The sequence below is a fragment of the Psychrobacter sp. CMS30 genome (genome assembly GCF_904846565.1).
In the GTDB taxonomy this organism is placed as follows: domain Bacteria; phylum Pseudomonadota; class Gammaproteobacteria; order Pseudomonadales; family Moraxellaceae; genus Psychrobacter; species Psychrobacter maritimus.
In genome coordinates this window covers 115,343-230,685 of the sequence record NZ_CAJHBF010000001.1, presented here as the reverse complement: position 1 = coordinate 230,685, position 115,343 = coordinate 115,343, and the positions used below count along the sequence as shown (strand labels likewise).

Annotated in this window: 87 protein-coding genes and 1 pseudogene (2 of these 88 running past the window's edge); 57 read left to right on the top strand and 31 right to left on the bottom strand. The window is 43.4% G+C overall.

Annotated features, from left to right (window positions below; all coding sequences use genetic code 11):
- The 15 genes from JMX94_RS00910 to JMX94_RS13520 all read left to right on the top strand — a co-directional run.
- On the top strand, positions 1 to 743 hold the 3' portion of the coding sequence (locus JMX94_RS00910) for a hypothetical protein (RefSeq protein WP_201562412.1). Its footprint begins 439 nt before the window's first position; 743 of the gene's 1,182 nt are visible here — the last part of the coding sequence; its start codon lies beyond the left edge, outside the window; it ends in the stop codon at positions 741 to 743.
- A gap of 79 nt (positions 744 to 822) precedes the next feature.
- Positions 823 to 2,025: a type II secretion system inner membrane protein GspF gene (gene gspF / locus JMX94_RS00905; RefSeq protein WP_201562410.1), complete on the top strand. Its 1,203-nt coding sequence runs from the start codon at positions 823 to 825 to the stop codon at positions 2,023 to 2,025.
- Positions 2,026 to 2,584: 559 nt separating this feature from the next.
- Positions 2,585 to 3,004, top strand: coding sequence for a type II secretion system major pseudopilin GspG (gene gspG / locus JMX94_RS00900; protein ID WP_201562459.1), 420 nt, complete (start codon positions 2,585 to 2,587; stop codon positions 3,002 to 3,004).
- A gap of 288 nt (positions 3,005 to 3,292) precedes the next feature.
- A complete protein-coding gene (locus JMX94_RS00895; RefSeq protein ID WP_201562408.1) occupies positions 3,293 to 3,862 on the top strand; it encodes a protein-disulfide reductase DsbD N-terminal domain-containing protein in 570 nt (189 codons plus the stop codon).
- A 98-nt stretch (positions 3,863 to 3,960) separates the two neighbouring features.
- Positions 3,961 to 6,168, top strand: a complete 2,208-nt coding sequence (gene dsbD, locus JMX94_RS00890) for a protein-disulfide reductase DsbD (RefSeq protein ID WP_201562406.1) — start codon at positions 3,961 to 3,963, stop codon at positions 6,166 to 6,168.
- 378 nt (positions 6,169 to 6,546) lie between these two features.
- Positions 6,547 to 7,998 carry a phospholipase A gene (locus JMX94_RS00885; protein ID WP_201562404.1) on the top strand — a complete coding sequence of 484 codons (1,452 nt, stop codon included), beginning with the start codon at positions 6,547 to 6,549 and terminating at the stop codon, positions 7,996 to 7,998.
- Positions 7,999 to 8,025: 27 nt separating this feature from the next.
- On the top strand, positions 8,026 to 8,829 hold the full coding sequence (locus JMX94_RS00880) for a ComF family protein (protein ID WP_201562402.1): 804 nt from the start codon (positions 8,026 to 8,028) through the stop codon (positions 8,827 to 8,829).
- A 363-nt stretch (positions 8,830 to 9,192) separates the two neighbouring features.
- A complete protein-coding gene (locus JMX94_RS00875; RefSeq protein ID WP_227673453.1) occupies positions 9,193 to 9,681 on the top strand; it encodes a Tfp pilus assembly protein FimT/FimU in 489 nt (162 codons plus the stop codon).
- Positions 9,681 to 10,244, top strand: coding sequence for a type IV pilus modification protein PilV (gene pilV, locus JMX94_RS00870; RefSeq protein WP_201562400.1), 564 nt, complete (start codon positions 9,681 to 9,683; stop codon positions 10,242 to 10,244). The genes JMX94_RS00875 and pilV overlap by 1 nt, the downstream gene beginning before the upstream one ends.
- Positions 10,244 to 11,290 carry a PilW family protein gene (locus tag JMX94_RS00865; protein WP_201562398.1) on the top strand — a complete coding sequence of 349 codons (1,047 nt, stop codon included), beginning with the start codon at positions 10,244 to 10,246 and terminating at the stop codon, positions 11,288 to 11,290. The genes pilV and JMX94_RS00865 overlap by 1 nt, the downstream gene beginning before the upstream one ends.
- Before the next feature lie 16 nt (positions 11,291 to 11,306).
- Complete coding sequence (locus JMX94_RS00860; protein WP_201562396.1) at positions 11,307 to 12,245, top strand: hypothetical protein; 939 nt, start codon at positions 11,307 to 11,309, stop codon at positions 12,243 to 12,245.
- A 203-nt stretch (positions 12,246 to 12,448) separates the two neighbouring features.
- The gene (locus JMX94_RS00855; protein WP_201562395.1) at positions 12,449 to 16,465 is read left to right on the top strand and encodes a PilC/PilY family type IV pilus protein; all 4,017 of its coding nucleotides are present in this window, start codon (positions 12,449 to 12,451) and stop codon (positions 16,463 to 16,465) included.
- Positions 16,466 to 16,479: 14 nt separating this feature from the next.
- Positions 16,480 to 17,055: a prepilin-type N-terminal cleavage/methylation domain-containing protein gene (locus JMX94_RS13485; protein WP_201562393.1), complete on the top strand. Its 576-nt coding sequence runs from the start codon at positions 16,480 to 16,482 to the stop codon at positions 17,053 to 17,055.
- 2 nt (positions 17,056 to 17,057) lie between these two features.
- A complete protein-coding gene (locus JMX94_RS00845; protein WP_201562391.1) occupies positions 17,058 to 17,480 on the top strand; it encodes a type IV pilin protein in 423 nt (140 codons plus the stop codon).
- Between the two features lie 305 nt (positions 17,481 to 17,785).
- The gene (locus tag JMX94_RS13520) at positions 17,786 to 18,199 is read left to right on the top strand and encodes a prepilin-type N-terminal cleavage/methylation domain-containing protein (RefSeq protein WP_374220383.1); all 414 of its coding nucleotides are present in this window, start codon (positions 17,786 to 17,788) and stop codon (positions 18,197 to 18,199) included.
- Between the two features lie 190 nt (positions 18,200 to 18,389).
- On the opposite strand, the gene fdxA is transcribed toward JMX94_RS13520, so the two are convergent.
- Both fdxA and mutS read right to left on the bottom strand, forming a co-directional pair.
- Positions 18,390 to 18,713, bottom strand: coding sequence for a ferredoxin FdxA (gene fdxA, locus JMX94_RS00835; protein WP_201562389.1), 324 nt, complete (start codon positions 18,711 to 18,713; stop codon positions 18,390 to 18,392).
- A gap of 93 nt (positions 18,714 to 18,806) precedes the next feature.
- Positions 18,807 to 21,863, bottom strand: a complete 3,057-nt coding sequence (gene mutS, locus JMX94_RS00830; RefSeq protein ID WP_201562388.1) for a DNA mismatch repair protein MutS — start codon at positions 21,861 to 21,863, stop codon at positions 18,807 to 18,809.
- A gap of 401 nt (positions 21,864 to 22,264) precedes the next feature.
- On the opposite strand from mutS, the gene secA reads away from it, so the two are divergent.
- Complete coding sequence (secA, locus tag JMX94_RS00825) at positions 22,265 to 25,039, top strand: preprotein translocase subunit SecA (RefSeq protein ID WP_201562386.1); 2,775 nt, start codon at positions 22,265 to 22,267, stop codon at positions 25,037 to 25,039.
- Between the two features lie 242 nt (positions 25,040 to 25,281).
- The gene (locus JMX94_RS00820; RefSeq protein ID WP_201562384.1) at positions 25,282 to 25,824 is read left to right on the top strand and encodes a hypothetical protein; all 543 of its coding nucleotides are present in this window, start codon (positions 25,282 to 25,284) and stop codon (positions 25,822 to 25,824) included.
- Positions 25,825 to 25,964: 140 nt separating this feature from the next.
- On the opposite strand, the gene JMX94_RS00815 is transcribed toward JMX94_RS00820, so the two are convergent.
- The 5 genes from JMX94_RS00815 to JMX94_RS00795 all read right to left on the bottom strand — a co-directional run bounded on the left by JMX94_RS00815 (position 25,965) and on the right by JMX94_RS00795 (position 31,999).
- Positions 25,965 to 26,714 (bottom strand): YsnF/AvaK domain-containing protein, encoded by a 750-nt coding sequence (locus JMX94_RS00815; RefSeq protein WP_227673452.1) that lies wholly within the window; start codon positions 26,712 to 26,714, stop codon positions 25,965 to 25,967.
- Between the two features lie 175 nt (positions 26,715 to 26,889).
- Complete coding sequence (locus tag JMX94_RS00810) at positions 26,890 to 27,738, bottom strand: DUF2382 domain-containing protein (RefSeq protein WP_201562382.1); 849 nt, start codon at positions 27,736 to 27,738, stop codon at positions 26,890 to 26,892.
- A 505-nt stretch (positions 27,739 to 28,243) separates the two neighbouring features.
- Complete coding sequence (locus JMX94_RS00805; protein WP_201562380.1) at positions 28,244 to 29,425, bottom strand: acetyl-CoA C-acyltransferase; 1,182 nt, start codon at positions 29,423 to 29,425, stop codon at positions 28,244 to 28,246.
- Between the two features lie 138 nt (positions 29,426 to 29,563).
- Entirely contained in the window at positions 29,564 to 30,913 is a 1,350-nt protein-coding gene (locus tag JMX94_RS00800) for a homoserine dehydrogenase (RefSeq protein ID WP_201562378.1), read from the bottom strand.
- 225 nt (positions 30,914 to 31,138) lie between these two features.
- Positions 31,139 to 31,999 carry a DsbC family protein gene (locus JMX94_RS00795; protein WP_201562376.1) on the bottom strand — a complete coding sequence of 287 codons (861 nt, stop codon included), beginning with the start codon at positions 31,997 to 31,999 and terminating at the stop codon, positions 31,139 to 31,141.
- Between the two features lie 425 nt (positions 32,000 to 32,424).
- Here JMX94_RS00795 and JMX94_RS00790 point away from each other — a divergent pair, with 425 nt between their 5' ends.
- Positions 32,425 to 33,348, top strand: a complete 924-nt coding sequence (locus JMX94_RS00790; protein ID WP_201562374.1) for a DUF808 domain-containing protein — start codon at positions 32,425 to 32,427, stop codon at positions 33,346 to 33,348.
- A 168-nt stretch (positions 33,349 to 33,516) separates the two neighbouring features.
- Here the strand turns inward: JMX94_RS00790 and JMX94_RS00785 are convergent, their stop codons facing one another.
- On the bottom strand, positions 33,517 to 37,947 hold the full coding sequence (locus JMX94_RS00785) for an Rne/Rng family ribonuclease (protein WP_201562372.1): 4,431 nt from the start codon (positions 37,945 to 37,947) through the stop codon (positions 33,517 to 33,519).
- Positions 37,948 to 39,210: 1,263 nt separating this feature from the next.
- Between JMX94_RS00785 and JMX94_RS00780 the strand changes: the two genes are divergently transcribed.
- Together JMX94_RS00780 and JMX94_RS00775 are read left to right on the top strand one after the other, a co-directional pair.
- Positions 39,211 to 40,221: an RluA family pseudouridine synthase gene (locus JMX94_RS00780; protein ID WP_201562370.1), complete on the top strand. Its 1,011-nt coding sequence runs from the start codon at positions 39,211 to 39,213 to the stop codon at positions 40,219 to 40,221.
- A gap of 154 nt (positions 40,222 to 40,375) precedes the next feature.
- Positions 40,376 to 41,089, top strand: a complete 714-nt coding sequence (locus JMX94_RS00775; protein ID WP_201562368.1) for an HAD family hydrolase — start codon at positions 40,376 to 40,378, stop codon at positions 41,087 to 41,089.
- A 144-nt stretch (positions 41,090 to 41,233) separates the two neighbouring features.
- Here JMX94_RS00775 and yihA read toward each other — a convergent pair whose 3' ends face one another.
- Positions 41,234 to 42,034 carry a ribosome biogenesis GTP-binding protein YihA/YsxC gene (gene yihA / locus JMX94_RS00770; RefSeq protein ID WP_201562366.1) on the bottom strand — a complete coding sequence of 267 codons (801 nt, stop codon included), beginning with the start codon at positions 42,032 to 42,034 and terminating at the stop codon, positions 41,234 to 41,236.
- Positions 42,035 to 42,441: 407 nt separating this feature from the next.
- On the opposite strand from yihA, the gene JMX94_RS00765 reads away from it, so the two are divergent.
- The 4 genes from JMX94_RS00765 to JMX94_RS00750 all read left to right on the top strand — a co-directional run bounded on the left by JMX94_RS00765 (position 42,442) and on the right by JMX94_RS00750 (position 45,615).
- Entirely contained in the window at positions 42,442 to 42,777 is a 336-nt protein-coding gene (locus JMX94_RS00765; protein WP_201562364.1) for a cytochrome c5 family protein, read from the top strand.
- A 357-nt stretch (positions 42,778 to 43,134) separates the two neighbouring features.
- The gene (locus JMX94_RS00760; RefSeq protein ID WP_201562362.1) at positions 43,135 to 43,803 is read left to right on the top strand and encodes a cytochrome c; all 669 of its coding nucleotides are present in this window, start codon (positions 43,135 to 43,137) and stop codon (positions 43,801 to 43,803) included.
- 253 nt (positions 43,804 to 44,056) lie between these two features.
- Positions 44,057 to 45,199 (top strand): hypothetical protein, encoded by a 1,143-nt coding sequence (locus JMX94_RS00755; protein ID WP_201562360.1) that lies wholly within the window; start codon positions 44,057 to 44,059, stop codon positions 45,197 to 45,199.
- The gene (locus JMX94_RS00750) at positions 45,199 to 45,615 is read left to right on the top strand and encodes an RnfH family protein (RefSeq protein ID WP_227673451.1); all 417 of its coding nucleotides are present in this window, start codon (positions 45,199 to 45,201) and stop codon (positions 45,613 to 45,615) included. Before JMX94_RS00755 ends, JMX94_RS00750 begins: the two co-directional genes overlap by 1 nt.
- A gap of 50 nt (positions 45,616 to 45,665) precedes the next feature.
- On the opposite strand, the gene JMX94_RS00745 is transcribed toward JMX94_RS00750, so the two are convergent.
- A complete protein-coding gene (locus JMX94_RS00745; RefSeq protein WP_183619781.1) occupies positions 45,666 to 46,085 on the bottom strand; it encodes an outer membrane protein assembly factor BamE in 420 nt (139 codons plus the stop codon).
- A gap of 324 nt (positions 46,086 to 46,409) precedes the next feature.
- Here JMX94_RS00745 and fur point away from each other — a divergent pair, with 324 nt between their 5' ends.
- Positions 46,410 to 46,844, top strand: coding sequence for a ferric iron uptake transcriptional regulator (gene fur, locus JMX94_RS00740; protein WP_201562358.1), 435 nt, complete (start codon positions 46,410 to 46,412; stop codon positions 46,842 to 46,844).
- A 127-nt stretch (positions 46,845 to 46,971) separates the two neighbouring features.
- Here fur and JMX94_RS00735 read toward each other — a convergent pair whose 3' ends face one another.
- The gene (locus JMX94_RS00735; protein WP_201562356.1) at positions 46,972 to 48,093 is read right to left on the bottom strand and encodes a PilT/PilU family type 4a pilus ATPase; all 1,122 of its coding nucleotides are present in this window, start codon (positions 48,091 to 48,093) and stop codon (positions 46,972 to 46,974) included.
- A 170-nt stretch (positions 48,094 to 48,263) separates the two neighbouring features.
- A complete protein-coding gene (locus JMX94_RS00730; protein WP_201562354.1) occupies positions 48,264 to 49,319 on the bottom strand; it encodes a type IV pilus twitching motility protein PilT in 1,056 nt (351 codons plus the stop codon).
- Positions 49,320 to 49,728: 409 nt separating this feature from the next.
- Between JMX94_RS00730 and JMX94_RS00725 the strand changes: the two genes are divergently transcribed.
- The gene (locus JMX94_RS00725) at positions 49,729 to 50,460 is read left to right on the top strand and encodes a YggS family pyridoxal phosphate-dependent enzyme (protein ID WP_374220386.1); all 732 of its coding nucleotides are present in this window, start codon (positions 49,729 to 49,731) and stop codon (positions 50,458 to 50,460) included.
- Positions 50,461 to 50,544: 84 nt separating this feature from the next.
- On the opposite strand, the gene JMX94_RS13515 is transcribed toward JMX94_RS00725, so the two are convergent.
- The 3 genes and pseudogenes from JMX94_RS13515 to JMX94_RS00715 all read right to left on the bottom strand — a co-directional run bounded on the left by JMX94_RS13515 (position 50,545) and on the right by JMX94_RS00715 (position 53,815).
- Positions 50,545 to 51,192: a transporter associated domain-containing protein gene (locus JMX94_RS13515; protein ID WP_374220385.1), complete on the bottom strand. Its 648-nt coding sequence runs from the start codon at positions 51,190 to 51,192 to the stop codon at positions 50,545 to 50,547.
- Positions 51,193 to 51,306: 114 nt separating this feature from the next.
- Positions 51,307 to 51,821 (bottom strand): annotated as a pseudogene (locus JMX94_RS13510) (CNNM domain-containing protein); the annotation flags it as partial.
- Between the two features lie 290 nt (positions 51,822 to 52,111).
- Complete coding sequence (locus JMX94_RS00715; RefSeq protein ID WP_201562350.1) at positions 52,112 to 53,815, bottom strand: NAD+ synthase; 1,704 nt, start codon at positions 53,813 to 53,815, stop codon at positions 52,112 to 52,114.
- Positions 53,816 to 54,796: 981 nt separating this feature from the next.
- Here JMX94_RS00715 and JMX94_RS00710 point away from each other — a divergent pair.
- The 3 genes from JMX94_RS00710 (at position 54,797) to epmA (ending at position 58,350) form a co-directional block, all read left to right on the top strand.
- Complete coding sequence (locus JMX94_RS00710; RefSeq protein WP_227673450.1) at positions 54,797 to 55,978, top strand: AI-2E family transporter; 1,182 nt, start codon at positions 54,797 to 54,799, stop codon at positions 55,976 to 55,978.
- A 126-nt stretch (positions 55,979 to 56,104) separates the two neighbouring features.
- Positions 56,105 to 57,217 (top strand): 4-phosphoerythronate dehydrogenase, encoded by a 1,113-nt coding sequence (locus JMX94_RS00705; protein ID WP_201562452.1) that lies wholly within the window; start codon positions 56,105 to 56,107, stop codon positions 57,215 to 57,217.
- A 107-nt stretch (positions 57,218 to 57,324) separates the two neighbouring features.
- Positions 57,325 to 58,350 (top strand): EF-P lysine aminoacylase EpmA, encoded by a 1,026-nt coding sequence (epmA, locus tag JMX94_RS00700; RefSeq protein WP_201562348.1) that lies wholly within the window; start codon positions 57,325 to 57,327, stop codon positions 58,348 to 58,350.
- Positions 58,351 to 58,503: 153 nt separating this feature from the next.
- On the opposite strand, the gene JMX94_RS00695 is transcribed toward epmA, so the two are convergent.
- The 6 genes from JMX94_RS00695 to JMX94_RS00670 form a co-directional block, all read right to left on the bottom strand.
- Positions 58,504 to 59,142 carry an NAD(P)H-binding protein gene (locus JMX94_RS00695; RefSeq protein ID WP_201562346.1) on the bottom strand — a complete coding sequence of 213 codons (639 nt, stop codon included), beginning with the start codon at positions 59,140 to 59,142 and terminating at the stop codon, positions 58,504 to 58,506.
- 291 nt (positions 59,143 to 59,433) lie between these two features.
- Entirely contained in the window at positions 59,434 to 59,883 is a 450-nt protein-coding gene (locus tag JMX94_RS00690) for a YaiI/YqxD family protein (RefSeq protein ID WP_021814375.1), read from the bottom strand.
- Positions 59,883 to 61,262, bottom strand: coding sequence for a 5-(carboxyamino)imidazole ribonucleotide synthase (locus JMX94_RS00685; RefSeq protein WP_201562345.1), 1,380 nt, complete (start codon positions 61,260 to 61,262; stop codon positions 59,883 to 59,885). The genes JMX94_RS00690 and JMX94_RS00685 overlap by 1 nt, the downstream gene beginning before the upstream one ends.
- Positions 61,263 to 61,560: 298 nt before the next feature.
- Complete coding sequence (gene purE / locus JMX94_RS00680) at positions 61,561 to 62,121, bottom strand: 5-(carboxyamino)imidazole ribonucleotide mutase (protein WP_201562343.1); 561 nt, start codon at positions 62,119 to 62,121, stop codon at positions 61,561 to 61,563.
- Positions 62,122 to 62,237: 116 nt separating this feature from the next.
- The gene (locus JMX94_RS00675; protein ID WP_201562341.1) at positions 62,238 to 63,203 is read right to left on the bottom strand and encodes a metallophosphoesterase; all 966 of its coding nucleotides are present in this window, start codon (positions 63,201 to 63,203) and stop codon (positions 62,238 to 62,240) included.
- Positions 63,204 to 63,398: 195 nt separating this feature from the next.
- Positions 63,399 to 64,007: a rhomboid family intramembrane serine protease gene (locus JMX94_RS00670; RefSeq protein ID WP_201562339.1), complete on the bottom strand. Its 609-nt coding sequence runs from the start codon at positions 64,005 to 64,007 to the stop codon at positions 63,399 to 63,401.
- A gap of 544 nt (positions 64,008 to 64,551) precedes the next feature.
- Between JMX94_RS00670 and JMX94_RS00665 the strand changes: the two genes are divergently transcribed.
- Together JMX94_RS00665 and JMX94_RS00660 are read left to right on the top strand one after the other, a co-directional pair.
- Positions 64,552 to 66,162 carry a hypothetical protein gene (locus tag JMX94_RS00665; RefSeq protein WP_201562337.1) on the top strand — a complete coding sequence of 537 codons (1,611 nt, stop codon included), beginning with the start codon at positions 64,552 to 64,554 and terminating at the stop codon, positions 66,160 to 66,162.
- Between the two features lie 640 nt (positions 66,163 to 66,802).
- Entirely contained in the window at positions 66,803 to 68,407 is a 1,605-nt protein-coding gene (locus JMX94_RS00660; RefSeq protein WP_201562335.1) for an OmpA family protein, read from the top strand.
- A gap of 122 nt (positions 68,408 to 68,529) precedes the next feature.
- Here the strand turns inward: JMX94_RS00660 and nagZ are convergent, their stop codons facing one another.
- Complete coding sequence (gene nagZ / locus JMX94_RS00655) at positions 68,530 to 69,600, bottom strand: beta-N-acetylhexosaminidase (protein WP_201562334.1); 1,071 nt, start codon at positions 69,598 to 69,600, stop codon at positions 68,530 to 68,532.
- Positions 69,601 to 70,172: 572 nt separating this feature from the next.
- Here nagZ and JMX94_RS00650 point away from each other — a divergent pair.
- Complete coding sequence (locus JMX94_RS00650; protein WP_201562450.1) at positions 70,173 to 72,383, top strand: carboxy terminal-processing peptidase; 2,211 nt, start codon at positions 70,173 to 70,175, stop codon at positions 72,381 to 72,383.
- Positions 72,384 to 72,912: 529 nt separating this feature from the next.
- Here JMX94_RS00650 and JMX94_RS00645 read toward each other — a convergent pair.
- Positions 72,913 to 73,398: a peptidylprolyl isomerase gene (locus JMX94_RS00645; RefSeq protein ID WP_149490575.1), complete on the bottom strand. Its 486-nt coding sequence runs from the start codon at positions 73,396 to 73,398 to the stop codon at positions 72,913 to 72,915.
- A 397-nt stretch (positions 73,399 to 73,795) separates the two neighbouring features.
- Here JMX94_RS00645 and JMX94_RS00640 point away from each other — a divergent pair, with 397 nt between their 5' ends.
- Positions 73,796 to 75,805, top strand: coding sequence for a M61 family metallopeptidase (locus tag JMX94_RS00640; protein WP_374220384.1), 2,010 nt, complete (start codon positions 73,796 to 73,798; stop codon positions 75,803 to 75,805).
- A 157-nt stretch (positions 75,806 to 75,962) separates the two neighbouring features.
- Here the strand turns inward: JMX94_RS00640 and JMX94_RS00635 are convergent, their stop codons facing one another.
- A complete protein-coding gene (locus tag JMX94_RS00635; RefSeq protein ID WP_201562330.1) occupies positions 75,963 to 76,790 on the bottom strand; it encodes a DUF305 domain-containing protein in 828 nt (275 codons plus the stop codon).
- 259 nt (positions 76,791 to 77,049) lie between these two features.
- A complete protein-coding gene (locus JMX94_RS00630) occupies positions 77,050 to 77,676 on the bottom strand; it encodes a pseudouridine synthase (RefSeq protein ID WP_201562328.1) in 627 nt (208 codons plus the stop codon).
- A gap of 650 nt (positions 77,677 to 78,326) precedes the next feature.
- Between JMX94_RS00630 and icd the strand changes: the two genes are divergently transcribed.
- On the top strand, positions 78,327 to 79,586 hold the full coding sequence (icd, locus tag JMX94_RS00625; protein WP_201562326.1) for an NADP-dependent isocitrate dehydrogenase: 1,260 nt from the start codon (positions 78,327 to 78,329) through the stop codon (positions 79,584 to 79,586).
- A 217-nt stretch (positions 79,587 to 79,803) separates the two neighbouring features.
- On the opposite strand, the gene JMX94_RS00620 is transcribed toward icd, so the two are convergent.
- Positions 79,804 to 82,023, bottom strand: coding sequence for an NADP-dependent isocitrate dehydrogenase (locus JMX94_RS00620; RefSeq protein WP_201562324.1), 2,220 nt, complete (start codon positions 82,021 to 82,023; stop codon positions 79,804 to 79,806).
- Positions 82,024 to 82,988: 965 nt separating this feature from the next.
- On the opposite strand from JMX94_RS00620, the gene JMX94_RS00615 reads away from it, so the two are divergent.
- The 3 genes from JMX94_RS00615 to glyA all read left to right on the top strand — a co-directional run bounded on the left by JMX94_RS00615 (position 82,989) and on the right by glyA (position 86,621).
- Positions 82,989 to 84,365: a GNAT family N-acetyltransferase gene (locus JMX94_RS00615; protein ID WP_201562448.1), complete on the top strand. Its 1,377-nt coding sequence runs from the start codon at positions 82,989 to 82,991 to the stop codon at positions 84,363 to 84,365.
- A gap of 86 nt (positions 84,366 to 84,451) precedes the next feature.
- Positions 84,452 to 84,952 (top strand): chorismate lyase, encoded by a 501-nt coding sequence (locus JMX94_RS00610; RefSeq protein WP_201562322.1) that lies wholly within the window; start codon positions 84,452 to 84,454, stop codon positions 84,950 to 84,952.
- Positions 84,953 to 85,364: 412 nt separating this feature from the next.
- Positions 85,365 to 86,621, top strand: coding sequence for a serine hydroxymethyltransferase (glyA, locus tag JMX94_RS00605; protein WP_201562320.1), 1,257 nt, complete (start codon positions 85,365 to 85,367; stop codon positions 86,619 to 86,621).
- A 107-nt stretch (positions 86,622 to 86,728) separates the two neighbouring features.
- On the opposite strand, the gene gltS is transcribed toward glyA, so the two are convergent.
- The 4 genes from gltS to JMX94_RS00585 form a co-directional block, all read right to left on the bottom strand.
- A complete protein-coding gene (gltS, locus tag JMX94_RS00600) occupies positions 86,729 to 88,003 on the bottom strand; it encodes a sodium/glutamate symporter (RefSeq protein ID WP_201562318.1) in 1,275 nt (424 codons plus the stop codon).
- 84 nt (positions 88,004 to 88,087) lie between these two features.
- Entirely contained in the window at positions 88,088 to 88,531 is a 444-nt protein-coding gene (locus JMX94_RS00595) for a barstar family protein (RefSeq protein ID WP_201562316.1), read from the bottom strand.
- Between the two features lies 1 nt (position 88,532).
- Entirely contained in the window at positions 88,533 to 89,288 is a 756-nt protein-coding gene (locus JMX94_RS13370) for a ribonuclease domain-containing protein (protein ID WP_201562314.1), read from the bottom strand.
- A gap of 160 nt (positions 89,289 to 89,448) precedes the next feature.
- Complete coding sequence (locus JMX94_RS00585; RefSeq protein ID WP_201562312.1) at positions 89,449 to 90,750, bottom strand: glutamate-5-semialdehyde dehydrogenase; 1,302 nt, start codon at positions 90,748 to 90,750, stop codon at positions 89,449 to 89,451.
- A gap of 552 nt (positions 90,751 to 91,302) precedes the next feature.
- On the opposite strand from JMX94_RS00585, the gene JMX94_RS00580 reads away from it, so the two are divergent.
- The 9 genes from JMX94_RS00580 to JMX94_RS00540 all read left to right on the top strand — a co-directional run bounded on the left by JMX94_RS00580 (position 91,303) and on the right by JMX94_RS00540 (position 100,613).
- Positions 91,303 to 91,647 (top strand): hypothetical protein, encoded by a 345-nt coding sequence (locus tag JMX94_RS00580; protein WP_227673449.1) that lies wholly within the window; start codon positions 91,303 to 91,305, stop codon positions 91,645 to 91,647.
- Positions 91,648 to 91,935: 288 nt separating this feature from the next.
- Positions 91,936 to 92,733: an ABC transporter ATP-binding protein gene (locus JMX94_RS00575; RefSeq protein WP_201562310.1), complete on the top strand. Its 798-nt coding sequence runs from the start codon at positions 91,936 to 91,938 to the stop codon at positions 92,731 to 92,733.
- Positions 92,734 to 93,094: 361 nt separating this feature from the next.
- Positions 93,095 to 93,895 (top strand): transporter substrate-binding domain-containing protein, encoded by an 801-nt coding sequence (locus tag JMX94_RS00570; protein WP_201562307.1) that lies wholly within the window; start codon positions 93,095 to 93,097, stop codon positions 93,893 to 93,895.
- 124 nt (positions 93,896 to 94,019) lie between these two features.
- The gene (locus JMX94_RS00565) at positions 94,020 to 94,958 is read left to right on the top strand and encodes a transporter substrate-binding domain-containing protein (protein WP_201562305.1); all 939 of its coding nucleotides are present in this window, start codon (positions 94,020 to 94,022) and stop codon (positions 94,956 to 94,958) included.
- 162 nt (positions 94,959 to 95,120) lie between these two features.
- Positions 95,121 to 96,068, top strand: coding sequence for an ABC transporter substrate-binding protein (locus JMX94_RS00560; RefSeq protein ID WP_201562303.1), 948 nt, complete (start codon positions 95,121 to 95,123; stop codon positions 96,066 to 96,068).
- Positions 96,069 to 96,520: 452 nt separating this feature from the next.
- On the top strand, positions 96,521 to 97,270 hold the full coding sequence (locus JMX94_RS00555) for an ABC transporter permease (protein WP_201562301.1): 750 nt from the start codon (positions 96,521 to 96,523) through the stop codon (positions 97,268 to 97,270).
- 12 nt (positions 97,271 to 97,282) lie between these two features.
- A complete protein-coding gene (locus JMX94_RS00550) occupies positions 97,283 to 98,008 on the top strand; it encodes an ABC transporter permease (protein ID WP_201562299.1) in 726 nt (241 codons plus the stop codon).
- Positions 98,009 to 98,071: 63 nt separating this feature from the next.
- Positions 98,072 to 98,788 carry a fumarylacetoacetate hydrolase family protein gene (locus JMX94_RS00545; RefSeq protein ID WP_201562297.1) on the top strand — a complete coding sequence of 239 codons (717 nt, stop codon included), beginning with the start codon at positions 98,072 to 98,074 and terminating at the stop codon, positions 98,786 to 98,788.
- Between the two features lie 358 nt (positions 98,789 to 99,146).
- A complete protein-coding gene (locus JMX94_RS00540) occupies positions 99,147 to 100,613 on the top strand; it encodes an alpha/beta fold hydrolase (RefSeq protein ID WP_201562295.1) in 1,467 nt (488 codons plus the stop codon).
- A gap of 146 nt (positions 100,614 to 100,759) precedes the next feature.
- On the opposite strand, the gene JMX94_RS00535 is transcribed toward JMX94_RS00540, so the two are convergent.
- Positions 100,760 to 101,740, bottom strand: a complete 981-nt coding sequence (locus tag JMX94_RS00535; protein WP_201562293.1) for an Hsp33 family molecular chaperone HslO — start codon at positions 101,738 to 101,740, stop codon at positions 100,760 to 100,762.
- 408 nt (positions 101,741 to 102,148) lie between these two features.
- Here JMX94_RS00535 and JMX94_RS00530 point away from each other — a divergent pair, with 408 nt between their 5' ends.
- The 11 genes from JMX94_RS00530 to JMX94_RS00480 all read left to right on the top strand — a co-directional run.
- Complete coding sequence (locus tag JMX94_RS00530) at positions 102,149 to 103,132, top strand: glutamate/aspartate ABC transporter substrate-binding protein (RefSeq protein ID WP_201562291.1); 984 nt, start codon at positions 102,149 to 102,151, stop codon at positions 103,130 to 103,132.
- 95 nt (positions 103,133 to 103,227) lie between these two features.
- The gene (locus tag JMX94_RS00525; protein ID WP_183619867.1) at positions 103,228 to 103,974 is read left to right on the top strand and encodes an amino acid ABC transporter permease; all 747 of its coding nucleotides are present in this window, start codon (positions 103,228 to 103,230) and stop codon (positions 103,972 to 103,974) included.
- Positions 103,971 to 104,642: an ABC transporter permease subunit gene (locus tag JMX94_RS00520; RefSeq protein ID WP_183619868.1), complete on the top strand. Its 672-nt coding sequence runs from the start codon at positions 103,971 to 103,973 to the stop codon at positions 104,640 to 104,642. Before JMX94_RS00525 ends, JMX94_RS00520 begins: the two co-directional genes overlap by 4 nt.
- 140 nt (positions 104,643 to 104,782) lie before the next feature.
- Positions 104,783 to 105,565, top strand: a complete 783-nt coding sequence (locus tag JMX94_RS00515; RefSeq protein ID WP_201562444.1) for an amino acid ABC transporter ATP-binding protein — start codon at positions 104,783 to 104,785, stop codon at positions 105,563 to 105,565.
- 250 nt (positions 105,566 to 105,815) lie between these two features.
- Positions 105,816 to 107,048 (top strand): FAD-dependent oxidoreductase, encoded by a 1,233-nt coding sequence (locus JMX94_RS00510; protein ID WP_201562289.1) that lies wholly within the window; start codon positions 105,816 to 105,818, stop codon positions 107,046 to 107,048.
- A 330-nt stretch (positions 107,049 to 107,378) separates the two neighbouring features.
- Entirely contained in the window at positions 107,379 to 109,133 is a 1,755-nt protein-coding gene (locus JMX94_RS00505; protein WP_201562287.1) for an AMP-binding protein, read from the top strand.
- Between the two features lie 144 nt (positions 109,134 to 109,277).
- The gene (locus JMX94_RS00500) at positions 109,278 to 110,888 is read left to right on the top strand and encodes a carboxyl transferase domain-containing protein (protein WP_201562285.1); all 1,611 of its coding nucleotides are present in this window, start codon (positions 109,278 to 109,280) and stop codon (positions 110,886 to 110,888) included.
- 251 nt (positions 110,889 to 111,139) lie between these two features.
- A complete protein-coding gene (locus JMX94_RS00495; protein ID WP_201562283.1) occupies positions 111,140 to 111,934 on the top strand; it encodes an enoyl-CoA hydratase/isomerase family protein in 795 nt (264 codons plus the stop codon).
- A gap of 169 nt (positions 111,935 to 112,103) precedes the next feature.
- Positions 112,104 to 114,221: an acetyl/propionyl/methylcrotonyl-CoA carboxylase subunit alpha gene (locus tag JMX94_RS00490; RefSeq protein ID WP_201562281.1), complete on the top strand. Its 2,118-nt coding sequence runs from the start codon at positions 112,104 to 112,106 to the stop codon at positions 114,219 to 114,221.
- A 36-nt stretch (positions 114,222 to 114,257) separates the two neighbouring features.
- Positions 114,258 to 115,178 carry a hydroxymethylglutaryl-CoA lyase gene (locus JMX94_RS00485; protein WP_201562279.1) on the top strand — a complete coding sequence of 307 codons (921 nt, stop codon included), beginning with the start codon at positions 114,258 to 114,260 and terminating at the stop codon, positions 115,176 to 115,178.
- Between the two features lie 79 nt (positions 115,179 to 115,257).
- Positions 115,258 to 115,343 carry the 5' portion of an isovaleryl-CoA dehydrogenase gene (locus tag JMX94_RS00480; protein ID WP_201562277.1) on the top strand. Its footprint extends 1,102 nt past the window's final position, so 86 of the gene's 1,188 nt are visible here — the first part of the coding sequence; it begins with the start codon at positions 115,258 to 115,260; its stop codon lies beyond the right edge, outside the window.

Below are 115,343 nucleotides of genomic sequence, written 5' to 3'. Positions count from 1 at the left end.
ATGAGCGTACGCGCCAACTTTATATGGCGTCTGCCGCGACCCGTCCTACTTATTTGGTACAAACGCTAAAAACACAGTTTGCAGAATATCAGCAATATTTACTGGCGCAGCAGCTGGATAAACGTGGTCTTATGGATACCGATGGGCTAGAGCGCCTATGGCAGCAGCTGCATGTGGTTGATGATATTATCGAAGATATTGTGCGTCATATGCCCGCGCAGCAGCCCGCCGGTTGGCAGTTAACGACGCAAGATGGGCACAATCCACTACGCTTTGCTACCATCGGTAAGCTCAAACATGGCAAGCCTATTCTAGATCAAGGCAGTTTAAACAGCTATGTCCTCGGGCACTTTGGGGTCAGCAGCTTTACTTATGACCGCGGCTATTATATTGGTCATGTGGTTGGTTACTTATTTAGCTGCTATTTTTGCGCCCATTTGTCTATCAGTTATGGGGTTACAGCGCTGGGCCCGCAGGTTGTGAGTGACTATGAATACGCCAGTTTAGAGACGCCGCATATGGTGCGGCTGCTGCAAGGCTTGGATGGTTATTGTAAAAAGCGTATTTATCAATTGGCGGTTATTTGTGCACGATTAAGCGTATTTGCCAGTGACAAGCGTATCGAGAGAATGTTAATAGCTGAGGTCAATGATTTCGATAAAAAACTGCAACAACAGCATTTAGATGTTTTATTATTACAAGGTTTAATGCCAGATAGTAGTGATTCTACGCCGCTTTTCTAAGATATTAATTCTCTATCATTTACGTTAAAACGTCGATTTATCACCCTTTTTAATTGACCACCTTAGGATATTCGCTGCTATGCCCGCTTATCATTATAAAGCGTTAGACGATCATGGCAGTGTCCAAAAAGGCTTACTTGAAGGCGATTCTGCGCGGCAAGTGCGCCAGCAGCTGCGTGATAAACAATGGACGCCCGTTGAAGTCACAGCCGTCAATGACCGACAAAGCCAAAGTAAAAACCGCTATAAAAAACCATCGGCTTATGAATTGGCATTGCTGACCCGTCAATTATCAGTATTACTGGCCGCCGGTATTCCTTTAGAGGAAACGCTTGCTGCGGTCGCCAAACAATCGCCAAAAACTCACATAAAATCATTGATGCTTGCCGTACGCTCGCATGTGCTAGAAGGTTTAAGCTTAGCACGGGCGTTGCAACAAGCGGCCAGTTTTCCGCCGCTTTATATTGCCACCATTGCGGCAGGGGAAAAGTCAGGTCACTTAGATTTAATTCTCAACCAATTAGCAGATTACACCGAAAACCGTTTTGCCCTACAAAAGAAAATCCAAGGGGCGATGGTCTATCCGATTGTGCTGATGGTGATGGCAGTCGGGGTGATTATGGGGCTGATGAGCTTTGTGGTGCCCAAGATTGTCAAAGTTTTTGAGCAATCGGAGCAAGCGCTACCGCTCATTACCCAAATTGTCCTGAGCTTATCAAATATCATTACCCAGTGGTGGTGGTTGATGCTTTTGGTATTGGCAGGAGCGGCGTTTTTGTTTTATCGCTTTGCCCAAACCCAAGCGGGTAAATTAGCGATAGACAGCATTGTGCTCAGGCTACCGATATTGGCGCGCTTATCAAAAGGGCTTAATGCCGCGCGCTTTGCCAGTACGCTTGCGATACTGGTGCGCTCAGGTGTGCCGCTGATTGAAGCGTTACATATAGGCGCGGCGGTCACCACCAATTTACATATTCAAAAAACCATTATCACAGCAGCCGATAGGGTGACAGAAGGCTCAAGCTTATCGAGTCAATTAGACAAGTCCAGCTACTTTCCACCAATGATGGTACAAATGATTAAAAGTGGTGAAAATTCAGGTGAGCTTGAAAATATGCTCAGCCGCGCGGCTAATATGCAAGAAGCGGAAGCGACCAATTTTATCAGCACCTTACTGTCGTTACTTGAGCCGTTGATGCTAGTGCTTATGGGCGTGGTAGTGATGATTATTGTGATGGCGGTGATGCTGCCGATTGTGAATATGAATGATTTAGCAGGCTAGTAAACACCATTTTTTATATGGTTTAAGTCGCTTCAATTCAATTATTCTACTTCCAACCTATTCAAATTTTCTTTTTATCTACCTTACCAAATCCTGCGCTAGCTTTCTTAAGCTTTGCTCACTGTTGTACATTGTTGAAGACGCGGGCTATATACTTCAGTCCGCTTAGGCATTGGGTTATAGTAGCTAACGTCAATCCGCTTTGACTTTCACTTTGTATTCTAAAGGTTTTATATTATTTATTATCTGTTTATATGAGATTTGCCGCTTTTGTCAGGTTGACATTGGCAAAACCATTAACCGTAATGATAATCTAATCGCAGCGCTGGATAAAAATAAAATCATGGTCTATAGTGATAATCGATTCAATATTCATTAAGACCCCGCTAATATTACCTGAGCGCTCCTGACCACTTATATAACTGTGACGATAAAAGCGATGATTATGACTAAAAAAAACCAAGTAAATATAATGCCGCAGACTGCTATTAATAACGCCCAAACACCTGTCGCTATTGTGAATGATGATAGCAAAACGACGGTGCGCGGCCATCAGCCAATGCGCAGTAGTCAATCTGGATTTACCCTCATTGAGATTATGGTGGTGATTGTGATTTTGGCTATCCTTGCAGGTTTGGTGGTGCCAAAAGTGGTCGGGCAAAGTGATAAAGCCCGCGTCAAAACCACTGAAACGGCGCTTGCTACGGTCTCCAATGCCCTTGATATGTACAAGGTTGATAATTCACGTTATCCAACCACTGCCCAAGGTCTAGAAGCATTGACCACGCCGCCCGCCGATGCCAAAAACTATCCTGATGGTGGTTATATCAAAGGTGGTTATCCGACCGATGGTTGGGAAAATGAGATGCAGTATGTAGCACCGGGTAGTGAAGGCCGACCTTATGATTTATTTTCGTTGGGTGCAGATGGGCAGCAGGGCGGTGAAGGGCAAGATGCGGATATTTATGCTCAGCTATAAAGTTAGCTTGAAGCATTATTAGAAATAAGCCGTCAGTTATTCGCTAATAATTGAGTTTTTATAGGTTAAGACCGTATTAATACTCTCTAAATATCAACCAATAAGGCTTTATTGGTTGATATTTTTTATTAAAACTAAAATAAGTATCAGTACAGATTATAAGCAGCAATATCATTACTGTATGCTCTGATGTTCATACTATCGCCAAAACAGTCAGGGTTTAATCAGCGCTTATTGCAAGCGGTTATAACAAGCGATCATTAAAGTCCGTCATCAGAGGTATTATTTATGTCTATAAAAACAGCAACTTTAACAGCAACCGATATTAACAAACGCGTTTCTCGAAAGTCTCACTTACTGGCACTTGCTCTTATGATCAGCTCATTGCTGACAGGATTATCAATGACGTCGATGAGCGCGCAAGCAGCAGGACTGGGTGAGCTGTTTGGCAATAATAATGCGGCGCAATCGAAGTTTTTGCCGGTTGATAAAGCCTTTCAAGTAGGCAGTATTACCAAAGCGACCTCTAAAGGTACGCAGTTATCGATTACGTTTGATATCACGCCCGGGCATTACGTTTATAAAGACAAGCTTACTGTCAGTTTTCCTAAGGGTATCAGTGCCGCGCCGTTTAGCTTTAGTCAGTCGCCAGTGTCTATTGATGATCCAACCTTTGGTAAAGTGCCTGTCTTTACGCAAAAAAATATGGTCGCAACCACCACGCTGACCACCAATAATGGCAAAGGCGCCAAAAATGTACCAGTTATCATTGGCTGGCAAGGCTGCTCCAAGGCGGGGCTATGCTATCCGCCAGAGAAAATCAAAACCACGGTAAATATTGCTACGGTACGTAAATAAATAATCCCGTCAGCAAATAATCACGTAAATAGATAGCGCTTCAATTCAAGCAAGCATAGGTAATACATAGCATATTAGTCATCAATAGGTAGCGTTTCATGTCCATTAAGACAGCAGAAAAAACTTCATCGCGAGCAACGATTCGTGCTTCCAAAAAGTCGTATCTCTTAGCATTTACTATCGCCAGTGGCTCGTTATTTACCGGGCTTTTACCGACGGGACTGACTGCGCTAGTTGCTACTGGAGTGAGCGCGACCTCCATGTCAACGCAAGCGGCAGGACTGGGTGATTTATTCGGTAATAAAAGCGCTGCCCAACCGAAGTTTTTGTCAGTTGATCAAGCTTTTCAGGTCAGCACTAGTAGCAAACCTGCCAATAATGGCACCCGCTTAGCGATTAATTTTGACATCACGCCTGAGCATTATGTTTATAAAGACAAAATTAAACTGACCCTGCCAGCGGGCGTTACTGCTGCGCCTTTTACCTTTAGCCAAAAGCCAATTTCAATCGATGATCCAACTTTCGGGCGCGTACCGGTATTTGATCAAACCAATATGGTTGCCAGCACCATTTTGACCAATAGTAATGGCAAAAGCTTAGATAATGCTGCTGTAACGATTGGTTGGCAAGGCTGCGCCAAAGCAGGGCTGTGCTATCCACCTGAAAAAATCAACACCACGGTTAATATTGCTGCCGCGCCGCCAAATTCTGCAGCAAATAGCGCCAGTACTTCCGCTACAAATTCTGCAACGAATGATAGCGTTGCAGACAGTGCTCAGTTATCTACAAGTGCAACTGATGCTAATAATGCTGCTGCTGTAGAGCAAAACTCGTCAGATGATGAAGTGATTGATTATGCCTTGCTAGATGATGAGGCTTTGGATGCAGAGCTTGGTGCTAGCAATACCATTTCTGGTGCAGATGAACAGGTGGTAGGTGGCAATGTCACAAGTGAGCCTACAAACAATGGCGCTGCAATAAATAATGCTGCTGCAACAGACAAAAATACAGTAACTGGCAATAATGCGGTCGATAGCGATCCTTTTGGTTTGGCTTCTCATCCGTGGTTGGCATTAGTATTATTGTTTTTAGCAGGGTTAGGCTTGGCATTGACACCATGCGTGTTGCCGATGCTACCGATTGTCGCCAATATCGTTGCTCGCGAAGATAACCCAACGGTGAAACGCGGTGTTATTTTGACCAGCAGTTATGCTATTGGTGTCGCAACGGCTTATGGTATTTTGGGTGCGGTCATCGCTGTGTTTGGCGAATCCTTAGGCATTATTGGTTGGTTACAAAATCCTATTATCTTGATTAGCTTTGCCATTGTCTTTGTCCTACTGGCGTTATATATGCTTGGTGTATTTAGCATTCGTCTGCCAAGTTTTATTAGCCGTAAAATGCAAGGCTTAAGCCAAGCAGGGGATAGCAAGCTTGGTAGTACGGGCGGTAGCTTAATCGCCGGTTTCTTATCTGCTTTAGTGGTATCGCCGTGTGTTTCTGCGCCATTATTTGGTGCGCTGCTTGCAGTATCGACGATTGGTAGCCCGCTACTTGGGTTTGCCGCCTTATTTATGCTAGGTTTTGGTTTATCAGCGCCGCTTATCTTAATCGGTGCCACCCAAGGTAAAATCATGCCCAAAGCTGGCGAGTGGATGAATTGGGTCAAGCAAGGTTTTGCTTTATTACTCTTTGCCGTTGCACTGTTATTGATTGAGCGTGTCTTTATCTCACCTGTGATGCTGATGGTGTGGGCACTATGGTTTATGGTCGTGGCGATGTGGGCGTGGAGCTGGTTGGGTAAAGGTCGTATGCTGACCCAAGCGCTAGAGCTGATTGCCGGTATTTGGGCGGCTTGTTTAATCATTGGCGCCGCATTGGGCAATGATGATAGCTTACATCCGCTGGCGTCATTAAGTGCCGCGCCGATGATGCAAACGACGTCAGGTCAGCCACTGGCCAATAATAATGCGACAGACGAACATATCACCACCCTTGCCGAGCTCGATACAATTATCGCCGCCAACCCCAAAGTTATTGTCGATTTGACCGCTGACTGGTGTGTTGAATGCCGGATTATGGATAAGAATTTATTTCATAATCGTCCAGCACAGATGCAAGATTGGCAGTTGGTGCGACTTGATATCACAGAAACCACAGCCGATTCTAAAGCTATCTTAGCGCGTTATAAACTGTTTGGTCCGCCAGCATTGCTATATTATCAAGACGGTCAATTGACCAATCAGCAAGTTGGTGAGATTGGTCGCTCAGAGTTTGAACAAACCTTAACGGCACTAAACCAATAACGCCATTTAGATAAGTCTTTCTTTATTCTTAATAGAAAAAAGCCAACGTCCTTTAATAATAGGGCGTTGGCTTTTTTACTTTTATTAAATGGCGTGTTTAGTTTGTGCGCTAAAGTCTTGGTTTCGCGGCACTTATTCTTATTTGGCTTATTATTTATACTGGTATAATGCAGCGATAACGCTAGTATAGTACACATATTTTCATTACAATAAAGCAACATTGCCGAAGGAGCATTACCTTACGTGATGGCTGCCTTTTATGTCCCAATTTATTGATTTTCTTTTAGTTCTTATTCTATTTTAGCGTTAACGCTAATGGTTATATTAATTATCTCATATACTCTGCTGACGATGATGTCAGTTAGATAAAGGACACTTATGCTTTCCCATATTACTCCGCAGCGCACCTCTTTGCCCTTTATTAAAGCGCGAAAAAACACCAACACTCAGATGCCTAAACGCTATTTAACGATAGCGGTCGGTATGGCGCTCACTTGTTTTACGCTGCAAGGCCATGCGGCAAATGGCGGTGAAATTTATGAGGATTTGCCTGTAGAGGATATCGCATTTGAAGCTGAAGTGGATAAGTCCTCAAAAAGTGTCAATAAGCGCGTTGTAAATTTGAATGCAGCCGCGCAAAGCGATAAAGTGATAAGCAAAGATTTCGTCGCTCAGCAAGCACGATTGTTTTATGAATGTACCCAAGTTCAGACCAGTGCTGCTCGTTTGGCCTGCTTTGATAAAGTGGCGGAAGAAGGCAAAAAGCCAAGCTATACCACCACTAAACAGCCAGTAGATTTGGCAAAAACCTTTCAAAGCACGCTTGCCGGTAATCCACAAGTTGTCCTTGTAGAAGAAAATAGCACCGTCATGACGAATGGCAATGCGGCAGCCAATGGAGCGGCAGACAGTCAGCCTGCGGATACAGAAAGCTTAGATACCGTTGGACTGACGCAAAGGGAAGCTGAAGTATTAGAAAGCGTGGGTGTCACCCAAACGGATATCGAAAAATTTACCCCACTAAGCTTGTCTTATGATTTGGATAAAAACAGTGAGCGCGGGAAATGGACGGCTAGACCGTACCGACCGACTTATATATTACCGATATTTTATACCTTTGATCCCAATTTAGGCCCAAATACACCGTCGCAACCTGCAGAGCCTTTAACGTCTAACGACACGCGTAATACTGAGCTAAAGTTCCAGCTGTCTTTAAAGACCAAAGTCATGGAAGATTTGTTCGATACCAGCGCAGATTTGTGGTTTGGTTATACCCAAGAGTCGCATTGGCAAGTGTATAATGAAGACAACTCGCGACCATTTCGCGCGACCGACTATCAGCCTGAGATATTTTTGACTCAGCCAGTGTCAGCCGACTTGCCTTTTGGTGGTCGTTTACGCATGTTGGGCGCAGGGGCAATTCACCACTCTAATGGGCAAGATGATCCCTTATCACGCTCGTGGAATCGTGCGTATCTCATGGCAGGGGCAGAGTGGGGCAAGCTGTCGGTTATACCGCGTCTATGGGCTCGCGTTAATAACGAGAGCTCTAGCAGTGAAGACAATCCAGATATTGAAGATTACATGGGTTATGGTGATATCAAATTCTTATATGACTTGCCTGCGCAACAGAGTATCAGCGGTACCTTGCGCTATAACCCAAGCACCAATAAAGGCGCGGCGCAAGTCGACTATGTCTATCCATTAAGCAAAAACGTCAATGCCTATGTCCAGCTATTCCAAGGTTATGGCGAATCCATTATTGATTATAATCATGAAAACACCTCTATTGGTTTTGGTATCATGCTTAACGATTGGAAAGGATTCTAATGTAAGCGCGTCTATAGGCATCGTCCGATGCGCCATTTAGCGCCTTATCAAAGCGGACTATGGCTGGCAGAGTATGGAGACATACGCTGCCAGTTATGCCGTATTTATCGCAGTACGCCGCAATCACAACACCTACAAAATCATTCCTCATCAAGTCCGCTAAATAAGCATTCATTTTTTGCCAAACTGCGCCAGCAAGTTGATAACCGTTTTAATAGCGGCTTGCTCTGCTCACATTGTCATCACAGTCTCGCATGGCTACCCAAACCTTTCGAAGTTGATATCGCTGCGGGCACTGTTCTCTCTATTCAAGCAGCGACCTATTACGATTATCCAATACGACAGGCGATTCGTGCTTTTAAGCATCATGAAGATATGACCAAGTTGCCGTTATTGCTACATGTATTGCGTCAATTGCCTAGGCCGCATGGCTGTCATCAAAACAATAGTGTCATTGTTGCGATGCCAACGACGGAGCAACGCCTTGTCAAACGAGGTTTTGACCCGGTCAGTATTTTAGCCGCGCAATTGTCTAAGCATTGGCACATTCCACTTTGGCAAGGCGTAGAACGTATCGATGATACTATCAGTCAACAAGGGCTGACACGTGCCGAGCGCTTAACCAACTTAGAAAATGCCTTTGCACTAGTCGAAAACCCTCCGGTTAAACGCATATTATTATTTGATGATGTCGCGACCACAGGTGCGAGCCTACAAGCATTAGGTCATGCTTTAAGTGGTCAATCTACAGGCTTATCGGTCATTCATTCTCAGAACTCTCATCGATATCACCTATCAGCCTATGCGTTAGCGCACGGCAGTCAATTGTAAAATCTATTCCTATCAAAAAATTGCTTCTATTCATTTATAATAACTATTATGTTGCTAATATGTTGCCTTAACGTTATATTATTGACACATTTTACCTACATATTTCGATTTTTATCGTTTAAATAAAATGCCATGACTATGGTTCACGTTTTAAACGCTTAAATCAAAAAATACATTGAACAAAAGTATCGTTACTGTATGACGATTGTTTCTATTGGAACAAAAATTGCATGTATTTTAATGGATGTAGTTAAAAAAATAATAAGCTGAGAATAGATTTTAGAAGGGCTAGGTACGGTAATTATTACTATGACAGACCTAGGATTTATCAAAGATAGTGACAGCTATAGATAGGGACTTGATGTGAACGCATCTACAAATAAAGTAGCACAAAAATTACGAATGAGCAGCTCAGGATTTACCCTGATTGAGCTGATGGTAACGATTGCCGTGCTTGCTATTATTGTCGGTATCGCAGCCCCTAGTATCAGTACCCAGCTTGCCAATCAGCGTGTAAAGTCGACGACGGCTACACTGGCTAATGCGTTAAAAGAAGCTAAGACTGAGAGTCGTATTCTTCGTCAGCCTTTAACTTTAAAATATGATGATAATAGTAAAGTCATTAAGATTCAAAATATAGTATCTGGAAAGGTAATTTCTACGATAGCAAGCTATAAGTATGATAAAAAAACTACTATAACGTCAGCAAGCACAAGTAATCAATTTAATCCTAATAAAACTGCTGACACTACTACATACATTATCTGTGATATTAGCTCTAAAGGTAGTTCTAGGCAGATTGAAGTTAGCAAAATAGGTGGTATAGCGATCAAGATAAGAGGAACATGCTGATGAATGTTTTTTCCATTCAAAGAGGTGTGGGTTTAGTAGAAGTGATGGTAGCTTTGCTACTATTAGCTGTAGCTGTTCTAGGATTCAGCGCAATGCAATTAAGTGCTGTTAAAGCTACTGATGAAAGCCTCATGCGTACTCAATCGCTATCTGCAATAAAGACCCTGTCAGAGAGTATGCGTGTATTGCCTGATAGTAGTTCAGTTTATAGAAAGCAGATTAACGACATTTATAAGAGTAGTAGCAGTGAGAATCTTATAGCATCCTATTGTACCAAGGCTAACGAATACGCTGTTTCAGCAAAGAAATGTAATACTACAAACTGTACCTCAGATGAAGTAGTTAATTACAATGTTGGCGCTATCGTAAAATCTGCTTGCTCCAAAGATATTATTTTAAATATAGAAATTTGTCCAAATACAAGCAGAGTAAACGAACGTCAATGTATTATAGCGGCATGGAACCAGACCAAACCAACTATGGTTGATGAAAAAGCTTCATGCACTGATGCGAGTGGAAGCTATAAGCCTGCCGCCTCGTGTTTCATTATGGAGGCATACTAATGTCAGTTTCGTCTTCGTATATATCTATAAAGCCCGCTAATGCTCCATCAAAAATACAGCAAGGTTTTACCTTGGTAGAACTGATGATTTCCCTAGTTTTGGGGCTATTGATATCAGCAGCTGTGATGCAAGTTTATATGGCCAATGTTAGATCAGTTACATTGCAAGATGCAGGATCAAGTCTAATTGATTCAAATGTGTTTGGTATACCTATAATAGAAGATCATATCCGCTTGGCAAATTTAGGGTTGGCGGGAGAGGTCAATGATACCAGTGAAGGCTCAGGTATAGTTTTAACAGAAACGGGTAATCTAAAAGGAATAAAGTTAGTTGGTGGTAAAACTATACCCTTAGTATTATTGACTAATACAGGTGATGTAACAGAGGTTGGTACCGGTGATCAATGGGCAGCGAAAACAGCTACCAATACTCCTAGCGGACAGCTGACCATCCAGTTTAGAGCACCGCAAGATATGTATGATTGTGAAGGAAATCTGGCGTTGGGACCAAGAGAGATTAGTCTTAATAAAGTCAAAAAGATCATTGATGGTCAAATAATTATAGAGCGTTATTACCTTAATGCTCAAGACTCTTCTAAACCTAATCAACTATCTTTATATTGTGATGCAGGTAAGTACATTGCTGAAGATATGGATACATATGAAGATCAAGGTAGAGCAGATAAGCCTGCTACTGTGTTAGAAGACAAAAATCTTATAAGAGATTTTGGAGATAAAGGTCAAATTATTATTCAAAATATGGATTATTTTGATATTTTGTTAGGAACAAAAGATAAAGATGTCATTCGTTACTATACAGTTCAACAATACAAAGATTTAGTAAAGAAACCTGAAATTATATCCGCAAAAATTGGTGGCATCATACGCTCTAATAATGTGGTCCAGACTTCTGAGCTGAATAACAAGTTTTCAGTTTTTGATAAAAGTATAACGTTGAAAGCTGATGCAACGGATGTAGAAAAAAAGTATTTACGTTTTGTTTTTCAGAATGAAATCGCTTTGCGAAATGCCAGACAGAGTCTATAAAACAAGGTGTGAATCTATGAAAAAGCTCTCATCCGTACCAAGCAGTCAGCAAGGTGTTGCCTTGATTGTGGTTCTATTGTTTTTAATATTGATTACTTTGGCAGGTGCTATAGCAGTCAGAAATAGCACTACTGACTTGAGACTAACTACAAGTGAGCAAGCAGATGTCTTGTTGCTTAATACTGCAGACAATAGTAATAAAAGTATAGAGCAAGTGATTAATATAGATAAAAATGACAAACAGGCTGCGTTACAAAAGAGTATAGCGCTTAGTTCTGCCGGTATGTTTGGCTACTTTATGAATGTAGGAGCAGAAGAGAATAGAGGCGATCAAATTGTATTTTGCTACCGTCCACGCGATGCCTATTTTTTTCGAATGAATGAGGCAACAGTGATAGATCCTAGTGGTAGTAGTAAGCTGGTCACAGGATCTACAAGTTCAAAAGGGTTCTGCAGAGTGAGTAACGCAGCGGATTTTAGCAGCGCTCGTAATAACGTAATGACGCAAGTAGCAGTTACTAGACCTAGTAGTGATATGGTTGCTTCAGAACCTTTCGAATATGTGCCGACACAGCGTTCTATTACTACGTCTAATGTCAATAGTAGCTCACCAAACTTTCGCCTATTTAGTACCTCGTTTCTTCCTGGGATGACAACGGCGAGTGAAGAAGATATTTTGGACTGCCTAAAAAAACCCAATCAAAATGCTGCTGATTATGGCTATGCAGGAAAAGATAAAGATGGTAAAGATGTCACAAAATACTATGATCAAACATTGACACAGTGTTTGGCCAGTAAGGGCGTACCAGCGAAAACCTTAGTGGAAGACGTGAAATTAGAAAACCTGCTAAAACCAGAGAAGTGTCTAGACTATGGTAAAGGCACTGCAAGCAATACAATCAGTGCCGAATGTCAGAAATTACTAAATATTTCTGCCTCCGGCACGCCTAAGTAAAGAATTCACTTAAATAAGTATGATGCTGTCTTGCTTTGACCCATACTCCAAGGAGTACCCTATGAAAATCTCTAGCCCATTATCAGTATCGTCGTGTACGCCTCGGACAACATTTAGAGTATCGGCATTAGTATTAGCAGTGTCTGCTATTAGTTTAGCTACTAATACTGCCGAAGCGGCGGTTAGCTACAATGATAAGGGAGTTGCAAGCTACAACTACCTTAGGCGATCTATCGATTTATCAACCGCCGGTCGGTGAGACACAGCCGACAGTCATGCTTATGCTTGATAAATCAGGCAGTATGGGTAATTTTTATAGATCTGGTTATGGAAGAATCGATAGTCTATGGGATGACTACGGATATTTTAACTATAAGCAAGAAAGTTATGTTGTCCAAGAATATAGAGATATTGACGAAGGAAGGTTTCAGAGAGTTTGTTATTGGTGGGGGTGTCAAAATGAGTGGGTTCCCAACATTGTACGTAAACTAGTACCAATAACCTACAAATATCATACCCCTGGGCTTAAAGGTAATAATGGTTTAGCCTGTTATTATAGTGATCATGATAGGGCTACTGTAAATAAAGCTATCAGTCCTTCTAGTGGAATTGGTAATGGATATCCTTCAGGCTTTAAAGACAATTTCTATAGAGAGACAAGAAATGAGAATAGTGGTGAAAGTTATGAAATTACTTATTGTATTGATACTACAGTTGGAGATACTCGTACCACCGCAGAGAGAGAAGCTGGAGATATTCCAACCAATTGGCGTTTAGATAGACTAAGTGCCCTCAAAGCCGCGGTATTTAAGCTACTACGTAATCCAAAGATGGATGATAAAATTAGTGTTGGTGCGGGTTCTTACGGTTATGATAATGAGAATGCATTTCAAGCAAAGTATGGCAAAATTGGTGTAGCAGCAAAACCTTTGAAGGAGCCACAAAAAGCTAGTTTACGACGATATATTGCTAATTTAGAAGCACTAGGAGGAACACCTACTGCCATAGCTTATACAGAAGCAGGTGCCTACGTCTTAGGTAGCTCTACCTCAACTGTTGGTTCTAAATATAGTGGTTTCTTGAACATAGCTAACGATGATTCTATTCGTGATGGCACTAACTATATCAAACCTGAAAGCTCTCAATGTGCAGGTCAAGGTATATATCTTCTAACAGATGGCTTGCCTAACAGTAGTTCTAACAATAATACACAAAGTTCTATGAATCAATCGTTAGGTTCTAGCACTAACTTCAGTTGTCAGTCTAGCATGACAAATAGCAGTAGTAATAGCGCTGCTGGTTGGAATTGTATAGGCGACTACGCCAAAGCTTTAAATAAAAAAGGTATTAAAACCGCTATGGTAGGTTTTGGTAGTGAGTTTAACGTTTTTAACAGCACTGAAAATTATAGAACTATACAATCTGTATTGTCTGACGGGACCCCTTATGAAAAAAAATACTATCGTTGTGATCTATTAACAAATAAAGATGCACAAAACTCCTGTAATTTAGGGATGGAATCTAGCGACGATAAGACAGGTTTTCCTGGCTTTACTGGTGTTGGCGGCTTTGGTGAAGGCGGATTTTACTATGCAAAAGACTCCAAAGATATCGTAAACAGTGTCTTGTCATTTATATCTAAGCTTGATAATGACTTAGCCAGTATTCCTTCTGGAACGATTACCATTCCTCAAGACCCACTTAGCGCCCAAAACATCCAGCCTTATGCTTATCTGCCAATGCTAGAACCAAAAGTAAATAGTAGTCTCCTAGTATGGCCCGGTAATCTTAAAAAATATGAAGTCAATCAAGGAACGCTTTATGGGAAGTCGGCAACAGGAAGTAAAGCGGATACTCGGCTATACGTCAATATAGACAAAGATGGCAAAATAGATACTACTGGCAAGAAATTCCCTGCAGACTTGAATCCTAATGCACGCGATCTATGGAGTAGCAAGAATTATCAAGCAGTTGACAAAGATGGCAAGCCTATTAATGCTAACGATCGAATAACAGCGGGTGGCTTTTATGCTCAGCTTAAAGCTCCCACTGCAGATAATAATTCGACTCGTTCAGTTTATGTGGAAAGTGGCAGTGGTCTGCAAAAAATATCTGTTTTAAAGGGCAAGTTGGTGGGGTTTGAAAACTTAGATGATACTTATGGTGCTGAAGAGAAGTTATATCTACTAAGCTTTTTAGGTTATGACATAAATATTGATACTACATTAATTGATAAGATAAAAGCAGCCGATTCTCAAGAGACTGAGCTTGAAAAGCTTATTACTACCCCTAGTGGTGAAGTTAAAGTACTAGGCGGTGTATTACACTCAGAGCCTACGCTTGTTAGCTATGGTGGCAAGATTAACTCACCTGAAAAAAACACTGATTCTGATCCAAAGACGATAGATGCTGATGCTGGTCAAATTTCAACTAATGAGAGCGATCGAAAAGATTACATCATGTTTGGCTCTATGGAGGGCGCATTGCATATAGCTAAATCTGACACTGGACAGGAGAGTTTGGCTTTTATTCCCAAACAGTTTATTACTAATCAGGCAAAGCTAAGAGCTTTAAAACAAGGTGCAGTAAGTACTGATATAGTAGTGGACAATCCGCCAATATTCGGTGTCGATGCTCCATGGACGACTGCCGGTAGATATAACTATAAATATAATGCTGATGATGGTAGTGGAGAGGTTAACGCAAATAGTATGAGAGTGTATGGCGGTCTAAGCAAAGGCGGTATTGGTCTATATGGTTTAGACGTTAGCAACTTAGATAAGCCTGAAAAATTATTTACCATCGAAGCTGGAACTTCGGGTTATGACAGAATAGGTATGATTATGTCTAAGCCTGTAGTGGGCAAGATAAAACTTGGTTCTGGTCGCAACGATATTAAAGAGGTGCTTATCTTTGGTGGTGGTTATGATAAATGCTATGAAGACCCTACTTTCAAGCTGAACTCATCCACTAATAACTTAACCAACTGCAATATTTCTCAGACAAAGGGTAATGCAGTTTATATTGCAGATGCCGAAACAGGAGAGCTTATCGTCTCTATCTCAGGAGACAGTGCTGGTGGGAAAAATGTAAAAGTATCTACCATGAATCATAGTATCGTGAGTGAGATTACCACGCTAGATCGCGATAATGATGGATTGATCGATCATCTATATTTTGGTGGTTTGGGTGGTCAGCTTTATCGCGTGGATTTACAAAATGGTAGTGGTGTGAGCTCAACGGCTGGTGTCAATACCTTTGTGCGTCGGGTGAGTAGAGTGCTTAATACTAGTGGTGATAATACTAGTGATAGCTTATCTAAAACCTTAGTCGGTAAAGGCTTACAATATCGATTTTATGCTCAGCCTTCTGTAAGCTTCTTTAATACTGAAGATTCTAGTGGCAAACGTGTTGCTGTAGTGAATATTGCCTCAGGCGATCGCAGTAGTCCATTATCACGTAATCGTGATCTAACAGAAGCTAATCGACTGTTTGGTATCATAGATAAAGACATTGTCAGTGGAAATTTATATGGTGATGGTTTTGAGCTTAAAGTCAACGAGTTGACGCTAGATAAGCTAGCCTCTTTACCTTTCGATAAAGTTACTACGCCCTCAGGCGTTCAGCCGGTAGCAAAAACTAAACCAGGTGTCTTAGCCGCGATGAAGAGCGGGGTGTTCTCAGGTTGGAGTTATCCTTTAACTTATTTCGATGGTTACTCTAATATCAAGCATGTTAAGAGCATGGGGACAGGGCTTGCAATGGGTGGTATCTATTATATGACTGCCTATAGCCCGGAGATGCAATATGATACGACGATTAATACTTGCTCGGCGCAAGTGGTAGGTGGCTCAGAGCGTCAGCTATACTGTTTGCCTTGGGGTATTTGTGAGGCAGAAAGCTCTAAGAATGGTACGGGCGGCTTTGTACGAGCAGGTAAAGGCATACAAGAGTTAGCACTAGGTGCATTTAGTAAGGACTTTGCCAATGTTCAGGTATTAATAGGTAATCAGACTTTTGCAGAGCAAGTGGTTTCTGATAATCGTACCGGATATGATGCTAGAGACTCAAGTGCTAGCGGTCCTAACGTGCTACCCCATACGACTAATGGTAGTGGTGTACCATCGAAAGCCGGAGGCATGGGATCTGGAGGTATCTTCGGTAATGATAGTGGCTACAAACTCTATCCTCAGCGCTGGTATGAGAAATCTCCCGACTAGGAGAGGAGAGTGATATGCATAATCTATCTAAATTAGCTACTGATCGCTTAAGTTATGCCAACCATGATCGCGGCTTTACGCTTATTGAACTCATGATAGTCGTTTTTATCATTGGTATTTTAGCGGCCATCGCTGTTCCGAGCTATCGACGCTACATCGTCGTCAATGCTGAGCGCAAGACGCAGGCTAAGATGCAGCAATTGCAGCTTGAGCTTGAACGCTGGCGTGCGTCGGCACTGACGTACAAAGGCTTTCAACCGAAGAAAGTGAGTAAAACCAGTGTAGTAACGTATGGATATGATACTGGTACTACTGTTATTTACGTACCAAGTGGTAGCACGGATGCAAACTACCGCTACAAGATTACGTTGGTTGATGGTAATAAAACTGGTCAGTCTTTAGTGCCTGTTGGTACTGGCGTTGATAATGTCACTGGCCGAACATGGAAGATGCTTGCGGAGCCAAAAAATTCAGGCATTACGGAAAATGCCAACTATTTTATGCTATCTAGTGCGGGTATACGCTGTCAAAATATTAATAAGATTGATATAAAAGAGACAGATTGTGGTGATGGTCAGGGAGAGTGGTAAACATGTTGATCAATTCTGTAGATAACAACGAAGGTGGTTTCACGCTCATAGAGCTACTCATAGTAGTTGCCATCATTGGTATTATTTCCGCTATCGCTTATCCGAGTTATCAGGGTTATGTAGAAAGAGGCATTCGCGCAGATACAATGACTGAAATGCAGAATATCGCCAGTACCATTGAGAGCCGAAAGCTGGCGCAAGGCCGTTATAGCAACGATTTATTAACCGGCCTTGGCGGCGACTATCCAGCAGACAAGGCGCTATATGAGGTTACTTTTTCTCCCAACCCTCTCACCTCCCAATGGGAAATTAGCGCTAAACCCAAATCAGGTTCACGAATGGTGGGTGACGGCACGCTCACGCTCAATCATCAGGGTCTTAAATGCCGAGATTCCACATGCGGCACTGGCAGTGAATGGCGATAAATGATAAAGATATATAGAAACTGACAAAAAACGTCAAATAAAATTACAATTTCCCGTCGATTAAAACGAATATGACAATTTCTAGTAGGTTGGTAGTAACAATTTTAATGAGTTTATAGCTTGTGGCTTAAAATTAAGGCTCGCATACTATAGAAAATATTTTTAATGTAAGTTTTATGGCGATAAAGCATTGATACCTATAGAGTTGGCACGCTATATGCAATATATATAATAAGAAGTAAATAAATTTATCACTGTCAGGCAGATAAATAATCTACTGATAAATTATCCAAAAGGACATGTCTATGAATACTCAAAAAGGTTTTACCTTAATCGAACTAATGATCGTCGTTGCTATTATTGGTATCTTGGCTGCGATCGCTATTCCTGCCTATCAGAACTATGCAAAGCGTTCTTCTGAGACCGCATGTCTAGCGGAAGTAAAAGGTTTAGCAAACCAGCAATATGTTCTTCTTAATGATCCAGAAGGTGCAGAAAATGCTATGGATAATACTAAGCTAGCTACTTTTGCTAGTGCATGTGGAGCTATCAAATATTCGGCAACTGTATATGAGCAAAATGCAGCTGGTAAGACTGTAGTGAAGACAGCGGGTACGTTGACAGGAAAAGTTAAAAATCCTCAGGTTGCTGCCGTCAATGCTGCAACTTGCTCACTTGGTGATGTGATTACATGCAAGGTCACTGGTAAATATGAGTAAATAAGATTACTGAAAATAAGCCAGACTCTAAATCTTAGTGGGTTAGTTTCTGACTAAAGAAGCCAAACGTTAAGTTTGGCTTTTTTGTATTTAGAACTAAGAAAAGTGAAGATTTGAGTAAAAGAATCTGCAGTCTAATATATTAATAGATAACTAACTCATTTCATTTGATGACTTTTTTCTAAACTAACTACTTCTCCAAATACTGAATCTTACCTTCCACACCATCCCACTTTTCAGCTTCTGGCAATTGACCTTTCATCTCTGTGATGTTTGGCCATTTTTGCGCCAGCTCATCGTTTAGCTGGGTGAACATCTCTTGCCCTTTTGGTACTTCATCTTCTGAGAAGATGGCATTGGCAGGGCATTCAGGCTCGCATAGCGCGCAGTCGATGCACTCATCAGGGTCGATGACGAGGAAGTTCGGGCCTTCATAAAAGCAGTCCACAGGACAGACTTCCACACAGTCGGTGTATTTGCAAAGAATGCAGTTCTCTGTAACGACAAAGGTCATAGTACTGTCTACCTGTTATTGGATTGGGCGAAATAGAATAGATTAAAAAATAAGGCACATTTTAGCGCTTTTACCACTAATTGACAATTCCCTTTAATGACTAATGATTTCCTTTAGGTGATAAAGTAAGTCATGCGCCTGCTTTGGCGTTAGGTTATCAGGGTTGATCGCGCTTAGCTCGTCTTGTAAGCTAAACAAATGATTTTGTTGTGGAATATTGCTTATAGATGTAGCTTGAGCATTCTCACTGATACTTAGTCTTTCTACCTTACTCCCATGATTTTGCTGCTGTTTATCGTTTAACGACTTAGCTAATTCATTTTTATCATCAATGGTTTTTTCGTTTTCCGCTTTTAGATTGTCTATCAAATAACGCTTAGCATCATTAAGCACTTGAGTTGGGATACCCGCCATTTTTGCCACATGGAGTCCAAAGCTGGAGCTTGCCGCGCCATCTTTGATTTGGTGCAGTAGTAATAACTGACCATCGACTTCGCTAGCAGCGACATGGACGTTGCGGATATTGGCATGATTGCTTGCATTATTTTCTATGTTGTTTTCCGCCAATTTTGTCAACTCAAAATAGTGAGTGGCAAATAATGTCAGGCAGCCAATCTCTACCAATCGATTGACGCAAGCATGGGCGATTGCTAAGCCATCAGTAGTAGCCGTACCGCGTCCGACTTCATCCATAAGCACCAGCGATTTATTGGTCGCTTGATTGAGAATATTAGCCGTTTCAATCATTTCCACCATAAAGGTTGATTTGCCACCCGCTAAGTCATCAGTTGAGCCGATACGAGTAAAGATACGGTCGATATCACCAATATGAGCGCGCGCTGCTGGCACAAAGCTGCCACAATGGGCGAGTAAAACAATCAATGCTGTTTGGCGCATATAGGTAGATTTGCCACCCATATTAGGACCGGTAATCATTAACAGGCGCTCAGGATTTGCCTCGCTGCCCAATGCGCAATCATTGGCAACGAAATGGCTGCTATGTTCGGTAGGGGTATTCTGATGAGTATGAACAGGATTTAATACGGCTTCAACAACCACATGACGACCTTGTCTAATTTCGATACTGGTTTGGCTATCAATTTTTTCTAAGCTACTATTCTCTTTTGAGTCGTTACTCATGACTGGTCGCTGCCAGTTATAAATTATCGCAAGCTGTGCCCAATTACTGAGCACATCTATTTGGGCGATGGCAGCGCTAAGCTGTTGTAACTCAGCTAAATGGCTCCCTAAGATGGTTAACAACTCTTGATATAGCTGTTTTTCACGAGTTAATGCTAATGACTGCGCGCTTAGGTATTCGGTTTCGACTTCTTTTAGCTCGTCAGTGATAAAGCGCTCGCTACTCTTTAGCGTTTGCCGCCGGATAAAATGCGCCGGTGCATTCTTTGCCTGCATTTTTGGCAATTCAAAATAAAAGCCGCTAACTTTATTAAAGCCTACTTTTAGGCTGGGTAGTTGGCTCTCCTGACGCGCACGCTCTACCATTTCATCCAAGGTTACTTGGATATTGTCATGCAAGTGGGTGAGGCGATCAAATTCTGCATCGTAGCCTGCCGCAAGCATACCGCCGTCACGGATATGCGCAGGTGGCTCTATGACAATAGCGCGCTCAATCAGCTCGGCGATAGATTGTACCGCGGGTAGCTGCTCGGGCAATTGCTGCATCAGCATGGGCAACAAGCCTGCCTGCTCATGGCTAATACCTGCATTTATCAGTAGAGTATTAAGCTGGTCGCTACTAGCAATACCATCAGCCAATTTACGTAAATCGCGAGGTTTGGCGCTCATCAGCCCGATACGGCTACTGATACGTTCAATATCACCGATGGTATTTAAGGTTTCACGCAAACTGCTGACCAATGAATTATTTTTTAATTTTTCATTAACCTGCTTATTTTCGTCAGATTGATTATCTGGCTGCAAAAGGCTAGTAATTGCATCTAAACGCAGATTAATACGTGCATGCTGACGCAAGGGGCGCTTCATTTGCTGTACAAGTAAGCGGCGTCCCATTGGCGTTTGACAGTGATTAAGTACCGATATCAATGATGTACCATTACTACTGACGGGGGTAAACAGCTCAAGATTTTGCTGACTATTGGCATCAATGATTAAATAATCGTCATTATATTCGACGATAAGCTGATTAACTTGAGGCACATGGCGCTGCTGGGTTTGCCGTGCATAGTGGATTAGTGCGGCGCAGCTAGATTGGGCAAGTGGTGCGTCACTAATACCAAGTCCATCAAGGCGTTGGACGTCAAACTGCTGGCAAAGGGTTGCGCTGGCATGCTCACGGTGAAAGTCATTGGCCGCAACTTCGATAATAGGGCAGTCAAGATTTTGCCGCAGCCATAGTAGCCAATCTTCGCCATTACTACCACTACTGTCAAAACTGTTTCCATGCACCTCGCTAATAATACATTCACTGGGCGCAAAGCGTGCCAGCACTGTCAGCATTTGAGTTTGCAAACCTTCAATATCACCATTATGCGCGCTGAGTGTTTGCGTCGTTAGCGTTCCAGCAGCTAAATCCATTTGGCTAATAGCTGCTTGCACAGGTTGTTTGCTATTTGATTTAGGAATTTCGATATCAATGGCGACCACAGTCGGCGTATGATTGGGCGCAATTAAGGCATCATCGGTAATTGTTCCGGCAGTCAGGGTTTTAACCACTTCACGGCGCATGATAGTGCCAGCAGCAGATTTACTTTTATCTTTTTTTTGCTTATCGCCCATTGTCGGTGTATTGGACGGGCTGCTAGTGTCACTGGCCGACTCGTCAATTTGCTCACAAACAACCACTGTCTGCCCAGCCGCAATCAGCCGTGCCATATAGCTATCAGCAGCATGGAACGGCACGCCTGCCATCGCAATTGTGTTGCCGGCTTTATCCGTGCCACGGCGAGTGAGCGTGATATCGAGTATCTGCGCCGCGCGTTTGGCATCATCAAAAAATAACTCATAAAAATCACCCATCCGGTACAGCAGCAGCGCTTGTGGATAGTTGGCTTTCATGGTTAGATATTGCACCATCATCGGCGTATGGTCTGCCAAGTGATAAATAGCATCGCCTATGATTAACGGTTCAGCTGAATGAGGATTTTGAGCGAACGGCTTAACGGTCATGCAGGGTCTCTTATGATGCTTAAATGGGTTTACGGGGGGGCGAAATGCTGGTTTTTATAAGAATAAATAACGGCTGAGGGTTAGTAAATTATCCTGTTAAAGGGAGTAGGTAAAAGCTTGAAAGATTAAGACTATAAGCGCTATTTTAACACGTCCTGCTCGGTTTTTACGTCGGCAAATATCTACTCATTGCCCTTGTATCCATCGGCGTCATAACCATATATAATGACGTCACACTTAATTGGGCGATACTTCATTAGGCGACACTTCATTAGTCAGTACTTCATTAAGTGGTACGTTAGTCGGGTGATGACTATGATAGCTATGATGACAAGGCGGCAGCATATGAAGCCTTGGCTAATGCGCACTAATTATCGAATATTTCCATAGGTCAAAAAATTATGTTATCAAAGATTATAGGCAGTGTCGTTGGCACTAAAAATGACCGCGAATTAAAGCGCATGCGCAAAGTGGTCAGCAAAATCAACGCACACGAGGCTACGATACAAGCCCTGTCTGATGAGCAATTACAACAAAAAACCGAAGAGTTTAAAGCAAGACACCAAAAAGGTGAAAGCTTAGATGCATTATTACCAGAAGCGTTTGCGGTCTGCCGTGAGGCATCGCTACGCGTCAACGGCATGCGTCACTATGATGTGCAGCTAATCGGTGGTATCACCCTGCACGAAGGCAAAATTGCTGAGATGAAAACCGGTGAAGGTAAAACCCTGATGGGAACCTTGGCCATGTATCTCAACGCTATCAGTGGCAAAGGCGTCCATCTAGTCACGGTCAACGATTATTTGGCTGCCCGTGATGCCGAGCTAAACCGTCCATTATTCAGCTTTTTGGGTATGACGGTTGGCGTGATTTATTCGCAGCAGCCACCGCAAGAAAAGATTGACGCTTATCAAGCAGATATCACCTACGGTACCAATAACGAATACGGTTTTGATTATCTACGCGATAACATGGTTTTTAGCTTAGCTGAGAAAAAACAGCGCCCGCTAAACTTCTGTATCATTGATGAAATTGACTCTATTCTAATTGATGAGGCTCGGACGCCGCTGATTATCTCGGGTCAAGCCGAAGATTCATCACGTATGTATGCGCTGATTAACACCATTATTCCGGTGCTTATTCGTTCAAAAGACGAAGAAGCCAATAAGAATAACGAAGAAGAAGATTTTTGGATTGATGAGAAAAACCGTCAAATCGAGATTAGCGAAAAAGGCTATGAGAAAATTGAGCGTTTCTTAATCGAAGTTGGCGAGCTTGGTGAAAATGAAAGCTTATATAGCCCAAGCCGTTTGCCACTATTGGCGCACGTCCAAGCAGCGATTCGTGCCCATCATGTTTTCGTTAAAAACGTCCACTATATCGTCGATGATGGCGAAGTAGTTATCGTTGATGAAAACACCGGTCGTACTATGCCCGGTCGCCGTTGGTCAGAAGGTTTGCATCAAGCGGTAGAAGCCAAAGAAAATGTTGAAATTCAAGCAGAGAACCAAACGCTTGCAACCACGACATTCCAGAATTACTTCCGTTTGTATGACAAATTATCAGGTATGACGGGTACGGCTGATACCGAAGCGGCAGAATTTAAATCCACTTATGATTTAGATGTCATCGTGATTCCAACCCACGAGCCAATTGCGCGTATCGATATGGATGATCAGATTTTCTTAACCAAGTTAGGGAAATATAAAGGTATCATCCGCGAGATTAAAGAGATTCAAGCAAAAGGCGCACCAGTATTGGTTGGTACGGCGACGATTGAAGCCAGTGAAGAATTGTCTTATTTGCTCGACCAAGAAGGCGTCAAGCATAACGTCCTAAACGCCAAGCAACATGAGCGTGAAGCAGAGATCATCGCGCAGGCTGGTAGTCCAAAGGCTGTAACGATTGCTACCAACATGGCAGGTCGTGGTACCGACATTATCCTTGGTGGTAACTGGCAATCATTTATTGAAGATATTGATTCGGTTAGTCCAGAAGAGATGGCGCGCCTAAAAGCCCAATGGCAAGTTAAGCATGACCAAGTCGTTGCCGCTGGCGGTCTACATATTATCGGCTCTGAGCGTCATGAATCACGCCGTATTGATAACCAGCTGCGTGGTCGTGCCGGTCGTCAAGGTGACCCAGGGATGTCGCGCTTCTTCTTATCGCTTGAAGATGACTTGATGCGTATCTTTGCTGGTGACCGCGTTGTTAATATGATGCGCGCCATGGGTCTTAAAGAAGATGAAGCCATTGAGCATAAAATGGTTTCTAAATCGATTGAAAACGCCCAAGGTAAAGTAGAAAGCCGCGATTTCGATGCCCGTAAAAACCTGTTGAAATACGATGACGTCGCCAATGAGCAGCGTAAGGTCATCTATAGCCAGCGTGATGATTTACTGGCAGAGCTGGATTTGTTAGAAGCCATCGAAGTCATGCATCACGAAGTCTATAATGCCATGATTAACCAGTTTATCCCGCCGGGCTCTATCGATGACCAGTGGAATATCGATGGTTTAGAAGATGAGCTTGAAGACGAATTCAAGATTGCGATGCCAATTAACGATTGGCTCGATGAAGATCGCCGCCTAGATGAAGAAGGCTTACGTGCCAAAATCATCCAAACGGCATTGGATCGTTATCATAGCCGCCGTGAGCAAATGGGCGAAAAAGATGCCGCCCAGCTTGAGCGTCACTTTATGCTCCAAAGCCTAGATAAGCATTGGAAAGAGCATTTAACCCAAATGGATCAGCTGCGTAAAGGTATTCATCTGCGCGGTTATGCACAAAAAAACCCTGAGCAAGAATATAAGCGTGAGTCGTTTGAATTATTCCAAATGATGCTTGGGGCAATTAAATCTGAGACGGTACAAGATTTATCACGCGTACATATCCCGACCAAAGAAGAGCTGGCAGCATTAGAAGCGCAGCAGCGTGAAAATGCGGCACAAATGCAAATGCAGTTTGAGCACAGCGATATTGACAATATGGATAGCGGCGCCGATAGAGCCGCTGCACAAAACCGCAATCTTGCTGGTGCGACCGCAGCAGGCGCTGTGGCGGGTAGTGGTGGTGCAAATGAGCCAGACCCATACGCTGGTATGAATATCAGTCGTAACGCCCCGTGTCCTTGTGGCTCAGGACTGAAGTATAAACAATGCCATGGTAAAATCTAAACATTGATAATCAACCATTGTTAAGTTATGATAAAAAGTCCCTATCTAAAATAGATAGGGGCTTTTTTTTATAGATATAGCCTTAGTACTTATATCGAATAATTAGTATGAGTATGAGTATGAGTATGAGAATTACAATTATAAAAGTATCAGTGTCTTTTTGGCGATTAATTACAAATCCAACATAGGCGTGAATTTACGGGCGCGCTATAGTGTTTAACATCTTTATTTGGGAGAGTGTGATGAATGTAGAATTATTAAAAAAATTGCGTACCTCTATCGTCCTAACCAGTTTACTGGCTGGTGCCATGACGCTTAGCGCTTGTCAACAACAGCAAGAGACAGAGCCGAGTCTAGAAGACAGTATCAGTGAAGAGCAGTCTGTACCCATGTCTGCTGATCCTGCCGAGCCTAGTGATGTGGTGGTAGATGCGCCTGCCAGCGACGTAGAAGATGATACGATCGCTTCTGTTAATACTGGCGTCAATCAAATAAGTTATTCATGTTCACCTGCACTCGCCGTTGAAGCGACGTATAAAGATACTGATAATCAGGTCATTCTTGCGACTGCCCAAGGAACAGCGACTTTAATGAAAACCAACGATGCGACTAACCCTGAAGTGTTTGAAGCAAAAACTGCCATCAATGGTGGTGAAGGCTTTATACAGTGGCGCGTGGCTCATAAAGAGCGCGAAACAGGTGTGATGCGTACGGCGGGTGCAGATGCAACCAATGTCAGCACGTATGAGTGTAAGAAAGCCGAAGATGCTGCAACTGTAGAATAAGCAGTATAAAAGTAGATTGATAACATTAGGTTTTTTCTGATTAAATTTAGATAAAACCTTATAAAAAAAGCAACGCTGACGTTGCTTTTTTTGGTCTCGCTTTTGAAGTTCTTAGGATAAATGCTCGATTTTATATAAGTCTACTCTTTATACGATGTACTATGTTCACGTTCATGGGCTAAAAAACCTTCTTCGGTAACATCTAGCTCTTCATGCTTAACTTCTACTTGAATGCTGTCGGTATGCGTATGGGTGGTTTTATTAATCTCCACTTCTTGAATCACATGAGTATCTTTGGTAATCGTCGCCACTTGACGCGATAAAATAATCTCAATTGGCTCAGCGCCCATCTCAATCTGTTTGCCATTGATTGTTATAACAGCTCTGCTATCTAACGATGGCTCCACGTGACGTAATATGTCTTTATCATCGTATTTACCTGATAATAAATCCTGACTTTCTGCATCATAATAATCAGTGCGTACAGTAATATATTCTTCTACCAATTCAATAGGTACGTCGATGGTTTTTGTGCGCGTATGCTTAGTGACCGTTACTTTGCCGACATCCAAGCGTTCTTTGTTAATGACAGGACGTTCTTCTAATAGTTCTAGATAACCACCGTTTTTTGTGTCTTCTAGATTATTTGTCAAATTGTTTGCTGAATTATTGGATAAACCATCTTGCCCGCTGCCCATTAGTGCTTGCTGCTGATTAGACTTAGAAGTAGGTGAGGAAGTAGATAAGTCAGGTGTAGCTAAATCAGGCGCGGGTAATTTATTCTCACCACTATGGTTGGCTATTCTATCTAAAGAAGAAGTATTCGTTGTTGCTAAGTGTGCATCTTGCTTAATTTGCTGCTGTTTCATGTCATTGTCGTCGGCGTTCATGGTCATATTCCTTATGGGCAGATATAATAAATAGGTATAAAAAAAGACCAGAGGCGAGCTCTGGTCTTATCTACTGAGCATAACACTCAGCTGCTAATTACGGTCACATAGTAGGTATGCATCTTATGAAGAATTGCTTATCAAAGATGGTGGAACTATGCGAAAGAATTGCTTATTACATACCACGAGCGCGGCGTACATCTTCAGCAGTGATATCATCGCGGTCAAAAAGATTACCATCGCGGTCAACCACGTTACCATCACCATCGATATCTAACTCTTCGCGTTGAATGGTTTCAGCAATCGTTTCAGTATGACGCTCGGTTGTCTTACCGACATTTACTTCTTCAGAGACATAAGTTTCTTTGTTAACGCGTGCACGTTCCGCTTCTAACTCAACTTCCACGGTTTGGTTGCCATCAATATCGCCGATACGGCGGTCTGTTGGGCGATCTACATTGGTACGCTGGATATTAGCGTGCTCTTCTTCTAGCTCGACGTCGATATTACGCTCTTCGGTCACCACATGCTTACCGACTTTTACCAAGCCTGCTACGATACGGTCTTTATTGACCGTCAAGCGCTCTTCTAGGAGCTCTAGCGTATTTGGGGCGTTGTAGGCATGGTCTGCAATTTCCATACGCTCAGCTTCTGGAATGCTATCAGCCACAAATGATTGACGATCTTTTTCATACTGCTCTTTATAGCTGTATTGATAGTCGTGATCGTATACTTCCATCGCTTCGACTTGCGCTTGCGTTAGGCTATCAAAAAAGACATCATCACCAACGATACGCGCTAGACCTGCTGGTACCAATACTTCTTTTGAGCTAAACCAACCGCCTGCATCAACGATTAGATAACGAATGCGACCGGTAGTATCTTCTACTAAAGCGCCTTCGATTTTACCGATTTTTTCTTCATTGACGCCATAGGCCGTTTTGCCTGTTGGGTCATAATAGTCATCACCGATAAGGTCACGGTGAGTCGCTTGAATATCTCTTAAACGAATTAGTTGGCTCATTATTATCTTCCTTTTATATGAGTAAATTTTATTTAAATAAATTAGTAATTATTGTTTTAAAATAAAATGCGATAAAAATCGCATTACTGAGAAACTGGTAAGTTGTTGTCTTAAGCCAAGACGGCTCTAGTGGATAGCTAAGTTATCAATCTAATTAACAACTCTAGTAAATAGCCTTTCCATCAACTTGTTCATATCGTAACAGTGCAGTTTTCAATGAGATATATGAGCAAGGTAGCAAAGTGTGCACTTGAGGTAATTGCGTGTAATAGGCTGTAAAACTCACTATCACTATATAAATTTAAGTTAAGGCTTTCTTACAGCAATAAACAAATTTTCGTGATTTGTAAATTTTAAGCGTAAAAAAACCGCATAACCAAAAGCCATGCGGTTTTTAAATATTAAGAAAATCAGTTAATGCTTAGAACTATTAACTTAATATTAATGTCTTAAACTTTTTTAAGGCGCTAAAATTTAAGAAGTTAAAAGTTCAAATAGCCTAAAATTAAGCCAGTTCAATCGCTACAGCAACGGCTTCACCGCCACCGATACATAAGGTTGCGACGCCTTTTTTGCCGCCCGTACGTTTTAGCGAGTTGATAAGCGTCACTAAGATACGCGCACCTGAACAGCCTACTGGATGACCAAGGGCACAAGCGCCGCCTTCAACGTTGACTTTAGCGTGCTCGATGTTGAGCTCATCCATCGCAGCCATCGTTACCATCGCAAATGCTTCGTTGATTTCCCATAGGTCTACATCAGCAACTGACCAGCCTGCTTTGTCCAATACTTTTCCAATCGCGCCAACTGGAGCAATGGTAAATTCGCTTGGATGACGTGAGTTAGAAGCAGCGGCTACGATGCGTGCTTGATAATCTAAGCCTTCCTCTTTTGCTTGTGACTCTTTCATCATCACAACAGCTGCAGCGCCGTCTGAGATTGAGCTGGCGTTTGCCGCGGTAATCGTACCGTCTTTGGCGAAAGCTGGGCGTAGAGTAGGAATACGATCAGCATTGGCAAGGGCTGGCTGCTCATCAGTATCGACGCTTTGCTCGCCTTTACGGGTCTTGAAAGTAACTGGGGTGACTTCATCTTTAAAATGACCGTCTTTAATGGCTGTCAACGCACGGTTAAGCGACTCAATGGCAAAATCATCCATTTGCTCACGCGTATAGCCTTTTTCATTGGCCATTTCTTGGGCAAATTGACCCATCAGCTTACCTGTTTCAGCATCTTCTAGACCGTCTAAGAACATATGGTCTTTGACTTCTTTATGTCCCATGCGATAGCCGCCGCGCGACCCTGGCATAATATAAGGCGCATTGGTCATTGATTCCATGCCGCCTGCAACTGCCACGTTAAAGCTGCCCGCTTTAATACCATCGTGCGCTTGCATGACCGCTTTTAGACCTGAACCACAAAGTTTATTAATGGTAACGGCGCCCGTTGCATCATTTAGACCTGCTTTACGCATGGCTTGACGAGCAGGGCCTTGGCCTAGACCGGCGGTCAAGATACAGCCCATGATGACTTCATCAATATTATCAACGCTTACGCCTGAACGCTCAACAGCGGCTTTAATAGCAGCAGCGCCCAATTCTGTGGCGCTCATGTCTTTAAGTGCGCCTTGAAAGCCGCCCATTGGAGTACGTGCGCCGTTTAAAATTACAATTGCATCATTTGACATTATTCTTCTTCCCTTTTAGGTTTTGAAACGAAAGTGCTATTTTTCATCATTAAAATAAAACAGTTAAGCTAAAGCCATCCGCTTAGTGACTAATAGCGGTCTGGCTTAATGAGTTATACAGCTTAAGCGCTGGATAAATTACGCCAGCTCATCTAAGCGGATACGCACTACTTTATCAGTAATAGTATCGAGCTTTTCGATTTTTTCAATGGCAATATTCATCTGACTTTCAACCACAGGTAGCGTCAAGATAATTACCGGCACTTGACCAAGTTTATGGGCAGGTTTTTGTAAAATGGCATCGATATTGATACCCGCGTCACTCAAAATGCGCGTGATATCAGCCAATACCCCAGGATTGTCATGCGCATGCACACGCAGATAATAACCGGTAATCATTTGCTCAGCGCGCAAGATAGGCGTGTCTGATAATTGCTCTGGGATAAAGGCTAAATGTGGGACATGGTGACCATTCGTGCTTTCATTGTTGCTATCTTTACTACCAAGAACACGAACCAAATCCATCACATCGGCCATCACCGCAGAAGCGGTAGCACCGGCACCGGCGCCATCGCCGCAATATAGCGTTTGTCCAAGCGGGTGAGAGTTGACCAGTACCGCATTTTTGACGCCATTGACGTTGGCAAGTAGGGCATTTTGTGGAATAAGCGTCGGGTGGACGCGCAGCTCAATACCAGCCGTACTATTGTCACCTGAGCCATCGCCTTCACGGCGTACAGCAAAGCCTAGATGCTTGATGCGATAGCCAAGCTCTTCAGCGTAGTTGACGTCTTGCAAAGTAATAGCGGTAATACCTTCACAGTAAACTTTATCAAACTGTAGTGGAATCCCAAAGGCAATAGAGGCAAGTAACGCTAGTTTATGAGCAGCATCAATGCCTTCAACATCAAAAGTCGGATCGGCTTCAGCATAGCCAAGCTCTTGCGCCTCGGTCAATACGTCGGCAAACGGGCGACCTTTATCACGCATTTCGGTCATGATAAAGTTGCCAGTACCATTAATGATACCTGCTAACCACTCAATTTTATTGGCAGCAAGGCCTTCGCGCATGACTTTAATAATTGGGATACCGCCTGCCACTGCTGCTTCATAAGCAACATGTACGTTATGGGCTTCCGCAAAGGCAAAAATCTCATTCCCGTGTTCAGCGAGCAACGCTTTATTGGCGGTGACGACATGTTTACCGTTTTTGATGGCATGCATAATCACGTCTTTAGCCAGCGTCGTACCGCCAATCACTTCGATGACAATATCGACATTGTCACTGGCAGCGGCTGCCATCAAGTCACTGTTTTGAATAATGTTCGGGTCGATATCATCGCGCTGACGACGGGTACCGACTTCGGTAATCACAATATCGCGTCCGCTACGGCGTTTTAACTCAGCTAAATTATCATTGATTAGGTTGATCACGCCCGTTCCGACGGTGCCGAGACCAAGTATCGCTAGTTTGATGGATTTGCTCACAGTATCCTCAAGAGATTATAGAGTTGGATAAGAATGCTTCTATACAGGCTATTACATAAAAACGCTGATATAAAAGGGTTGATATAAAGAGTGCTGATATAAGGAAGAACGGTGTAAAAATATACGACTAATATCGCCAAGCGCTTTATCGTATCATACCGACAAGCGCTTGTGGCGTCTACCCAAACTCACTGTCGCCAAAGTCAATAATATCAGGGCAAACGACTAGCTGGCATCAATCGCTGTTTGTGCCAATTGTGCAGCTGGTAAATAACCACCGATTTGCTGTCCAGACTCGGTAAAGATAGCGGGGGTACCACGAACGCCCAGCGCCATACCAAGCTCGATTTGCGATTTTACCGGACTATTACAGCTAGGGGCTTGGACGTTAGCGCCCATTTTTGCCTGATCCATCGCCGCATTACGGTCTTCGCTACACCAGATGGCTTCCATCTTTGGAATGCTGCCTTCGCTGCGCGGCCATGCCAAATAACGCACTTCAATACCACGCGCATTGATGTCATCTATCTCTTCATGAAGCTTGGTGCAATAAGGACAATCGGCATCGGTAAAGGAATAAACGACAGATTTAGTTTCGCCTTTAGCAGGATAAATAATCATGTCTTTTTTGTCGACCGCTTTCAGCGCATCTTGCGCGGTTTTGGCAACCAAAGCGCCACTGATATCAACCGGCGCTTCTGCACCAACGGCGATGATTTGCCCTTGGATAATATGTTTACCAGATTTATCAGTAAAGAAAGACGGTAAGCCCGATGCCGTTACCCAGTAAATATCTTTCATGTCCGTTGGTACGGCTGAAAGAATGTTTTCTTCAATGCCTGAAGCTTTTAGGTTGGCTTGTAAGGCTTTTACCACTGCTGAATCGTTATCGGCTGCCACCTGCGCGGTACTGACTTTGGCTTCTGCACTATTGACGATGCCTGTATTACTGGTTGCATCAGCGGCATTATTAGAGCAGCCCGCCGCAACCACGACTAGCAACGCACCCATCATCATACGAGATAAAGGCTTGCGAGAAAATGTATCACGAATAGCAGTGGTTTTAGAAAAAGAAGGTAAAAACATAGGGTGTTTCCTTTAGGCAGTCGTGCCTAAGCAAGATATAGATATAAAAAAGAGGGCAGTAAAGGGCAGTAAAAAATGTGTAAACGCTTGCCGCATATTCACTAGATTTTGTCATCAGGGCGATATATTGCAATGGTGATATACAATTTATTGATAATAAAAGATAAGTGGCAATAGCTGTCATATTAGCATATTTTTATAAATAACCACTAAAGGTGAGTTTTAGCATTGTCAAATCTACAATTTATTGATAAATGTTACAAGAGGAGAAATAAAATACATTTGCACTATTTCATCTCGGCTTATGTCTAGGTAGGCTACTATTTATAACCGTTTCTTATAAGCTATCTCTCAATTAAACTATGTCTCAATTATTTACTAAAACAATTTTTCTAATTTTCTTTCTAATTTTCTAAGGAGCCCGTATGGCAGGTGCCAGTTTATTAACCCTACTTGATGATATCAGTGTGATATTAGATGACGTGTCGGTCATGACTAAGGTCGCCGCCAAAAAAACCGCGGGGGTGTTGGGTGATGATTTGGCATTGAATGCTGAGCAGGTCACCGGCGTCAAAGCAAATCGTGAACTGCCAGTGGTCTGGGCGGTCGCCAAAGGCTCGTTTATTAATAAGCTTATCTTGGTGCCAGCGGCAATCCTTATCAGTGCCATTTACCCGCCTTTAATCACGTTTTTGCTTATGTGTGGTGGTCTATTTTTAGTTTATGAGGGTGCTGAAAAGGTTATTCACCGCTTTTGGCCGCATGCCATACCTGATGATGAAGAACAAAATGCGCGCCGGCGAGCCAATGCTGATGAAACGGTCGATTTGGTCGCCTTTGAAAAAGAAAAAATCAAAGGGGCGGTACGTACCGACTTTATTTTATCGGCAGAGATTATCGTCATTGCGCTAGGCGCGACGGCAACGGCTACTTTGTTACAGCGCAGCTTAGTGCTGTCTATTTTAGCCATTGGTATTACCGTTGGTATTTATGGTTTGGTCGCCGGTATCGTTAAAATCGATGACGTGGGCCTACATATGATGGAGAAAGACGGCAAGTTTACTCAAAAAGTCGGCAAGGTTTTATTTGCGTCAGCGCCTAAATTGATGAAGTTTTTATCGATTGCTGGTACTTTGGCGATGTTCTTAGTTGGTGGTGGTATCTTGGTACACGGTATTAATTTTTTACACCATGAAGTTGAAGATATTGCCCATTTAACGGGCATTTTTGAGAGCTTTACCACGGCGTTATTAAATGGCGTTATTGGCTTTATCATTGGAGCTGCTATCGTTGCTCTGTTGACGGTGATTAACAAAATACGCAATAAAGACGCGTCTTCTGCACATTAAGCTTATTCTCAAAAACGCTGAGTCTTCAAGGTTTTGACTACTAAAGGGTCGTATTTATAATAAGCACTGTTGACAAAAAGCCATGTTAAACAAGATATAAAAAAGCCCCAAAGTTGCTAACAACTTTGGGGCTTTTACATTTTATGAAAGACTATTTATAAAAGGCGATTAGCTTTCGCTATCAGTATCATCAGATTCTGATTTTTCCGCCTGCGTTGGCTTCTTATGCTCAGTCTTCGGCTTACGCGTGCGCGCCTTAGGTACTTTTGGCGTGGTTAAATTAAACATGCCTTTTTGTGGCAACAACTGCTCAGCCACATTTTCAATCATGTTTTTATAACTGGCGATGGTTGTTTTTGATTTCGCCGCCTGAATTTCTTCTTTTGTCGCTGGCTCTGATACTTGTTCAGTTGGCTCAGGCGCTTGCTCAGTTTCGCTTTGCTCAACATCAGAAACGCTGGTTTCAGAATCAGCATCTTTAACCTCAGCATCTGCTGTTTTGACTTCTTCCGCCTTCACTGCTTCAACATCAGATTGCGCTGCGTTTCCTTCTTCTAGTGCTTGCTCAACCTTTAACAGCTGCTCACTATCGGCGCTGATATCGTCTGTCTGACCCTGATTTGCAAGCGCATTTGCTTCTACTTTATGGGCATCTACATGAGCATCTACATGAACATCAACATCGCTGTCGGCAGCTAAAGCGTCATCTGCAGGCGCTTCAGAAGTGGTAACTACAACTACTTCCTGATAGTCAGGATGCTGACCGCGTGGGTCGTTGCTTGCGCGTTTGCTAATGGCGCGTGGTTCAACGGCTGTTTTACCTTGCGCGGCGGCAAACTGACTGACCGCTTGCGTCATCTTCTCAAAGCGGGCGATATAATCTGCTGCTAAAGGCTGATAACCATAGTTGCTAAAGTTAAAGTCTTGATTGGCAGCTTCGCCAGTCACTACTTTAGGCTCATTACTGCTATCGACTTTAACCTTGTCGTCGTCAGTAGTAGCGGCTTGAGCCTGCTCAACATGCAAGGCAATGGCAGCATTAAAGCAGTTGATAACGCCCTCTGCTGCTAAGCGCGCTTGCGCTTCTGGTAGCGTCGCACGGATAAACTCACCAACCGTACCACGGATAGCTGGCATATTTACAGCGGTTGGCTTGTCTTGCTGATTTGCCTGAGGCATTTCAGCGACCGACGTTTTAGTTGTCGGTGTTTGAGCCTGCTGACGACGTACCACACGTGGGTCATTGCTGGCTTGACCAAACTTATTGGCCGTCACATAGCGCTTAGCAAACAAGGCGTCATGGTTAAGCTCAAACGCTGGTTGCTTGCTATTGCTGGCATCGTCAGCATTAGCATCAGTGGCAACATCAGAAGCAGTTTCCTGAGCTTTCTCTGTAGCTACTTCATTTTCAGCAGTGACATCTACTGGCTTTTGACTTTCAGCAACCTTTTGGCTATCAGCTGGACGGTCAGTTTGAACATCACTGCTGTTAGACGTTGCTTGCTCATCTGTCCCTGCTTCTTTAGCAGCAACTTTTTTAGCGGCGACTTTACTGTCGTCTGTAGACTTAGCGTCAGACATTTGCACTTTAGCTTCAGTAGCGCTTGGTTGTGCTTGGTCTGCTTTTGGTTCTGCTATTTTTGCTTCTTCTAGATGAGCTGCATCACTGTTAACAGTTTCAACTTGCTGACTGTTTTTCTCACTGTTACCAACCGATTCACGGCTGTTTTTAGCCGCTTGACTGTCAGTTTTTTGCTCAACAGCTTCCGGCTTATTTACATTTTTCGGAGTGCTGTCTTCTTGACTTGCTTTCTGCTTATCAGCTTCATTGCTAGCTTTCTCAGCGCTTTGCTTTTCAGGCGCTTGGCGAGTAGCTGTTACAGATTTACTGTCATCTAAAGATAAATGTACCACTTCTGGCGATTTGAGTTCCGTGGCTGCTTCATTGACCTGTAATATAACTTCGTTAGGGTCTTGGTTGCGGCGTGAGCTTGATTGGCTTCTACCATTGCCATTATTAGCCTCTTTAGTGCTTAGCTGAGCATTTTGTTGTACATTATCAGCGCTTAACGTCTCACCGCGCTCAAGTTTGCCGCGTGAGTGACGTTGGCTATTTGATTTACGCTTAGCACGAGTTTGCTCATCTGCAGCATTGGCGTTTTTGTCGTCAGCGTCGGTGCGTTCATGACGCTCATTGCCTTTGCTATTTTCGTTGCTCTCATTACCATTGCGACCGTTGTCTTGACGATTATTACGGTTACGGTCGTTAGGGCGTCTGTTATCCTGCTGACGTTTATCTTGGCTGTTCGATTCTTTGTTATCAGCGCTACTTATGCTGCTGTTGCTGCTGTCTGTAGTATCGCTAGCGACGTTATCACTCGTTTCATCTGACGGCTCTTTTCTTTGGCGCGTCTTAGAAGGGCGTGATTTACGTGGCTTACGTCTTCTTCTTTCTTCAGCATCGTTATTGTCATCAGCTGTGTTGTTAGACGTCTGCTGACGATTGGCGTTAACGTTTGACGGCTGATTATTAGCTTGCTGAGCATTGTCTTGTGGCGCTGCTGAGGCTTCATTATTAGCACTAAGCGCACTGTTATCCACTTGCCCAAACGAGCCTAAGCTTTGGGCGCCCGTATTGACCAGTGCTTCAATGGCTTCAGCGGCATCACGACTACTGACGCTATGAGTGGTCTGTGCCTGCGGTGCTTGCGCAAATAAATTAGACAACCAAGCAACGGCTTGCGGTTTGGCAACAGGAGCAGTTTGGGTTGCTACTGGCGCAGATGTAGCCGCAACAGCAGGCGTATTTTGTGTCGGCGCTTGTGTTTGTGGCTGTGTTTGTGTTTGCGGCGCCCGTGCTGATGAAACATTGCTAGCATTGTTATTGCTACGATGGTCATTGCTATGACTGGTCGTATTCTGCTGCTGGCTCGGCGCACTTTGCTGGGTATTGGCGCTTGTATTCACTTGCCCGTTGTTACCGTTATTATTACTGCTGTTATCGGCTATTTGACGTGGCTGGCGCGTCGGCTGCTGCTCAGGACGCTCTTTTTCAGCGGTTTGCCAGTCAACTTCATAACCCAAATCGCTATGTTCTTGGGCTGTATCCGTAATACGCTCATAGCTTGATGGGGCAAAGCCGTCACGGTTAAAGTGCAGCTTAAAGTTTGGCGATTCTAAATGTGCATGCGGCAAAATGGTAATACGCGTACCACTGTCTTGCTCAAGGTAGACCAAGGCATCGCGCTTTTCATTTAATAAGAAGGCAGCGATATCAGTCGGTACTTCTGCCTGTACTTCACCTTGACGTTCTTTTAAGGCGATTTGCTCAATTTGACGCATAATAGATAGTGACAATGAACGTAAATCACGAATCATGCCATTACCATGACAGCGCGGGCAAATATAACCAGTCGATTCTTCTAGTGATGGACGCAGACGCTGACGGCTCATTTCCATCAAACCAAATTTAGAGATATCACCGAACTGTACGCGGGCACGGTCATATTTGGTGGCATCAACCAAACGTTTTTCAACTTCTTTTTGGTGCTTATTGTCATTCATATCGATGAAATCAATGACAATCAAGCCGCCCATATCACGTAAACGCAATTGACGAGCAATCTCATCGGCGGCTTCTAGATTGGTATGATAAGCGGTTTCAGCAACGTCTGAACCTTTGGTCGACTTGGCTGAGTTAATATCGATAGATACCAATGCTTCTGTCTGATCGATAACAATTGAGCCACCTGATGGCAAACGTACTTCACGTTGATAGGCCGTTTCGATTTGTTTTTCGATATTAAAGCGCGAAAACATCGGCTCATAATCGGTATATTTACGTAGCTTTTCAGCTTGTTTTGGCATCACCGCGTCGATAAAACCTGCCGCTTCGATATAAGCGTTTTCGTTATCGATCCAAATCTCAGCAATATCATCGCGCAGATAATCACGCACGGCACGCGTCACGACGCCTGCTTCTTGATGCACCAAACGCGGTGAAGGATATTTTTGATTTTGTTCTTGGATGGCTTGCCAGATATTAAGCAAGTGATTTAAATCATGCTGTAAATCTTCTTGAGTTTTGCCAATACCAGCAGTACGGATGATAACGCTCATGCCTTTTGGCAAATCCAAACTGCCCAGCATACGCTTCATATCTTCGCGCAATTTACCCGAGATTTGACGTGAAATACCACCGCCACGAGGATTATTAGGCATTAATACCAGATAACGACCAGCCAATGATACATAAGTTGATAAAGCCGCGCCTTTATTACCACGCTCTTCTTTTTCAACTTGGACGATGAGCTCATCGCCTTCTTTGATCAGTTTTTTGATGTTTTCATCGCGTGGATTGCCGCTTAAATATTCAGCAGAAATTTCACGAATCGGTAAGAAACCTTGACGCTGTGAGCCATATTCGACAAATACCGCTTCAAGCGATGGCTCGACACGGGTCACATGACCTTTATAGATGTTGGATTTTTTTTGTTCGCGGGTACGGTTTTCTAAATCGAAATCGTAAAGATGATTGCCTTTACAAAGGGCAACACGGATTTCTTCGTTTTGAGTAGCGTTGATTAAAATGCGTTTCATATTGGTATCCTATGAGTACGCAGAACAACGACGAGACAGGCTTTAGGGCAGGGTGGCAAGTATGGCTAATAATACAATTAGCCTGAGCAGACGTTAATGAGCGGTAGAACGTAAAGCATAAATGCAGTTAAGCGCGCGGGCTTTTCGCAATCGCTTTTTGACCTAAAATGTATTAGCGATAAGGTATGCTAATGTCGGTAACATTCATATAGATAAGATAGGGTGTAAGGCTACTATCTATAGAGTTATTATGAATAGGCTTGTTCTAATGATTAATGCAGGAGCAAGTTAGTGGTCTTTTATTAGCAGTCATCTTATCCAGTTTGAGGGTCAGCGCACGTTGTAAGGGTGGCGGTGGATAATGACTGAGAGTCAAGAGGTCACAGGTACTAAAAAAGCATCGTGCTGTCACAGTAAACAATCAAGGTCTAGCAATAATATCGCTGTCATTAAGGACTATTATATAAGTGTTATCGTATAAAATAGTGCCGTGCAGCGGTTATCCTTTTAGGTGAAGCAATTGGTCATTCTTTATTTATCGTTCTTTTGGGTATAACGTCAATATATCTGGGGTATCTCAAAGCTAGGTGGCGCTGCTTTCGTCATCAGCGGGGCGTACTTGGCAAACAGAATAAATGACCGGCTTATCGGCACGGTGTCTCTTGTCTATTCTACTTATCGTCCTCTGTTTGACCACCAATACTCAGGCAGCTATCGACAATCAGTTAATGATGCTCGATTCTGGCTCTAAACGACCCATACTTGCTCATCTGCGCGCCTAAAGGACTGGATGATAAATAATTATGTATGATCATAAATAGTTATCAAGGTAAGTCGTGGTTATGCGGTAGTGAGTAAATGTTATGTTGTTATCGTTTGATAAAATTGTTTTAAAAATCTATCAAAGCGATGTTGTCTAATGTCACAATATTCTGTAATGATAAACAATCTTATGCTGATAACTTATCTGGTACTAATACTGTTTTGTACTAATAAATGTCAGCGTTGTTCTTACAATTTATGGGGCATTATAGGGTATATCAAGGGATATAACACCCTTAAAATCAGATGAAACACACAAGCTTAGCAGATTTTATAGCAGGCAGCGCTTAACTAACCAGTACTGACCAGCAGTAAAAATGGCGCTACACTGTCTGTAACAACAATGAATTATTGTCGCAGCCTCTGCTTAATTGGCGCTCAACATGCTAAACTATAGCAAATCTTTATGTAAATACCTAACTAAAAATGACAAACGACAAAATGACAAACGACGAACCTATCCACGAAGCTCCGGCTATCTTTAATAGCAAAACGCGCCCGCAAAGTGCCGATGACGAAATTAGTAACTTTGAAAAGGTCAACTACCTTGAAGTCACTCGCCATCAGCATGATCAGCGCTTGGACAACTTTTTACTCAATCGTCTAAAGGGCTTGCCTAAACCCCATATCTATAAAATGATTCGCTCGGACGAAGTGCGCGTTAATAATAAACGTTGTAAAGCGCATGACAGATTACAGCGTGAAGACGTGGTGCGTATTGCGCCTGTTCAGCTAGCCACCCGTGATAAACCTATTATCAGTACCGAATTTGCCAAGAGTTTATTGGCACGTGTGGTCTACGAAGATGAAGGTTTAATCGTATTGAATAAACCATCGGGTATCGCCGTTCATGGCGGTAGTGGTTTAGATTTTGGTGTTATTGAAGCCATGCGCGAAGTGACGGGCAAAAAGTACTTAGAGCTGATTCATCGTATCGACAAAGATACCTCAGGTCTGCTGATGATTTCTAAGAAACGCTCAGCGCTAAAAGCCCTGCAACAGCATCTGGTCGACAAAACCATCCAGAAGCACTATCTATGTATCGCCAAAGGTCAGCCTGCCCTGAACGAGCAGCGTATCGATGCGCCATTATTGCGCTATACACTGGCTAGTGGTGAGCGCCGCGTAAAAGTAGATGCACAAGATGCGCAAGCTAAAGAAAGCCAGACAGATATTATCGTTCATGGTCGCTTTATGCTGGCCAATCAGCCAGTCAGCTTGATTGAAGCTAAGCCACTGACCGGTCGTACTCATCAAATCCGCGTGCATTTGGCACATATTGGTCATGCTATCTTAGGTGATGATAAATACAATGTGCATGACAAGTCTGGCGTGCATCGTCTGTGCTTACATGCGTGGCGTTTGGACATTCCCGGCTATGAGACCATTACCGCGCCATTACCAGATGAGATGGTAGCTTGGTTACCAGCAGACATTAAACTACCTGAATAAGCTTAAGGGACTGATATTCCATTCTCAGTTTTTATATTAATATTCAGTATGAAACACAAACGTCACAGTGACTTATAAGGGCATGTCTTAGCCAAATAAGTGACCGTGACGTTTTCACATCCGCCATTTACGATGAATCGTTAAGGGTTAGTCCATGACAGCAGCAGCACTCGCTCATACATTAGCAGCAGCCAATACTTCTGATTTAGCAGCCGAGCATCACTTAGCCAATAAAACGCTGATTATTTTTGATTGGGATGGCACTTTGATGGATTCGATTGGCTTAATCGTTGAGTCAATGCACGTAGCAGGCGAGGTGCATGGCTTTACCACCACCGATCAGGCCGTCAAAGACATCATCGGGCTGAGCTTGATGCATGGCATTGAGATTTTATACCCGCAAGCAACCGCTGCGCAGAAGCTAGCGATTCAGCAAAGTTATGCGGATTATTATATTCCAAACAGCCATCGTACGCCGTTTTTTGCGCCTATCGAAACTATGCTGCAAACCTTACAACAGCAAGATAAGCAGCTGGCGGTCGCCACTGGTAAGAAAAGAAAGGGTTTAGATCGGGTATTAGATGGCTCTGACAGTCATCACTATTTTGCCATCACGCGCTGCGCTGATGAGTCAGGCTCAAAACCTGACCCGCAAATGCTGAGCGATATTTTAGACCATACCAAGCAGCCAATCTCGCAGGCGGTATTTATCGGCGACAGTATTTATGATATTCAAATGGCCAACCGTTTGGGCATGACCAGTATTGCGGTCAATTATGGTACGGCGTCGAGTAGCGAGCTTGCTGCCCAGCAGCCAACTTATCAAGTAGATACCCCGCAAGCATTGGCTGAGCTATTGTGTGCTTAAATAAGCATTCGTTTAAATGGTAAAAGATGGTCATAAAAATTAAAAAGAGTTTATCTTTGTTAGCGATAAACTCTTTTTGGCTGAAACTGTAACTGACAAAAACCGTGACTGATTAAAAAGTAGGACTGGCGAAAACCATGAGGTTTACTCGCCGTCTTTTTCAGCACTATCTTTTCTAGCACTATCTTTCTCAACATTGCCTGTTTGAGCAGCGTCCTTTGCAATCGCGTCTTCTAGCTCAGCGCCTTCTAGCAAAGCAAAAGAGGATTCAATAATTTTATTGGCATCAAGCTGATACTCATACCAGTTGCCCATGACGCCTGCCAATTCATCAAGCCCTTCTTTTCTTAACGCTGAAAATAGCTGAATGGTACAGTTTAAGCCCAATTGCTTCAGTCTCTTACGGGTATTCAGTAGCGCGTTTTTAGAAGCACCATATTTAAGCTTATCGGCTTTAGTCAGCAAGATATGCACCGGCAGATCACCATCTTTTGCCCAATGCAGCATTTGCTCATCAAAGAATTTAAGGGGATGACGGATATCTGACATCAGCACCAAACCTGCAAGGCTTGAGCGCGATACCAGATATTCCTCTAACTCAACCTGCCATTCTTTTTTCATCTCAAGCGGTACGGCCGCATAACCGTAACCGGGTAAATCAACCAAACGTCTATCACTATCGCCAATACTAAAAAAGTTAATCATCTGCGTGCGGCCAGGCGTTTTAGACGAGCGTGCTAACTGACGCTGATTGGTCAGTGCATTAATAGCGGACGATTTACCAGCGTTTGAACGTCCAGCAAAGGCAATCTCTAGCCCCACATCAGGCGGGCAAAGGCGAAAAGTCGGCGCAGACATTAGAAATTCAGTTTGCTGAATGCGTTGACGGGCTTTGGTATTAAAATCCGCGTGTTCAGCGGCGACATCTTTGAACGGGGTACTCATAAGTGACTCATTAATCTTGAAAAATTGGATGCGGTAATAAAAGTTTTTTGATTAAGCAGTGCTTACAGCAGCGTATGGAATAGGTGCGCGGCAAAAATAAGACTTCAATCATATAAGGGTTTTAGGATACCGCCTATTCTATACTATTACGGCGCTTAGTTATTGAAATAACGGCTATTACCCTTATATTAATTACATCCTATTGGCGACATAGTCTTGAAATGACTTTCAAGTAAATTGGCTCTTAGGGCAGTCTTCTGCCTCATCAGCAGCCTTTAACAAAGCTAAACTATATTTATATATATTAATACGACATATATTGTTACAATCTTTAGTAAGACAGATTGAATGAAAGACGTTTAATAAAATTATTGATTAAGCGAATGAAAAACGATGTGAGGTGTCCCATGTTCTCAATCACCACAACAGTTGCCAAAAGCTATCGCTTATTAGCCAGTACGGCAACCGCGCTCATAATTGGTTCGGCGCTGCTAAGTACTGCCAGTGCGGCTGATATTGCAACGTCCTATAATAATTCATGTGCCGCTTGTCACGATAGTGGCGCGCTCAATGCCATTAAAAAAGGCGACAGTGCCAAATGGCAACAGCTCATCAAACAAAAGGGCATGCCAGCGCTGATTAAATCGGTGAAAAGTGGCATGATTCAAATGCCCGCCGGTGGATTGTGCACAGATTGCAGCGATGATGATTACCGTAAACTTATCGAATATATGAGTAAATAGCGCTCAACTCGTGCCTAGGTCATGCCTAAGTTATAAAGCTATCCATCATTGTTTATAAAAATATATAAGGCGCAAGGTTGCTAGACCTGTTGCGCTTTTTTGTTTTTATGAAGCAGGTGATTAGGATATGAATAGAAAAAATACCCAATGCTACGATTAAGTAGGCAAATAGTAAAAAGTCTTGCTATAATAATCCAAAATAAACCCTGATATTAGTAAGTACTTTCGGGCTGCTTGTGATAAAGACCGCAGAATATATGGCTTAGCTGGCTAAATGATGGCTCTGTATATCTTTCGTCTTTAAATAATACAATCATGCTAGATAATGCTTACGCCGAGTTAGTAGGATTTGTATCAATGAAAAAGTTAATCGCTGCCGCCAGCTTATGTGTTGCAAGTTTCAGCGTACAAGCTGCTATCACTGTTCCTGAATATGATCTTAACGCTGGTAAACAAGTCGCCGAAACGGTCTGTGCTGCTTGTCACGGTGTTAATGGTGTGAGTCCTATACCAGCCCAGCCAAATCTTGGCGGTCAAAACGTGAAGTACTTATACAAACAATTGGTTGATTTTAAATCAGGCTATCGCAAAAACGGTATCATGCAATCACAAGTTGCCAATTTATCTCAGCAAGATTTGGCGAACGTGTCAGGATATTATGCGAGCCAAAAACCTTGGGGTGTGGCATTCGGTAATCCTGCAACCACACAAGAAGCGACTAAGCTGTTTTTAGGCGGTGATAAGACACGCGGTGTCATCGGTTGTGCAGGTTGTCATGGTCCAGATGCAGCGGGTAACGCTTGGGCTGCATTTCCACGTTTAGGTGGACAGCATGCTGAATATATCGCCACTCAATTAAAGCTTTTCCGTGCGGCTGGTCGTGTAGATGATATCGACAGCGATGAGCAAAAACGTGTCAACGATGCAGCAAAAGAAGGCGAGATGGGTATGATGCAAACCGTTGCGTCAAAACTGTCTGATCGCGATATTCGCATCTTGTCAGATTATGTGAGTGCTATCCACTAATTTGTTGCATGTTTAAATGAAATACTAACTTATGTACTTTCATGCAGCCGTTATGCTTTAGCTATTAAACCCCGATTTCGGGGTTTTTTTATAACTGTCAGTCCTTATATAATTTGCATAATCTTTTATAAAACTTGTATTAAATAAGTCGCCTGTATATAAAGCTAATAGAAAAAATATCGGCGTTTATCAGGGCTTTATATCATTAAATATCATTAAATGTTATTCACTTTGAATCGCTTGGATTTAAATTATGATGATTCGCTATGCTTCTTACTTTATCGCCGCGCTGTTACCGCTACTACTGTTTCGTTGGTTTGCGCCAGCATCCATAGGTGAGATCGATTTCTGGTTGCTTTGGCTATTAGCAATGGTGCTGGTCTCATTACCGGTCGTGTATGCTGAGATTGCCTTGGCCTATCGTAGTGCCGAGGCGCCTTTAGCGGGTATGCAAAAGCTTACGCGCGAGGCAGATGCCAGCTCTTTATGGCGCGGTTTTGGTTGGCTCGCCGCATTGGTGTCTATTATTATTGCAGCGCTGGTCATATCTGGTGCGAGCAGCGGGATTTTAGCCGCTCTAACCGAATTAAATAGCGCGCCTGATGTACCAAGCTTTGCCATTGCCGCAGGCTTAATGGTCATTGCTGTCTTATTAAGCTTACTGGGCGTCGCTCCTTTACCGATTGGCTTGGGTTTAATGCTGATTGGCTTACTGCTAGGAGTAGCAAACGGTTTACCAAATGTTGCTTTTGCGATGACCGATGTCAGCTTAAGCGAGTGGGCACGTGCTGTTGCCTTGGCGTTAGTCAGTGTGGGTGCAGGTACTGGCTTATATTGGTTTGGTCAGCATTTAGTCAGCAAGCAAGCCGTTACTGCGGTCGGGGTGGATAATCATAACGCCCAAAGATCTTCTCGTCATCATGCTACGCAAGAATATCGGGCAACTAAGCTTGTCCTACCGATTTGGATATTACAGCTGGTGGTTGGTGTTGTCGCCTTATTTATCAGCGGTATGGCATTGCCACCGATTGGGCAGTTACTATATTGGGTCGGCGTATTGTTTGTGGCCAGCTATTTACTACACTATAGTACGCAGCAATTGGCGCATAAATTTGGCTTGCTGGTCAGTGTGCTATTAACCTTTGTGCTAGCCCTGCTGCTAGTAGTTGCGATACCGACCAATTGGCTGGTTGGCATTTTGGTGATTATCAGTAGTATCGCCGTGTTATTACTGTCAGTTTTTGCCGGTTGGCAGATGAAAATCAGCCATTTGCGTAAGTCTTTAAACTTTGGCAATGAAGCTTTTTATAACTTATGGCGGGTGGCGATACGCTTGATTGTGCCTCTAGCATTACTGTTAGCGTTAATCGGCTGGGTGATGCAGTGGCTAAGCTAATGAACGCTGCTAATAACCATGCTGCTGATAACGGTGAAGCTGATAACGGTGAAGCTAGCAACAGTGAAGCTAACGTTAATATGTCTCAAGCTGAACAAAGCAATTTGATGACGGTATATCTGGCGTATGCCGAAGAAGCAGAGCGTCAGCATTACCTAACCGTCCAAGTCAGTCAAGGTACTACTCTATATGAGGTATTGGCGCAAGTGGGTTGGCTGACACAGTTTGAAGAGCTGGCAAAATGGTGCGAACAAGTGGCTGATATGACGACGCCAACGGCTAAGCGTTGGCGTGTCGGGGTATATGCACAAAAGCAGCCACTAAATTATATATTGCAGCCTTTTGATCGGGTAGAGGTATATCGCAGCTTAAGCGCTGATCCTATGTCTCAGCGCAAAAATAAATCTCGGGGTTAACCATCAGTCGCTATGATTTGCTAGCTAGTCGTTATGGTTTTCGAGCAGATTTACGATGCCGGTAAGCTGTCGATACCTTCGATACGAGTTACTATACCATTATCATCAAAATAGACAATTAAATGCTGGCTGGCATTTTTAACATCGGCGATACCTTTGCGGCGACCTTCTGTCCCTGCTTTATAATCGTAAATATAATCCCAGCGTTTAGGCTCTAATGTATCTTTAATTGCCGGACTGCCAAGAATATAAAGTACCTGATTTTGATTCATACCCACTTGTAGTTTTTGTGCTTGGGTTTGGGTAATGGCGGTACCTTGTGGCAAATCAATCTTATACACACTTAGTAATGAGCAGCCAGACATAGCGACAGCGGCACTAAGCATACTGGTAATGGCAATCTTGCGTACTGCGCTTGCAGAGCTTAACGAACGAAAATTCAATGTCTTTATCATGGTAAGATGACTCATAAAAAATGGGTTAGGCGCAGCTAAGAACCGATAAGGCTGGTCTTGCAGGCAATCTTGGACAAATGATACGTCATTTACTTGCAATTGCCTACCACTTACGACATTATTTACCAAACGCTATCTGGCGGTATTTATTATTTATATTTTAAATTCATAGACTTGGCGTCAAATTTTTATAAAAAATTGCTCTAGAAATTCGCCTAAGAGTGGCTAGGTTTTTATGGTTGATGTTTTTTTATCCGCTATTATTACTCATGATTAATGATTTTTAACTCGTGTTTTTTGAATTTATTTGCTAAGACTTTCATAGTCAGAAGGGATATTATGGCTTCTTTTACCAATCAAGATTTACGTAAAGCGGGTTTGAAAGTAACGTTACCGCGTATCAAAATTTTAGAGCTGCTTGAAAGCGCAGAGCTGCATCATATGAGTGCAGAAGAGGTGTACAAGGCGCTGATTGAGCAAGGTGAGGATGTGGGTCTCGCCACCGTTTATCGCGTGCTGACGCAGTTTGAGCAAGCGGGTATCGTTGAGCGTCATAACTTTGAAAACAATCTATCGGTATTTGAGATTACCCAAGAAGAGCATCACGACCATCTGGTTTGCGATGTCTGCGGTAAGATTATCGAATTCCATAATGAAATCATCGAAGAAGAGCAGACCAAAGTAGCGGCAGAGCATGGCTTTAAGCTATCGGGTCATTCTTTAGTGCTCTACGGTATTTGTGATAATCAGGCTTGTAAAGACAACGCAAAATAAGCGTTTCAAAAGAATAGCTGATACTGCTAATTTTAAAGCCATAAAAAAGCCCTCAGATTCAATGAGGGCTTTTTTATGGAAAATACTGAATAAGTTAATAAGTAGGATCAAGCTAAGTAATATAAAGCTAAGTAATATCTAGCGATAAACTATCAGCGCCTTCATCTAAATTGGCGGTGCCATTTTTATTGCTCAATTTGATTTTTAAGCGCAAATCATTAGGAGAGTCGGCGTGCAGAATGGCTTCTTTATAGGTGATTTCGCCCTGTTCATACAAATCAAACAGCGCTTGGTCAAAGGTCTGCATACCACTCTCGCGTGAGCGCGTCATTACATCTTTGATTTCATGAACCTCACCCTTACGGATATAGTCACTAATTAGCTGTGAGTTTAATAAAATCTCAATAGCAGCGCGGCGTCCTTTGCCATCAGGCGTTGGAATCAGTTGCTGGGCGATAATGGCTTGTAAGTTCAGCGATAAATCCATAAACAACTGATTATGGCGACTGGTTTCAAAGAAGTGAATAATACGGTCAATGGCTTGGTTGGCGTTATTGGCGTGTAAGGTGGCAAAGACCAAGTGCCCGGTCTCAGCATATTGAATCGCGTAGCTCATGACCTCACGGTTACGAATCTCGCCAATCAAAATTACATCAGGCGCTTGGCGTAAGGTGTTTTTCAGCCCCGCTTCAAAAGAGTGGGTGTCGATACCGACTTCACGCTGAGTAACGATACAACCGCGATGCTTATGGACAAACTCGATAGGATCTTCGATGGTAATAATATGACCGTGTGAGTTCTGGTTACGGTGCCCAATCATTGCCGCAAGGGTGGTGGATTTACCGGTACCCGTTGCACCAACCAGCAAGATAATACCGCGCTTTTTCATCGCCAGCTCTTTTAACGCTGGTGGCAGGCGCAGCTCTTCAACCGTTGGGATTTTATTCTCAATTTTCCGTAAAATCATCCCCGCCATGTCGCGCTGTATAAAAGCACTAACCCGAAAACGCGCTTGCTGAGCTTGGTCTGTAATCGCAAACTGACACTCATTGGTTTCGTCGAATTCTTTTTGTTGGCTTGGCGTCATCACGCCTTTAACCAATCTCATGGTTTGCTCAGCCGTTAATGGCGTTTTGCCCACGGGCAAAATTTTGCCATTGATTTTCATAGATGGCGCAACGTCAGCGGTAATAAAAAGGTCAGAGCCGTTTTTATTGATCATTAACTGTAAAAGTTTATCAATGTCCATAACGTACCTACACTTGGAATATATAGATTAAAAGGTGCTTCAATAAACTTTTAAAGACTGCCAATAACGACCATTAAAAATGAATAAAGCCGATTAAAAATCTATGATTGTCAATTTGTAATGTTATCAAAACTTAGTGTTATAAAGGTTTAATACTTTGAAAAACAGTACTAAATAAACGCCTCAGGCTGCTTAGCATAAGGACGTGCAACATCTTTGCTAATAGTACCTTTTGAGACAAGGTTTTTAAGCGTTTGGTCAAGGGTAATCATGCCATCACCAGCACCCGTCTGAATAGAGGAGTACATCTGGGCGATTTTGTTTTCACGTATCAAGTTACGAATAGCAGGCGTGCCTAGCATAATCTCATGCGCGGCAATTCGTCCGCCGGTTTGACGACGCAAAAGGGTTTGCGAGATAACCGCTTGCAATGATTCTGAAAGCATCGCTCGAACCATGTCTTTTTCAGCAGCAGGGAAGACATCAATCACGCGGTCAATGGTTTTTGCCGCTGAGCTGGTGTGCAAAGTAGCAAAAACCAAGTGCCCTGTTTCAGCGGCGGTCAAGGCTAAGCGAATAGTCTCAAGGTCACGAAGCTCACCAACAAGAATAACGTCTGGATCTTCACGTAACGCAGAACGCAACGCAGGCTCGAAGCCTAAGGTGTCGCGGTGGACTTCACGTTGGTTAATCAAGCTCTTTTTAGACTCGTGGACAAATTCAATCGGGTCTTCAATGGTTAAAATATGCTCTTTACGAGTTTCATTGATATAGTCAATCATGGCCGCCAGCGTGGTAGACTTCCCTGAACCCGTCGGACCTGTAACCAATACTACGCCGCGTTTAAAGTCGGAAACACGTTTGAAAACCTCGCCCATACCCAAGTCTTCCATGGTGAGAACTTTAGAGGGAATGGTACGAAAGACCGCGCCTGCACCGCGATTTTGGTTAAAGGCGTTAACACGAAAGCGCGCTAAATTTGGAATCTCAAAAGAGAAATCGGTCTCAAAAAACTCTTCAAAGTCGGCGCGCTGCTTATCATTCATGATGTCATAAATCAGCTGATGCACGACTTGGTGGCTCATTTCTGGCATATTGATACGGGTCATCTCACCATCGACACGAATCATCGCTGGCATACCGGCTGAAATATGTAAATCTGAGGCTTTATGCTTGACCGTAAAGCGCAGCAAGTCTTCGATGTTTAAATTATTCTTTTCAGCCATAATCGGATATTCCTATCAATAAATAAGGGTGAGCCAAAAAGCGTATAGAATGTATAACGAATACTTATTCTATAACGCCATCTAAGCCAATCATCTTAAAAATATGTTGATCTTCGCTGTATTTGTTACCATTACTACTGTCTTTAGTAGTAAATGTTAGACCATGTAACAATATCATAACAAGACTATAGCTACTTAACCATCTACTATATAAATAAAATGCAAAAATAGTTCAGTAATTGTTGGTTTTATGAATATTGATTTATTATTTCTCTATTAAAAGAGTATTTATCAAAAGTTAAAATGACTTATAAAAATAATGATCTAAGACAATAGCATCCTTTATCCCTGTGAGCCTTTTATGAACGATATCTCTAAGCAAACCCATAAAAATAATATTCCTACTGTTGTGACTGCATTTGATACGCAAAATGAGGAAGATAACATCGAGAATATAAATCTAATTGAAAGTTGGCAGCAGGTTAATAAACAGGTGGCGCAGGCGTGTGCCCAAGCGCCAAGGCAGCATAATGAAGTCACTTTACTGGCGGTATCTAAAACCAAGCCTGCTGAGATGGTTGCGACATTAGCGCGGCAGGGGCAGCACGATTTTGGTGAAAATTATCTGCAAGAAGCGCTTGAAAAAATACAAGTTTTACGAGAACAGCCAGAATGCGAATCTATCATTTGGCATTATATTGGCAGCATTCAGCGTAATAAGACGCGTGATATTGCTGAGCATTTTGATTGGGTGCAAACGCTGGAGCGCGAGATTATTGCTAAGCGTCTTAATGAGCAACGCCCAGCTGAACTACCGCCTCTTAATGTTCTGATACAAGTCAATATCGATAATGAAGACAGCAAGTCCGGCTGTTTGCCAGCCGAGTTACCTGAGTTGATAACTGCCATTAAACATTACGAACGCTTGCAATTGCGTGGTCTGATGATTATTCCGGCAAAAGCCAATACCGATGCCTTTGCTCGAACCAAGCAGTTATTTGAAGATATCAAGATTGAGCATCCAGAGTTACCGCAGTGGGATACGCTGAGCATGGGCATGAGTGGTGACATGGGTGAAGCCATTGCCAATGGCTCGACCATGGTGCGCGTCGGCACGGCAATATTTGGCGCGCGTGCCTAATTTTGAGCTTGTTATTAATTGACTGTTAAAGCATTAAGCGAATACTAAATCAAATTATAAAATATTAAATTTGAACCGCTCTTTTTACTTAACCGTTTCTTCAAGTTTGGTGACGAGTAGCTGGGTAATTTTAAGGTTATCAGTAGCGATAATCTCAAAACGATAATTGGCATATTCGATGGTATCGGTTTTTTTAGGAATTTTGCGCAGCATATACATCATAAAGCCGCTGATGGTTTCATAGTTCTGACTGCGCGGTAAATTGACAATATCTAGCGCCCGAATGACGTCTTCAATCGGCGTCATACCATCGATAAGCCAAGAGTTATCCGTACGCTGCACGATAGGCTGCTCTTCAACGGTCACTAGCTCACCCATGACAATACTCATCACATCGCGTAGGGTAATGACGCCAACTACCAAGCCATATTCATTAACGATAACGGCAAAGTCAGCGCCGGTCGATTTAAACATCTCTAAGACTTCAAACAAAGACAAGGTATCGGGTACAAATAACGCCGGTTTTAATAGCGCTTTGTCAGTTAGGCTAACCTCTTGTTGGTTAAGTACCAAGGCTAAAAAACTGCGCGACTCTACATAACCGATAATTTGTTCTAAATCGTCTTCCTCACAGACCAAAAACTTATTATGCGGCTGCGCAATCATCACCTCGACCACTTCTTCTGTACTGGTCTTGCTATCAAAATAGACGATATGCTCACGCGGATTCATCACTGAAGTGACGGTACGCTCTTGCATCTCAAAGATATTTTCGATCAAATGGTGCTCTTGTTTTTTGAGCACACCAGCTTCAGCGCCAGCGTCCATTACCGCATAGATATCTTCTGGAGTAATATCATCTTGGCGAATGGTTGATATGTCAAAAAGCTCAAAGATAAGGTTTGCGGCGCCATCAAAGACCCAAATAACCGGCTTAAAAATAAAAGTCAACGCCATCATAGGGCGTACCAGTCGCACAGCAAAGATTTCTGCATTAGACATCGCCAAGCGCCTAGGCATCAAGTCAGCAAGTAGGGAAAATAAACTGTAATAAGGACGAATGAGATGATAGATGCCGCCGCTTCATGCTTGATGAGCAGCTGCAAATAAGGGCTAATGGCGGACTCACCAACCGCACCGGCTGAAATGGCGACGGCGTTCAGCACAACTTGCACCACAGTAATAAATCCACCAGGATTTTCTTGCATATGCAGGACATCAAGGGCGCGGACTTCGCCTTCTTTTGCCATGATTTGGAGCTTAATCTTGCGACCAGCAGCGATGGCAATCTCGGCGGCAGAGACAAAGGCACTCAAGGTAAGTAATAAAAGAAGGAAGATAGTAGCGGTGATCAAACTCATGACGGACTCGGATAAAAATAGGTAGGGTAGCTAAATTAAAAACAGTAGTTGCAATAAGATGAAGTAAGAGATTATGTATAAAAATTTGGGGCAAGTAGCAGATAGCGAAGATTATTTATCAATAAAAACTAAAAAAGCTGGGTAAGCACCCAGCTAATTATAAAACACTTGAATAAAGTTATATAAAAACTTAAATCTATCCAACCTTTTAGTTTGTCATTTAAATAGAGGTTAATCTAAAAAATAACAGCATAACTAAAAGGTTGTAATGATAAATCAGTAGTTAAAGCTTAGCCTTTTATTGACCATTTATTCACCAGTGGGAAACGACGCTCGCGACCAAAAGCTTTATGGCTAATCTTAGTGCCAATCGGTGCTTGCGAGCGTTTGTACTCGCTGTTATCAACCATTTTAATAACCTTGGCGACCAAGTCAGCATCAAAGCCTTTATCGACGATATCTTGATAACCCATATCTTCATCGATATACGACATTAAGATACCATCTAAGACATCATAGTCAGGCAGGCTGTCTTGGTCTTTTTGATCAGGACGCAGCTCAGCCGATGGCGGACGCGTAATCACACGCTCAGGGATAACTGGCGTATCTTCTAAGCGGTTACGGTAGCTAGCAAGTTTATAAACTTGTGATTTATACACGTCTTTTAGCACATCAAAGCCGCCAGCCATATCACCGTATAACGTTGAATAACCAACAGCCAATTCTGATTTATTACCCGTAGTGATGACCAAATGACCAAATTTATTAGACAATGCCATTAACACCACACCGCGTGCGCGCGCTTGGATATTCTCTTCGGTAGTATCAGCAGGAGACTTGTTAAATAGTGGCGCTAAGGTATGGCGAATGCCTTCAACCGCATCAAAAATCGGGCAAACGGTATAAGAAACGTTTAAGCGACGGGCCTGTGCTTGCGCATCTTCTAAGCTGATTTGCGAGGTATATTCGTACGGCATCATCACCGCATAGACTTTATCAGCGCCCAGAGCGTCGACGGCAATACACAAGGTCAAGGCTGAATCGATACCGCCTGATAAGCCAACGATGATGCCAGTGAATCCCGAAAGATTGACATAATCACGTAGACCAACGACCAGCGCTTGGTACATCTCTGACTCACGGCTTAATGATAAAGGCGCTTTTGCTTGCGTATCAAATTTTGCCGTTTTTACATTAAATGTCGCTAGCATGAGCTGATTCATAAAGCGTGATGCTTCGTGAGCTACGCTGCCATCGGCTTGAATCGCCATAGAGCCGCCGTCAAAGACCAAATCATCTTGACCGCCAACCGCGTTTAGATAAACGATAGGCAAATTGTTTTCGCGACTACGTTTGGCCAGCATGGTTTTACGGTTGTCTTGTTTTTCAATCTCAAACGGTGAGGCGTTTAAGCTCACAATCAGGTCAGCACCTTGTTTTTTAAGCTCGGCAATCGGACCTTTTTCCCACAAATCTTCGCAGATAAGCAAACCGATGGTAATGCCTTTATAGTCAAACAAGACTTGATTGCGACCTTTATCAAAATAACGGCGCTCATCAAATACGCCATAATTTGGCAAGATTTGCTTATGATAAAAGCCTTTTTGATGACCGTTATGCAAAATCGCAGCCGAGTTAAAGGTGCCATGATGGTCGACATGTGGATAGCCTACTATCATCACGATGTCATCGATATCACTTAAAGACGACAGCGCGCTTTTGATACGTCCTGAAAGACTAGGACGTAGCAATAAATCTTGTGGTGGGTAGCCCAATAATGCTAACTCTGGGAAGATAATTACATCAGCGCCTTGCTCACGGGCTTGTAGTGCGAGCGTGCGCATTTTTTCAGCGTTGGCTGTGATATCACCAACCAAAAAATGCGATTGGGCTAGCGCAAAAGTCACGCTGTCTTGCGGTTTAGATGCCGTATTGGCGTCATTTGAGGCAGTAGAATTGGGGTTATCAGTATCTTTTGCAGTGTCTCTTGACATTGTTATTGTTCCTATCAATAGGTTGTGTAAATGTGTTGAATCCGTCTTGGTTTCAAATAAAACCAAATCAAAGTAATTTATAAAAGTAACGCAAAATATAAGTGTTTAATCAGGCACTCAAAACACGACGCTTAAATAGTGAGTCGAAATAATGAGCGCCAAGCTTGGATAGGCATCAATATAATGCTTATCGACAATACCAAAATATGCAGCGCCGCTCTAAATACCAGTGATTAAGACAGTCTAGAGTAGGGTGGCAGATGAGGATTGCAAGAAGTAATTTTCAAAACGCCAAGGCTGATAATGCTAAAAACCTATAAGGTTATACTAACTTAACAGCATTCAAGCGTTCAGATTAATCCCTTTAGTATAACATCAATTGTCCGTACTAATAGAACTGAGCAGTGATTTAGCTGGCAAGATATCACAGCAAAAGTCACTAAAAAGGCAATAGGTAGCCGTTATGCTATAAGGATAAATCTGCTTGGGAGTTTTTGCGTGCAAGCACCGATATTCACTGATAATGCGTACGGATAAATGTAAGTAAAGATTACAACATAGTCTTATTTATTGGGTTTATTTTATTGCATAATAAACCGTTACTGTCGGCGGCTTAACTCATTTAAGCGCAGGTAAATATCAAATTAACGCTATTTAAATCAGCAAAGATTGTTTTTAGAAATTAATGCTGTTTTGCTAGCCAAATATGATGTTTATAAAGGTGCTGTATGGTACGGTAGCTGTATTGCGCGCTGTATTGCGCGCTGTATTGACAGCAACTTTTTTACGCCGCAGTTACGACGAAACTTATTATCCAATATTAACTATTACCTAATATTTACCACCTAACATACTCGCTAAGGGATACCAATAATGGACATGGTCTGTAACGCACATGCTCTGTGATTTTTATCCACCTATTTATAAACGTTACAGCAAAGCCGGATTGGCTTTTTGCTGCTTGCTCTTGGTTTATACGCTATGATTGAAAACTGGACAAAAGAATTTCTTATTCAGCGCTTATTGGCCATTACCTTATTGGTGGTGCTGTTCGTATTATGTTTCCAAGTCGTACAGTTTTTTATTGTACCAGCGCTATGGGCAGCGATTTTAGCCTACGTGACTTTTCCTATTTATAATTTTTTTCACCAAAGAGTTCGATTCAGCTCAAATTTTAGCGCCGCTATTATGACGGTGAGCATCACGCTTATGATTGGTGTGCCGCTCGTCGTTGGTATCTTTATTTTGCAGCAAGAAGCGTTAAGCCTTATTAGTAATTTAGTCTATCGCATCAAAGTCGGCTATTTGGATGTGCCTGACTCTGTCAAGGATTTGCCCATCATCGGTCAGCAAGTCAAAGATGTATTATGGAGAATCAACAAAAACCCTGAGGGGACACTAGAGGCTTTTCGTCTTTGGGTACAGTCGCATCTGTATTATGGCAAAGTCGCTTTCGATGTCGTCTTCAGTGGTCTTGCCAAACTTGGCATGGCGCTGATGACATTGTTTTTCTTTTATCGCGATGGCACCAGTTTGGTACGTCAAATCCGTCAAGCGCTGCGTAATATCATTGGCAATCGTATCGATGGTTATATTGATTCGGTTGGTACGACCACGCGCGCGGTCGTCTATGGTATCGGCTTGACTGCATTGGCGCAGGCATTACTCGCGGGTATTGGTTACTATTTCGCTGGCGCGCCAAGTCCTATCTTACTCACCATTGTGACTTTTATCATTGCCTTAATTCCCTTTGGTACGCCATTTGTTTGGGGCGCGGTATCGATTTGGTTATTAAGCCAAGGTCATACCGTAGAAGGGATTGGCTTAGCGCTTTGGGGTATACTGGTTATCAGTTGGGTTGATAACCTTATCCGTCCTATCGTTATTAGTGGCGCGACCAAAATTCCTTTTATCATTATTTTTATTGGGGTATTGGGCGGTTTAACCGCGTTTGGTTTTGTTGGTTTATTTATTGGTCCTGTGGTATTGGCAATCGGCCTTGCCGTATGGCGTGAATGGATATCGCAGCATAAGAATGAATTATTTGCCCAGCAAGAAGGGATGCTTGTTGACGGTCCACTGCAACCTAAAGCTACTGAGCAAAAAGCTACTGAGCAAAATAAAGACGAAAATATCGTTTCTACTGACCAAACAGAAGGTTAAAAAGAGAAGCGCATAAAGTTTGATAATAAAAAACACACTGTCCTAATGATGCGATGGTTGATAAGAAACCTTTATAAATAGGGATATTTAAAGATGCCTAATGCCAGCACTACGAATAACGATAATATGCGTCCTCTGACCATTGTTGCTGATAGCAATATCGCCAGCCTTAATGAGTTTTTTAATGCATCAACGCTTGGGCAAGAGACGAAGCGTACGGTGAAGATTTTTGCCGTCGCTGGACGTGATATCAATGCCCAGTTGCTAGCCGAGTGTCAGCCTGATGTGTTATTGATACGTTCGGTGACGCCAGTAGGCGCGGCGCTATTGGCAGATAATAACAGTGTGAAGTTTGTTGGTTCGGCGACCATCGGTACCGATCATGTCGATCAAGATTATTTGGCAGCACGCAATATAACCTTTGCTAATGCCGCTGGCTGTAGTAAGCATTCGGTTGCGCAATATGTACTAACTGCGGCCTTAACCTTACGCCCGCAGTATTGGCAGCCATCGATGCCGCCCGTAACCTTAGGAATTATCGGACTGGGCAATATTGGCAGCACCCTTGCGCAATATGCTCATGATTTAGGTTGGCAGGTATTGGGTTACGATCCGCTACTGCCTGCATCGAATATTAATAATGCCAGCTTTGCGCAGGTAATTAGCCAAAGTAATGTTATCAGCTTGCATGTGCCGTTAACCGATAAAAAAGATAATGCTAATCCTAATGGCAGCGACTATCCAACCCGGCATTTAATCGATAACAATGCTTTGGATGCGATGCCTGCAAGTACTTTGTTAATCAATAGCGCGCGCGGACCGGTCATTAATGCGCATGACTTAGCAGCCGATATTGAACGTACGGGTCGCCAAGTGGTACTCGATGTGTTTGAACATGAGCCAGAGATTTCTGAGAGTTTATTATCAAAACTTGCGATTGCCACAGCGCATATCGCCGGTTATACGGTCGAAGGTAAGCTACGTGGTACGCAAATTATCTATGATGCGCTTTGTGAAAAATTGGCGGTCACACCGGCGCAGTCTATGCATACGCTATTGCCGCTCAATATGTTTTTATGGTCTGAGCTCAAGGCGCATCCGGAGAGACTGATTAAATTTTATAATATCATGCAAGATGATGCTGCATTACGAAGTAAGTTAGCTGATGGTCAGGTAAACGGCGCCGACTTTGATCAATTGCGCCGAGATTATCATTTACGCCGTGAATGGCAGTCGTAAAATTTAGGTGTTTTTAAAAGTTAGCTGGTATTAAAAGTCAGGCAGCCTTAAAACTTAAAACATCATTTTAAAATCTATTTTTTATCCTTAAATTGCAGTAAATAATAATGACTCAAGCAAGTAATTCCTTTTCTAAACCCAGCTATGCGCCGACCATGACCGTATCAATGGCACAAAAGCGTGCGCAATTCATGAGTGCTATTCGGCAGTTTTTTGCCACGCGTCACGTGCTCGAAGTGCAGACGCCCTTGTTATCGCAAGCAGGCAATACCGATACCTTTTTGCAATCAGTAGCGGCGCAGGTCACTTACCAAGATAAACCTTGCACCTATTATCTGCATACGTCGCCTGAGTTCGCCATGAAGCGGCTACTTGCCAGCTGGCAGGTGCCCATTTATCAGATTTGTCCGGTATTTCGAGATAATGAAATAGGTGTGCGTCATAATATTGAATTTACCATGCTCGAATGGTATCAGCCGAACTACAGCTTAGATGATATGGCGGCTGAATTGGGCGAGCTATTAGAAGCGCTATATGGTTATCCGATTGTGCTGAGTCATTACCGTTATGTCGATGCCTTTATGGACTTTGTTGGTATTCATCCACTGACTGCCAGTATTGCGGCGCTACAAGCGGTGGCAGAAGATAAGGGTTTGACAGGGTTTGATTTTAATAGTGCAGAAAATGGCGCCACCAATAGTGAAGAAGATATTCGTCAAAGCTGGTTGGATTTACTATTTAGTCATGCTGTCGAGCCAAATTTGGGTCATGATTTGCCGACGTTGATTATAGAGTATCCCCCTGCAACGGCTGCATTGGCAAAAACTGCGCTAGATAAAGACGGCAATACAGTTGCTAAGCGCTTTGAGCTTTATATTAATGGTATTGAGATTGCCAATGCTTATGATGAGCTGGCAGATGGGCAGGCATTAAGAGAGCGCTTTGAGCGCGACAATCAATTGCGCAAGCATCATAACTTGCCACAAATGCCAATTGATGAGTATTTATTAGCAGCGTCTGATGATTTAATACCTTGTAGTGGTATCGCCGTCGGTATTGATAGATTGCTGATGGTTATAACAGGGGCTAGTAGCTTAGAGGACGTGATTCCTTTTCCCAGTGGCTTGGCTTAATTGCTTGCTAGTGGATTTTGACATAGCCGACAATGATTAAAAAAAACCAGAACAGAAAAGCGCGTAAACCGGAAGGCTTACGCGCTTTTCTATTCTGGTACTGTTTTTTATAATGCTGCAAAGCTGCAGATTGTTTATTATAACTTTTGTTTATTACAGTTTAGCAAGCGCTGCATCAATGGCAGTTTCACCATTATGCATGCTAAAGACTTTCTTATTGGTATTATCAGCATTGAGTACAGCTGCCAACGTCGTAGCCACATCTGCAATTGAGTTTTCACCCGCATTGTCATCATTAATAGTGATTTTACCCGTTGCTGCACGCTCTTTTAACGCACCTGCTTGCACGATAGTGTAATCAAGGCTGCTGTTATTAACCAACCACTGATCGGCGTAATGCTTACAGATATAGTATTCTTTTAAATCGGCAATACCAGGCTGATTCCATTTGCTGGTATCTAATGAAAATACTGTACTAAGCATGATATAGCGTTTGATACCTTTATCTTCTGTTGCCTGCATGGTTTTAACCGCGCCATGTAAATCAACTTCTAAGACATCTTTACCACCTGAACCGGCGACAAAATAGACCGCCTCGATATCTTTATCAATTTGGCTCTGAATCGCGTCTTTTTCGGCAGTGATATCTAAATCTAACTGGCTATAATTGTCATCAGTAAAGAGTTTTTCCTCCTGACGGGTGGTGCCAATCACTTGATGGTTATCTGCTAATAACTGCTTAACCAAATCTGTACCCACTCGACCACTGGCGCCAATCACTAAAATTTTCATATTCATTCCTATTTTTATATGCGTTTTATATACGTTATCGTTATTTTAAAATTTATCGTTTAAAAACCAATTATTCAAAAACCGATTGTTTTGAAAGCTGCATATAGCGTAACAAGAATGATGAGCACACTTCGTTATGAAGCGTGCCGTTTGCATAGTGTTTGGTTATGGAGTGTATACGGTTTGCAAGCCTGTTATTTATAAAAGCTGCTATTCATAAGAATAAGAAAGTTAGAACAAAGGTTAGAAAGGGTAGCTGTCCAATAATGCATAAGAAAATTAACGCACCAATTAACGTACTAAGCGATTAAGACCATCGGCAAAGGCTTTTTTATCGCGGTCGCCATAAGGTTTCTGGCCACTCATTTCTTGCAGCTCGAGCACGCCCGTGCCACGCATGGTATCCATAAAATCGCGCATATTAAGCTTTTGCTTGATGTTATTTTTATCATAGACCATACCGCGCGTGGTTAAAACCATACCGCCTTTATCTAAAATATCATTGGCTAAGGGAATGTCGCTAGTGATGGCTAAATCGCCTGGCTGGATTTGCTCAACGATATAATCATCGGCTTTATCAAACCCTGATGGCACCACTGTCATGACGAGCAGCGGTGATTTGCGCAGTTTGATTGGCTGATTGGCGACAAATATCGCCATGGTTTGGGTGCGTTCAGCCGTTTTGATAATCAAGTCTTTGGCAATCAGAGGCACCGAATCAGCATCTACCCAAATCTGCATTATTTCTGAGCCTTATCTGTATTTGATAGCTGGTCGTTTGATAGCTTCTCTATATCTCCTAAACCCTCTGGGTGGCTCTCTTTAACATTGATAGCAGCATCTTCTACAGCTTGGTCAGTTTCAGTGCTGGCTGTTTGCTCTGGTGTTTTTGCTTGGTTCTCGGTAACCGTAGGCGCTAACTTTTTATCAAGACCGACTTTATTAGGCAACACAGCAACCAGTTTAGCAAGGGCGATATCTAAGTCAGCAACGTCATTTGGCATCAAGGTAATATGCGCAATTTTACGATCCTCGCGCTCAGCCTTATGGTAGCTATGATAATGGGCGCCATCGATATTGAGCACCGCGCTGATATCAGGATATTGACCCAACACATTCAACATAATCGCTGGGTGGACGTTGTCAGTATCGCCTAAGGGCAGATTGACCACTGCGCGAATATGGTTCTCAAACTGACTGGTAATCGCGCCTTCGATACTCCAATGTCCAGAGTTATGAACGCGTGGGGCAATCTCGTTGGCCAGCAGATAGTCGTTACCACGCCTATCTTTGCTCACAAATAGCTCAAGCGCCATCACACCAACATAACCTAGATGATTCATCACCGTGGTAATGGCATCGGTTGCTTGTTGGAACAAATGGCTGGTACCAACGGCAGGCGCGCGTGTTTTGGCCAATATGCCGTTATGATGATGGTTTTCGACCAAATCATAGCAGCGTACTTGACCGTTTTGGGCGCGTGCAGCAATGATAGATACTTCACGGCTAAAGTTAATAAAGCCTTCTGCAATAAGGGGAGCAGGCGTTGGCGTTAGTGCGCCTTTACCACTAACTGCATCTTTAAGCTCATGCCAAGCAACGGTAATATCACTTTCTTCTTTGATGACAAACTGACCTTTGCCATCATAACCACCGCGGCTGGTCTTTAGGACGATAGGCAATCCTAGCTCGTCGCAAGCTTGCTTTAATTCTGCTTCAGAATTAACCGCCATAAATGGTACGGTAGCGATATCAAGCTCATTAAACATGCCTTTTTCTTTTAAGCGATCTTGGGCGATATCAAGGGCAATCGGTGGCGGAAACATACCTTGTTTGCTGCCAGATTTTGACAGGCTGGCCAATTGCTCAACGGTGGCAGTAGGCGTGTTTTCAAACTCTAAGGTAAAGACGTCAGCTGCGGCAATAAATGCTTCCAATTGCTCGCTATGAAAAACTTTTCCGTATAGGCTGGCCGGACAGTCGGCATTGTCTTCTAAAAATACGCACTGATAACCGAGCGGCATGGCGGCTTCGGCGAGCATCATACCAAGCTGACCACCGCCTAAAATACCGATGGTACGAATGGTTTGGGTTACAGGATAAGCGTTCGCTGTAGTCATGGCAGGCTCTTTACATTGAAAATGAATAAGGGAGTTTGAGTACTAATATCTAAAACTTACGGGATAAAACTTATGCGATTAAAATAGGAAAAGGTGCACTGTATGCACCTTGTATTTAGTAGAACGCATCTGAGTAAAAATATCAAGTTTAGAATATTGAGCGTTAGATTTGGTATTCAAGTTTGATATTGAGATTTAAAAACCAGATGATTGTGCTTAATATTTCTTGGTTAATATTGCAGTTCTGCTAAGGGTATTTTTGTCAAAACTTAACGCCATCTGGCTGAGTTTACTTACTTTATTGATTAATAATACCGGGTGTTGGGCTGGCAAGAATGGTATCGGTTTGCGCTTGACGCATATTATCCAGCTTAGTCGCAATTGATTCATCATGCAAGGCAAGTACCTGAATAGCAAGTAGGGCAGCGTTATAGGCGCCAGCTGCACCAATCGCTAAGGTTCCAACGGCCACGCCTTTTGGCATTTGTACGATAGAAAGCAGGCTATCCCAACCACTGAGTATTGATGATTTTACAGGGACACCAAAGACAGGTAGCGGCGTTTGACTGGCACACATACCGGGCAGATGCGCCGCGCCGCCAGCCCCAGCGATAATCACCTGCAAGCCGTTGCCTTTGGCGCTTTTGGCATAATCAAACAATCTATCAGGGGTACGATGCGCTGACACCACTTCACATTCAAAGGCAATATCAAAGTCGGCAAGTAATTGCGCTGCGGCACTCATGGTTGGCCAATCAGACTGCGAGCCCATGATAATACCTACTTTTGGCTGACCAGCAGGAGAGGTAATTGGGCTGCTTTGCTCAACAGGGGTAACGCTAGCCGATGGGGTGCTCATGCTTTGATATCCTCAAAAGGACCATCATACAAAAATTTTGCTGCCTTCGTAAAGCCAAGTTTGCTGTTTAATGGCAAAGCTGGCTAAATAACGCTGATTTTATGCATTTATCTTTTTTATGCATCTCTCTTTGGGTCTTCATCATGACGATACTGTACGAAGTTATGGGCTTTAAGCGGTAATGGCTGCTCGGTATCCAGCTGATAGCAGGTTAAATAACCGCTATCAATCGCTGCCGAATAATCGGTACAAGCAACCTGCGGGCTAAGGGGTTGCGGCGCGCCTGTTAGCCAATAATGACCGACGAATACCGGTTTATGAGTTTTAAGGGCAAATTCGATATTTTCTGCTAGGGCATCGCTTGGAATCTGTGCCAATCCTGAGCTTGGCGCACGGGCAATCTCATGAATAGTACGTTTATTCAGCTCATCAAGCCACCAACGCACGCGTACTTGCGAGCGCGCTGCCCCATCTTTGTCGACCATGACTAAACCATCAGGTAACGCCGTTTCTACGCCCTTTAGCACGCGCTCAAGCGCTTCATAAGCAGGGCTATGCTTTTGCGCCGTGGCGACAACGGCGTCAGGCGTCAAGCAATTATCGGCAGTCAATAGCGGCTTTAATACCGCCATGCTATCGACATCCCAGCAAGCATGGACAAAGCAAGCATAGTCGGTCTCAAGCCACAATGGAATCTCATAAAAGCGCTGCAACCAATATTGATGCGCTTCTGAGCCAAACGGTACTTCGGCTAAAAAGGTTTCATGCTGGCGCACATGAACATCGCTATGCGAGCGTAAATAGCGCTCAGGTTGCTCTGGGTCAAGCATGGCAAAGGTGAGCGCATTGTATTCATGATTGCCAATCACCGCATCGGCAACATCTGCATCTAACATGGCAAAGACTATCTCTAGCGAAGCTACTTGCTGTGGCCCACGGTCAATGAAATCACCAATAAATAGCGCCCGATGACCCGCTGGCGGTACAAAATGAGTGCCGTTATGAACATAGCCCAACTGCTTTAGGAGTCCGACCAACTTGTCGGCATAACCGTGAATATCACCAATAACATCTATAATCATAATAATTATCAAATTCTTAAATATTTTATTAAATATAAGTTTGCGCAAGATACTAAGCAATACCAAGCGATCTAAATAGCGATATAAATGAATCATCACTTAGCTATTTAAACTGCCATTATCAAACAAGCTTCGATTGCAGTTTTTTTACTAAAATTGAATACTGAGCTTTATTAATTGGTTTTAATAGCACCTCTAAAACCCAGGAGATAAGAGCGCATTTAAAAAGTGCGGTAGTACTTGAGGTTCTAAAATAATGGTCGCAATTACCCCAAACGCGCCGCCCCACATATGTGCCATATGATTGATATTAGAGCCACCACGTTTGTCCGCATAAATACTATAAGCGACGTAAGCGACCGCAAATAATATCGCTGGGATAGGGACAACGGCAAATAGATAAATCTTTTCCCATGGTGCTAACAGAATAAAAGCAAATAAGACCGCCGATACACCGCCTGACGCCCCTAGGCTTAAGTAGCTGGCACTATCTTTATGTTTAATATAGCTTGGAACCATCGCGACAACGATAGCCAATACATAAAAAACCACGAAACCATAACCGAATAAAAACGACTGATATAAGCCTTCGATAGCACGACCAAAAAAGTATAGGGTAAACATATTAAACAGCAAATGCATCCCATCAGCATGAATAAAACCATGCGTCACAAAGCGATCCCATTGACCATTTTTCACCGCCGGCGGATAGAAAATAAGTCGATTAAACACGGCTTTGTTTTGCCATGCCAATAAACTGACAATAACGGTGATGATAATAATAAGCGTCGTATGGTTAAACAAAGGGGAGTCCTTAGGCCGAGCCTGATAGATGGCAATGATATAAATCGTAACGCTTAAAGCCCAAGTATCTTGGCTCAATAACAACTACTAAATATGAGTAATGATAAAGCATTCAGGCATGATATTAGCAATAATAACAGCGATGCCGAGGCAAAAAACCAATACACGACAAAATTATGCTTTAATAATCGTTTATATTAAATAATATAACAGCGTAGCAGGCAGAATGAGTAATGCTTCGTATACTGACCGTAACGATTCACGACAGCATAAAGACCAAACCTAATAGTTAATAATAGACCTAAAAATTAATAATAAAGGTCTGGCAGTCGTTTAGGTTTATGGCATTAAGCGTTGTCAAATTCATTGTTATTTAATTTATAGTCATTTAAAAAGTAATGAAAGTTATAAACGATAGGCAATTTATATACCAATATTGCTTGTGACGCGTTCATCTTCCTACAATTTTTAGAATATAAAGTTAAATTAAAAAAATACATCTCCGTTATACAACCTAAATCAACGCCGACAGAGGCAATAATTTATGAATATTATCGACCAATTAGAACAAACGGTGACCTCAGCGGTGTTGGGTGGCTATAGTAATGACGGCAATACTAATCAGGCTGATAATGGTAATGTGTCCCATGTCAGCTTATTAGAGCAGTTTTATGCCATTTTAGCGGCGCGTTTGGCGTTACCACAAGTTTACTCGCAGTTACTGCGTGATGATCAAGCGATTGCTAATGACAATATGATAGAGACGCCGTTATTTGAGCAATTATGGCAAGCACCGAGCGCGCGCCAAGTTATTATTCAAGAGCTTGCGGCTACCCATCATATTGATGAGTTCACCACAAAAAAGCTTATTATGAATGCTGCACCGCTGGTTTATCGTGAGCTCAAAATAATGGCAAATGGGCAGTTCTTGCCGGCATTTTTGCAAAGCCAGCAACCTACATTTCGTCATTATCTGCCGATATGGGCGGCTCCAGTGATTACCGCGGCGCAACATGCTGAGGATGAATTGTTTAATGCTCAAAGCACGCTAGCTGAGATAGCTGCTATGCCTGTTTTATTAAATAAGCATGATGCCACTGAAGCAAGTAGGATAAATCCTTCTGCGAACTTGATAACAGAACCGAACACGGCAACAGAACTTGTTAATGAAAGTTTTGATAATAGTCTAAGGACAGCGGCTATCGATACGGGTGCTATCCACGCCAACCCTGCGGCCCATCATCTAGAAGAAAACAGCAGCCTAAAACGAGAAAAAGTACGTACCCGTAACCAACGTAATGATTTATTGATTCGGGTGTTTTTATTATTGGCGGCAATGGCAGCGATTGGGCTGGTATGGGCATTGTTAATTAGGCCTAATAACGCACCGCCTGTAGAACCAGTGGTGCCGGCGCCCACGGTCATACCGCCTGTCGCTGAACCGCCAGCGCAAGTATTAACGCCCGTTGCGCTTATCGTTGGCGTCGATAATGGCGGCAATTTATATACTTGTAGCGCCTCTGTCGGTGACGCCGCGCTCCAAAGTACGCTACAACAAGCGCTTAATAGTAGCTTCGGTGAGCAGGCGGCGATGTGTCAGTTTACGGTGCAAGAAGGCGTGGCCAATAGTATTGCCAATATGCCTATCGAGGCGCTACCCAATATTTTAACCTTATTAAGAGCAACTCCATTTGCTCGTTTACAGCTGCAAAATGACCGCATGACTTTGGAGGCGCCAGATAGTATGCAGCTGCAAAAATTGGCCACCGATATCCGTACTTTGGTACCGGCGATGATGGTTGATAGTACCGCGCCGCTACCACTACCTAATAATGATAGCGCTATGGGAGCAGCTGATATGGCGGCTATGAATGGTGCCAATAATCAGTATGATGTTAATAACAATATTAACGGTAATGTTAACAGCAATAGTGACTATCAAGCAGCGGACGATGATACGGGGGATAGCGTGATGCCAGCGCCTAGCCGTAATAATGACTTTAATAATCCGCCGATGTATGACCAACCTAGCAATAACGCTGCTATGAATAACGACCGCCCAGCATCAAAGCAACCACCAGGCCCTTTCTCAGTATCGGAAGTCGATGATATGGCAAACAGTGTTATCGTGGCGGAGCCAGCTCAAGTCAGATGATAAAGGGAATATTTATAACAAACGCGTAGAAAATAAAAAGCTAACAGGAGTGCAGTATCAATGATTGACGGCACTCCTTTTTTATTTGCCGCTAAATAAAGAAGATAAGAATAAAAAAGTATTATAGTGAATTAACTTTAAAAACAGATCTGGAAAAACAGTTACAGTGCGACTGGGATGAATTTTTCGTAGCCTCTGTGATAGCAGCAAGCAAGGAAAATTTATACCAGTCGCACATAACTATTGACGCATCGTTTTTATTTTGAACTGACTATACCTGAAACAGTTAGTGCAAACTTCTATTTAACTTATTAACCACATTGAAAATTAAGCGATTAGCTGTTCATATGTTAGTAATTTGTACTTTCTAAGCATTGCAGTTACGAGTAACAACCGAAACATTACTTATCGTAGCAATTGCACAACAGCCTGTCGATTGTGAACACATACTTAATACTTTTATAATAACAAAAGTTGAATCTAGTTATGGCTGCTATCTAATACTATTAACTTAATAGTAATCGCATGAGCTCATATTAAATAGCAGCCATAAAATATCAATATCAACGCTCTACTTTTTGAGAATGCACGCTATATAAAACAAGCCATTTAAAATAACAATTCATTGAGGAATGACATTATGGATATTATCAGTCACTTAACGCGGACGGTCAGTCCGGCAGTGCTAGGAGATGACCGCACTCCTGCTAAGAAAAATTTGCTTGAACAGTTTTATGCTATTTTTGCCGCGCGCCTAGCCGATAACGATACCTATAATCGTTTTGCTAATGAAAATATCGCCCGTGATGATCAAGGGTTTTATGATCGGGTATGGACGGATGGCGCGCACCGTGACCAAATCGCTCGTGAGCTGGCTGGTAAACATAATGTTGACGCTACTGCTGCGCGCGGTTTAATTGCGATGGCCGCGCCACTGGCCTATCACGAAATTAAAAGCTTGGCAGGAACGACGCCTGTACCGCAGTTTTTAAATGACAATCTTGCCAGTTATCAGCATCATATCCCGGCATGGGCGAGTGCAATTTTACCTGCTGGTATGATTGCAGCTGCACCCGCTGGCGCTCGCGTGTCTGATACGGTCACTACCGCGCCCATTCACCGTGAAGAGGAAGAAAAAGGCAGCTTTATGAAAGCGCTGCTACCGATTATTGGACTGATTATCTTGGGGGCGTTGGCGTGGGCGCTACTAAGAGGTTGCCAAGACAATCCTGAGCCAGTCGGCAAGCCTGTTGCTACCGAGCAGCAAGCCGTTAATGATGACGGGCAATCAGTGGTTGCTGCGGATATCGAACCTGCGTCATTGCGTATCGCGACTGGTGAAAACAGTGAGCTATACGCTTGCCGTATGAACGTTGGTAATGAGACGCTACAGGGCAATGTTATGGACGCTCTGACCGCCACATTTGGCGATGAAGCCAATAATTGCCGTGCGGATGTCGATGATAACTTCTCAATTGATATGCCAGCTGCCGCTCAGCTTGCATCTATATTACCTATCGTCAAAAACGTACCGAATGCGAGCATGTTAATCAAAGGCGATACGATTACCGTTAATGCGCCTGACGCTGCGGCATTAGATAAATTGGTTGCAGATTTACAAGCGGCGGCGCCAGCGATGACCGTCAAGCCAGAAGCGCCATTAGATGCCCAAGCTGAGATTGATAACAGCTTAACGGCGTCTCAAGCAGCGATGGATAACCTTGGCCAAAATCCTGACCCTCAAGATGTGGCTCGTGCGCTCAGCCTACAGGTGGTGAATTTTGAAGTAGATAAAGCCGTTATTCCTGATGCCAATAAAGCGCTATTAGACCGCGCTGTAAAACTGATGGAACAAGTACCAGATATGAAGTTGATGATTATTGGTCATACTGACAAAACTGCTGATGCTGCTTACAATATGAAGCTGTCAGAAGAGCGTGCCCAATCTATGAAAGATTATTTGGTCGCGCAAGGCGTTGATCCAACTAAGCTTATGACTAAAGGTATGGGTGAGACTGACCCTATTGCTGAAAACGCCACTGAGCAAGGTCGTTTCCGTAACCGCCGTATTGAGTTTGTGGTCTATGATGAGACAGCAAATGCAAACGATGGCATGGCGATTAGTAACAGTGCGCTTGACCCAGACTTAAATCCATTAGACAGTGACAATGATGATCTAATGCCTGATGCTGATGATGCCAGTCGTGGTACGGCATTAGACCCACAAGCAAGTACCAGTAATTAGTATCATTTTAGAGACGCTGATGGATAACCAGTAAGCTTTAAATAAAATTTGAATAGCAAAAAAACCGCATCTTGATAAGGTGCGGTTTTTATTTTGTTAAATCAGTTTTTTTGTTAGCTGCATTATTTATAAGTAGTGGGGTCTTTTAAAACCGCTTGCGCTTCTGTTTGAACCAGAAAGAAAGTCTGTAAAACGTTGTCTTTTGCTTGTTGCCAATAATCAAACTGCTGGCATGTTGACTCAAGGTCACCTTGCCAAACAGGTATCTGTCCACACATGGTCTTGATGCGTTTTTGGTCAGGATAGGGCAGCTCTTGTGCTGCTGCGGCAGCTTCGTGAGCAGCAACGCGGTCATTACAGACCAAGGCAATATCGCAGCCTGCTTCAATCGCCGCTTTGACACGGGCGCTAACATCGCCTGCTGCTTGTGCCCCTGCCATCGATAAATCATCAGAAAATAACACCCCATCAAAATTAAGCTGATCACGAATGATGTCTTTGAGCCAAATTTTTGAAAATCCGGCGGGTTTATTATCGACTTGGGAAAAAATCACATGCGCTGGCATTAAGGCATCAAGCCAAGGCAACGTCTGCGCAAAAGGCTGCATATCGCTATTCATAATCTCATCTAAGCTACGCGTATCAATTGCTTCTGCTACATGTGAATCAGGGGCGATGGCACCATGACCGGGGAAGTGCTTACCGGTAGTTGCCATACCGGCATCTTTCATACCGCGCATAAACTGGCTGGCTAGGGCAATAATCGCTTGCGGCTCATGATGAAAGCTACGGTCGCCGATAACTTGGCTGATACCGTCTCTATCGAGCACGGGCGCAAAACTTAAATCAATGCCGACTGCCAATACTTCGGCCGCCATCAAATAACCGCAGTCGTAAGCAAGGCTAAGGGCGCGGCTAGGGTATTCATTAAATAACTCACCAAGTCTGCCCATCGCGGGCAATGGGGTAAAACCGTGACGTAATCTAGCAACGCGCCCACCTTCTTGGTCAACGCCAATCAAGATATCGGCATTGTGATAGCGTATATCGTCACATAAGGAGCGCACTTGCGCCGCGTCTGCCACATTACGGGCAAATAATATTACCCCGCCCACTTGTGCTTGTTTGATTAAACTGACATCTTCAGCAGTCAGTGCGGTACTATCGATATCAATCATTAAGACGCCGTACATTGCGTGATCCTTATTAGGCTATACCTTGTTATATTATCGTTTATGGTCAAAAAAACATTTAAGCTCAAAGAAGCGCTAAGCTCAAAAAAGCGCTAAGCAGTGAGCTGCATGATTTATCGTCATTATTCGCTATCGCTGTTTAGTGCCATATTGGTTATATTATGACAGTTATTATAAGATGAGCATAATGTCGCGGCTTAATTGATTTAAAACATTCATGTTGATGAGCTATCTGGTATTTATTTAGTCAGAGCAATAAATAGGTTTGATAGAAAGTTCGTTCGTTGGCTCATAAGACACAGCGCCATGGCGGGTAAGATTATTTATACAGTTTGAGACAGCAGCGTATTTATAGCCATGCTAGTATTGATTGATTTTTTAACGATAAAACTAAAATAACTATCATGTGTTTGCGCGCTTTTAATGCTAGCGTATCGCATGGTTTAATGTTAAATATAATACAGTTAAAAACAGTCAGATTTGTGGATAGCCGTTTATTAGATAACTTTTAATATGAATAACAACTAAGCATATTTTGCATACTTTTCACTTAAAATAATTAGGTATATATGATGAAAAAACAACCAGCACAGTGGTTACTCAGTGCAGCGTCAGTGGGTATCGCTGGTCTTATTCTTACCCAAAGCTATGGCACCGCAGTAGCTGATAGTAATACTGAAGGCTTTAAAGCCACCCCTGAGCAACAGGTCACCACCCGTCAGGTAGCGGCATTGCTGGATCGTAGCCATTATCTCAATCAGCCGCTCGATAGCGCAACGGGTAGTGAGATTCTATCCATGTATATCGATAGCCTTGATCCAAACCATACCTTGTTTTTGCAATCTGATGTCGATGAATTTAAGAAAAAATATGCCGATGAATTTGGTGCCCGCTTAAAACGTGGCGACTTATCTGCTGGCGTAGAAGTTTTTGAGCGCTATCGTAAACGCTCTAATGAATACTTCGCGATGGCAAAGAAGCTGCTAAACACAAATCTTGATTTAACCAGTAAAGATAGCATTGTGCTTGACCGCGAAAAGCTCAGTCATTTTAAAACCAAAAAAGAGCAGCGTGATTATTGGACGCGTCAGCTGAAGTTTCAGCTGATGAGTATTACTTTGGGTCAAGAAGATGAGAAGGCAAAAGAAAAAGTCTTTTTAGACAATCCTGATATCACGCGCGGACAAGATTTGGTGCGTAATGATGAGCGCACGCCGAGTGAGATTTTGCTCAATCGTTTATCACGCCAGCAAGAGCAGTTTACCCGTCTAAAAAACGACGAGATCATGGAAACCATCTTGAATACGGCGATGCTGACTTATGATCCGCACAGTAATTATTATGCGCCGATTCAAGCCAATGAGCTGCAAATTCAGTCCAGTTTACAATTAGAAGGCATTGGGGTTTCTATTCGCCCTGACCGTAAAAACCCAGACTATACGCGCATTGTGACCTTGGTTGACGGTGGTCCAGCGGCAAAGTCTGGTCAGATTAAACCTAATGATTTGATTATCGGTATCGCTAAAGACGGCGAAACCATGACCGATGTGGTCGGCTGGTCAACGCGTGAAATTGTCGGTTTGATTCGTGGTAAGCGCGGCACTTCGGTGACTATTAAGGTACGTCAACCAAATACCCCAGACGCTAGCGCCCGTAACGTAACCGTGGTTCGCGATATTATTCAACAAGAAGAATCTGGCGTCACCCAGCGCGTCGTCGAGGTTCAGCGCCCTAATATCGATAAAACGCCCAAACGTATCGGTGTCCTTGAGATACCAAGTTTTTATCTCAACTATCGCGCCCGTCGTAACGGTGAAGAGTACCGTAGCGTCAGTGTTGATACTGAAAAAGCTCTTAAAGAGTTGAATAAAAAAAATATCGATGGTCTAGTGGTTGATTTACGTAACAATCCAGGCGGCTCGCTCGATGAAGTTGCCAAGATGCTTGGTTTCTTTATCAAGAGCGGTCCGCTGGTGCAAATCCGCGACAATCGCGGCAATATCCAAGTTTATCGTGATGATGACGGCGGCGAGCAGTTATATGATGGCAAGATGGTCGTTATTACTAACTTAGCATCGGCATCTGCCAGTGAGATTTTTGCCGCAGCGATTCAGGATTATGGTCGTGGCTTGGTCGTCGGCAGTACAACGACCGGTAAAGGCTCTGCGCAGATTCAGCTTGATAGCTTAGCATTGGGTTCAGCGACCTTAACGCAGCGTAAATTCTATCGTATTACCGGTGGTAGTACGCAAAATAAAGGCGTGGTACCTGATGTTGAATTGGTCAATATCTATGATGATGCGACCTTTGGCGAGCGTGCGCAGAAAAAAGCCTTGCCTTGGGATACTATTAAAACCGCGCCTTATAAGCCTGAAGGTAAATTTTCTGCCAATACGTTAGCGACGCTAAATCAGCAATCAAAAATCCGTCAGCAGAAAAACCCGCAGTTTGTTTATCTATCAACGCTAAACGATATTCGCAATATGGAAGATGAGAAAAAACCAATTCCTCTCGATATCAATAGCCGCCGCGCTAAGATGCAGCTGATAGAGAAGCGTTCGTTGGAAGCTGAAAATAAGCGCCTTATCGCAACAGGTGAGCGTCCTTATGCCAATTGGAATACTTATCAAGCAGCGATGGATGCAAAATTTGAAGAGCGTAGTCAGATGAAAGAAAGTGAGCGCCCTGAGCTACCTGAAGACGAAGCCTTCATTAATGAAGCCGCTTATATCATGCTCAGCGCTGATGCAAAAGTACTCGCTAGCCCAGAAGAAAAGTTATAGTAAATAGTATTCTTTAGGCTATCTCTGTTGTCACTAAAAATGCGTGTAAGCATATGCTTACACGCATTGACGTTTAGACCTCTTACTAACCTTGGGTCAATCTGCGATTATAACTGTACGGCACGATTGAACGAAAAGGTTCATAGGTACTAGGGATTGGTATCTTAAAGGTCGCATCAGGGATAGGTGGTTTGCTGATTAGGGATGATAAGGCTGGAAGCCTGAACGTTATAAGATGCTCCGGGATTAAGTATCTAATAACATTAACATGGATGGTTAGTGATAAAAGCCGCATAATGCTTGTCGTTATGCGGCTTTGTTACGTCTGCAATCTCGATAATGCTTATAAGGGTGCTTTTTTAGAAAATTGCTTGTATTGCAAACATTGTATTAATGGTAGTGCGAAAAAAAGGTCAGTAGATTGCTCTACTGACCTTTTTAGTTAGACGACCATACTATCGTTAATAACTAAGTATTCGCCTAACTATGTTAAGCATACTAACGATGGTACGCTAAACTCAAAAAGAGATTAGTGCTCAACGCCACCAGCGCCATGGATATGGCCATGGTTCAATTCGTCTTCAGTTGCTGCACGTACTTCTTGGATTTCAACGTCAAACGTTAAACGCTTACCAGCCAATGGATGGTTTGCATCAACAGTCACTTCTTTGTCGTTTACATCAGTAACGGTCACTAGCATAACTTGACCGCCAGCTTCTGACTGAAATTGCATACCAGGCTGGATATCTTCAACGCCTTGGAAGTTTTCACGTGGTACATGCTGTACCGCTTGTTCTTGGTATTCGCCGTAACCATCAGCAGGCTCTACAACGGCATTGACTCTTTCGCCAGCAGATTTGCCTTCTAGTTGTTGCTCAAGACCTGGGATGATGTTGCTATGGCCATGCAAATAAGCAAGCGGTTGACCTTCTGGAGACTGGTCAAGGATGTTACCTTCGTCGTCTTTTAGAGTGTAGTTGAACTTGACGGCAGTGTCTTTTGCGATAGTAGTCATAAATTATCCTAAATATGTCGATATTAAAATTTAAATACGGTTGGAATAAACCTAAAAAAGCCAATCAGCCAGCCAAATAGCCACGTCATTAGTCAATTATCATCAGTTTATTAGGGTAACTTTAGCAGTTAGCATCTTTAATTGCGATGCCTCCTATCGGTTTCAAGGTTAAAAGCATAAAAAATGCCAATTAATCGGCGAATTAATGTAAATAAATATGATTTTTACGCTCTTTAACGACTTCTTCTCTCTTTAATATAAGCAGCGTAAGGTTTGCCAGTTGCGTTTTTGCATAATGACTCCTACCATAGAGACGATCATAACAATAATAATAATAGTAGTGAATAAATAGTACGACTAAAATAAATAGTGAAAATTATAAGGATAAGAAAAAATGATGACTGCTTCTTCACAAGCTTTGCCTAATAGTACTTTGAACCGCACTTTAAATCAGCAAACCGCTCCTATCTCTTACCAATTCGACTTTACACGCTTTTTTGAGCATTTGGTCGATGTAGCGCTGACCTTTACCGCTGATACTGACGCGCCGAGTTTGTGGTTGCCAGCATGGATACCGGGTAGCTATTTAATGCGCGAATTTGCCCGTAATATCACAGCGGTTCACTATAAAATTTTAGATAGCCAAACTCTAAACAATCAAACATTAGATGGTCAGCTCACGGACAGTGATAAAAAAACAAACACGTACCGCGCGCAAAAAACAGATAAAAATACTTGGCAGCTGCCACAAGTGCGCGCAGGGCAGAGCATACATGTCCATTATGAAGTGTATTGTTATGATTTATCCGTGCGTACTGCGTATGTCGACCAGCAGCGTTTATATGGCAATTTTACCTCGCTTGCTTTAGCGATTGAAGGACAAGAGCAAAAAGCGGTAGAAGTTGATTTAATCGTGCCAGCGGTATTTTTAGCCGACAAGGATGCTAGTCGTGTGCGCTTGGCCTGTGGACTTGATGCAGTACAATCACAAGGTGATAAGCTGCGAATATATAATCTACAAGCAGGCAGCTATCACGAACTTATCGATTATCCGTTTGAGATTGCTGAACAAGATAGCTTTGATTTTATTATTCAAGATGATAAGCACCAGACGATTGGCCATCATTTTTATCTTGCCGGTAAGCATAGCGCCAATATGGGACGCTTGCAGCAAGACGTCACTCAAATCTGTCAAACTTATCTAGATTGGCTCGGCGATGCGCCATTTAATGATTACACCTTTATGACCTTTGCCAGTGGTCAGGATTACGGTGGTCTGGAGCATATCAACTCGACCAGTTTGATTACCCTACGTCGCGATTTGCCCAATGCTGATGAGCCAAAAGTGCCAAGTGCCGATTATCAACGCTTTTTGGGCTTATGCAGCCATGAATACTTTCATGCATGGTGGGTAAAAACTGTCCGTCCAGATGTAATGTTGGATGTGGATTTACGCCGCGAAGCCTTTACGCCATTGCTATGGGTGTTTGAAGGTTTTACCTCTTATATCGATGATTTTATGTTGCAAGCGTCAGGCGTCATCGATAAGGCAAGCTATCTTAAATTACTCACTGAACAAATCAATCGCTATTATCAAACCCCTGGGCGCGCGCATCAAAGCGTTGCTGAGTCGAGCTTTGACGCTTGGATTAAGCTCTATCGCAACGATGAAAACACTGGCAATGCAGGTATCAGTTACTATAATAAAGGCGCCTTGGTAGCGTTATGCTTAGATTTAACCTTACTAGAAAAAAGCGTAGGTCGTTATCGTTTGTTTGATGTCGTCAAAGCCTTTTATGGTCAAGCAAAGCAAAGTGATAATAAGCGCATCGGTATCAGTAGTGCTGATATGGGGGCAGTTATCGGGCAGTTTATGCCATTAGCGGATTGGGAAGAGTTTGAGCGCCGTTATGTTAATGGCGTTGAAGAGCTGCCCCTAGAGGCGCTGCTCACAGCAAATGGTATTAAAATTTACCCTAATACCAAAGAGACGGCGGATAAACATGTGCCATGGGGCATTCGCTGTAGTGAGACGCCACTGGGTCTAAAGGTTAATCGCGTGACACGTGACAGTATCGCTGCTAAGGCTGGCATTTCAGCCCATGATGTCGTCGTCGCAATCGATGGTATCAAAGCGGACACTAAGCAATTAGCAACGCTTAGTAAGGCCACGCGCGCTGTGGAATGCCATTTATTTCGCCGTGATGAGCTTATAGTAGTGAAAGTTTTACCTAAATCTGATTTCGCTGATAAAGACGCGTATGACGATAATGAAAAAGCATTTCCGCATAGCGTCAGCTTACGTTTAGCAAGGACTAGTACCGACTGCGAAGACGATGGTGAATATGCAGACTATGCAAATACTGAAAACGCTTGGCTTAATGCGATATCGCGCTATAAAAATTAATAGCTAGAGTAGCTAGACAGGTTAAAAGCGATTATATATTTAGACATTAAAAAACCCTTGCTAAGTGACGCAGCTTAGCAAGGGTTTTATATTTTTAAGGCTTAAATCGTTAGAGGCAGAAATTAGGCAGAAATGTTACTGCCCTAAATATTTAGCCTTAAGACTTAGCGTTCTCTTTAATCTCTTTTTCATCTCCAATAACGGCTTCAGCATCATCATTAACCGTCGCTTTATTGGCTTTATGAGCCGTAATCCAATTTTGCATCAGCGCAATCTCAGGCTGCTGGGCATCGATAATGTCTTGGGCTAACTTGCGCATCTCTTCATCCGTACCGTACTGAAGCTGTACTTTAGCCATATCTACTGCGCCAATATGATGCGGCAGCATACCGCGCGCAAAGGCCATATCAGCCTCAGGTTCGGCAATACCAAGCATCATGTCGCTATGCATGGTATTCATCCCTTTAGCATAAGCCGCTTGCATGGCCTCGGTATTGGGTTTGGGTTTGGGCGCATCAGGGTGGCTGGCCAGCCATTTATTCATGATATCGATTTCAATTTGCTGTGAGTCGATAATGTCTTGAGCAAGTTTGCGCATGGTTTCATCGGTCCCATACTTCAGCTCAATCTTTGCCATATCGACCGCGCCGCGATGATGACCGAGCATCCCTTTGGCAAAGGCGGTATCGGGATCGTTATAACCCATACCAACCATCATCTCATTATGCATACTGGTCATCGACTTCGTATAGTCTTTCAGCATGTCGGTCATTTGTGCTTCGTCTACTACATCGCCACTCGCAGACATATCATGTCCAGCATGGGCGTCCATATCGTCAGCCGTTTCAGACGGCTCAGTCGTGGTTGTTATTGCTTCTTCTGCCGGTATTACCTCGGTATCCTCTGTTGCGGGCTGGCAAGCACTCAGCAGTAACGCCGCAGAGATACTAGTGGCAAACAAGGTAAAACGACGAGAAGCAATCATGATATATCCTTACTATCAATAAAAAATAACGAACCAGATAAACAATAAGCAAGCTGCAGGCGATATCCGCCATATTAAATACAGATATCGCCCAAAGATAATATGGTTTTGTAGCTTAGCAGATAAACCTTGCTCATTCGAGACGCTATGTTTAACAAGTCGTAATATCTTTAACAATCTCAACAGCAAAATTGATTAATAAGTACTTGAAGTGACTAGGCATTAACAAGTTATAAGGTTAAACACCTAATTAATAACCCTAATCAATAACGCCTAATTGCTGACAACGCTCACGACTTAAATGAATACGCACAAATTCGCCAACGCCAAGCGACCCAAGCTCGAATCCAGCCACCGACCAGCGAATAAGACGCAGACAAGGTAAGCCTACATGCGCGGTCATACGTCTGACTTGGCGATTTTTGCCTTCATAGATGGTCAGCATAAGCCATGAAGTCGGTACACTTTTGCGCTCACGAATAGGTGGATCGCGTTGCCATAGCGCAATCGGTAAATCCGCTTCATCAACCAGTAGCGCCGTTGCCGGTAAGGTTTTGCCATCTTTTAACTGGACTCCAGCAGCCAATTGCTTTAGTTGGTCAGCGCTTACCAGACCTTCTACTTGTACCAAATAAGTCTTACCTTGTTTTTGCTTGCTTTGCGCAAAATTCTTGGCAGAGGGCGGCTGGGTAATGGCTTTATTAACCCGTCCGTCACTGGTCAAAATCAGCAAGCCTTCTGAGGTGGCATCCAGTCGACCGGCAACACGTAGGGATTTATCGGTGAAATACTGCGATAGGGTACTGTGATCATTATTGCTGTCATCACGAAATTGACTTTGTACTCCGTAAGGCTTGTTGAATAGAATCAGGCTGGAGGTCGACATAAAATAGCGTTTCCCAAAGATAAAAACTGAATGTAGGATAAATAGAAGTAGTATTAAAAGCGTAAGTGCTTGCTAAAAAACGCGCAAGCTATAAGGCTACTCTTATAACTATCGATAACCATGTTATAATTATGGTATTTATCATAATGATAACTAAAAATGGCTCATGCAAAACAAAAATCATCAAGCAGGCTTTATCTTAGTACAATGGCTAAGGCAGCTTGCGGTTTTTTGTATGACTTAATTCGCAAAATCTGAAAAATTTAATGCATTTTTTATAAAGTTTTTTTGTCATTTTACTTATTGTAATGACATCTGATTTTGTTGATAAATGACCAAGCAATTTTTGCAGTAGCTTTGATTTTTTCCATGATTATTAAAAATAAGTGTTAATCATATCATCAACAATATCTTTAAATATTACTCTTAAAACTATTATACATCACCTCGCCAAGCATGTCGGCTTAGCTATGTTCTGCTCGGTACCTTCTGCTCAATATATTTTACTCAAATAATTAGCGTTTAACTCGCTATGCTGCTTAGCTAAAGCCAAAAGCAAAACATAAATAGCTAGCGAAGATAACAGAATGCCAATGATGCCATGATGCTTGCGCTATCTACTATAAAAATACAATCAAGGAGTTTGACCCATGCCATATGAAAAGGTAATCGTCCCAAGAGACGGCGAAAAAGTAACCGTTAATGCTGATTTAACACTAAACGTACCCAATCATCCAATTATTCCCTTTATCGAAGGCGATGGCATCGGTGTGGATATCACGCCGGTGATGATTAAAGTGGTCGATGCCGCGGTCTCAAAAGCCTATCAAGGCAAAAAGTCCATCGTTTGGATGGAAGTATATTGCGGCGAAAAAGCTTCGAAAATTTATGATGGTGAATATCTGCCGACCGAAACGCTCGAGGTTCTGCGCGAATACGTGGTGAGTATCAAAGGTCCATTGACCACGCCAGTTGGCGGCGGTATGCGTTCGCTAAACGTGGCGCTACGTCAAGAGCTTGACCTATACGTCTGTCAGCGTCCAGTACGTTGGTTTGAAGGCGTGCCAAGCCCTGTGCATAGCCCAGAATTGACAGACATGGTGATATTCCGTGAAAACTCAGAAGATATCTATGCAGGTATCGAGTGGAAAGCGGGCAGTGATGATGCCAAAAAAGTCATCAAATTCTTAAAAGAAGAGATGGGCGTGACCAAAATACGCTTCTCCGATGACTGCGGTATCGGTATTAAACCTGTCTCAAAAGAAGGCTCGCAGCGTTTGGTGCGTAAAGCTATTCAACATGCTATCGATAATGACTTACCGAGTGTCACCCTCGTGCACAAAGGTAATATCATGAAATTTACAGAAGGCGCGTTTAAAGAATGGGGCTATGAGCTTGCCGCTGAGCGTTTCGGTGCTGAACTATTAGATGGTGGTCCTTGGATGACGATAAAAAACCCAAAAACCGGCAATGAGATTGTCATTAAAGACGTCATTGCCGATGCTTTTTTACAGCAAATTCTCATGCGCCCTGCTGATTATTCGGTTATCGCAACGTTAAACTTAAACGGTGATTATATTTCTGATGCGCTGGCCGCAGAAGTGGGCGGTATCGGTATCGCACCGGGTGCCAATAAAGGTGGGTCAATCTCTGTTTATGAAGCAACTCACGGGACAGCGCCTAAATATGCTGGTCAAGATAAGGTCAATCCCGGTTCATTGATTTTATCTGCTGAAATGATGCTACGCGATATGGGTTGGACAGAAGCTGCCGACCTTGTGATTGATGGTATCAAAGGGGCGATTAAGAATAAAACCGTCACTTATGACTTTGAGCGTTTGATGCCAGATGCTGTTTTGCTCAGCAGCTCTGAGTTCGGTAAAGCCATTATTAAACATATGGATGCTTAACTGGCTAATAAGTTAAGAAACTTTGGTTAGCTGAGTTTTACCCAGTTATATTTTAAAAAGCCATCTACAACAATGTAGGTGGCTTTTTTTATGGTTATCTATTTATTTAGCCATAAAAAACACCCCAAAAGTCTCAGACCTTTGGGGTGTTTGATTCATGCTGACTTAGCAACGTTTACTATGTCAGTTTCGAGCCAACTATTCAGTTTAGAGCCAATTACAACGAAGCAATAGTCTCGTTGAATAAGGCACTTGGACGCATGGCTTTTTCAGCTAAAGCTTCATCTGCCAAGTAGTAGCCTTTAAGATCCATAGGCTTGCCCTGAACCGCATTCATCTGTTCAATGATAGCCGCTTCATTGCTTTCAAGCTTTTGTGCCAATGGCGCAAATTGTGCTTTTAGCTCGCTATTCTCATCTTGTGCTGCTAACTCTTGAGCCCAGTACATAGCCAGATAGAAATGGCTACCACGGTTATCCAATTCGCCCGTTTTACGTGAAGGTGACTTGTCATTTAACAGCAGCGTTTCAGTGGCTCTATCAAGGGTATCGGCCAATACTTTTGCTTTGGCATTGCCATCGTTTTTAGCCAAATGCTCTAAAGACTCAGTCAAAGCTAAGAACTCACCAAGAGAATCCCAACGTAGATGGTTTTCTTCAAGCAATTGTTGCACGTGCTTCGGTGCTGAACCACCTGCGCCTGTTTCAAACAAACCGCCGCCCTTCATTAGTGGGACAACTGACAGCATCTTAGCACTGGTGCCCAATTCTAAAATCGGGAACAAGTCAGTTAGGTAATCACGTAAAATATTACCGGTAGCAGAAATGGTATCTAGACCACGAGCAACGCGCTCTAAGGTATAACGCATCGCACGAACTTGTGACATGATTTCGATATGTAGACCGTCAGTGTCATGATCTTTTAAGTAGGTTTGTACTTTTTTTATCAGCTCGTTCTCATGTGGACGGTAAGGGTCTAACCAAAAGATGACAGGCGTATCTGATTCACGGGCGCGGCGTACAGCAAGCTTCACCCAATCTTGGATAGGCTCGTCTTTGACCTGACACATGCGCCAGATATCACCTTTCTCAACACGCTGCTCAAGCAATACTTCGTTGGTTTCTTCGTCAACGATACGAGCTATGCCAGAATCACTTGCTTCAAAGGTTTTATCGTGCGAACCATATTCTTCTGCTTTTTGCGCCATTAAGCCAACGTTAGGTACGGTACCCATCGTGGTTGGGTCAAAGTTGCCATGCCATTTACAGAAGTTAATCATTTCTTGGTAAATACGCGCAAAAGTAGACTCAGGCATGACTGCTTTACAGTCATACATTTTGCCATCAGCGCCCCACATTTTACCGCCTGAACGGATCATAGCAGGCATAGAAGCATCGACAATCACATCACTTGGTGAATGGAAGTTGGTGATACCTTTTGATGAATCAACCATCGCTAGACGTGGACGATGTACTTGGCAAGCATGTAAATCGCGCTCAATCTCTTCACGTAAGCTGGCTGGTAATTCGGCAATTTTTTCGTACAGACTTGCCATACCGTTATTGACGTTGATACCTAACTCGTCAAATAATGCGCCATGCTTATTAAAAGCGTCTTTGTAGTAGGTTTTAACCGCGTGTCCAAAGACGATAGGATGCGAGACCTTCATCATGGTGGCTTTTACGTGTAGTGAAAATAAGATACCGGCTTCACGGCAATCTTCCATTTCACGCTCATAAAATTCAAGCAGCGCTTTTTTGCTCATAAACATCAAGTCGATGACTTCTTTATCGAGCAAAGCGATACCTGATTTGAAGACATTAACCGTGCCGTCTTCAGCCACGCGTTCCATACGTACGGTGCGGGCTTTATCTAAGGTAATTGATTGCTCGCCGTCATAGAAGTCGCCACTGTGCATGTGTGAGACGTGCGTTTGTGACCATTGCTTCCACTCACCCATAGAATGCGGGTGCTTACGGGCGTAGTTCTTCACTGCTTTTGGCGCACGGCGGTCTGAGTTACCCTCGCGTATGACAGGGTTTACAGAGCTGCCTAGGCTTTTGCCATAGCGACGACGGATTTCTTCTTCTTCTTCCGTTTGTGGCTCATCTGGAAAGTCAGGAATCGCGTGGCCTTTGCTTTGTATCTCTTTAATTGCCGCTTTTAATTGCCCCACAGAGGCACTGATATTTGGCAATTTGATGATATTGGCGTTTGGATCTTGGGTTAATTGACCAAGCGCAGCTAAGTTATTAGGAACGCGCTGCTCTTCCGTTAAGTATTCTGGGAATTCAGCCAACACACGCGCCGCAACAGAGATATCACTGGTTTCGACTTCGATGCCTGCTGTTTGGGTAAATGCTTTTACAATAGGCAAGAATGATAAGGTTGCAAGCGCTGGGGCTTCGTCAGTTTTTGTATAAATAATTTTTGACATGTTAGTAGAGTATTCCTTGTTGTCATTAATGAGGCCAATAAAGCTGAGGTATTATTTAACAGCTCTATACAGCCTGCATACAATAATGGGCTACGGGTTGGTTCAAATACATCAAGTGTCGTCGTTTATTGCCATTCTAGAGTGTCAAGACTGCTAGAAAAATCTTTCATAAGCAGTGACTGACCTTTCTTAGGTAGGCCTTTGTTAAAAATTTGCTGTAGCAAGCACTTATTTTATTAAAGGTCATTATTCAAAGGTCATCTTGACCATTTACTTCAAAGCTCTCAGACTAAAATGGCCTGAGAATGTCTGACTGACGCCATATTATAGTCGATCCACTATAAATTCGATATGATGTCAATCTTGTACATTGAACTAAGTATACTATTTTCGCTCATATCCTATGTATCTGAATTATATTAAGCTAGTAATAGCCTTATTCTACCAGTCATCAGCGTCGATATCATCTTTTGCAGACAATTTGCACGCTTTTAATACTATTTTCTGCACACATGAGCTTATTTCTGCAACAATGGACTTGTTATAGTGGTTATTCGCCAATAAAACAGTTCTTTAAAGCAGCCGTTTTTAGCGTTTATTGCAGCCCAAACCAAATCCATACTTAAGCTTAATTTTAAGCCACAAAAATAAAACAGTCATTAACAAAAAAGCCATTTGGTCAGCTGCTTTGCTGACGATGGCTTTTTTTGTGCTGCTTTTTCTTCTCTTTTTCAACAAAGGTGTTTGGACAAATATGTTTCGACAAGGGCGTTTTAAGAGGTCATTTTAAATAGAAATTATGTCGTTTTAAATATAAACAAGTTCTCTTATTTTGAGGATTAGATAGTGAGTATTGGATAAATTCATGAGTTTTTGCAAATTGTGACAGCAAAAGCATGGTAGTTTGATAGGCTAAACGCTAAAGAAAAATGGTCTAAGAAATAGCAGGTGAGAGTGTGGTGATGATGAATTTGCAATATGCGTTACTCAGCGATAGCAGCTGGCAGCATTTGACTAACTGGCAGACACCAGATACGCCTTTTATGTCGTTTGAGTTTTGGCAAGCGCTTAGTGATACGGGCGCTATCGGCGAAAAAGCAGGCTGGTTGCCGATTTATATCTTAATTCATCGCCCAAATGATAGGGATAGTGATGCAACTGAGGAAGCATTATCTTCGGCAAAGCTATCTGAATCAAAGCTATCTTCAGAACAAATAGGCCAACCGATTGCGGTCATGCCCGTTTTTATCAAAGGTCACCATCAAGGCGAGTTTGTCTTTGACCATGCGTGGGCACAAGCTTATGCGCAGTATGGCCTCGATTATTATCCGCGTTTGGTGACCAGCGCACCTTATACGCCCATTACTGGGCAACGTTTATGGCTAGCAGAGGGTGAAGTGCTAAATGCTGATATTTTAAAGGCAGCTATTGCAGGGGTTGACGATATCGCTCAGCAAGTAGAAGCATCTGGCTGGCATGGCTTGTTTGTCACGCCTGAGATGGCGGCTATTGCTCATGCAGCGCTGCCGACTGATATTGATATAGAAATGGCGCTTAACAGTCAAGCAAATGGGATAGCGGCAAAACCGATTGAGTTACCGATACTGGAGCGCCAAGGCTGTCAGTTTTTATGGCAAAATAAACATTTAAGCCAAAACAGTCAGCTAAGCAAAGATAGTCAGCCATTTGCCGACTTTGAGGCATTTTTGGCCACGCTAAGAGCCAAAAAACGTAAAACCATTCGTGCTGAGCGGCGCAAAGTCGCTGAGCAAGGCATTATATGCAAGCGTAAATGCGGTGATGCTATCACTGAGGCAGATTGGCAGACGTTTTATCATTGTTATGTAATGACCTACGCCGTGCGCGGGCAGCAGCCTTATCTCACACTAGACTTTTTCAAGAGGTTGGCAGCAACCATGTCTGAGCATTTGATGCTGGCGCAAGCGCTTGATGCCAATGCTGATATTATCGCCAGCAGTTTATTTTTGTACGATAAGCCTGATAGTAAAAATGCAACGCTGTATGGTCGTTATTGGGGCGCGCTTGGTGAGTATGATAGCCTGCACTTTGAGCTGTGTTATTATCAAGGTATCGAGTTTGCTATCGAGCAAGGTTTGACGTATTTTGACCCCGGCACCCAAGGTGAGCATAAATTAATTCGTGGTTTTATTCCGACCAAGACTCATTCTTTGCATCGCATTTATGATACGCGTTTTGTCCCAGCGATTAGCGATTTTTGTGCCAAAGACCGCATGCATATGGCGCAATATCGGCAGCAAGCCTTTGAAGCATTGCCCTTTAATATTGATAATATGCCGACGTTTAATGACAGTGGTTTTTGATAACACTAATTAATGCACAATAAATCTTCTTTGGTAATCTCTACTCAATAACTTTCTATCTAATACTTTCCTATCAGCCGTAAACTATGACCTCTAATCTTTGTTGTTCTGACCCGTTATCGCCTCCCTGTGAGCTATTAGATTTTCTCAATACGGAAGGTTCGCTCACTGCCATGCTTGAGGTAAAAGCAGGGCAGCCATTACGTGTCGAGCGTAGCTTTGAGGGTTATCGGTTATTGTCCTTGGCACAAAAAAAACAATTGGGTATAAAAGGCGCGGCGCTGAGCCGTCCATTACTAGCGTGGGTACGTGAGGCACAGTTACATGGCAATGATGAGCAGCCATGGGTGCAAGCACAAAGTATTTTCCCTTTAATAAGTTTAAAAGGGCGCGCTCGCCGTTTACAGCAGTTAAAAAGCATGCCGATTGGCTATGTGTTATTTAAGCGCAGTCGTACCTTGCCCAATCAACGTTCTATCGAAAAAACGGCAGAGGGCTGGCAACGGCAGACGCTATATGATTGGTATGGTCGCAAAATACTGATTAGTGAGACTTTTTTAGCAGCGTTTTTGTCTAGTGATGCTTGATGTCGATGCATGCATTAACTGATGTATCAATAAATAAAACAGTCACCTTACGAGTGGCTGTTTTTTTATGGGCGACAAATAATTATTTGACTAACAAATCAAGCAAGATCTAGAAATCAGAAATATAAAACAATGATTTTATTGCGCATTTATTTGCTTGATAACCTCATTATGGCGTCATTTAAATCCTTCAGCTTTCCGTGAGGTTTTTTTGCGCTCACAGTACAAATTTTCATGTTACACTTAATCTTTAGCGATGATATCGATGCCTTTATCGTTCGATTTTATTGCCAATCTGGACAAGTTAATAACAGGTTAATTGCCTTTGCTTGCCCATTTTCACCTCCTTTTATTACTCGCCTCTTTTCAATGAGCACCACCATTAACGATAGCCACTACCTAGGACATCACTATGTTTAAAGATATTTCTATCAAAGAGTTTGATCCAGTACTTGCTGAAGCCATGGCCGCTGAAAGCGTTCGTCAAGAAAACCACATCGAGCTTATCGCTTCAGAAAACTACTGCTCACAAGCAGTGATGGAAGCACAAGGCACTGACCTAACCAATAAATACGCTGAAGGCTATCCTGGTAAGCGTTATTACGGTGGTTGTGAGCACGTTGATGTGGTTGAGCAATTGGCCATTGATCGTGCAAAAGAGTTGTTTGGTGCTGAGTACGTCAACGTTCAGCCACACTCAGGTAGCCAAGCGAACTCTGCTGTTTTCTTAGCATTATTAGACGCCAATGACACCGTACTAGGCATGAGCCTAGACGCAGGTGGTCACTTGACGCATGGCGCGCATATCAACTTCTCAGGTCTAAACTACAACGCCGTACAGTATGGTTTGGTTGAAGAAACTGGCCTTATCGATTATGACCAAGTTGATGCTCTTGCGCGTGAGCACAAGCCAAAGATGATTATTGCTGGTTTCTCAGCGTATTCACAAGTCGTTGATTGGCAGCGTTTCCGTGACATCGCTGATGAAGTTGGCGCGTACTTGCTTGTTGATATGGCACACGTTGCTGGTTTGGTCGCTGGCGGTGTTTACCCAAGCCCAGTACCATTTGCTGATGTGGTCACGACTACAACGCACAAAACCCTACGTGGCCCACGCTCAGGTATGATTTTGGCTCGTGATGAGAAGCTTGCTAAAAAGTTAAACTCTGCGGTATTCCCAGGCAACCAAGGCGGTCCGTTGATGCACGTCATCGCGGCAAAAGCGGTTTGCTTTAAAGAAGCCTTAGAAGATAACTTCAAAACCTATCAGCAGCAAGTGGTTAAAAACGCCCAAGCGATGGCAAAAGTCATCCAAGAGCGTGGTTATGAAATCATCTCTGGTGGTACTGAAAACCATCTCATGCTGATCAGCCTAGTCAAGCAAGAAATGACCGGTAAAGAAGCCGATAAATGGTTGGGTGATGCGCACATTACGGTTAATAAAAACGCCGTACCAAACGATCCAAAATCTCCATTTGTGACTTCTGGTATCCGTATCGGTACGCCAGCGATTACTACTCGCGGTTTTAACGAAGCCCAAGCAGGCGAGTTGGCAGGTTGGATTTGTGACGTATTAGATAGCCGTGGCGATGAAAAGGTCGCTGCTGAAGTACGTGGTAAAGTTGAAGCTATCTGTAAAGAGCTTCCTGTTTATGCTAAAAATCAGTAATTTCTGGTTCATTAGTTTTATAATTTAGAGATAAAAAAACCGCTTAGCTTTTGCTAGGCGGTTTTTTTGTTTTACAGCTATTTAAATCAGGGTTTAACTTTATCAAATCACATAAACGGCAATTTGGTAAATATCTGCAAGATGGTGGCGTTAACGATATCGACAAAGAACGCACCAACCATCGGCACAATCAAAAACGCCTTATGTGATGGCAAGTAGCGATCGGTGACCGCCTGCATATTGGCAATCGCCGTCGGCGTTGCGCCCATACCAAAACCACAATGTCCCGCTGATAGTACGGCAGCATCATAATCTTTACCCATAACCTTAAAGGTAATAAAGTAAGCATAACCAATCATCAGTAGCGTCTGCACCAGTAAGATAATTAATACCGGTCCTGCGAGGTCAGTCAACTGCCAAAGTTTCAATGACAATAGCGCCATCGCTAAGAACAAACTCAAAGAAGCGTTACCAATGACGTCGATAGCACGGTCAAACATATCAAAATTGAATACCATGGTTAAGGTATTACGTAGAATCACACCGCCAGCCAGCGCCCATACGAAGGTAGGTAGCTCAAACCACGTATCTTGCGCCAACAAAGTCATGATGTCAGCGAAAGCCAATGCCGCGGCAAATAGTGCCAAGGATTCAATGGTAGAGGAGGCGGTGATAAGACGAATGTTATCAGGCTTCTCAAACATCTCCTTATTAGCATGTACTTCCTCTTCGTTATGCTTGGTGCTATAGAGTGATTGCTCGCCGGCAAGTCGTTCAACCTCACTCGGATTTGGATTAGCCGCCGCTGGTTTTAAACCAAGTTTTTTAATCAAATGACGGGCAACCGGACCGCCGATGACGCCACCTGCAACCAAACCATAAGTGGCGACTGCGATTCCAAGTGTCGTGGCACCAACCACACCATATTGCTCTTCTAGAGTAATGCCCCAAGCGCCTGCTGTACCGTGTCCACCTGTTAGGGCAATTGAACCTGTTACCAAGCCGAGGAGTGGGTCAAGTCCAAGCACACTTGCCATCGCCACGCCCACGACATCTTGTAAGATGATAAACACCGATACCACGATGGTGAAAATCAATAGTGGCGAGCCGCCTGCCTTTAGCCTACTAAAATCAGCGCTGAGTCCGATAGAGGCAAAAAACATCAGCATGGTTGCGGTTTGCAGCCCTTGATGGAAGTTAAAGCTATAACCCCAAAAGATATTAAGAATGTAAACGATAATCGCTGCAACCAAACCACCGGCCACTGGCTCTGGAATATTAAAGTCTTCTAGAGATTTAATCCGTTTGACTAAAAAGCGTCCAAGCAAGAGTACTAAGGTGGCCAATATCAAGGTGTAGTAGCCGTTGAGGGTGATTTCCATAGGTTAATCCTTTCTATAAATATAAATTAACCTAAATTCGGGATAAAGCTGGTTTTATCTCGAATTTAGGTTCTGGTCATCTCGCTATTCACATGCATCATCTGACGCCGCAACAATCCACAATTGCGGTTTTCCAAAATCTTTATAGGCGTCCTCAATGAGACGCTTAAAGACATTAAAGTCCTCAGTGTTAATTTTCTCTACCCCATTTAAGTAAAGCGTGAGGTGAGTGATATCACTATCGGTCAAACAGTCCCAAGCGCTGTCCCAATTATGGGCAAAATAGTCGGGAAAATTGGCTACTTTCGCTAAGCTATTTAGTAGTGTTTCTTTATCCAAAACATTGCCAATGGGAATGTTAAGCGCTTGCTCAGGAATACTGTCAATGAGGGCGGAGTCGCTTTGATTGATTTTATTTTGCTTGATACTGTTTTGGTCAACGCCGTTTTGGTTTTGATTAATACAGTTTTGATTAATATTGCTTTGATTAATGTTGTTTTTATTAACATAGTAAATAGCTTGGCTCATATCATCTCACCTGCAATTGTCGGAAGCTATCATAATGGTCAACGGTCAAATAATAAATGGTCGGTGGATGACCGCCGGTGACAATGCGCCGTGCACCGCGATGGGAAACCCCCGGCGTAGGCACGGTATATTCGCGATAGTAGCCTTGCGACTGAGCAGGTAATTTGCCTTCGCGATTATAAAAGGTTGTGCCATCTTTATTAGGGTAAGGAAAAGGACCGCCTTGCTTAATAAGTGCCAGCGTCTGGTCGATTTGCGCATCACCTGTGATAGCTTCGACACCTGAACTGCTGGTTTTAGAGGCCGTCTGCGATATAGAAGTTGCTGGCGTGCTATCTGTAAATAAACTGGATTTTAAATCCCCAAAAAAGTAAACCGCAACGGCAATAAGGGCGATGACACTCAAGAGGGTAGAGAAGCCACTTTTCTTGTTTTGGCTACCACGAGTATTTTTATATCGATTGTTTTTCTGCTGAGCGTTTCGATTATTTTTCTGCTGCGCATTATCTAGGTTGAGATGCACTGAATTTGATACTGACGTTTCTAAAATACTCAATTCATTAGAGGTGACTTCAGTTGCGCGCAATTGGTTTTTTTCATTACGCTGACTGTTAAAATAGACGCGCTGACCTTCGCTTATAGGTTGCGACAAGCGTACGGTGCTGATATGAAAGAAGACATCTTCACTTTGATTGTCTACCTCAATAAAGCCGTAGCCTTTATCAGCATTCCAGTGTTTAATCTTGCCACTTTGCATGGGCGCGCTATCCTGTCGACGGTTTTTATTTAGCAAAATAATTTTTATGTGCCATATATAACATATTTATCAATAATAAAAAAACGCCAGCAATTAAGCTGACGTTTTTTATGGATTATACTCGAGGTAAGACGATAAATTGTAGTGAAGAAGTAATGCGCTAAGCGCGGGTTTCGCCGTGACCGTAAACGATCCATTTTTGCGAAGTTAAGCCTTCGAGTCCAACCGGTCCACGCGCATGGATTTTATCGGTTGAGATACCGATTTCCGCCCCAAGCCCGTATTCAAATCCATCGGCAAAACGGCTAGAGGCGTTAATCATAACGCTTGCCGAATCGACTTCACGGATAAAGCGTTGCGACTTGGTGTAATTGTCGGTAATGATAACGTCGGTATGCTGGCTACCATGGGTATTGATATGCTCAATCGCTTCATCGATACCCGATACCACTTTCACCGCTAATATAGGTGCAAGATACTCTGTATCCCAGTCTGCGCTAGTCGCCGCTGACAGATGCCCTTGAAGGGTAGCATTGTCATTTAAAATAGCCTGTGCTTTATCATCAAGGCGCAGTTGCATGGCATCATCAGCTTTTACGATGGCTTCAGCAATTTTTGGTAATAGCTCATGGGCAACTGATTCATCGACCAACAGCGTCTCCATAGTATTACAAGTACCATAGCGATGGGTTTTGGCATTGACGCTGACCTTGATGGCAATGTCGGCATCGGCGTCGCTATCAATAAAGGTATGACAGTTACCATCTAGATGTTTAATGACAGGGACGCGTGCATCACGGCTGATACGCTCAATCAAACCCTTACCGCCGCGTGGCACGATAACATCGACATATTCTGTCATGGTAATCAGCTCGCCAACAGCAGCGCGGTCAGTGGTTTCTAACACTTGTACGCTATGCTCAGATAAACCAACCTTGTTTAAGCCTTTCAAAATACATTTGGCAATCGCTTGATTGGATTCAAAGGCTTCAGAGCCACCGCGTAAGATAATGGCGTTACCGGACTTTAGCGCAAGCGAAGCCGCCTCCAAAGTGACGTTAGGACGCGACTCATAAATCATACCGACCACGCCAAGTGGCACGCGCATTTTACCCAAGTGAATACCTGATGGCTGATAGGTCATATCCGTGACTGCGCCGATAGGATCGGGCAGCGCGGATACGTCTTTTAAACCTTGCAGCATACCATCGAAGCGCGCGTCGTTTAGCTCTAGGCGATCTAGTAAGGCGGCATCTAAGTTATTTTTTGCACCCTTATCCATATCGACTTTATTGGCCGCTAAAATATCGGCCTTGGCGCTTTTTAATTCGTCATAGATTGCCATCAAGGCGGAATTTTTATCGCCGGTATTGGCCGCTGCTAGCGCTCGTGACGCGGCACGTGCTTGCTGACCAACGCTTTGCATATAAGCGGTAACATCTGTGGTATTCGATTGACTCATAAATTAACTTCCTTATAGTTATCAATAGAGGGTTTGCAGATTAGTAATGATGAATCCTAAATAATGAATCCTAGATTTTATAACATGTTCATATATAGGTTGAGGCATAAAGAAAAGCAGCTAAAGCCGCCAAAAAGCAGTAAATCTGCTAATTATCATCACTAATCTACAAAAATATGTTTTTAGCACTTGTTTATTTTTTAGCGCCTGTCTGTTTTTTAGAAACTAATGGCTTTTTAGAAATTAAGGGCACTCTGCTATTTAACATAGAGGAGATGAGGACGATAGTAAAGTTGATTTTGTGAACAAAGACCGTTTATCAAGCACTGCAGAGTTTTCTTTAACCTTGTTTTTAGGGTTATTTACTAAATGTTTGAACGGATGTTTTTACTCGTATTTAAATTTTATCCATAATAAATAGCATTTAGAAATAAAAAGATAAGCAGTTAAAAGTCAGGGCGCTGTTACGTATTTTTAACAGAACTGCGCTGTAACTGCTAAGGTAGGACTGATAAATCGTGAGTATAGTGGGCGCTAATATGAAAAATACTTATGATGGAGAATAAAATGGCGATTGAAAATAAAACCTATAAAAACTGGTTAACGGTTGGTTTGGTGGCAGCGGCATTAAGTATCAGTGCTTGCGGTAAAAAAGATGAAGCGCCGATGGATGTCGAACCAACAGCCGATGCTCAGACAGCGGTAGAAGATGAAGCGACTGGCGTTGCTACAGCAGGCAGCAGTGATGATGTTGCGGTAGCTAGCGCAAATGACAGTGCTGCCAACACTAACGAAAGTATGGTAGTCGGCGAAAATGATGATGTGGCAGTCGCAACGGCTGATGAGGCAGAGGTACTCGATGGTACTGAAAGCGAAGAGCATGTTTCGACTTACTAATGCCGCAGATAAAACAGCGCTAACGGCGTTAAGATGATAAAATGAGGCCCATAACTGACTGTGCGTTATGGGCCTCATTTTATAAAGGGTATTGCTTCGTCAAAAGCTCATAGGCAAAAGCGACAAGGTTTGCCTTTTTATTGCATTATAGGCGACAATATCGCGCCTTTATTGAACCCATTATAACGTTATCAAAATAATGCGACTAACACAGTGCTATAGCTGTTTGATAGATAGCGCATTTTTTATTCATGTTTTCACTCATATTTATTGGAAGTCTGCTAAACCATGCTTGATACTGCAAAGAATCCGACTCGGCCTATCGCCTTAGATTTACAAGACGTCCATAAAAGCTATGGCTCATTAGACGTGCTAAAAGGGGTATCACTCACCGCCTATGATGGCGACGTCATCTCTATTTTAGGCTCGTCTGGCTCCGGTAAGTCGACCTTGCTGCGCTGTATTAATCTGCTTGAAAAGCCCAATCAAGGTCGTATCATCATCGGTAACGATGAGCTGATGCTCAAACCTACTAAGTCGGGCGAATTGCAAGCGGCAGACATCAAGCAGCTAGAGAGCTTACGTGCGCGCGTGGGATTCGTCTTCCAGAGCTTTAATTTGTGGCCGCACAAGACCATTTTACAAAATATCATCGAAGGGCCAACGCAAGTCCTAAAAATCAAAAAAGACCAAGCGATTAGCGATGCTGAAAAGCTGCTCGATAAAGTTGGTTTGCTTGATAAAAAAGATGCGTATCCCGCAAACTTATCGGGCGGTCAACGTCAGCGTGTGGCGATTGCGCGTGCGCTTGCGATGCAGCCACAGGTGTTATTATTTGATGAGCCAACCTCGGCACTCGACCCTGAACTGGTCAATGAAGTGCTCGCCGTCATGCGCGAGCTGGCCGAAGAGGGGCGTACGATGTTAATTGTCACCCATGAGATGCGCTTTGCCCGTGAAGTATCTAGCAAGGTGGTATTCCTCCATCAAGGTGTGATTGAAGAGATTGGTACGCCTGAGCAAGTCTTTGATAACCCGAAATCTGAGCGCGTTAAAGACTTTATGGCCTCGCATCGCAAAAACTAACAGGGCGTTTTCATTTGTTTTCATTTTAGTCGTTTCAATTTTATTGACTTTAACTTTAACGGCTTTAGTTTTAACAGCTTTAATTTAAGCAATATTTTAAGTTTTAAACATTTAAAGTGATTAAAACGCCAAAATTACTCATTGGTAATTTTCTTAGGGTGTTTATTACTCAATAATCACAGTCGGTATGCAAAACGTTTGTTTTTGATATTTGAGTCAGGTATTATCAAAAGGTTTACAGGCAGTTGCTCATAATGCCTGCCTGTGTCTTCTGTGCATTGAATTGCTTTTCTGGCAGGGACGTCAGAGAACAAAATATCAGAACCCTATATTAAAAAATCCATCAGAATTTAAGGAATGTATGATGTCGAATTCTCGCCTATTGTGGTCATCGATGACCGTTACCGCCGCGCTCATGCTTGGTGCTTGTAGTCAGCCTGCTAACGAAGCTGCTGATACCAATGCTGATGCCCCTGCCGCAGAAACGGCTGGCAAGACCATTCGTATCGCTACCGAGGGCGCTTACCCTCCTTTTAACTATACCAATGCCGATGGCAGCTTGGCGGGTTTCGATATCGATGTTGCCAATGCCTTATGTGCGCAAATGCAAGCCAAATGTGAAATCGTTGCCCAAGATTGGGACGGTATTATTCCAGGTTTATTGGCGCAGAAATATGACGCCGTCATCGCTGGTATGTCTATCACTGCTGAGCGTCAAGAAAAGGTCGATTTCAGTGAGCCGTACTTTGCCAATACCATGGTTTGGCTCACCGATACCAAAGGTGGTTTTGACCCTAAAGCAATTAAGAGCCTAACCCTTGGTGGCCAACGCTCAACGACACCGGGCGCGTACTTACAAGATAATTATGAAGGCAAAGACGGTAATACCGTTAAGCTTTATGATAATTATGACAATGCCTATTTAGACCTAAAATCTGGTCGTAGTGATGCCGTACTTGCTGAAAAAGTCTCTGCCAAGTCATGGTTAGCGGACAACCCAGAAGGCTTCGGCATCGTGGGTGATGAGATTGATAACGACGATAATATTGCCATTGCTGTTCGTAAAGGTGATTCAATCAAAGACGACTTTAATAAAGCGCTGAGCGAAATCCGTAGTAACGGTGAGCTTGCCCGTCTTGAACAGGAAAACTTCGGTCAATAATTTGCTTGCTACGCTTTGAGAAAAGTCTTCAATCAATAGACTGTTTTGAGAAGCGTTGATTAACGAATGACTGACCCATTGCGGATTAACAAACGGCTGGTCAATATATTAAGGAATAAACTCTATGATTACTTCAATGACAGCATCAATAAGCAAAAAAGCCTTGTGGCTTGCCCCACTTAGTGCGGCGATGCTTATGCTTACGGCTTGTAATAACAGCTCAGCACCGACTGAAAGCACTGAGACAGATGCCGCTACTGATGCGCCTTTAAACATCAAAATCGCTACAGAATCAAGCTATAAGCCTTTTAGCTATACCGACGCTGATGGCAAATTAATCGGCTATGAGATTGAGCTGGTCGACGCTCTATGTGCGCAAATGAAAGCCGAGTGTGAAGTCATCTCGCAAGATTGGGATGGCTTAATTCCAGGGCTCAATGCGCAGAAATTTGATGCCGCCATCGCTGGTATGTCAATCACGCCTGAGCGTAAAGAAGTCGTAGAATTCAGCGACCCATACTTTCATACTGGCATCATCCTAATCGGTAAAAAAGGCGATGATATTAGCGTCGAAGGTCTAAAAGGCCAGCCGATTGCCTCACAGCGCTCAACAGTTGCGTCACAGTATCTGCAAGAAAAACATGCTGACTCTGATATCAAACTTTATGATACCCAAGACAATGCTTACCTAGACCTAACCTCAGGTCGTGTCCGTGCCATGATGTCTGATAAAGTCACCGGTATTGATTGGCTAAAAACCGAAGCGGGTAAAGACTATGAAGTTAAAGGGCAAGAAATCAGCACCAGTGATGATGCGATGGGTATTGCCTTCCGTAAAGGCGATCCATTAGTTGCTAAATTTAATAAAGCACTGGCTGAACTTAAAGACAACGGCACTTATGACCAAATCACCGGTAGCTATTTTGGTACCAGCTCAACAGCTGCGGCACAAAAAGCAGTAGCGACTGAGGGTGTTAAAGAAGTGGTGGTGGTTGATGATGGTAATGTCGATGCCAATGCTGTGATTGCTAAAGAAGAACAAGCAGAAACGGCGACTAATTAATAGGACTTTTCATAAAGGCCTATTAGATAAGCGCTGGTTTTAATAAAGCACGTTTTGACTAAAGCGTGCTTTATGCCATTTATAATATTTTGCTAAGTGATAATGCTAAGTCTAATTAATAATACTAATTAATAATACCCAGTAACAACATCAAGGATGATTATGAGCAACCATCTTCTCCCAGCCAGCATATTTAGTACGTCTGCTACTTCTTCATCCACCAGTAAGCCTTTCTTAAAGGCAAAGCCGATGCTAGTCCTAACGGCATTATTGGCGTTGGCGGGTTGCAGTAATGGTCAAAATGAGACTAACGAAACCGCTAGTTCAGAGGCAACGAAGACAACAGAAGCGATGGAAAACAACAGCGCTGCGGCAGATGACAATGTGCTACGTATCGGTACCGAAGGCGCTTATGCACCCTTTAACTATACCAATGCTGATGGGACGCTTGGCGGCTTCGATGTTGAGATTGCCAATGCTATCTGCGACGATATGCAGATGACCTGTGAGATTATGGCGCAAGATTGGGATGGTATTATTCCTGGCCTTAAAGCGGGTAAATACGATGCCATCGTCGCGGCAATGTCGGTAACGCCTGAGCGCGCAAAGCAAGTTGCTTTTACCGATCCGTACTTTAGCAATGCGTTGGTATTTTTAGCCAAAAAAGACAGCAGCTTTGATCCAGCTAATAGCAGCGATATCAATGCGCATTCTATTGCTGCGCAGCGCTCGACCATCTCTTCGCAGTGGTTAGAAAATACTTATCCAAAAGCCAATATGAAGCTTTATGATACCTTGAGTAATGCCTTTTTAGATTTGGGTTCCGGTCGTGTCGATGCTATGATATCTGATAAACTGCCGGCACTAGAGTGGCTTGGCTCAGCATCAGGTAGTGATTATGTGCTAAAAGGCGATGAGGTTGATATTAATGATAACTTTGCTTTTGCCGTGCGTCCTAATGATGAAGCCCTGCAAGCAAAAATCAATCAATCATTGGCCAATATAAAGTCAAATGGTACTTATGATAAAATCAATCAAAAGTATTTTGCCTTACCAGTAAGTGCAACGCCAACACCAGCACCAACAACGTTAGATAGCGCCGCACAATAATGATTCGATACTATATGGTTCGATACTATTAGTATCGTGAATGAATGCTGTATTAATAAGTATAAAGACATTTAAGCCAAAGACATTGCCATAATGGCGATGTCTTTTTTGCTTTTTATAGCAAATCATTGCGTTTTAAGTGTGATTAACAGTCGGGTTTTATCAAATCTTACTGATTTATTTGATATTTATGCTGATAAGCACCTATTTAGACCGTGCTTTTACGCGTCAGTATTAACATAGCTGGCAGCGAATATGATAAAATCAGCGCTCATTTCTACTGTGTCAATTACCGCCGCAATAATCGTATTTATCTGACGTCACTCTATGACGCAAAAGGCTAAGGTCTATTTGATCTAGCAGACGATTATCAGCAGCGCTCAGCTATTGATGCTGATTCTTTTAACTCATATTTTGCAAATTGCTAATATAAAGAGACTGAGTGGATAATTGTGTTTGATTTACAAGGATTTGGCGCGCTATTACTAAGCGGCGCTACCGTCACCATAAAACTTGCCATGACCAGTCTGATCATCGGCATGTTCTTAGGCTTGCTCGGTGCCACAGCAAAGCTGTCTAATATCTGGCTGCTGCGTAAGCTTGCGACGGTCTATACCGCCACGATGCGCGGGATTCCTGAGCTGCTATTGGTGCTGTTTATCTATTATGGTGGCTCTATCGTGCTGATGAGCATCCTCAAAAAGTTCGGCTATAACGACTATGTCGAGATTAGCGCTTTTTGGGGCGGGGTGATGGCATTGTCTATTGCTTTTGGTGCTTATGCGACTGAAATTTTTCGCATGTCGATTCAAGAGATTCCAATAGGGCAACGCGAAGCAGCGCAAGCGATTGGGATGCGTCCTTTTCAGACCTTTTATCGTATTACCTTGCCACAAGTATGGCAAATTGCGCTGCCGGGTTTGGGCAATTTGTTTTTGGTATTGCTTAAAGATACGGCCTTGGTCTCGGTTGTCGGTCTTAAAGACATCATGTATCAGTCCTCGCGTGCGGCGCAGTCGACACAGCAGCCGTTTACTTTTTATATGGCAGCGGCGATTATTTATTTGGGTCTGACCATGTTGATTACCGGCTTTATGATGTGGCTTGAATGGCGCGCCAATCCGGCGGCGCGTTATGCCAAAAAGCTCAGCCGTCAAACTAGCCCCCATCAAACCACTCAAAGTCAATCGACCATAGGGTAGAGGAGAGATACTATGGATTGGAATTGGCAGGTCATCTTTGACCATATCCCTGATTTACTCAACGGCGCGGTATTGACCGTACAGCTAGTCGTGTTCTCGGGTATTATCGGCTTGTTTTTTGGTTTGATTTTGGCGTTATTGCGGTTGTCCAAAAATTGGGTGGTGCAAGTCTTACCATTTTTATATATCTTCTTTTTCCGTGGCACGCCGCTACTGGTACAGATATTCCTGATTTATTATGGTCTTGGGCAGTTTGAAGCGGTACGTAACTCGTTCTTATGGGAGCCGGTGCTTAGCCAAGCTTACTGGTGTGCGATTATTGCCTTTACCCTCAATACCAGTGCCTATTTGGCAGAAATTATTCGCGGTGCTATCCAAAATATTCCTGTGGGCGAGCTTGAAGCCGCCGATGCGATTGGCATGTCAAAATGGCAGAAGCTGACGCGCATTACTTTACCGCGTGCCTTTGGTATTGTGATTCCAGCCTACAGTAATGAAGTTATCTTTATGCTCAAAGGTAGTGCATTGGCATCAACCATCGCTTTGATGGATATCACGGGCGTTGCTCGTACGATTAGTGCGCGGACTTATACCTTGATGGAATTGTTCTTTGCCGCCGGTGTGGTTTATCTATTATTATCGTGGGTTATCTTGTTTAGCTTTAGATTGTTTGAAAAGCGTATGAATCGTCATGCCAGCTACGTACCACCCGATGTGGTTACCAATACGATTCCTTAGTAATAGTAAATATAAGATAAAAATCTACTCCTAAATGTTTATAAATTGCCGCGAGAATCTAATATGAGCCAATCACCACATATGTCTTTAGCCGATGCGATTGCTGCGGGCGTTAATGATGATAATAGTGCTAACGATGCCAATGAGTATTTACGTGCGTCTATCGGTAAAGTGGTCTGCGTCGGTCGCAACTATGCGGCGCATGCTGAAGAATTAGGCAATGAAGTACCTAAAGCACCGATATTGTTTATGAAGCCTGCCTCTTCGGTGGTGTCTATCCGTCAAGGCGTTGTACGTCCAAATCCAGCGCTATATGGCGAGACTCATTACGAAGCTGAGCTGTGCGTGCAATTAGCAGCAGACTTATCAGCGGCAACGATTGAAGAAGCCAAGCAAGCGATTGGTGGCGTAACATTGGGCTTAGATTTGACCTTGCGTGAGCTACAAGCTGAGCTGAAGGAAAAAGGTCATCCATGGGAGCGCGCTAAATGCTTCGATGGCGCTTGTGTGCTTGGCGATTGGCTTGACCCGCAAGTATTTGGCGATTTCACAGATATTCATTATCAGCTGACTATTAATGATGCGCTCAAGCAAGACGGTGATAGTGCCTTGATGTTATTTCCTGTTTATGAGTTATTGGTAAATATCAGTCACGCCTTTAGCTTGCAAGCAGGTGATGTGATTATGACTGGCACGCCAAGTGGTGTTGGCGCCTTACAAGCAGGCGACCAATTGAGCTTAAAACTGGGCGCTCATGAATGGCAGGCAGAAGTGAAGTAAGCTATCAGTTAGCGGCTAATGGTTAATTTATTAATGACCATGCTTTCAATGACAAATCTCTAAATGACAAAGCTCTTAATGCCAAAACTGCTAATCACTATTCACTATCAAAACCCCAAATACTATTTGGGGTTTTTTTATGTTAAAAATTGAGCATAATGATGGTATATTTTACTTAGTAACAACCTAAAAAATGCTAAATAAAATACTAAGAAAAACACGATAAGTCCTATCTATACTCATACTCTTGTAACCGCTATGACAATAAAGATACGGGATAGTTCAATCATTATCTTCTGTTTATGGCATTTACAGGCTAGTATGGCAAATCTCCTTAATTGCTCGATGTATCAAAACTATGCTCAAACCAAGACCTTTAGAAAGCATTCATGATTTATTTGCTACCACTCGGCGTCCCCCTGATGAATTGGATACTGACGAAGGTTTTCAGGGCGATGTCTATGAAGAGTTGGCGAAACTTGAATATATTTATGTCGATGAGCTAAGCGCAGAAACGGTCGATAACAGCTATAGCAAACCGCATCAGCCCATATCCTTGGTAGATTTCTTTGAAGGCTTGGCGCAGCTAGCTACGATGGGCGTGGTTGAAGTCACGGATATTGTAGAAGCTATCCACCGTGAGATTTTATTGCGTCCTTTAGGGCGCTTTAATAAAGGCAATCTCGAGCACTGGCAGCGCGGTATCACCGGTCGCATTTATGGCACGGTACGTCAGGCGATGCAAATGGTCGGCAATAATATCGCCACAGGGATGCGGCTTTATAACACGGTTTTAAAGCCCAAAAAAATACAGCCGTTGCCGAAAAACTTACGCCGCGTGGTTAATATTTTAAACGGCGTCATGGGCGATCACCTTGTCACCCATCATAATCCATTGGCCGTATCGATGGTGCTATACGATAAATACAATCGCGTGCAAAGCGATGCACTGTCAGGGCGGGTGATTGTTTTATGCCACGGGCTTTGTATGAGTCACTTAAGCTGGCAAGTAGCTGACGAGAGCAATCTGGCTGAAACGCTGAGTAGCAAGCTGCCAAACACCACGGTTTTGTATTTGAACTATAATACCGGTCGACGTATCTCGAGTAACGGGCGTAGCTTTGCAAAAGTTTTGCAAGATTTGGTGGAGAATAATCCAGATATCACCCAGCTTGATTTAATCGGCCATAGCATGGGCGGTTTGCTGAGTCGTAGCGCGCTATTTTATGGTAAAGAACAAGGTTTTAGCTGGGTCGAACGCGTGGGCAATCTTATTACTTTAGGCTCGCCGCATCATGGCGCAAGCTTGGAGCAGATTGGTCATTTTGTTCAAGATAAAATCGCTAAATTGCCTTTCGCAGGCTCATTAGCCAAGTTAGGCGACTTACGCAGTGCAGGTATTATTGATTTACGTTATGGCAGTATTCGTGATGCGGACTGGAAATCAGCTGAAGGGCGCAGTGTGCTGCCCGCAGAATTTCGCCATCCGACGCGCTTACCTTTGCATGTAAATACCTATCTGGTCGCGGCGGCTATGGTTGAGGTGCATTATAAATCTAAGACCACAAGCTTGCTCGGTGATGGGCTGGTTTCGGTAGAATCGGCGCTTGGCGAATATACCGAAGAGCATACATTGAATGTGCCCGAGGGCCATAAAGCGATTTTTTATGGTGTCAATCATATGAATTTAATTTATAACGATAGGGTGCATCAGCAAATCATTGCTTGGTTAGTAGCTAACCGCCAAGGCGATGCGCATGAAGCGAAATATGCGCTTGAGGACCGTATTTACTCTTATCCAGAAATAGATGAAGTTGCGGATTAAGCATTTTTTAAATTATTAATATCACTTTTAATAAGCCTAGAGCCGTAAATGTGGAATAGTAAAAAACAAAAACCCTCAAGCATGACACTTGAGGGTTTTTTTGAATTAAGCAAAATCAAATACGCACAATCAAATAAAATTAAAGACTACTCAGCGAAAATCGCCGCCACATCATCTTTATTAAATTTATAGACTTCACCGCAAAATCCGCAATCCATCTCAAAAGTACCGCCTTGCTCTTCAACGATATCTAAAACTTCAGTTTCGCCGATTTGCTCGATGGCCATTTCACACTTCTCGCGTGAGCAAGTGCAGCCAAACGATAAAGACACAGGGTCAGGGGCGACGACTTTTTCTTCATTATATAAGCGATAAAGAATCTCGTTGGTATCAAGCGTGGTCAGCTCTTCTGCTTTCACTGTACGCGTGAGCACACTTAAGCGCGTCCACAAATCATCATCGATCCCAGCGTCTTGGTTTTGCTCGACTTCATAGGTTTCTTCAGCCGTACGAGGCAGCATTTGTACCAAGATACCGCCCGCTTGCAAACCATCAGAGGCTAAGTTAATCAGCGTTGGAATCTGCGCCGATTGCTTTTGATAATGCGCCAAGCAGTCTGCCAAATTATCATGGCTACGCTCAACGATACCTTGATACGGCTCGCCGCCATCAGGTTGGATATTGATAAACAATACGCCTTGACCAGCAGCACCCAATTCCGCAAACGCTTCTTTGGCGTGCCGCATATTTTCCCACGCTTGCACTTGCTCGTCAGTATCGCCTTTCCAGCTGGCAAGGGCACGGATGATACCATCTTGGTCGCATTCAGCCATTGCCCAATTCAGTAAGCTGTCGCTGTCTGATGACTGCAACTGAATCGATAAACGACCATTGATTTTAACGGTACTGATTAGCAAACTTGCTGCCGTTAACATCTCGCCCAATAAGCGCTTAATCGCTTCAGGGTAAGGCTTTTGCGCAATCGTCGTTGCATAACTGCGTGATAGGCGCACCACATCGCCGCGCACCGGTGAATCTTCGATAAAAAAGCGTTGGCGTACGTCGTTATCATGATGCTGAACAACCGCTTGGCTCTCAGTATTTGGGGCTTGAGTATCTTGTGTCATAGGTCATAGGTAGTATTAAGAAGTTGTTAGCTTTATGGGGATTGATCATGATTTATCAATCATAGCGCTTAGATTGCTTGCTGATTTTAAGTTATTTATTAAAAATAAAGGCTCGTATTCAGCGCTTAAATAGCCTGTAGTATTTTCTACGCTTGTGGTGGTTTTATTGGCTATCTATTAAGATAGATAAGCTTAAGTATTTTGCAAGTCGCCCTTATTAAAAAAAGTTTACCCCCACCGCTCAAATTGTTGTACAGTAACATTAAGTTGCATAGTGATAAATAACAGCAACAGCATGGATGCATGGCGGAAAAGTCATTTAATGACCAACATAAAGTCGAGCAATGGCTTACACAACGCCAAAGTCCCCTCTTAATTTTGTGATAATGTGATAAAAGGATGTATCTCATGACCTACTTAATCTCTAAACCCTTAACTTTGGCTGCCTTTATGGCACTTGGTTTGGCGGGTTGTAATAATAGCAATCAAACCAACACTGAAGCGACGCCAGCAGATGGGGCGACTACGACAGAAGCGGCCGCAAATGCCAACGGCACGCTACAAAAAATCAAAAATTCAGGCACTATCGTGGTCGGTCACCGTGATTCTTCTATTCCGTTCTCTTACATCGCTGATGACCCAAATCAGCCGATTGGCTATGCCCATGACTTAGAGATGAAAGTGGTTGAAGCGGTAAAAGAAAAACTGAATATGCCTGATCTAAAAATTCGTTATAACCTGATCACCTCGCAAACTCGTATTCCTTTGGTACAAAACGGCACGGTCGACTTTGAATGTGGTTCAACGACCAATAACGAAGAGCGCCAAAAACAAGTGGCCTTCTCAAACGGTTTCTTTGAAATTGGCACGCGTTTATTGACCAAAAAAGACTCAGGTATCCAAGACTTTGAAGACCTAAAAGGTAAAACTTTGGTCACTACCGCCGGTACGACCTCAGAGCGTTACATCCGCCAGTACAATGATGATAAGAAAATGAATACCAATATCATCTCAGCAAAAGACCATGGCGAAGGCTTCTTGATGTTAGAAAATGGTCGCGCTGATGCCTTTATGATGGATGATGTGTTGCTTGCGGGCGAAAAAGCCAAAGCAAAAAATCCTGATGACTGGGTTATTGTTGGTACACCGCAATCGTTTGAGATTTATGGTTGTATGATGCGTAAAGACGACCCTGAATTTAAAGCGGTGGTCGATGAAGCGCTTGCCAATGTCTTTAGCTCAGGTGAGATTAATAGCATTTATGACAAATGGTTCTTAAACCCAATCCCACCAAAAAATGTCAATCTAAACTTTGAGATGTCAGACAATCTAAAAGCTTTGATTGCCAATCCACATGATAGCGCTCAGCCAAAAGTCGCGACAGCACAGTAATTATTGTCCCTCAACATAGCTTGCTTACGCGCTCAGATTGATAGCAATGTCAATCGGGCGCGTTAGCTTTTCAATCGCTGCTTGGAGAGACAATCATGAATTATAGCTGGAACTGGGGTGTGCTCTTTGAGCAGACCGGTATCGGTAACGAGCTTTATATCCATTGGATGATTACAGGTCTAGGCTGGCTGTTATTGATTGGCAGTATTGCTTGGGCTATTGCCATGGTCGTTGGTACTATTTTTGGCATCATGCGCACCTTACCGAATAAGGCTGCCCGTAGCATCGGTACCGCCTATGTGACGTTTTTTCGTAATATTCCACTTCTCGTACAATTATTCTTTTGGTTTTATATTGCCCCCGGTTGGCTGACGCCCGCGATACAGGACTGGTGGTATAAAGACTTATCTCCCAATACCTCAGCCATGCTGTCAGCAAGTATTGGTCTAGGGTTATTTACCGCGGCGCGTATCGTCGAACAAGTGCGTACTGGTATCGAATCGCTCCCTGAAGGGCAAGTCAATGCCGCTTATGCGCTTGGCTTTACGATTCCGCAGGCTTATAAAGAAGTGCTATTACCGCAAGCGTTTCGAATTATCCTGCCACCACTCAGCTCGGAGCTGACCAACTGCTTTAAAAATGCTTCAGTAGCATCCCTCGTTGGGGTGATGGAGCTGATTAGCCAAACCAAAACCATCAGTGAATATACCCAAAACAGCCTCGAGATTTATACTTATGCGACCATTATTTATCTGGTCTTCAATCTGTCCTTGATTGCTATTATGGGTTTGATAGAACGTAAATTACGTGTGCCCGGGCTGATTGCAGGAGGTCAAAAATGAATATGATGACCGAACTTGCTACCGCTTATCCCGGTTTGATGGGCGGCATGCTGACCACTTTAAAGGTATTGTTTCTCGCTATCTTAGGTGGCATCAGCTTAGGAACGGTACTGGCCTTGATGCGCCTATCGGGTATCAAAGCGCTAGAAATTCCTGCCAAATTATACGTTAACTACTTCCGCTCAGTACCGTTACTATTGGTGCTGCTATGGTTTTATTTTGCCGTACCGATGATTTATTTTTGGATAGCGGGTAAGTATCTGCAACTCGATACCGCGTTTACCTCGTGTGTCGTCGCCTTTATGATGTTTGAAGCAGCGTACTTCTCAGAGGTGGTGCGGGCTGGTATTCAATCGATTGGTAGCGGGCAGGTTAATGCGGCAAAAGCGCTAGGTATGACTTATGGGCAAACGATGCGTTTGGTTATCTTGCCGCAAGCCTTTCGTAAAATGCTACCGCTGATTTTGCAGCAATGTATTATTTTATTCCAAGATACGACGTTGGTATTTGCCATTGGTCTGACCGATTTCTTCCGTGCCGCTTACGTCCGTGGTGAGCTGATGGGGCTATTAACGCCTTATATTTTAGGTGCAGGGGCTATTTATTTTATCATCAGCTTAAGTGCCTCTATCGGCGTACAGCAACTGCAAAAACGCCTCAGGTTTTAAGGTGAATTTAACGCAGTATTTTAAGATTAAGATTAAGATTAAGATTAAGATTAAGACTTTAATTTAATAAATATTATCGAAAGTAATGTGGTTAGGAGCCAGTGATGAATGAGCCAGTGGTAAATAATGCTGACACGTATATGAATAAATTTGGCGGACTGGTCACTGATAATGGGCATGCGAGCGATGAGATAGTCATTGAGATGTCTAATGTCAGTAAATGGTATGGCGACTTTCAAGTGCTAACTGACTGTAGCGCTCATGTGCATAAAGGTGATGTGGTCGTGGTTTGTGGCCCATCGGGTAGTGGTAAATCTACTTTGATAAAAACCGTCAATGGTCTCGAGCCGTTTCAAAAAGGTAACATCATGGTCAACGGTATCTCGGTTGGCGCATCAAAGACCAATTTACCCAAATTGCGCAGCAGTGTTGGAATGGTATTCCAGCATTTTGAATTGTTTCCACATCTGACCATTATTGATAATCTGATGGTGGCACAAATCAAGGTATTGGGTCGTAAAGAAGACGAAGCTAAGAAAAAAGCTATGGCGTATCTAGATCGTGTTGGGCTGACGGTGCAAGCGGCAAAGTATCCCGCTGAATTGTCCGGTGGTCAGCAGCAGCGTGTGGCTATTGCCCGTGCGCTGGCGATGGATCCAGTAGCGATGCTGTTTGACGAGCCAACCTCCGCGCTTGACCCAGAGATGATTCAAGAAGTGCTTGACGTGATGGTTGAGCTGACCCGTGATGGCATGACCATGATGTGCGTGACACATGAAATGGGTTTTGCCAGTCAGGTGGCCAATCGGATTATCTTTATGGATGAAGGGCATATTGTTGAAAACTGTAGTAAAGATGAGTTTTTTGAAGGCGCAAAAAGTGACCGCGCGCAAATGTTCTTATCTAAAATTCTTAATCATTAAAGGTATTATTAAAAATATCATTCAGATTTACATCATCCAAAGCGTCTATTTATAGGCGCTTTTTTATGCCCGTAGCATATCCTATATTGATATATTCGATGATGATGTTGATGCAAATGACTACATTAGCGGCTACCTAGCTACGTAGCTAGGTAGTTACATACTGGAATAGGTGAGTGAATGGCTGTTTACTGATACAATAATGGTCAATATGTTAAAAATTAAAATAATTCATAATATTGGAGCTAATATGAGTGTAGAAAATCCAACAGTAGCGGCAAGTAACGCATCTAAAGGTATTGTGATTATTGGTGCAGGCTTGGCAGGATGGCACGTGATTGATGCTATTCGTGCAAAGGATAAAGACATTCCGATTACCTTAATCACCTCTGATAATGGCGACCGTTATCATAAACCTATGCTAACCATGGCAATCAGCCAACAGAAAAGCGCCGCCGATTTGGTGCGGGCAACGGGTAGCGAGGCTGCAGAGGCGGCGAATATTACCTTACTTGCCAATACGCAAGTGACGGATATTGACGCTACTGCTCAAACCATACAGCTTATCTCGGCGCTGCGCTCAGACCCTGTTTATACCAATTACGCCACTATCAGCTATGAGAAATTGGTACTGGCGATGGGTGCGCATCCTATCTTTCCATCAAGCTTACCAGAGGATTTGGTTTGGCATGTCAACCATATCGAGCGCTTTGGGCAATTACAAGAGCAGCTCGCAGCTGGCAGTCAGCATGTCGCTATTGTCGGTGCTGGTATGGTTGGTACTGAGATTGCCGAAGACTTATTAAAAGCCGGTCACAAGGTTACGTTGATTGATTTAAATGACGCGCCGCTATCGCAAATGCTGCCGCCACAAGCGACAGCTCGTATTGCCAAAGCAGTGCAGTCGCAGGGCATTAATTTTTTAGGCGGTTATCAAGTATCTAATGTCATGCGTAATAATGACAGTAAATTGCAAGTCAGCTATGAGCCAGTCGTAGCAGCAACCGACAGTGATACAGCTCAGACTCTTGAACCACTAATCGTTGACCATGTGATTGCCAGTACGGGCTTGACGGTTGATGATAAATTGCCAGCAGCTGCTGGGGTCGAGTTCAATCGCCGCACCGGTATCGTAGTCGATGCGCCAACGCTGCGTACCAATACTGATAATATTTATGCGATTGGCGACTGCATGTCTATCAATGGCGTCGCTTGCCGCTATGTCGCGCCACTGCGCGCGCAGGCAGCAACGATTGCTGATGATATCTTGGGTCACGAACACGGCGGTTATGAGCATAAGCCGCCGATGATTCGCTTAAAAAATAAAGCGATATCGGTGATGGCAACGGGCGTACCGCAAGCTGCTGGTAATTGGCAAGTAATCACTGAAACTGAGGATAAGCTTATTATGGAATTGCTTGATGAGAATAATGAAGTCAGCGCGACGGTAACGATTAAAGCGCCGCCCATGGTTAAAGCCTAATCGTTAGAGGGCTAAATATTATCTAAATCTAGAATTTGTAGTCTAATTCTAATAATAGGTTTAAAAATTAACTCTCATCAAAAAGCCAGTTATGCAGCAAATGCATAACTGGCTTTTTTGGGTCAAATATTTGTCATGCTTTTATGCTATCTTTTACTCAGCGGTTATTTTTAGTAACTAATTAAATGATACATATTGTATTACTATTATTGACAGCCTTCGATTTAAGGCGGTATAGTAGCTAACGCTCGTCAAGACCTGTTCAAGGAACAATGAATGGGTGACAGGCGACTCATTAGCACCACAATAAGTAAAACGAAAGGACTCGTTATGACTCAAGTTTCTGACTTCGATACCATTCTAAATAATATCCCCAGCATCAATATGGGTGCACGCTCAGCAAATGCGCCACTTACCCAAAGCTATGATAAAGGTCCTGATGTGCCGCTGATTGAGGCAACCATTGGTGATTTTTTTGATGCGATTGTCTCCAAATATCCTGAGCGCGAAGCACTGGTTGTACGCCATCAAAATATCCGCTGGACGTATCGTGAGCTACAACAGCATGTCAATCAGCTGGCTAGTAGCATGATTGAGATGGGACTCGAGATTGGTGATCGCATCGGTATCTGGTCGCACAACAATGCTGAATGGCTTTTGATGCAACTAGCAACCGCGAAAGTCGGCGTTATCCTCGTCAATATCAATCCTGCCTATCGTACCTTTGAGCTGCAATATGCCTTAAATAAATTGGGCTGCTCAGCACTCGTGCTCATGCGCCATTTTAAAAGCAGTGATTATGCCAGTCTAATCCGTGAGCTGTGTCCTGAGATTTATCATAAAGATTATACCCAGCTTGATTTGGTCGAGATTCCAACCATTGAACGCATCATTTGGATTGATGAGCCAGACTCTGATGAAGAGTTTGGCTTTATGCAGAAGTTCTCTGCGTGGATGGCGGAAGGCGATGCCAATGATCCACGGGTTGCTGAGCGTCAAGCGCAGCTTAAAAACACCGATGCTATTAATGTCCAATTTACCAGTGGCACGACCGGTACGCCCAAAGGTGCGACGTTAAGCCATCGCAATATCCTCAATAACGGCTACTTTATCGGTGAGGCCATGAATCTCACTGAGGAAGACAGACTGTGTATTCCAGTACCGCTATACCATTGCTTCGGTATGGTGCTCGGCAACTTAGCGATTCTGACGCATGGCGGTTGTATCGTCTATCCTAACGATGGCTTTGAGCCATTGTCAGTCCTGCAAGCCGTCGAAGAAGAAAAATGTACTGGTTTGCATGGCGTGCCAACGATGTTTATCGCCGAGCTTGACCACCCTGAATTTGAAAACTTTGATTTATCGACCTTGCGTACTGGGATTATGGCCGGCTCTAGCTGTCCGATTGAAGTCATGCGCCGCGTCATTGATAAGATGCATATGAGTGAGGTTACCATTGCTTATGGCATGACTGAGACCAGTCCCGTTTCCTGCCAGACCAATGAGCATACGCCGCTTGAGAAGCAAGTATCGACCGTTGGTTTGGTGCAGCCTGCGCTTGAAGTCAAGGTCGTCGATACCGAAACGGGCGAGATTGTACCCTTAGGTGAAACTGGCGAGCTACTGACCCGTGGTTATTCAGTGATGAAAGGCTATTGGGGCAGTCGCTTTAAAACCCGCGAAGCCATTCAAGATGGTTGGATGCATACCGGTGATTTGGCCACCATGGATGAAGATGGTTATGTCAAAATCGTTGGTCGTAGTAAAGACATGGTCATTCGTGGCGGTGAAAATATTTATCCAGTTGAGATTGAAAACTATCTTTATCGTCATCCAAAGATTCGTGATGTGCAAATCGTTGGTATCCCAGATGAGCGTTATGGTGAAGTACTGGCTGCATGGATTATTCCTAAAGAGCCTGACTGCCTGACTGAAGAAGAAGTGCGCCAGTTCTGTAGCGAGCATATCGCTCATTATAAAGTGCCGACTTACTACCGTTTTGTGACCGAATACCCGATGACCATCACTGGCAAAATTCAAAAGTATAAAATTATCGAACAAATGAAAGAAGAGCTAGGCTTATAGTAAGCTTGCTTGTCAGGTATGAAATAACCAGACCTGAAAATCACGGATTAATCATGTGAGTAACGCTTAAAATAAACAACAGTTAAAATAACTCGCATAACATAAAAAGCTACTCGCATTTACGCATCAAAGAAAAGGGATATCATGAGCGCTATCATAACCAGTAAACTGAGTCCAAACGCTGCTGAATTTCAGCAAAACAGTGCCGCTATGCAAGTGGTAGTCGATGACCTATATGTGCACTTGCGTAAAGTCGTTCAAGGCGGTTCAGAGCGTGCGCGAGCTAAGCATCTAGCACGTGGTAAGCTACTACCTCGCGAGCGTGTCGAGCGTTTGCTTGATGTCGGCACGCCATTTTTAGAAGTCGCTCCGATGGCAGCGCACGATATGTATGGCGAAGATATTCCAGCTGCTGGCGTGATTGCTGGTATCGGTCGCATTAACGGCACTGAGTGTATGATTGTCTGTAATGATGCCACGGTAAAAGGCGGAACTTATTACCCAATGACGGTCAAAAAACACCTACGTGCGCAAGAAATTGCGCAAGAAAACAACTTACCTTGTGTATATTTGGTGGATTCAGGCGGCGCTAACTTACCCAACCAAGATGACGTATTCCCAGATAAAGAGCACTTTGGCCGTATCTTTTTTAATCAGGCGAATATGAGTGCTGCGGGCATTCCACAGATTGCAGTGGTTATGGGTAGCTGTACGGCGGGCGGTGCTTACGTGCCGGCGATGAGTGATGAGTCTATTATTGTTAAAGACCAAGGCACCATCTTTTTGGGTGGTCCGCCATTGGTAAAGGCAGCAACTGGCGAAGAGGTCACCGCTGAAGACTTGGGCGGCGGCGATGTGCATACGCGTCTGTCAGGGGTGGTCGATCACTTGGCGCAAAACGATACTCATGCACTATCGATTGCGCGTAATATCGTCAGTCATCTCAATCGTCCTGCTAAGCAAATTCCGAATCAAATCAAACCGCTTCCACCACGCTATGATGCCAAAGAGCTATACGGCGTCATTCCAACGGATAAGCGCAAACCCTTTGATATCAAAGAAATCATCGCTCGTATCGTCGATGATAGTGCCTTTGATGAATTTAAAGCGCGCTTTGGTACCACGCTGGTTTGTGGTTTCGCTCATATCGAAGGTATGCCAGTCGGTATTATTGCCAACAACGGCATCTTGTTTAGTGAGTCGGCGCAAAAAGGCACACACTTTATTGAGCTATGTTGTAAGCGTAAAATCCCATTGATATTCCTGCAAAACATCACCGGCTTTATGGTTGGTCGTAAATATGAAAACGAAGGTATTGCTCGTCATGGTGCCAAGATGGTGATGGCGGTTGCAAACGCCAAAGTGCCGAAGTTTACCGTCATTGTCGGTGGCTCATTCGGTGCCGGTAACTACGGCATGTGTGGCCGTGCTTATAGTCCACGCTTCTTATGGATGTGGCCAAATGCGCGTATCTCTGTGATGGGCGGTGAGCAAGCAGCCTCGGTATTGGCGACCGTCAAGCGTGACAATTTTGACCGTAAAGGCGAGGAGTGGAGTGCGGAAGATGAAGCCGCATTTAAAGCGCCGATTCTCGATATGTACGAAGAGCAAGGTCATCCATATTATGCAACGGCGCGTCTCTGGGATGATGGAGTGATTGATCCTGCCGATACTCGTAACGTACTGGCGTTAGGTTTGAGCGCTGCTTATAACGCACCGATTGAAGAAACTACTTATGGTGTCTTTAGAATGTAGATTGGTATTCTACTTTTGATGAGTGAGTGCTTTAGTTTACAAAATAGACTGTATTACTAAGGTCAGCACGTGACTGGTAAAAACTTTCTTGCGTGCTGTGCCTACGCCGACAGAGGCTACAAAAATTTCTACCAGTCACCCATTTCTTTTCGAAGATAGAATGATGGTGTTAGAAGTAAAAAAACATTACACAAAATTATCCGTAAAAAAAGACATGCAAAAGTTACTACAAAACATTGAGATAATCCTATATGAATAATTATAAAAGCCTATTGGTCGATATTGAGCAGCACGTGGCTACGGTAACATTAAACCGCCCTGAAATACGTAATGCTTTTAATGATGAAATGATTGCCGAATTAACGGATGTATTTAACAAGCTTGGCACTGATGATAATGTCCGAGTCATTGTGCTAGCGGCTGCTGGTAAAGCGTTTTGTGCTGGTGCGGATCTTAATTGGATGCGTGCGATGGCAGATTATAGCTATGAAGAGAACCTAGCAGACGCTGATAAACTCGCGCAAATGCTTAAGACCATTTATGAATGCCCCAAACCAACGGTTGCCGCTATTCAAGGGGATGTCTATGCAGGTGGTATGGGTTTAGTAGCCGTTTGCGATGTAGCCATCGCGGTTAAAATTGCGAACTTTTGCCTAAGCGAAGTACGTTTGGGATTGGCTCCTGCAACGATTAGCCCTTATGTTATTAAGGCGCTAGGTGCTCGCGCATCACAGCGCTATTTCTTAAGTGCAGAAGTTTTTGATGCCAAAAAAGCTCAGCAACTGGGCTTGATCCATGAGCGCGTCAGCGAAGAAGCGCTTAATGATGAGGTAGCCACGTTCTGCGCCAAAGTGGTCAAAAACAGCCCGGATGCGGTTAAGACTTGCAAACGTTTATTGCATGAAGTGGCGGGCGCACCCATTACCAATGAATTGATTGCCGATACGGTAAAAGGCATTGCTGATATTCGTTCATCAGAGCAAGGTAAAGAAGGCGTACAAGCGTTTCTGCAAAAAAGGAAGCCTGATTGGCTGACAGCAGATTAATAATAGAAGAGACTTTTGCTAAATTGACGTTAAGTTAACAGCAGATGCCATTTTTTTTAAAACAGTCACACGTGAATATCAGCCTATATTTTTATTATTATTTATTAATGTCACAAACGAATGTTAAAAACGATAAAAACGACAAAAACGACAAGACACAGGGATAGTTATGTTTTCTAAAATTCTAATCGCCAACCGTGGTGAAATTGCCTGCCGTGTTGCAGCGACTGCCAAGCGTCTGGGTGTAAGCACCGTCGCTGTTTATTCTGATGCTGACCGTGAGGCCAAGCATGTCGCTGTCTGTGATGAAGCGGTTTATTTGGGCGGATCGTCTCCCAAAGACAGCTATCTTAAAGGCGACGCTATCATTGCGATTGCTAAAGAGACTGGTGCACAAGCGATTCACCCCGGTTATGGTTTTTTAAGTGAAAACGCGGATTTTGCGCAAGCCTGTCAGGATGCAGGTTTGGTCTTTATCGGTCCATCCGCTGATGCGATTCGCGCGATGGGCGGCAAGTCTGAGTCCAAGCGTTTGATGGAAGCCGCTGGCGTGCCACTGATACCAGGTTATCATGGTGACAATCAAGATGCCGAGTTTTTAAAACAGCAAGCGGATAGCATTGGCTATCCAGTACTGATTAAAGCCAGTGCGGGCGGTGGCGGTAAAGGCATGCGTATCGTTGAGCAGAGCAGCGATTTTATTGACCTGTTGGACTCCTGTCGCCGCGAAGCGATTACCAGTTTTGGCAATGATCAAGTATTGATTGAAAAGTACGCTCTAAAGCCACGCCATATCGAAATTCAAGTATTTGGTGATACGCATGGCAACTATGTGCATCTGTTTGAGCGTGATTGCTCGGTACAACGCCGCCATCAGAAGGTATTAGAGGAAGCGCCGGCACCGGGTGTTGACGCTACCATGCGTGAAGCGATGGGAACAGCGGCAATTGAAGCGGCGCGTGCGGTCAATTATTTCGGTGCCGGCACGGTTGAATTTATCGTTGAACAGCGTGAAGGTTCTATGAACTTTTATTTCATGGAAATGAATACTCGTCTTCAAGTAGAGCATCCGGTTAGTGAAGCCATTACTGGTGTCGATTTGGTCGAGTGGCAACTCTTGGTCGCCGCGGGTCAGCCATTACCTAAGCAGCAAGATGAGCTGACGATCAATGGTCATGCGATTGAAGCGCGTATCTGTGCAGAAAACCCTGACAATGGCTTTTTGCCAGCGACAGGCACTTTATTTACTTATCAAAAGCCTGAGCACAGTACCTTTGTTATTAATAAAAGCGGTACCGATGTACGTATCGATGATGGGGTACGCGAAGGCGATGTCATTAGCCCGTTCTACGACTCTATGATTGCTAAGCTTATCGTTCATGCGCCCACTCGCGAGCAAGCATTGGCGAAACTTGATCGCGCATTGGGACAAACGCGCATCGTTGGTTTGCCAACTAACGTGGCATTTTTGCGCTACATTCTTAATACCGAGTCGTTTAGTAAAGCCAACCTCGATACCGCATTGATAGAGCGTGAGGCGGACGAGCTGTTTAACCAGCATCCGCTTGAGTTATCGACGCTTGTTGTGACTGCCATCGCCCAGCAGCTTGCCAGTGAAGGGATTGCACAAGATACAGATCCGTTTAGTAAGCCTACTGGTTTCCGTGCTTATAACGCTTATGCGAGATCGTTTAGCTTGGTTTATGATAAGCAAGCGTACCAAGCACGTATTAGCAATTGGCACAATGCCCATTATTCTGATAGTAAAAAGGGTGCTGAAAATACCAGCAGCTTTACGTTGGTCATTGAAAAAGAGATCGCGAGTAACGACACTCAAGATAATGTCAATGTAGCCGCTCAGACAGAGAGTGTTTATGAAAGTGAAGTCAGCTACGCCAGCAGTGACGCACACAATCATACTTTATGGTTAGAAGGCGCACGTATTAGTGCTCAAAGTTGGGTACATAATGAGACCGTTTATGTGTTCACAGATAGCGGTCGGGACGAGATTACGCTAATTGATATTATGGCACATGTGGGCGAAGAGTCTGCAGCGGTCGGTAGTTTGAAGTCACCAATGCCAGGGCAGGTCGTTGCCTTCAAAGTGGCTGTCGGCGATAGCGTGAAGAAAGGCGAGCCACTCGCCGTTATCGAAGCGATGAAAATTGAACATACCATTACCGCGCCGACTGATGGTGTGGTAGCAGAGTTATTATTTGCGGCGGGCGACTCGGTTGCTGATGGTGATGAGTTACTGCGTATCGATACTGAAGCTAGCGAAGCTTAAGAACTGAAGTATAAGAACAATGAAAGGATAATAACCATGAGCCATTCGTATCCAGAGCACGTCACCATCGTTGATGTCAGTCCACGTGATGGCTTGCAAAACGAAGCAATGACGGTACCGACTGCGGTTAAACAAAGGCTGATCAACGATTTAATCGCAGCAGGCGTCAAAAAACTCGAAGCGACCAGCTTTGTCTCGCCAAAGTGGGTGCCGCAAATGGGCGACAATAGCGCACTGCTCGAAGCTTTAGAGCCCACACGTCATGCCGACGTTTGTTATTCGGTACTCGTGCCCAATGTGCGTGGTTTTGAAAATGCCATCGTACACCGTCCTGATGAAATCGTAATTTTTGGCTCAGCCAGTGAGACCTTTAGTCAAAAAAACATCAATTGCAGTATCGATGAAAGTATTGAGCGTTTTGCACCCGTTGCCGCTGCTGCAAAAGCAAAAGGTATCAAAGTGCGAGGCGTTATCTCTTGCACGGTCGGTTGCCCTTATGAAGGCGAGATTGATCCCAGCCAAGTGGCTTATGTCACTAAGCGTTTGGTTGAGATTGGTTCAGAGCAGATCGGTATTGCTGATACGATTGGTGTTGGTACACCGCTTAAAGTACAGCGCGCGCTACAAGCCGCACTGGAATACGCTGATATCAGCATGCTATCAGGACATTTTCATGATACTTATGGTCAAGCCGTCAGCAATACCTTGGCTGCCTTACAAATGGGCGTCAGCGAATTTGATACCTCAGTGGCGGGGCTTGGCGGTTGTCCGTATGCCAAAGGCGCAACGGGTAATGTCGCAACTGAAGATGTCGTTTATATGCTGCACGGTATGGGCATTCACACTGGCATTGATTTAGACAAGTTGGTCATGGCTGGTGAGCGTATTAGTGAGTTTCTAGGTCGCCGCAATGGGTCAAGCGTGGCGCGTGCGTTGATCAATAAGCGTCAGTCCTAATTAAATGCGCTAAAAATATAATGGCTTTAAAAATAAATTAACATTTAATATTTAAAACATCAAAATACAAGGAATAGTTATGAGTTTACCTGGATTGAATTTTCAGCTTGGCGAAGATATCGACGCATTACGTGATGTGGTGCAGCAGTTTGCAGCGAAAGAAAT

Excerpts from the sequence above, each read along its gene's own strand:
- gspF (WP_201562410.1), top strand. The coding sequence starts at position 823 with ATGCCCGCTTATCATTATAAAGCGTTAGACGATCATGGCAGTGTCCAA.
- gspG (WP_201562459.1), top strand. The coding sequence starts at position 2,585 with ATGCGCAGTAGTCAATCTGGATTTACCCTCATTGAGATTATGGTGGTG.
- JMX94_RS00895 (WP_201562408.1), top strand. The coding sequence starts at position 3,293 with ATGTCTATAAAAACAGCAACTTTAACAGCAACCGATATTAACAAACGC.
- dsbD (WP_201562406.1), top strand. The coding sequence starts at position 3,961 with ATGTCCATTAAGACAGCAGAAAAAACTTCATCGCGAGCAACGATTCGT.
- JMX94_RS00885 (WP_201562404.1), top strand. The coding sequence starts at position 6,547 with ATGCTTTCCCATATTACTCCGCAGCGCACCTCTTTGCCCTTTATTAAA.
- JMX94_RS00880 (WP_201562402.1), top strand. The coding sequence starts at position 8,026 with ATGCGCCATTTAGCGCCTTATCAAAGCGGACTATGGCTGGCAGAGTAT.
- pilV (WP_201562400.1), top strand. The coding sequence starts at position 9,681 with ATGAATGTTTTTTCCATTCAAAGAGGTGTGGGTTTAGTAGAAGTGATG.
- JMX94_RS00865 (WP_201562398.1), top strand. The coding sequence starts at position 10,244 with ATGTCAGTTTCGTCTTCGTATATATCTATAAAGCCCGCTAATGCTCCA.
- JMX94_RS00860 (WP_201562396.1), top strand. The coding sequence starts at position 11,307 with ATGAAAAAGCTCTCATCCGTACCAAGCAGTCAGCAAGGTGTTGCCTTG.
- JMX94_RS13485 (WP_201562393.1), top strand. The coding sequence starts at position 16,480 with ATGCATAATCTATCTAAATTAGCTACTGATCGCTTAAGTTATGCCAAC.
- JMX94_RS00845 (WP_201562391.1), top strand. The coding sequence starts at position 17,058 with ATGTTGATCAATTCTGTAGATAACAACGAAGGTGGTTTCACGCTCATA.
- JMX94_RS13520 (WP_374220383.1), top strand. The coding sequence starts at position 17,786 with ATGAATACTCAAAAAGGTTTTACCTTAATCGAACTAATGATCGTCGTT.
- fdxA (WP_201562389.1), bottom strand. The coding sequence starts at position 18,713 with ATGACCTTTGTCGTTACAGAGAACTGCATTCTTTGCAAATACACCGAC.
- mutS (WP_201562388.1), bottom strand. The coding sequence starts at position 21,863 with ATGACCGTTAAGCCGTTCGCTCAAAATCCTCATTCAGCTGAACCGTTA.
- secA (WP_201562386.1), top strand. The coding sequence starts at position 22,265 with ATGTTATCAAAGATTATAGGCAGTGTCGTTGGCACTAAAAATGACCGC.
- JMX94_RS00820 (WP_201562384.1), top strand. The coding sequence starts at position 25,282 with ATGAATGTAGAATTATTAAAAAAATTGCGTACCTCTATCGTCCTAACC.
- JMX94_RS00815 (WP_227673452.1), bottom strand. The coding sequence starts at position 26,714 with ATGAACGCCGACGACAATGACATGAAACAGCAGCAAATTAAGCAAGAT.
- JMX94_RS00810 (WP_201562382.1), bottom strand. The coding sequence starts at position 27,738 with ATGAGCCAACTAATTCGTTTAAGAGATATTCAAGCGACTCACCGTGAC.
- JMX94_RS00805 (WP_201562380.1), bottom strand. The coding sequence starts at position 29,425 with ATGTCAAATGATGCAATTGTAATTTTAAACGGCGCACGTACTCCAATG.
- JMX94_RS00795 (WP_201562376.1), bottom strand. The coding sequence starts at position 31,999 with ATGTTTTTACCTTCTTTTTCTAAAACCACTGCTATTCGTGATACATTT.
- JMX94_RS00790 (WP_201562374.1), top strand. The coding sequence starts at position 32,425 with ATGGCAGGTGCCAGTTTATTAACCCTACTTGATGATATCAGTGTGATA.
- JMX94_RS00785 (WP_201562372.1), bottom strand. The coding sequence starts at position 37,947 with ATGAAACGCATTTTAATCAACGCTACTCAAAACGAAGAAATCCGTGTT.
- JMX94_RS00780 (WP_201562370.1), top strand. The coding sequence starts at position 39,211 with ATGACAAACGACGAACCTATCCACGAAGCTCCGGCTATCTTTAATAGC.
- JMX94_RS00775 (WP_201562368.1), top strand. The coding sequence starts at position 40,376 with ATGACAGCAGCAGCACTCGCTCATACATTAGCAGCAGCCAATACTTCT.
- yihA (WP_201562366.1), bottom strand. The coding sequence starts at position 42,034 with ATGAGTACCCCGTTCAAAGATGTCGCCGCTGAACACGCGGATTTTAAT.
- JMX94_RS00765 (WP_201562364.1), top strand. The coding sequence starts at position 42,442 with ATGTTCTCAATCACCACAACAGTTGCCAAAAGCTATCGCTTATTAGCC.
- JMX94_RS00760 (WP_201562362.1), top strand. The coding sequence starts at position 43,135 with ATGAAAAAGTTAATCGCTGCCGCCAGCTTATGTGTTGCAAGTTTCAGC.
- JMX94_RS00755 (WP_201562360.1), top strand. The coding sequence starts at position 44,057 with ATGATGATTCGCTATGCTTCTTACTTTATCGCCGCGCTGTTACCGCTA.
- JMX94_RS00750 (WP_227673451.1), top strand. The coding sequence starts at position 45,199 with ATGAACGCTGCTAATAACCATGCTGCTGATAACGGTGAAGCTGATAAC.
- JMX94_RS00745 (WP_183619781.1), bottom strand. The coding sequence starts at position 46,085 with ATGAGTCATCTTACCATGATAAAGACATTGAATTTTCGTTCGTTAAGC.
- fur (WP_201562358.1), top strand. The coding sequence starts at position 46,410 with ATGGCTTCTTTTACCAATCAAGATTTACGTAAAGCGGGTTTGAAAGTA.
- JMX94_RS00735 (WP_201562356.1), bottom strand. The coding sequence starts at position 48,093 with ATGGACATTGATAAACTTTTACAGTTAATGATCAATAAAAACGGCTCT.
- JMX94_RS00730 (WP_201562354.1), bottom strand. The coding sequence starts at position 49,319 with ATGGCTGAAAAGAATAATTTAAACATCGAAGACTTGCTGCGCTTTACG.
- JMX94_RS13515 (WP_374220385.1), bottom strand. The coding sequence starts at position 51,192 with ATGAATCCGCGTGAGCATATCGTCTATTTTGATAGCAAGACCAGTACA.
- JMX94_RS00715 (WP_201562350.1), bottom strand. The coding sequence starts at position 53,815 with ATGTCAAGAGACACTGCAAAAGATACTGATAACCCCAATTCTACTGCC.
- JMX94_RS00710 (WP_227673450.1), top strand. The coding sequence starts at position 54,797 with ATGATTGAAAACTGGACAAAAGAATTTCTTATTCAGCGCTTATTGGCC.
- JMX94_RS00705 (WP_201562452.1), top strand. The coding sequence starts at position 56,105 with ATGCGTCCTCTGACCATTGTTGCTGATAGCAATATCGCCAGCCTTAAT.
- epmA (WP_201562348.1), top strand. The coding sequence starts at position 57,325 with ATGACTCAAGCAAGTAATTCCTTTTCTAAACCCAGCTATGCGCCGACC.
- JMX94_RS00695 (WP_201562346.1), bottom strand. The coding sequence starts at position 59,142 with ATGAAAATTTTAGTGATTGGCGCCAGTGGTCGAGTGGGTACAGATTTG.
- JMX94_RS00690 (WP_021814375.1), bottom strand. The coding sequence starts at position 59,883 with ATGCAGATTTGGGTAGATGCTGATTCGGTGCCTCTGATTGCCAAAGAC.
- JMX94_RS00685 (WP_201562345.1), bottom strand. The coding sequence starts at position 61,262 with ATGACTACAGCGAACGCTTATCCTGTAACCCAAACCATTCGTACCATC.
- purE (WP_201562343.1), bottom strand. The coding sequence starts at position 62,121 with ATGAGCACCCCATCGGCTAGCGTTACCCCTGTTGAGCAAAGCAGCCCA.
- JMX94_RS00675 (WP_201562341.1), bottom strand. The coding sequence starts at position 63,203 with ATGATTATAGATGTTATTGGTGATATTCACGGTTATGCCGACAAGTTG.
- JMX94_RS00665 (WP_201562337.1), top strand. The coding sequence starts at position 64,552 with ATGAATATTATCGACCAATTAGAACAAACGGTGACCTCAGCGGTGTTG.
- JMX94_RS00660 (WP_201562335.1), top strand. The coding sequence starts at position 66,803 with ATGGATATTATCAGTCACTTAACGCGGACGGTCAGTCCGGCAGTGCTA.
- nagZ (WP_201562334.1), bottom strand. The coding sequence starts at position 69,600 with ATGTACGGCGTCTTAATGATTGATATCGATAGTACCGCACTGACTGCT.
- JMX94_RS00650 (WP_201562450.1), top strand. The coding sequence starts at position 70,173 with ATGAAAAAACAACCAGCACAGTGGTTACTCAGTGCAGCGTCAGTGGGT.
- JMX94_RS00645 (WP_149490575.1), bottom strand. The coding sequence starts at position 73,398 with ATGACTACTATCGCAAAAGACACTGCCGTCAAGTTCAACTACACTCTA.
- JMX94_RS00640 (WP_374220384.1), top strand. The coding sequence starts at position 73,796 with ATGACTGCTTCTTCACAAGCTTTGCCTAATAGTACTTTGAACCGCACT.
- JMX94_RS00635 (WP_201562330.1), bottom strand. The coding sequence starts at position 76,790 with ATGATTGCTTCTCGTCGTTTTACCTTGTTTGCCACTAGTATCTCTGCG.
- JMX94_RS00630 (WP_201562328.1), bottom strand. The coding sequence starts at position 77,676 with ATGTCGACCTCCAGCCTGATTCTATTCAACAAGCCTTACGGAGTACAA.
- icd (WP_201562326.1), top strand. The coding sequence starts at position 78,327 with ATGCCATATGAAAAGGTAATCGTCCCAAGAGACGGCGAAAAAGTAACC.
- JMX94_RS00620 (WP_201562324.1), bottom strand. The coding sequence starts at position 82,023 with ATGTCAAAAATTATTTATACAAAAACTGACGAAGCCCCAGCGCTTGCA.
- JMX94_RS00615 (WP_201562448.1), top strand. The coding sequence starts at position 82,989 with ATGAATTTGCAATATGCGTTACTCAGCGATAGCAGCTGGCAGCATTTG.
- JMX94_RS00610 (WP_201562322.1), top strand. The coding sequence starts at position 84,452 with ATGACCTCTAATCTTTGTTGTTCTGACCCGTTATCGCCTCCCTGTGAG.
- glyA (WP_201562320.1), top strand. The coding sequence starts at position 85,365 with ATGTTTAAAGATATTTCTATCAAAGAGTTTGATCCAGTACTTGCTGAA.
- gltS (WP_201562318.1), bottom strand. The coding sequence starts at position 88,003 with ATGGAAATCACCCTCAACGGCTACTACACCTTGATATTGGCCACCTTA.
- JMX94_RS00595 (WP_201562316.1), bottom strand. The coding sequence starts at position 88,531 with ATGAGCCAAGCTATTTACTATGTTAATAAAAACAACATTAATCAAAGC.
- JMX94_RS13370 (WP_201562314.1), bottom strand. The coding sequence starts at position 89,288 with ATGCAAAGTGGCAAGATTAAACACTGGAATGCTGATAAAGGCTACGGC.
- JMX94_RS00585 (WP_201562312.1), bottom strand. The coding sequence starts at position 90,750 with ATGAGTCAATCGAATACCACAGATGTTACCGCTTATATGCAAAGCGTT.
- JMX94_RS00580 (WP_227673449.1), top strand. The coding sequence starts at position 91,303 with ATGATGGAGAATAAAATGGCGATTGAAAATAAAACCTATAAAAACTGG.
- JMX94_RS00575 (WP_201562310.1), top strand. The coding sequence starts at position 91,936 with ATGCTTGATACTGCAAAGAATCCGACTCGGCCTATCGCCTTAGATTTA.
- JMX94_RS00570 (WP_201562307.1), top strand. The coding sequence starts at position 93,095 with ATGATGTCGAATTCTCGCCTATTGTGGTCATCGATGACCGTTACCGCC.
- JMX94_RS00565 (WP_201562305.1), top strand. The coding sequence starts at position 94,020 with ATGATTACTTCAATGACAGCATCAATAAGCAAAAAAGCCTTGTGGCTT.
- JMX94_RS00560 (WP_201562303.1), top strand. The coding sequence starts at position 95,121 with ATGAGCAACCATCTTCTCCCAGCCAGCATATTTAGTACGTCTGCTACT.
- JMX94_RS00550 (WP_201562299.1), top strand. The coding sequence starts at position 97,283 with ATGGATTGGAATTGGCAGGTCATCTTTGACCATATCCCTGATTTACTC.
- JMX94_RS00545 (WP_201562297.1), top strand. The coding sequence starts at position 98,072 with ATGAGCCAATCACCACATATGTCTTTAGCCGATGCGATTGCTGCGGGC.
- JMX94_RS00540 (WP_201562295.1), top strand. The coding sequence starts at position 99,147 with ATGCTCAAACCAAGACCTTTAGAAAGCATTCATGATTTATTTGCTACC.
- JMX94_RS00535 (WP_201562293.1), bottom strand. The coding sequence starts at position 101,740 with ATGACACAAGATACTCAAGCCCCAAATACTGAGAGCCAAGCGGTTGTT.
- JMX94_RS00530 (WP_201562291.1), top strand. The coding sequence starts at position 102,149 with ATGACCTACTTAATCTCTAAACCCTTAACTTTGGCTGCCTTTATGGCA.
- JMX94_RS00525 (WP_183619867.1), top strand. The coding sequence starts at position 103,228 with ATGAATTATAGCTGGAACTGGGGTGTGCTCTTTGAGCAGACCGGTATC.
- JMX94_RS00520 (WP_183619868.1), top strand. The coding sequence starts at position 103,971 with ATGAATATGATGACCGAACTTGCTACCGCTTATCCCGGTTTGATGGGC.
- JMX94_RS00515 (WP_201562444.1), top strand. The coding sequence starts at position 104,783 with ATGAATAAATTTGGCGGACTGGTCACTGATAATGGGCATGCGAGCGAT.
- JMX94_RS00510 (WP_201562289.1), top strand. The coding sequence starts at position 105,816 with ATGAGTGTAGAAAATCCAACAGTAGCGGCAAGTAACGCATCTAAAGGT.
- JMX94_RS00505 (WP_201562287.1), top strand. The coding sequence starts at position 107,379 with ATGACTCAAGTTTCTGACTTCGATACCATTCTAAATAATATCCCCAGC.
- JMX94_RS00500 (WP_201562285.1), top strand. The coding sequence starts at position 109,278 with ATGAGCGCTATCATAACCAGTAAACTGAGTCCAAACGCTGCTGAATTT.
- JMX94_RS00495 (WP_201562283.1), top strand. The coding sequence starts at position 111,140 with ATGAATAATTATAAAAGCCTATTGGTCGATATTGAGCAGCACGTGGCT.
- JMX94_RS00490 (WP_201562281.1), top strand. The coding sequence starts at position 112,104 with ATGTTTTCTAAAATTCTAATCGCCAACCGTGGTGAAATTGCCTGCCGT.
- JMX94_RS00485 (WP_201562279.1), top strand. The coding sequence starts at position 114,258 with ATGAGCCATTCGTATCCAGAGCACGTCACCATCGTTGATGTCAGTCCA.